Origin of the sequence: Micromonospora sp. A200, assembly GCF_029893845.1 — a bacterium.
Classification (GTDB): Bacteria; Actinomycetota; Actinomycetes; order Mycobacteriales; family Micromonosporaceae; genus Micromonospora; species Micromonospora purpureochromogenes.
The window spans coordinates 1-112,333 of record NZ_JARXXY010000008.1; the positions used below are offsets into that span (position 1 = coordinate 1).

A 112,333-nucleotide genomic window follows, 5' to 3' on the forward strand; every position below is an offset into this window, starting at 1 on the left:
CATTTGCACTGGTCACAGTGGCGGCGCCGGCATCAAGCCCAAGCCCGACGATCCCACTACACACGCCGCCTCAACCTCGAACTTCACCCATGATCTCGAACGGCGGCTGTCGTACTAGCGAGGAGCTGTTTCGTTTCCACCTCGCGCAGATACGCGAGCTCGGCGGCTATCTGTTGGGTCGCAGGCTCTACGAGACCATGCTGGTGTGGGAGACGGATCCGTCGCTGCGCGACAACGAGTTCAGGGCCGCGTTCGCCGACGTCTGGTGCGCTCTCCCGAAGGTCGTCTTCAGCCGCACGCTCGACAGCGTTCAGGGCAACGCCCGGCTCGCCAAGGCGTCGGTGGCCGAGGAGGTCGCTACGGCGCTCGACGTGACCGACCGGGACGTCTCGATCGGCGGCGCCAGCCTGGCTGCGGCAGCGATCGAGCTCGGCCTCGTCGACGAGCTGCGTATGTTCCGCTATCCGGTCGTCGTCGGTGGCGGCACGCCCTTTCTGCCGCCGGTCACCGAAGACGTTCCGCTACACCTGCTCGAGACCAGGACGTTCGGCTCGCGCGTGATCTACGAGCGCTACGGCCGCGCCCGCGATGAGTCGGACTGACACCGCTGTCCGAGTCATCAGCGCCTCGCCGGACCGGGTATGAGGACAACCGGCAGAACGGGATGCACGTCCCGCGCCACACCTACGCCTCGGTGCTGCTCGACGCGGGCGCGAGCATCAGGGCGCTCTCGCTGTACCTCGGCCACGCCGACCCCGGCTTCACGCTGCGGTTCTACACCCCACCTGTTGCCGCACAGCGAGGACCCGACCCGCCGTGCGATTGACGCAGCCTTCGGCCGCGGCCTGGACGCCTGTGCCGGGCCTGGCCATGGCCTAGGCGGGTGAGCGGAGGGTGTTTGCGGAGCTCAGAGCACCTGACGGCGTCACTTGGCGTTGCATTGATCATTGGCGTAGAAGTGGTCGCTCAAAAATCGGGCACGATACCGCTTGACCTGGTGTTACTCCTGCCGGCGGCGGTCGGCGTTTGTCCCTGTTGGTCTACCTCAGGCGGCCTGGATACGGCCTGATCCTGGTGACGGTGCGGCGGCGCGGCCGAGCTTAGCGCGGAGCCTTGGCACGACAACCGGCCCGCCTCGTAGAGCGGCGGGTGGGCCGACGCAATGGCGGAACGCCCGACCCGTCAAGGGTTGGGCGTTCCCCCCGTCGCGAGGCGACTGGTCACTTCTCGTCGTTGGACCGGTCCTCGTCGCGCTTGTCATCGTGGCGCTCGTCCCGGTCCCGGTCCTCGTCGCCCTTATCGTCGTGGCGCTCGTCCCGGTCCCGGTCCTCGTCGCCCTTATCGTCGTGGCGCTCGTCCCGGTCCCGGTCCTCGTCGCCCTTGTCGTCGTGGCGCTCGTCCCGGTCCCGGTCCTCGTGGTCCCGGTCCCAGTTCTTCTTGAGCTCGTTCCAAGCCCGGTCCTCGTCGCCGCTCCACCACGAGTTCCACCGGTCGTCGTCCTCGTCGCGGCCCCGGTTCTCGTCGTCCCGGTCCCGCTTGTCGTCGCTCTTGATCTGGCCGCGGATTTCGCCGTTCGGATACTTCTTGGTGTGCACGTTCACGTACGTGACGCCGGCCTCGATCGCGTCGACGAGTTCGTCGAACTCGCCCGGCTCGATGCCCTGGTCGGCAGGGCCGACCACGTCATCGGGCTTGATGGTCCCCTCGATGGTGGCTGGGGCCTGGGGGCAGGACTGGACGTCGTGCGACGGGCCACCCTTCGCGTCCTTCAGGTTGGAGCAGAGGAAGGCGGCGATGCCGCCGCTCTGGTGCCTCCCTCCGAAGTGGATGTGCGCCTGCTGGACGTCCTGCAGGTCCTCGTAGCTCAGCTCGAACTCGATCTCCTTGTCCCGTTCGTCGATCGTGGCTTTGAACCGGCCGGAGCCGGGCGTCGAGATGGGCTTTGGGTCTTCCTCGAAGCCGCTGAGCTTGGCCCGGACGTTCACCTCCTTGTGGTCCCGCGAGTCGGTCCAGTCCCGCGAGTCGCGGGAGTCGTGCGACTCCCGCTTGTCACCCGAGTCGTTCCGGCCGTCGCCCATGGCGGCGGTGCCGATGGCGGTTGCCGCCACCGCTGCGCTGGCCGCCATCGCGACCGCCCAGAGTCGGGTACGTCCCATCACTGCTGCTCCCTTCTACGTGGAGTCCTGAGCCACGGGATCACCGGCGGACGAACCACTCATGACCGGACTCAGGCAGGCAAAGGTGCCGTGCGCCGGAGGTCGTTGTCGTCGAGACCGTCCAGCACTCGGTTCGATTGGCACCCTTTGCGAAATTGTTCCACGTTCGCGGCAAACATGAGTCGGCTTACCTGATTCGACCGTCCGGGACTTTCGAGAGCCATGGATCAGACTGGGCCCTGTGCGACCCACCCGGGAGGTTCGACGGGGCCGATCACGCTCGATGCGGCGGCCGTCGGTCACGCGCCCGGCGGTACCCTCCGGCGTGCTCATCCGCCCGGTGGCCGCGATGACGCACGGCGCCCCCGTCCCGCGCGACGGGCGTCCCCGACAACCGACACAACGGCATGCAGGTGCTGCCGACCAGCGAGGACCGCACCCGCCGCGCGATCGACCACGCGTTCGCCGACGATCCGCCTACGCCGGACGGCCTGGAGACGGCATGATCATGCGAAACAGGGCTCTTCCGGGTGCTCCGCCGCAGGTCAGAGCACCAGCGGTGATCACTTGGCGTTGAAGAGATCCCGGCAGTCCCGGGACCTGCGGTGATGGCCCCGACAGGGCCCGTGAGCAGGGAAATCAGCCCTTAGTGGCTCTCACTGACTCGCAGCACCTCACGGCGGCGTGTGCCCAAGATGTGCCCACCGTCCGCCCCCCAAACGAATGCGCCCCCGGAACGGTGATCGAAGCACCGACCGGGGACGACTTGATCGCCCCAGGAGGCGACCCAATGGAACAGCGTACCGACCCTGCCCACGTACAGCACCCGCGCTGGTGCCTGAAGGGCGAGATCTGCACCGGAGACGGAATCCACCACTCGAAGCCCCTGACCGTGGTCACCGGCGACGCGTACGACCTGCTGCGGCTGTGGCTGGAGCAGGCATGGACGATCGACCAGCCGTCGATCGTCCTCGAGGTCACCACCTCCGGCGAGGTGCACTACGGCTACCTGCCGATCGGGCAGGGGAGGGTGCTGCGCCACCAGCTCACCCGGCTGCTCGACATGGCGAAGGACCGTGCGCAACCTCGGCAGGTGCCGAAGTTGACCGGCCCGAGCGAGCGCGCCGCTGAGCCGGGCGAGGTGTGCACGTGCGGCCGTCCCGCGGTGAAGGTGTTCACCGGCGGCCCGTTCGGCGACACCGGCTACTGCGGGCTGCCCGACGGCGGCCAGGCCGGGCCGTGCCCGTTCTGCGGCGGCCCTCGCCACCAGTCCGAGCGGTGCCCGCAGTACCGGCTGCGTCCGGCCGGGGGCGACCGGTGAGCCGGCCGGACCGCTGGTGGCGGCCGTCGACGAACCGCCGCCCACCCCTGCGGGCACGGCAGCCCCGGACGTACACGCTGGACGAGGTCGGGGACACGTTCGAGACCGGATTCCGCTGCGGCCAGCTCGACGAGCAAGCGAAGCGGCAGCGGGACGACCTGCTCGACGTCGCCGACGCGGCCGGCGTGACGCCGCTGGCCGACGTGACGCCGCTGGCCGACGTCGACGTCGGCGACCTGGTCGACGAGCTGGCGGCGTGGCTGCGCGACAGGGAAGGCGACGGGTGACGGTGCGCCGCGGGGACCGGCTGGTGTGGGAGCACCCGCTCTGGCCGGTCCCGCTTCACCTCACGGTGGTGCGGGTGGCCCGTGACGGCACCTGGTGCGACCTCGACGTGCGGATGTGCGATGCGCAGTGGCCGAAGCGCGTTCAGCTTCCGCTGCCCAGCCGATGCCGCCCCGACAACTCGACTGGCGAGTGACGGGTCCACAGTATGGAGGGGGTACTCACCTGGTGAGTGCCCCCTTCGGGCGTGGTCCGGCCGGGCCGGTCGGTGCGGGTGGTCCGCCCGGGCGAGGTCCAGCCGGGCTGCGTCGCGCCATCAGTAGTTACCTCCCAGTCCGAAGATCTTGTAGTTGCCGCCGCCGTTGCGGATGGCCTGGGTGAGCCAGCCGAGGAACATCCGTTCCATGGCGGAGTTCCCGATGCCTTCGAAGCGGAAGACGATCGGGGGCAGTGCGCCGCCGCTGGCGTGTCCGCCGCCGTGGGCCGGGAATGGGGCCGCGCCGCGAGGGGATGACCCGCCGCCGCGGATCGCCGCGCGCATCCGCTCCATCGCCCCATGCCCGCCGGCCGCGTCGACCTCTTCATCCGTCCACACGTGCTCACCGGGGGCGAGCATCCGCGGCTCGGAGTCGACACCCTTCGGGCCCCTGCCGATGACCGGACCACCCTCGGACATGCCGGTGGAGTAGCCCTGCCCGGTGTGCGCGCCACCGCCGTACGAGGTGGTCAGGGTGGCCTTGATGTCGATGCGCCGGTCGATCTCGTCGATACGCGCCTTGAGCCGCTTCGCCGCGGCTTCCGCCGCGCCCGTGTTGGCGGTGTACTTCGTGTCCCACTTCTTCGGGATCTTCATGATCTCGTCGGCGAGCTTCCGCGCCGCGCCGGCGTTCCCGAGGATCGTCGTGAGGTTCCGGATGAGCTGGGCGCGGCTCTGCTCGAACGTGGCCTTGGCGGCCGTCTCCGCGGCGGCCTGCCCCTTCGTCGCCAAGGTGTTGTCGTAGACGGCCTGCGCTCGCTCCCGCGCCGTGGTGATCAGGTTGCGGATCTGCTGGTCGTTGGCCCGCCCGGCGGCCGTGTCCGTGTCGAGGGTCTTGCCGTGCTCCTTGATCGACGCGGTCACCGCGTCCACGGCGGCCTGGTAGTTCGACTCCGCCTCCCGCGCCGTCAGCGCTACGCCGTTGATCCGGTCGAACGCCGCCGACAGCCCGCCGGCCGCCGCGATCCCCTCCTGCATGGTCCCGTTGAGGATCTTCTGCCGTTCGTTCAGCGCTTCCGCCCCGGGGATGGCCCTGACGGCGGCGTCCATGACCCCGCCCAGGCCGCCGGCCAGCCCACGCGAGGCGGCGTCGGCGTTCTTCTCTTCGGCGATCATCGCCGCCAGTGTTGGGATGCCGCCACCCGTCCACAGCGCGGACAGCTTCTCCGACGCGCCGTACAGCATCGCCATACCGCCGAGCAGGTCGGTGGTCGCCTGGATGCCGTGGTCCATGGTGGCGAACAGCAGCGTCAGGGCGTGCGCGCCCTCGTCGGCGTGCTCCGACAGGTCCGACAGGGAATCCCCGGCGGCGTCGCCGAGTCGCTCGAACCCGTCGGCGAAAGAGTGGATGACGGGTCCGCCGCGCTCCAGGGCGTCGATGACGCCAGGTAGGGCGTTCTTACCGGCGTTGAGCAGCCCCTGGGTCAGCGGCTCCAGGTGGTCCGAGGCCGCGCCGAACGCCCGCCGGAAATCCGGCTCCAACTCACGGACGGTGGAGCGCACCTCGCCGATCGCGTCGAGGGTTTCGGGTACGAACGACACCGAGGCGCGGCCCATGACCTGCCCGACCTCGTCGCCGAGCTCCTTGCTGGCGGCCTTCACCCGCGCGTCCCGGCCGGCGAGCTTGATACCGCCGATCACACCGCCGATACCGACGCCGCCGACGACCGCACCAGCCACCGCCGTACCGACGACCACCGCCGCGCCAGCGGCCAGCGGGGCGGCGATCGCCAACCCCGCCGGGTTCATGCCAGCCATCGGGACGCGGGCCATGAGCGGGCCGAGGCGGGCGACGAACGACGCGGCGAACCCGGAGGCGGCTTCCTCACCAGACTTGCCGAAGTCGGGCAGGAAATCCTTCGACTTGGTCAGCTTCCGCAGCTCGGCTTGCTGCTTGCGCATCGCCTTGGAGATGTCGAGCCGGTCGGCGGCGTCGGAGGTGCGGGCGAACGCCACCGCGAGAGTCTTCAGCGACCCCTCGACCTCGGCGATCTGCCGGTCGAGGTCGGCCGCGTCCTTCTCGGTCGCATCGAGGCTGTCGCCGAACCGGTCGAGGCCCTTCTCTGCCCGGCCCGCCATGCGGGACACGGTCTCTTCACCGAGCAACCTGACGAGGATGTCGCGCTTATCGGCCACCGCTGGCCCCTTCTGTGGGTGTGGTGGAGGGTGCGGCGTGGCGCGCAGGTCGCACGCGCCACGCCGCAAGATCGGTTACCGGGAGTCGCTGTCCCGGTCCCTGGAACCCAGGCCCTCGCCCGGCGCCGCCACGTCGAGCACCTGGTGCCCGTGCGGCAGCCCCTTGGCGACCGCCGCCCGCACGGTGTCCGCGTCCGGGCCGGTGATCCGGACGACGGTGCGCCGGCCGACAGGGTTCTCGGTCAGCACCTCCCACGTCTTCGCCACGGTGCTGGTGCGCTGCTTGCCTGCCATGGTCAGACCCCCCGATCAGGCGGTGGTCGGGACGTCGAGCATGCGGAACGCCTGCGGCACCAGCACGTCCGAGCCGGTGCGGAACCACAGGAACGCGCCCCGCTGACCCGTCGGCCGGCCGTTCGCGCCCACCAGGTTGGGGATCAGCTCCAGCGTGGTGCCGATCCGGTCCACGATCACGAAGTTGGAGAAGTCCCCATACAGCGCGACGTAGTTATTCGCGGTGGCGGTGGCGCTGATCGACCCGTCCATGTTGCTCAGCTCGTTCAGCCGACGGTTGAGCAGCTGCCCGTTGGTGATCTCCGGGAACTTCAGCGCCCCGGCCGTGGTCTCGAACTGCCGGAACGTGTTGATGATCGCCAGGTGCATCGCCCACTGCGCGCGGGCCTGGAACCGGGCCGGCAGGGCGTTCTGCAACGCGAACGCGTCCGACGCCACGATCGCCTCCGTGCCGGTGGTGTTGATCTCGCTGGCGGTGCCGGCCAGCGCGGTCACGATGCCCTTCGGCTGACCCGACCCCGAACCCGTGGTGTAGGCGGTGGCCATCAGCTGGTCGGCGGAGTCGAGCATCACCTTGCGCAGCTCCTCGAGGAAGTTGCGCCCGTCCATGCCGATCTCGTACGAGTACGGCACGAACGTGTCCCCGAAGTGCACGGGAATCGGGGTGTCGTCGACGGCCGGCGATCCGTCGGCGGCCTGCGCCGCCTCGGCCTTCCACTCGCTGGTGGCGCCGGCCGTGGTCAGTCCGGTCCACGACTCGGTGGCGGTCTGCACGACCCGGGCGATCCGCCGGAGCGGGTTGACGCTGCCGTCGCTGGTGAGGTTCAGCGCCGGGTCGAGCGTCAGGGGCACCATGTAGCCGCCGCTGGCGTCGGTGAGCGACATCGCCCGGGACATCTCCGCCTGCACCCCGGCAACCGCCTGGTAGGCGGCCTGCTCCTGCTGGGTCCACAGCATGTGACCGCGGACCGGGTCGGCGAGCATCTTCACGAACGCCGACCGGTACGCCTCGTCGCCGGTCGTGGTGACCCACCGGGCGGCGATCGACTGGTCCGCCGGAGCGCCGGACCGCTCCACCAGCTCGGTGGCCCGCTCGGCTGCGTGGTCGACCAGCATGCCGGCCTTCGCCGACCGTTCGATGGTGCGCAGCGCCTGGTCCCGCTCACCGGCGCCGCGGGCGCGGCTGGCGTCGTGGCCGTACGGCTGACCCACCGATCCGCCCTCACGGTTCGCCGGGTTCTCCGCGAGCTGACGGATCATGTCCATCTCCTCATCGCGGAGCTTGGCGATCTCGTCGCTGGCGTTCTGCAGGCCCCGGCTCAGCCGGTCGAAACGCTCCTGCTCGCCGGCGGTGAGCTCCCGGTCCGTCGCCGAACGGTGAATCTCGTTCAGCTCGCTGCGGCACCGGTCGTACTTCTCGGTGACGGCCTCACGGTCGCTACGGACGTCCGCAATCCAACGCTTTGCCATGTGTGTCTCTCCTCAAGAGGGCACGGTCAATGAATGACTGCCTGCTCCTGGGAGGCCCGACGGGCGGCCCTGGTCGGATTCCGCGCCGGTACTGGTCGGCGGGGCGGGAGGCTTACGCGGCCCGCGACACCGGCCCCGGGCGCGGCCCGGTGGCAGTTGAATCATAGATCAGTCGTCCGACAGTTCGCCCGGATCGTCGGGCACCTGCCGCACCATGTCGCGCTCCAACGGCTGCAGGTAGGCGTCGTCGGCGAACACCGCCGGGTCGACCACGGCCAGGGGCTGACCGCCCCAGGTGAACCGGAGCAGCCCGTCGTCCTCCACGACACGGATCCCGTGCTCGCCGGTCTCCCGGACGTACGCGATCCGCTGGTCCCTGTCCTGCGCCGGCAGGGCGGCCATCGACTCGGCGAGGATGTACCGCAGCCGGGCGGCCAATCGCACGTTCACGCCGCATCACCTCCGCGCCACACCCGCGGGTCCGGGCTCCACTGCCGGCCGTGGCGCAGCCGCTCGACGACCTGGGCGTCACGCGCCCACCCCGACGAGTACGGGATGCCTTGCCGCTTCAGCCAGCGGTGCAGCTTCCCGGTGCCGTCCGCGTTCGGGAACGTACGCCGTTCCCGGCGCCCGCTCTCCGGGTCGGTCCACTCCACGACGATCATCTGTCGTCACCTCCGTTACGGCCGTGACGCGTCACGCGTCACACCTCCTTGTCACAACGTCGCAGGCACCGGGGGCGGGGTGCCCACGCAAAAGAGCAGGTCCTGACCCTCATCACTTCAGTCGGGCGTCTCTCCCCCCGGTCCGGGGTGGGGGGCAGGCGTTACGCAACGCGTCACAGCGACGCCCCAGGCTCGCCACGCACATAAACGCCTGATGGAAGGAAGTAGGGTCAGGTATGTCCGTTTCGCGTGACGGACCCGCCCCCCTGCCCTACCCATGGCCATCGCCGGTGTCCACGGTGCGCGCGAGTGCGTCGTTGATCAGTTCGCGTAGTTGCTGGTCATCGCCATCGGTGATGATGCGACCGAACTGCACGACCAGCACGACCAGTTGGCCGAGGATGGCGCCAGGGTCGGCGTTGCGGAGGATGTCGGTGAGGGCGTCGAGGTCGCCGTCGAGCCAGCAGCCGAGGATGGCGCACGCGTCGGTCAGGTCCACGGTCCCGCTGGCGTCCTCGGGTACCTGCGTCATGCTGCGTCTCCGTCGTTGGTCGAAGGGAGCGGCGAAGGGAGCGAAGGGGGCGGGGGCACGGACTCCGCCCCCTTCGCGCTGTTGGCGCTCCCTTCGAGGTTGAGAATCCACATCCACCCGGCGTCGAACGCGCCCTTGCGGCTGGTCACGCCGGCCCTCTTCTTGGCCCGCTTGAGGGCGTCGCGGCTGAACCCGTTCTTGTCGCCGGCCTTGAAGATGTCGACCGCTTCGGCCTCGCCGCCGTTGTCCGCGAGGTGCGACCGCAGCCACGCGGCGCAGTCGGTTCGTTCTTCTCGGTCGTCGCTGGCGGAGTCGTTGAGGATGTCGGTGACGGTGCGGTCGGACTCCCCCAGCCACACCAGCCGGCCGACGTGCGCCGGACCGAGCCGGGTCGCCACGGTGCTGTCCTCGATGGCGTACTGAAGCGACGGGAGGTCGAGCTTCCCGAGGCTGTTCTTCGTCTGCGTCATCACCCGACTCCCGTCCTCCCGGTCGACGGCGAAGCCGAACACCGACCGGGGGACGTTCTTGAAGGCGCCCGAACCGGTGATGAGTGAGGACGGGTCGTTGCCGCTGCCCTTGTTGAAGTGGGCGATGCCGAGCACGACGCAGCGGGCACGGTCGGCGAGCCGGGCGAGCGGGTCGAGGGCGGTCCGGACGTCCCGCTCCCGGTGGGTGTCGATCTTCGCGCCGATCGTCGACATGAGCGGGTCGAGCACCAGCAGGGCGGCTCGCAGCCGACGGAGCTCCGCCTCCAACCGGACGTTGTCCAGCGGCAGGGACAGCGTCGTGTCGAGCGCGTCATCCTGGTAGACCTCGCACCGGTACACCATCGACAGGTCGGCGCCGGCCGCCATCAGCCGCGGCACGAGGGTGTGCTTCCACGAGTCCTCTACCGCCGCGTAGATCACCGGTCGGGGTTGGCCGTGAAGCTGTCCGGGCAGGATCCCGCGGGTGATCTGCGCGGCCAGCCAGATACCGAAGCTGCTCTTCCCGGTGCCTTCCCGGCCGGCAGCGACGGACAGCGACCCGGACGGGATCCGGCCCTCGCCGTTGTCCTCCCATGCCCACACGACCGGCTCGGGTTCGATGGCCGACGCCGGGGTCAGCACCAGGCGGCGAGCAGGTGCGGCAATTGCCGCAGGTGTTCGATCCTGAACACCTGCCGGCGGTGCGCAGGTGCAGTAGTCCGGTAGCAGTTCCTGGCACACCGGGCAGAACTGGATGTCGGTCACGCGGCGCACCCGATCGGGGTAGGCGCTGCAGCCTCACGCTCCAGCACGCCGAGGTCGAGCCCGGTCAGGTGGTAGTCGAGGTCAGCCGAACCGGTCGACCGCGTGATGCCGAGCAGGTCATCGAGCTCCGCGGCGATCCGCCGGCGGACGACCACCGGGTCATCGCCGCGGCGGTAGAGCCAGGACAGCACGGCGGGTGCCGGGATGTCGGTCGGGTCGCTAAGATTGGCGGTGACGTCCTCGCCGGCCGTCTTGGCGCCCGTCCCGGATCCAGCCCCGGGGCGGGCGTTGTTCATCTGCGGCATCTCAGGCAGCCGCCGCCCGCTGCTGGTCGAGCCACTTCTCGACGTCGGACCAGCGGTACCGGACGTCACGGCCGACCTTCGAGAACCGCGGGCCTATCCCCCGGTACCGCCACTGCTCCAGCGTCCGGACCGGCTTCTGCATGTACTGCGCGACCTCTTCCGGTGTGGCGAGCGGTTGCCTATCACCCATTTTTGTGCTCCCAACGCGCATGTCTGTGAGTTGGGAGCAGGTTAGCGTGTGGTCTTGTGCTGCGCAACCAACACTCGGTACTGTGCTCTCATGACACAGCCACTGAGTCCGCATCGGGCTATCGCCGCCCGGGTGAGGGATCTCCGTAAGGGCCGCGGCTGGTCCGCGCAGCGGCTCGCGGAGGAGATGACCCGGGTCGGGATCTCGTGGGACCGGTCGATCGTGGCGAACCTGGAGAGCGGCCGACGCCGGGCGGTGAGCGTCGAGGAGTGGCTAGCGCTGTCCTTTGTGCTGGACGTCGCGCCGGTTCACCTGCTCGTGCCTCCGACTGACGACCAGCGGCCGGCCACAGGCGGGTTCGTCGAGGTGCAGCCGGTGGGAACGGTCACGACGACTCCCGGATTCATGCGGGCGTGGGTGCGCGGCCAGACCCCGATCAGCACAGTGGACGCCCGGCGCTACTTCTCCGAGGTGCCGGAATCGGAGTGGCAGGTGCCGGCCGGGCAGTGGACGCCGGAGAACATCGAGCGGCAGAGCGATGCGGTGCGCGGGGCGAAGGAGCGCCGCGATGGCGACCGTTGAGAAGGATCCGAGCCGGCGGAAGACGCCGTACGTCGTCCGCTGGCGCGACGAGGCAGGCAAGCAGCGCAAGCGCGGGTTTGCCAGGAAACTTGACGCTGACAGGTTCCGCGCGGAGGTCGAGCACAAGCTCAACACCGGCAGCTACGTCGACCCTGCCGCCGGGCGGACGACCTTCGAGGCATACGCGGAGCGGTGGCGAGCGATGCAGCCGCACCGGGCCAACACCGCGGCGCGTACCGAATCGCAGCTCCGGCGCCACTGCTACCCGGTACTCGGCTCCCGGCCGCTGGCGCAGATCCGGGCCAGCGAGCTACAGGCGTTCGTGACGGGCCTGGCGGTCTCTCCGTCCTCGGTCCGGCCGATCTGGGCCACCGTGCGGGCGATCCTGTCGGCCGCCGTGCGCGACCGGCTGATCCCATACGATCCGGCCGACCGGATCAAGCTGCCCGAGCTGCCGCGCAAGCAAGTCACCCCGCTCACCGTCGACCAGGTCGACGCGCTGGCCGGAAACATGCTTCCGATGTACCGGGCACTGGTCGTGGTCGGCGCGGCGACTGGGCTGCGGCAGGGTGAGCTGTTCGGCCTACAGGTCGCCGACGTCGACTTCCTCCGGAAGACGCTCACCGTCGACCGGCAGGTCCAGCCCGGCCCGGGGGGAACAGTTGTTCCGGTCCCGCTGAAGAACCGGTCGAGCTACCGGACGCTGCCGGTCGGCCGGGTCGTCGTTGACGCGCTCGCTGCGCACCTGGCCGAGCACAAGGCGACCGGGACGGCGTACGTCTTCCGCGACGAGGCGGGCGAGCCGCTGCACCGGAACCGCTTCAACCGGGACGTCTGGGCGCCGGCACGGACCGCCGCCGGCCTGCCCGAGGTGACCTGCCACGACCTGCGCCACTTCTTCGCGTCGGCGTTGATCCGGGCGGGCCTGTCGGTGAAGGTCGTCAGCGACCGGCTCGGCCACGCGAACGCAGCGCAGACGCTCGGCGTGTACGCCCACCTCTGGCCGGACGACGACGACCGGTCGCGCGAGGCGATCGACGACGTCTTCCGGCGCGATGTGCCCACCATGCGCCCAAGCAAGGAGGCGTGATCTATGAAACCGCAGGTCAGAGCACGTCCACCGCCCGCCCCACCTATTTGGCGTTGAAGTAGTTCGCCTCCGGGTGGTGCACCACGATCGCGTCCGTCGCCTGCTCCGGCACGAGCTGGAACTCCTCGGACAGCTGCACCCCGATCCGATCCGCGCCCAGCAGCCCGACGATCTTCGCCCGGTCCTCCAGGTCCGGGCAGGCCGGGTAGCCGAACGCGTACCGACAGCCCCGGTAGTCGTTGCGCAGCAGGCCGGCCAGGTCCGCCGGATCGTTCTCGGCGACCGTACCGCCGCCGGGCAGGACCAGCTCGGAGCGGATCCGCCGGTGCCAGTACTCGGCGAGCGCCTCGGTGAGCTGCACGGACAGGCCGTGCACCTCCAGGTAGTCGCGGTACTCGTTGCCGGCGAACATCTTCGCGGTGTACTCGCTGATCGGCTGCCCGACGGTGACCAGCTGCAACGCCACCACGTCCAGCTGGTCGCCCTTGGGTCGGAAGAAGTCGGCCAGGCAGAGCCGACGCTCCTGCCGCTGCCGGGGGAAGGAGAACCGGGCCCGCTCGACGCTGCCGTTCTCGTCGAGCACCACCAGGTCGTTGCCCTCGGCGTACGCGGGGAAGTAGCCGTACACCACCGCCGCCTCGAGGACCTTGTCGGCGATCAGCCGATCCAGCCAGTAGCGCAGCCGGGGCCGGCCCTCGGTCTCCACCAGCTCCTCGTACGACGGGCCCTTGCCGCCCCGGGCGCCGCGCAGCCCCCACTGCCCGAGGAAGGTGGCCCGCTCGTCGAGCAGCGCCGCGTAGTCGGCCAGCGGCACCCCCTTGACCACCCGGGTGCCGAAGAACGGCGGGGTGGGCACCTCCACGTCGGAGGCCACGTCGGAGCGGACCGAGGCGTCGTGCAGCTCGGGCAGCGCCTCGGTGACCATCGTGCGCTGCCGCTCCCGGCGGGCCCGCCGGGCGGCCAGGGCGGCCTCCCGCTCCGGGTCGACGACCGGCGCGCCGCCGCGCTTGGCGGTCATCACCCGGTCCATCAGGGACAGCCCCTCGAAGGCGTCGCGGGCGTAGTGCACCTGGCCGGGGAACATCGACCGCAGGTCGTCCTCGACGTACGCGCGGGTGAGCGCGGCCCCGCCGAGCAGCACCGGCCAGCGTTCGGCCACCCCTCGGGAGGCCATCTCGGCCAGGTTCTCCTTCATGATGACGGTGCTCTTGACCAGCAGGCCGGACATCCCGATCGCGTCGGCCCGGTGCTCCTCGGCGGCGTCCAGGATCGCGGTGATCGGCTGCTTGATGCCGATGTTGACGACCTCGTAGCCGTTGTTGGACAGGATGATGTCGACCAGGTTCTTGCCGATGTCGTGGACGTCGCCCCGGACGGTGGCGAGCACGATGCGGCCCTTGCCGCCGTCCTCGGCCGTCTCCATGTGCGGCTCCAGGTAGGCCACCGCGGTCTTCATCACCTCGGCGGACTGCAACACGAACGGCAGCTGCATCTGCCCGGAGCCGAACAGCTCGCCGACGACCTTCATGCCGTCGAGCAGCAGGTCGTTGATGATCGACAGCGGCGATCGGCCGCCGGCCATCGCCGCGTCCAGGTCGGTTTCCAGGCCGTTGCGCTCGCCGTCGACGATCCGCCGCTTGAGCCGCTCGTCCAGCGGCAGCGCGGCCAGCTCCTCGGCCCGCCCGGCCCGCGCCGAGGCCGCGTCCACGCCCTCGAATGCCTCGATGAACCGCTGCACCGGGTCGTACCCCTCGCGGCGCCGGTCGTAGATCAGGTCCAGCGCCACCTCGCGCTGCTCGTCCGGGATCCGACTGATCGGCAGGATCTTGCTGGCGTGCACGATGGCGCTGGTCAGGCCGGCCTGCTGGCACTCGTTGAGGAACACCGAATTGAGGACCTGGCGGGCCGCCGGGTTGAGGCCGAACGAGACGTTGGAGACGCCGAGGGTGAAGTTGACGCCGGGGTAGCGGCGGGCGATCTCCCGGATCGCCTCGATCGTCTCGATGCCGTCGCGCCGGGTCTCCTCCTGCCCGGTGGCGATCGGGAAGGTCAGCGCGTCGATGAGGATGTCGGAGCGGTCCATCCCCCACCGTCCGGTGAGGTCCTCGATCAGGCGGCCCGCGATTCGGACCTTCCACTCGGCGGTCCGCGCCTGCCCCTCCTCGTCGATCAGCAGCGCCACCACGGCGGCGCCGTGCTCCTTGACGACCGGCATCACCCGGGCGTAGCGGGACTCCGGCCCGTCACCGTCCTCGAAGTTCACCGAGTTGACCACGCACCGGCCGCCGAGCATCTCCAGCCCCGCCTCGATCACCGCCGGCTCGGTGGAGTCCAGCATGATCGGCAGGGTGGAGGCGGTGGCGAAGCGCCCGGCCAGCTCGCGCATGTCCTGCGTGCCGTCCCGGCCGACGTAGTCGACGCAGAGGTCGAGCAGGTGCGAGCCGTCCCGGGCCTGGCTCCGGGCGATCTCCACGCACGCCTGCCAGTCGGCGGCGAGCATCGCCTCGCGGAACGCCTTGGAACCGTTGGCGTTGGTCCGCTCCCCCACCATCAGCACCGAGGCGTCCTGCGCGAACGGCACCGGGTGGTAGATCGAGGAGACGCCGGCCTCGTGCCGCGGCTCGCGCGGCGTCGGGGTCGTGCCGTGCAGCCGCTCGGCCAGCACCCGGATGTGCTCCGGCGTGGTGCCGCAGCAACCGCCGACCAGCGCCACGCCGTACTCGGCGACGAACCGCTCCAGCGCGTCGGCCAGCTCCACCGGGGTCAGCGGGAAGTACGCCCCGTCCGCCGTCAGCACCGGCAGGCCGGCGTTCGGCATCACCGACAGCGGGATCCGGGAGTGCTGGGACAGGTAGCGCAGGTGCTCGCCCATCTCGGCCGGGCCGGTCGAGCAGTTCAGTCCGATCAGGTCCACGCCCAGCGGCTCGATGGCCGCCAGCGCCGCCCCGATCTCGCTGCCCACCAACATGGTGCCGGTGGTCTCCACCGCCACGTGGCAGATGATCGGCACCTTCCGGCCCAGCTCGGCCATCGCCCGGTGGCAGCCGACCACCGCCGCCTTGACCTGGAGCAGGTCCTGGCAGGTCTCCACGATCAGCGCGTCCGAGCCACCCTCGATCAGGCCGGCGGCGTTCTCCTGGTACGCGTCGCGCAGCGTCGCGTACGCGGTGTGCCCGAGGGTGGGCAGCTTGGTGCCCGGCCCGATCGAGCCGAGCACGAACCGGGGCCGCTCCGGGGTGCCGTACGCGTCGGCGGCCTCCCGGGCCAGGCGCGCGCCGGCCGCGGAGAGCTCCCGGATCCGCTCCGGGATGTCGTACTCGGCGAGGTTGGCGAGGTTGGCGCCGAAGGTGTTGGTCTCCACGCAGTCGGCCCCGGCGGCCAGGTACGCCTCGTGCACGCCGCGCACCACGTCAGGACGGGTGACGTTGAGGATCTCGTTGCACCCCTCCAGCCCCTCGAAGTCGTCGAGGGTCAGGTCGGCAGCCTGCAACATCGTCCCCATCGCCCCGTCGGCGACGAGGATCCGGTCGGCCAGCACATCCAGCAACGAAGTCCGCACGGGTTCAGGTTAATCCGACGATGCGCCGGTTGGTCCACAGCCGTAGCCGGTCCCACATTCTGCCAGCGGGACCGCGCATCCCTTTCGTACCCTTTCGGCGGCCCGCCGGCGTGGCGGACCGGCGCGGCCGACCGGCCGCACCTGGCGCCGCCACGTAGGCTGGCGGACGTGAAGGACATCAGGGACGCCACCGTGCACGGCGGGCGGAGGACCGGGTCGGCGCCCGGCGCCGTCGGCGACGAGCAGGGTGAGGTGACGGCGTGACCGAGTTCGACGGGCTGCCGGTGCTGCGGTCCCCGGTGGCGATCGCCGCCTTCGAGGGCTGGAACGACGCCGCGGACGCCTCCACCGCCGCCGTGGAGCACCTGGAGCAGGTCTGGCAGGCCCGCCCGGTCACCGAGCTGGACCCGGAGGACTTCTACGACTTCCAGGTGAGCCGCCCGACCATCACGATGGCCGAGGGTGAGACCCGGCGGGTCGAGTGGCCCACCACGAAGTTCATGGTGGCCAGCCCGGAGGGCACCGAGCGGGACGTGGTCCTGATCCGGGGCATCGAGCCCAGCATGCGTTGGCGCACCTTCTGCGAGCAGGTGCTGGAGATCTGCCACAGCCTGGAGGTCGAGCGGGTGGTGCTGCTCGGCGCGCTGCTGGCCGACGTGCCGTACACCCGTCCCCTGCCGATCAGCGGCAGCGCCTCCGACGCCGAGGCCGCCCAGCGCTACCAGCTCACCCCCACCCGCTACGACGGGCCGACCGGCATCGTCGGGGTGTTGCAGGACGCCTGCACCCGGGCCGAGGTCGACGCGGTGTCGTTCTGGGTGCACGTGCCGCACTACGCCAACAACCCGCCCTGTCCGAAGGCCACCCTGGCCCTGCTGCACCGGGTCGAGGACGTGCTCGACCTGCCGGTGCCGATGGCCGACCTGGCCGAGGAGGCCGCCGAGTGGGAGCAGCGGGTGCGCGGCGCCGCCGAGCAGGACGCCGAACTCGGTGAGTACGTCCGCGAGCTGGAGGAGCGGGTCGGCGACGCCGGCATCACCCCACTGACCGGGGACGAGATCGCCCAGGAGTTCGAGAAGTACCTGCGCCGCCGGGGCGGTTCCGCCGGCCCCACGGCCGGTTCCTGGTAACGCCCTTCCCCACCGAGTCACCGGCCCCGGACGTTCGCGTCCGGGGCCGTTCTGCGCGTGTCCGGGGTGGCGCGGGTCACGCCGCGTAGGGCATCCTAGGAACCTAGTGGTATGAGGAGGCGGGTGTGCAGATCAACCCGGGGGCCGCCGAGTTCCCGCACCGGCAGATCGCCGCGCAGCTCAAGACCCAGGTGCGCCGCGGCGACTGGGCACCGGGCGAGCGGCTGCCGTCCATCCCGGCCATCGCCGAGATGTTCGGCGTGGCGAAGCAGACCGTCCAGCGCGCCGTCGACCAGTTGCGGGTCGAGGGCATCCTGATCACCAAGCCCGGCTCGGGTACGTACGTGCGGGGCACCCGACGCCGGCTCAACCGGCTCTCCCGGGGCCGCTACGGCGGCTTCCGCGGCTACCACACCGACCTGGCCGCCCGGTACCGGCAGCAGCTGGTCTCCGTCGGCCGCTCCCCCGCCCCGCCGGAGGTCGCCGACGCCTTCGGGGTGGCCGACGGCGCCGAGCTGCTCTGCCGCCGACACCTGGTACGCACCGAGGACTCGCCGGTGGAGGTGGGCGCCTCCTGGTTCCTCCCGGCCGACACCGCGGGCACCTCGCTGGAGCGGGCCGAGGCGTTCGGCCGCCCGCTCTACCAGGAGGCCGAGGAGGCCACCGGCCGCCGGTACGTCTCGGCCACCGACACGATCAGCGCCCGCCAGCCCAGCCGGGAAGAGGCGGAGACCCTGCAGATCCGGCCGGACACCCCGGTGCTGCACCTGCTGCACGTCGCCTTCGACGAGAAGCGCAAGCCGATCGAGGTGGCCCAGGCCACCTGGCCGGGCCCGATGACCACCCTCACCGAGGAGTACAAGATCCCCGCCCCCGCCCCGGACCAGGACCCGGACCCCGGCCTGGTACTCGGCTGACCCCTTCCGCACCCCGGTGCGGGACCCCAGCCGCGGCGAGCGCGGCCAGCAGCCTGAGCCGACTGCCACCGCCCGACCCTCATGATCGAGTCGCATCCACCGACACGACACGCCGTCGACGGTGTCGGTAAATGCGACTGGATCATGGTGCTGCGACCCGGGGCGGCAACCGCCGGGGCGGTTGCCGCCGGCCGAGGCTCAGAGGCGGATGCCGAGAAGGGCGTCCACGGTGTCGGCGAAGAGGGCCGGCCCCTGCGGGTCGTCGCCGGTACCGGCCAGGGCGCGGTCGGCCCAGTCGTCGGCCAGCGCCAGGGCGCCGGGGCTGTCGAGGTCGTCGGCGAGCCGGGCGCGTACCCCGGCCAGGAAGTCCGCCCCGGACGGCCCGGCGGGCGCGGCGGCGGCCCGCCGCCAACGGTCCAGGCGCGCCTGCGCGGTGTGGAGCAGGTCGTCGGACCAGGCGCGGTCGGCGCGGTAGTGCCCGGACATCAGGCCCAGCCGCACCGCCATCGGGTCGACCTTGTCGGCGCGCAGCCGGGAGACGAAGACCAGGTTGCCCTTCGACTTCGACATCTTCTCGCCGTCCAGGCCGATCATGCCGGCGTGCACGTAGTGGGCGGCGAAGGGCGCCTCGCCGGTGAGCCGCTCGGCGTGCGCGGCGGAGCACTCGTGGTGCGGGAAGAGCAGGTCGTTACCGCCGCCCTGCACGTCGATCCGGTCACCGAGCAGGTTCAGCGCGATCACCGCGCACTCGATGTGCCAGCCGGGGCGGCCGGCGCCCAGCTCACCACCGGGCCAGGACGGCTCGCCCTCGCGGGCGCCGCGCCACAGCAGCGGGTCGAGCGGGTCGCGCTTGCCGGCCCGGTCGGGGTCGCCGCCGCGCTCCGGGAAGATCTCCAGCATCTGCTCGCGAGTCAGGTTCGACTCGTAGCCGAACTCCGGGGCGGCGCTGACGTCGAAGTAGATGTCGCCGGTGCCGTCGTCGAGCCGGTACGCGGCACCGTCCTTGAGCAGGACGAGGACCTTCTCGGCGATGTCCGGGATCGACTCCACCGCGCCGACGTAGTGCGCCGGCGGGATGATCCGCAGCGCCTCCATGTCCTCCCGGAACAGCGCGGTCTCCCGCATCGCCAGGACCTTCCAGTCCTCGCCGTCGCGCGCCGCGCGCTCCAGCAGCGGGTCGTCGATGTCGGTGACGTTCTGCACGTACCGCACGGTCAGGCCCGCGTCGCGCCACATCCGCTGCACCAGGTCGAACGTGATCATGGTGGCGGCGTGGCCGAGGTGGGTGGCGTCGTACGGGGTGATGCCGCAGACGTACATGGTGGCCGCGCCGTCGGGGCGGCTGGGGTGGAGGCCGCGCCGCGCCGAGTCGTACAAGCCCAGTGGCCCGCCGCCGCCCGGCAGCCGTGGCACCTCGTGTCCCGCCCAAGACTCCATGACCATCAGCCTAACGAGCCGTCAGGCGGCGGGCAGGCACCCCACGGGTGATCAACGTGACAGCGACTCACATGGGGGGCCAGGGCATCGCCGGCCAGTCCTGCGAGGGCTGCGGGTAGCACCCGGTCTCGCGCAGCCGGTCGATCCGCGCCGCCAGCTCGGCGATCTCCCCGAGCGTCAGGTGGTCGGACAGCTCCTCGCCCAGCTCACCGGCGACCTGACCGGCCAGGACGTCGAGCATCTCCACCGCGTCCGGCGGGAGTTGCCGGCCGGCCCAGCCCCAGAGCACCGTGCGCAGCTTCTCCTCCACGTGGAAGCAGACGCCGTGGTCGACGCCGTAGAGGCGGTCGTCCGGGCCCACCAGCACGTGGCCGCCCTTGCGGTCGGCGTTGTTCAGCACCGCGTCGAGCACCGCCAGCCGGGCCAGCCGCGGGTCGTCGGCGTGCGCCAGGGCGTACGCGGCGCCGTCGTCGTCGCGGGCCGCGGCGACCGGGAACCAGCGCGGCGGCACCGCCTCGGCGGGTACGAAGCCGACCAGCGGCTCGGCGTCGTCCGGCTCGTCGATCCAGAGCTGGCAGGAACCGGGGCCGAACGGGCCGTCGCGGAGCACGGTCGGCGGCACCAGGTCCCAGCCGGTGGCCCGGGAGACCAGGTAGGCGGCGACCTCCCGGCCGGCCAGGGTGCCGTCGGGGAAGTCCCAGAGCGGCCGCTCGCCGCGCACCGGCTTGTAGACGCAGCGGGCCGTCCGCCCGCCGAGGGTCAGGATTCCGCGCAGGGTGGTGTTGGAGGCGTCGACCAGCCGCCCCTCCAGGGCGAGCTCACCGTCGCGCAGCAGCCGGAGCGCCGCGCTGCCGTCCTGGCGGGGCTGCAACTCCGACGACGTCACCGGTGGTAACCGTTGTGCCGCGGGCAGAGGTGCCCGGCGGGGTCGAGCGGCTGGCCACAGAGCGGGCAGGGCGGGCGGCCGGCGTTGACCACCCGGCGGGCCCGCTCGATGAACTCGCGGGTCGCCTCGGGGGTGAGCCGCACCCGGAGCCGGTCGAGGTCCTCGTCCGGTTCCTCGACGTCGTCCTCGTCGTCGTCCTCCTCGTCGCCCAGCTCGACCTCGACCTCCGCCTCGCCGGCGGCGATCGCCTCGATCACCACGGTCGCGCTGTCGACGTCGAAGGCCAGGCCGAGGGTGCCGACCCGGAACTCCTCGTCGACCGGGGTGTCCAGCGGGTCGTTGTCGCCGACGAGGGTGGGCGCGGCCTCGGGCAGGTCGACGCCGAACCGGCGCTGGGCCTCGGCGAGCAGCTCCTCCAGCTTCTCGGCGAGCAGGGACACCTGCACCTTCTCCAGCGCGACGCTGACCAGCCGGCCACCACCGCGCGCCTGGAGGAAGAACGTCCGCTCCCCCGGCGGCCCGACGGTCCCGGCGACGAACCGCTCCGGCGGCTCGAAGGCGTGCACCTGGTGGGTCATACCCACGACCCTATCCGGCACACGGAGGCGTCGCGCACCGCACCGAGGGTGGTTCAGCCGAGGGCGAAACGCCCGCAGCCGCTTGCGCCGCGCCGGGCGTGGCGGGCCGCCTCACCCGGCCGCCCCCGCGCCGCCGCCGACCGCGGCGTCCGAGTCGGTCGGCCGGGTGGCCCGCCGGCGCCGCTTGCGCGGCGGCGGCACCAGCCCGGCGAGGTCACCGCCGGTGTCGTTGAGCCGGACCAGGAAGGGCCGCAGCGGCGTGTAGCGGATCGCGGTGACCGACGCCGGGTCCGCGACGATGCGCTGGAAGAGATCCAGGTGTACGCCGAGCGCGTCCGCCACGATGGCCTTGATCACATCGCCGTGGCTGCACGCCAGCCAGACCGCCTCCGGCCCGTGCTCGGCGGTGACCGCAGCGTCCCAGGTGCGCACCGCGGCGACCGCCCGCGCCGCCATGGCCGCCATCGACTCGCCCTCGGGGAAGACCACCGCGCTCGGGTGCTGCTGCACCACCGGCCAGAGCGGCTCCCTGGCCAGCTTCTTCAGCGGCTGCCCCTCCCAGGCGCCGTAGCCGCACTCGATCAGGCCCTCCTCGACCACCGGCTGCACCTGCGGCAACGCCAGCTCCAGGGTCTGCCGGCAGCGGATCAGCGGGCTGGTCACCACGGTGGCCAGGGGCAGGGCGCGCAGCCGCTCGCCGACCGCGGTGGCCTGGGCCCGGCCGGTGTCGTCCAGCTCGACCGGCTGGCGGCCGGCCAGCCCGCCGTCGGCGTTCGCCGTCGTCCGGCCGTGTCGCAGAAGCAGAAGGGTCGCCACGACACCACCCTAGGCGTAGGCCGGAGACGCGACGGCCCCCGGCACCGAGGTGTCGGGGGCCGTCGCCGGCGGTCGTCGCCGGTACGCCTTAGGTGGCCTTGATCGTGCCGGTGAGCAGCAGCGCGAGCACCAACGTGCCGAGCGCCACCCGGTAGAGCACGAAGACGTACAGGGTGTGGTGGGCCACGTAGCGCAGCAGCCAGGCGATCGCGGCGTAGCCGATGGCGAAGGCGATCGCGGTGGCCACCACCATCTGCGCCACGCTCGGCACCGAGGTGCCCGGCGCGGCCGGTTCGAACACGTCACCGACGCTGAAGATCCCGGACATCACCACCGCCGGGATGGCCAGCAGGAACGAGTACCGCGCCGCCGCCTCCCGGGTGAGGTTGAGCAGCAGGCCGGCGGTGAGCGTGCCGCCGGAGCGGGACACCCCGGGGATCAGCGCCATCGCCTGGGCGAAGCCCATCACCACGCCGTCGCGCATCCGGAAGTTCTCCAGGGTGCGGGTCTGCCGTCCCCAGTACTCGGCGAAGGCGAGCACGAAGGCGAACACGATCAGGGTGGTGGCGACCACCCACAGGTTGCGGCCGGCGGTGCGGATCTGGTCCTTGAACACAAAGCCGAACAGCCCGATCGGGATCGAGCCGACGATCACGTACCAGCCCATCCGGTAGTCGAGGCTGGCGCGTACCGAGCGGTCCCGCAGGCCGAGCAGCCAGGTGCGGGTGATCCGCCAGATGTCCTTGGCGAAGTAGATCAGCACCGCCGCCTCGGTGCCCAGCTGGGTCACCGCGGTGAAGGAGGCGCCGGCGTCCCGGTCGAAGAAGATCGCGGAAGTGATCCGCAGGTGTCCCGACGAGCTGACCGGCAGGAACTCGGTGAGTCCCTGGACGATGCCCAGGACGATGGCTTCGACCCAGGTCACTCGCCGACCCCGGACAGCTCCAGCGCCTCGGCGACGGTACGCAGGGTCTGCACGCCGCTGTCCCGGTCGGCGACGAAGAGGGTCACCGAGAGGGTGGTCACGCCCGCCGCGGCGTACTCGCGCATCCGCTCGGCGATGCGCTCCTTGGGGCCGAGCAGCGAGGTGCGGTCGATGAACTCCATCGGCACCGCGGCGGCCGCGTCGCGCTGGCGCTTGGCCAGGTAGAGGTCCTGCACCTCGCGGGCGGCGTCGCCGTAGCCCATCCGGGTGGCGAGCTGGTTGTAGAAGTTCTGCTGGCGGCTGCCCATCCCGCCGACGTAGAGCGCGGCGTACCAGCGGACCAGCTCGGCGCAGGTGGCGATGTCGTCGCCGACCACCACCGGCACGGAGGGGACCACGTCGAAGCCGGCCAGTTCCTTGCCGGCCCTGGCCCGGCCGGCGCGCACCGAGGCGAGCTGCTCCTCGGCGAACTCCGGGGCGTAGAAGACGGCCAGCCAGCCGTCGGCGACCTCGCCGGCCAGCTCCAGGTTCTTCGGGCCGACGGCGGCCAGGTAGATCGGGATGTGCTCGCGGGGCGGGTGGAAGCCCAGCCGCAGCGCCTTGCCGGGGCCGTCGGGCAGCGGCAGCGTGTAGTGCTCGCCGTCGTAGGCCACCTCCTTGCGGGCCACCGCGAGCTTCACGATGTCGACGTACTCGCGGGTGCGGGCCAGCGGCTTGGCGAACCGCACGCCGTGCCAGCCCTCGGAGACCTGCGGCCCCGAGACGCCCAGGCCGAGCCGGAACCGGCCGCCGGAGAGCGCGTCGATGGTGGCCGCGGTCATCGCGGTCATGGCCGGGGTCCGGGCGGGGATCTGCATCACCGCGCTGCCCACGTCGATCCGTTGGGTCTGGCCGGCCATCCAGGCCAGCATGCTGGGCGAGTCGGAGCCGTAGGCCTCCGCCGCCCACACCACCGAGTAACCGAGCCGGTCCGCCTCCTGGGCAAGTGCCAGGTGGTCGGCGGGCGTGCTCCACGCCGTCTGGTATCCAAGGCTGAGCCCGAGTCGCACTGGATCCTCCCCCATCCGCACCACAGGTCGCACCAGGGTACGCAATGGCGGCGGTGGACCCGATCACCGGCTCACCCGGGCCCGCCGGGGTGCCCGGCGACCAGCGCGGGGCCCGGCCACGGTCGGATCGGCGACGTGGCGGGCAGAGATGACGGGAGCGAGGATATCCGTGACGCCAGGTTCGAAATAAGGTTCACCCATGCAACAGCGACCGCTCGGCCGAAGCGGGCTGGCGGTTTCCCGGCTCGCGCTCGGCACCATGACGTGGGGCCGGGACACCGACGCCGACGACGCGGCCGCCCAGCTGAAGAGTTACCTCGACGCGGGCGGCAACCTCGTCGACACCGCGGATGTCTTCGGCGACGGTGACGCCGAGTCGGTGCTCGGCTCGCTGCTGGGCGCCCTGGTCCCCCGCGACGAGCTGCTCATCGCCACCAAGGCGGGGCTGCGGCCGGGCAGCGGCCGGCGCCGGGACGGCTCGCGCGGGCACCTGCTGCGCACCCTGGACGCCTCGCTGCGCCGCCTGGGCACCGACCACGTCGACCTGTGGCAGGTCCACGGGTACGACCCGGACACCCCGCTGGAGGAGACCCTGGCGGCGCTGGACCACGCGGTGGCCAGCGGCCGGGTCCGCTACGTCGGCGTGTCGAACTTCTCCGGCTGGCAGACCGCCCGCGCCGCCGCGTGGCAGGCGGCCTGGCCGGGGCGCGCCCCGGTGATCGCCGCGCAGGTGGAGTACTCGCTGCTGGAGCGGGGCGTCGAACGGGAGGTGCTGCCGGCCTGCGGCGCGCTCGGGCTGGGCGTGCTGCCCTGGTCCCCGCTGGGCCGTGGGGTGCTCACCGGCAAGTACCGGCACGGCCGGCCGGCCGACTCGCGGGCCGCCTCGCCGCACTTCGAACGGTTCGTCGCCACCTACCTGGAGCCGCGCTGCTCCAGCATCGTGGAGGCGGTGGCCACCGCCGCCGGCGGGCTGGGCGTGTCGCCGATGGAGGTGGCGCTGGCCTGGATCCGGGACCGGCCGGGCGTCACCGCACCGATCCTGGGCGCCCGTACGGTGGGGCAGCTCCTCGGCGCGCTGCAGGTGGAGCGGATGACCCTGCCGGCGGAGATCACCACGGCGCTGGACGACGTCTCGGCGGTGCCGGTGGGCTACCCGGAACGCGACGGCTGAGGCCGTTGTCCGGGCCGGCGGGCAGGCCGGCCGGTGCGCGCCGGGCGGATCAGTCGAGGGTGGGCCGGTCGCCGGGGATCTCCCGGACGGCGGCCAGGAAGCGGGCCTGGTCGTCGCGGGTGGCCGGGTTGACGATCCGGATCCACGAGCCGTCGTCGAAGTGCAGCGTCGCCGGGAACTGCATCAGCCGCGCCGACCCGTGGTCGCAGTCGATCCGGGTGATCCGCCGCCGCTCCACGCTCCACAGCAGCCGCGGCTCGCGCCGGTCCGGCCGGCCCTCGTCCGGGCGGCGCCCCATCCGCAGCAGGTGCAGGTGGGTGTCGGTGACCGCGAACGGGGTGCCGGTGTAGCGCTCCAGGAACAGCAGCAGGCTGCCGGCGAGGGTGGCCAGGTCGCCGCTGAAAGCGTACCGGCGGCGGTAGGCGATCTCGGCGAGCTGGTCGGCGAGCGGGCGGTGCTGGCTGAGCCGGAACAGCGCCCGGAACGCCTCCTGCTCAGCGGTGAGCGGCAGCACCGGCCGGGGTTGCGGGACCGCCGGGGTGGGCTCGACGGCCACCTCCCGACCGGCCGCCTCGGGCAGCCCCGCCGCGAGCGCGGCCGCCTTCCCGGGCAGCAGCAGCACCCCGGCCACGATCCGGACCGGGGTCAGCACCGCCTCCACCCAGGCCACCGGGTTGACGATGTTCAGCAGCCCGAACAGCGCCCGAGGATCGAGCGCCTCGGCGACCTCGGTGCCGACGTGGTCGACGAACTGGCTGCCGGCGCGGTGCGTCTCGTGCGCCCGCACCGGGGCCAGGCCGACGTAGCGCAACTCCTGCCCGGTCACCAGGGGGGCGACCAGGGCCCGCTCCGGCTCGTCGGAGGTGCGGAACTCGTCCCGCAGCGCGCGGGCCCGGTCGCGGGCCACCCGCGCGCCGTCGCGCACCGCGTCGCCGAGCCGCCCGAGCCGTCCCCACGCACCCGTCACGCCGTACCTCCTTGGTCGCCGGTCAACGGCCCGCCGGCTGCTGCTCGGCGGGCGGCTGCCCGAAGACATTCTGGTCGATCCAGTCGGCGCCGCCCTGCACCACGTCGCCGATCTCGTCCTTGACCAGGTCGGAGCCGGGCACCGACAGGCCACTGACCAGGGCGGTGCCACCCCACACCGCCCCGTGCACGACCGAGTTCGGCACGTTCCAGGGCAGGTTGGTCGCCCAGTCCCGGGCGATCATCCGACCGCCGTCGGCCAGGCCGTGCGCCCGCAGGGCGCCGGCCCGATCGAGCAGCCCCATGTCGAACGGCGACCCGGACTTGCCGAGCTTGAAGGTGCCCTGCGCCGGGTCGGTGATCTTGTGGAACCACTTGTCGGCCTTGCCGGCGGCGCGCCGCTTGTCGATCGCCTTCTGCCCCGTCCGCAGGGCCTTCTGCTTGTCCACCAGCTTGTCCAGGTGGTTGCGCAGCTTGCGCAGGTAGAGCATGACCCGCTGGAGCAGCCGGATGACCTTCTGCAGGTGGGTGGCGAGCGGACGGATGATCTTCAGCGACCGGGTGAGCACGATCATGCCGCGGGTCACGGTGACCGCCAGGCCGGCCGCCCAGGACGCCCCGGCGGTGAACGGCGCCATGAGCAGGGCGGTCACCAGGGTGATCAGCATCCAGTTGACGAACTCGACGCAGAGGTCGACCAGTACCTCGTGCACGACCTGCAGGGCCTCGGCGACCCCGCGCAGGTACTCGGCGGTGGCGGTGAACTGCCCGGCCACGTCCAGCAGCTGCTGCTCGACCTCGGCGAGGCGCTTGCCGTACGCCTCCCCCGCCGGCGACCGCCAGCCGGGCTGCTCGGCCTCGCGCACGCCGCGGTGGCTCAGCGCCAGCTCACGCACCTGGGCGGCGAGGGCGTCCCAGTCACCGGCCCGGGCGCGCAGCGCCTCCGGCTCGCCGTCGACCATGTCGACCAGCTGGATGAGCGGCCAGGCCAGGGTGCGGCAGACGCTGTCGACCACGTCCTCCACCCCGGACAGCGCGTTGTCGATGCCGTTCCAGAGCTGGACGGCGCTACCGGCGGGTCCGCTCACCGGCCCATCCCCTCGCGCATCGCCCGGAAGCCGGAGTCGATGTCCTGCTCGTTGCGCTCGTACGACTCGGCGGTGGATCCCAGCGCCGCCCCGACGCGGGTGAACGCGTCCTGACCGGCCCGGAACAGCGTCGTGCCGTCGGCGACCTGCTCGGCGTACTTGGCGCGCAGCATGTCGCTGGCGAACGGCAGGTGACCGAAGGCGCCGTCGGGCAGGTCACCCGCGGCCACCACCCTGCTCTCCAGCGCGCCCAGCGCGTTGGCCACTCCGGTGGCGGCCGCCTCCAGCCGTTTCACGGCCGTCACGTCCACTTCGATGTCAGCTGCCATCGCCGTTCCTCCCCCGCATCCGACGCGGGTCGAAGATACGATTCCCCGGCCTCCGGCCGCCACCCCGGCCCGAGGAGGAACCAAGGGGGAGGAAGCCCGCATGACTGATCCGCTGTCCGGTCTGGACGCGCTCGCCGGCCGGCTCGCCGACATCGAACGCCGCTTCGCCGGGCTGCACGCCGGCCTCGACGACGTCGACGGCACCGCCACCGACGACACTAGTCTGGTGTCGGCCACCGTGGACGCCACCGGAGGTCTCACCGACCTGACCTTCGAGCCGGCGGCGCTGCGCTCCGGCAGCGCCGACCTGGCGAGGATGGTGCTGGAGGCGTACCGGCGGGCCCGGGCGGCGGCGACCGCCCAGCTCGACGAGCGCACCGAGGGTCTCGACGCGACGCTCGGGGCGGGCCTGACCGAGCTGTTCGGCAAGCCGGGCGACTTCGCGGCGTTGGGCCGCCTGGAGGAGGCCGTCGCCCGACTCGGCGCCCTGGACGCCCGGCTGCCGAGGCCGCCGGCGTGACCGCGACCGGCTGGCCGGAGATCGTGGCCCGGCTGCACCGCACGCTCGTCGCCTGCGACCGGGACACCGACCTGGAACTCAGTGCCGGGTCGCGCCGGCTCCGGCTGTCCGTGCGCCTCGACACCGTCGAGGGCCACTGCCCCGGGTACGAGGGGCAGCGGCTGGCCGAGCTGGGCTGGCGGCCCGCCGACGACGGCGACTGGTGGTACGCCACCCCGCGTACCGCCGAGGGCCTGCACTGGTGGAGCGGCTTCGCCGCCCGGACCGCCGCCGTCGCGCTGACCGCCGACCCGGCCGCGCTCTCCTGTCGGGTGCTCCCGCTCGACAGCGGGGCGGAACCGCCGACGGCAACCCGCGTCGAGGCGACCGACAAAGCCGGGTCTGGTGTCGGCGCGCCCGCACCGGCCGGCGGCGGCGTCGCCGTGCCAGCGGGCGTCGGCGTCGCGGTGCCGGTCGAGGCCGGCGCCGGCGTTCCCGCGCCGCTGGAGGGCGGCGCCGGAGCCGACGCGACGGCCGCCGAGGTCGCCTCCCCCGGGGATACGGTCGCGGACGGCGGCGGGTCGCGCCCGGCCGAGCCGGAGCCGGCCGAACTGCTCGCCCGGGCAGCGGCCGCGCACGACCTGCCCCGCTACCTGGGGGTCCTCGCGGCCGGCCCGGTCTGCGTACCGCTGGCCGGCGAACCGTCGCCCGACCGGGACTTTCCGTGGACGGTCGTCCTCGGGGCGGACCGCGCGCCGCTGCTGCCGGTCTTCACCTCGGCGGACGCGCTGACCGCCTTCGCCGGGGCCGGGGTGCCGTTCGTCGCGCTGTCCGCCGCCGACCTGCTGGCGGACTGGCCGGACCCGGGCTGGGGCCTCGCCGTCGACCCGGGCGACGCCCACGGCCTGACGCTGACCGCCCCGGCGCTGGCCGCGCTGCTCGCCGCGAACGACCCGACCGATCCGCCGGGGCCCATCGCTCCGGCCACCGTCGAGGAATCGGGCACCACCGGCCGCTGACCGGCGTCCCCGCCGCACCTCGGACCCGCCGGATCGGCGCGGTCGCCGCACTCCGGCACGGCCGTCCCGGGCGGGGGCCGACCGGTCTGCGGGTAGCGCGGCGGCCGGACCGGAAGCGCTACCCACGGGCGGGCCAGGCCCCGAGGCTGCCGCGACCGGGCAGGGCCGGCCGCGACGACTACCAGGACAGGTACGCCTTGATGCTGGCCGGGACGCGGCCCGCCGCGTCGTCCACCGCGGCCCGCGCCTCCCCGGTCACCGGCACCACGGTGGTGTGCTTGGGCGGCAGGAGGATCAGGCCGCCGATCGGCACCACCCGCTCGGCCTGCTGCCGCTGGCCGGTCGCCGGATCGGCGGGCGGGTCGGTCCAGATGATGTACACCAGCCGGACGGTCATCTGCTCGCTGTCGTCGTTGCGTACCGACACGGCGGTGAACCGGCTGTTGCGGTCGAGCACGCGGCCGTCGTCGGCCACCGGGGTCACCACCGGCTGGACGTTCACGGCCGGGACGTCCACCGGCTCCGCGGTGCGCACCGAGACGGTCACGTCCTCGGCCGCCCGGGCTCCGGCACCGGTGAAGGTCAGCACGTCGCTGCTGGTGCCCGGCGGGACGACCAGCCGCCCCCGGTCGCTGCCGTAGACCGAGGCGACCCGCACGCTGGGCAGCGTGCGCCCGGCGGCGTCCAGCGCGGTGAACTCCAGCGTCGGCGCGAGCACCCGGTTGCCCTCGTTGAAGATCGTGAGCACCTGGTTCATGTACCCGTCCCCGGTGGTGGGGGCGAACTCGAACCGCAGCGCGGCGGCGGGGCGGGGCCGGACGACGAAGCCGCAGCCGGCGAGGAGCAATGTAGCCACCAGCCCGGCGACGACTTGCGCGAGCAGCGGAGCGGCGCGGCCAGGGCGGGGTCGGGTCACGATCATGGTGAGCGGCACCGGCGCATGGTACGCGGGGCGCGGCGGGGCGGAGACCCCATCGGTACCGGCCGGCGCCGGCCGGCCGCACCCGTTCGCCGGCACGGCACCGCTGCGACGCTGGACCACGAGGCCGCCAACGGGCGGCGGCGATCCACCAGGGCGAGCTCGTCGGGCCCACCGTCAGGGCCGCCGCGCTTTCCTGCGACCAGATGCCCGGCTCGAGCCGGATGGTCGCCACGAAACGCACCACAGGGCGCGGCGGCGCGGGCGGGCACCCCGAGGGACGCCGCACGCATACCCGGGGAAACCGGGCGAGCGGTGCCGTCCGGGGCGGTGGCGGTGCCGGGGCGGCCGGCCAGCGGCGCGGGTCACGCGGGAGGGGGTGGCGAACGGCCTGCGGGCTGGGCAGCATAGGTCCATGGACTACGAATACGCGCCGCTGCGGCTGCCGCCGAACGTCGACCGGTTGACCGCCGCGGCGCAGCTGGCGATCCAGGCGGAGTTCTCCGGTTGGGAGTTGGCCCGGGTGCGGCTGTTCCGGGACGGCACGCGGCAGGTCGTGCTGCGCCGTCGGCGGGTCAACCAGCCGCAGCCGGGTCTGTCCTACTGACGGCGGGCACGCCGCCCGGCGTACCGGGGTCGGCTGCCCACGTGCCCCGGGGCCGGACCGCACGGTCGGGCCCCGGGGGCGTCGCGGCCCAAGGCCTAGTGGCCGTGCCCGGCGTGGTCGTGCTCGTCCTCGTCGAGGAACGGGTGCTCGTCGAGCCGCCCGACGAGACGGTCGTCGGCGGCCGGCTGGAACGGGCCCACCGGGTCGTCGTCGTCGAAGGACTCCAGGTCGACCGGGGTGCCCACCTCGCTGACCATCACCACGCCGTCGAGCGGTTCCAGCTCCGGCACGTCCAGCGCGCTCAGCGAGCCGTCCCCGCTCTGCAGCAGCTCCAGCACCGCCTCGCCGACCCCCTCGACGGGCGCCGGCTCGTCCTCCTCCGGCGTGCCCTCGCGGCGGGCCGCCTCGGCGACCCGGATCAGCGCGGACACGCTCGGCACCCGGTAGTCGCGGCGCTGCCGCACCGAGATCACCGCCGGGTGCGGGTCGCTGGCCTCGACACCCTCGGCGCCGCCGAACCGCTCGTCGGCCTCGTCGGGGTCGATCGACTCGACGTCCCACGGCGTGACCTCGCCGAACGCGTCGAGCAGCTGCTCGTCGTAGGCGTACGAGGCGTTGTTCAACGCCACGTACGCCTGCCAGACGCCGTCGTCGTCGATCCGGCCCTGGGCGGCGCGCACGGCCGTCAGGTGGGCCCGGGCGGCGTCGATCACGCGCTCCAGAGCAGCGTCCAGCTCACCGTGCTGGTCGGTCATGAGGGAGTCCCTTCGCGATGGGGAGGATGCGGTCCGGCGACGGACCCGGTCAGCAGGTGCGCAGGAACCGGTCGAGGACCCGCACGCCGAACTGTAGTCCGTCGACCGGTACCCGCTCGTCGATGCCGTGGAACAGGGCGGAGAAGTTGAGATCGGCCGGCAGTCGCAGCGGCGCGAACCCGAAGCAGCGGATGCCGAGCTGGGAGAACGCCTTGGCGTCGGTGCCGCCGGAGAGCATGTACGGCACCGGGCGGGCGCCCGGGTCCTCCGCGCGCAGCGCCGCCGACATCGCCTCGACCAGGTCACCGTCGAAGGTGGTCTCCAGGGCCGGCTGGCGCTGGATGTACTCGATGTCGATGTCCGGTCCGACCAGCTCGCGCAGCTGGCGCTCCAGCATCTCCGACTGCCCGGGCAGGCTGCGGCAGTCGATGGTGGCGGTGGCCCGACCGGGGATGACGTTGTCCTTGTAGCCGGCGGCCAGCCGGGTCGGGTTGGCGGTACTGCGGATGGTCGCCCCGATGATGTTGGCGATCGGGCCGAGCTTGGCGATCGCCGCCTCCGGGTCGTCCGGGTCCAGCTCGACGCCGAGCACGTCGGAGACCTCCTCGAGGAAGGCCCGCACGGTCGCGGTGACGGTGACCGGGAAGCGGTGCCGCCCGACCCGGGCGACCGCCTCGGCGAGCGCGGTGACCGCGTTGTCGTCGTGGATGAACGAGCCGTGCCCGGGCCGGCCCTTGGCGTGCAGCCGCAGCCAGTCCAGCCCCTTCTCCGCCGTCTCGATCAGATAGAGCCGGGACGCGTCGTCGATGGCGTAGGAGAAGCCGCCGACCTCGCCGATCGCCTCGGTGCAGCCGTCGAAGAGCTCCCGGTGCCGCTGCACCAGGAAGTGCGCGCCGTAGTCGCTGCCCGCCTCCTCGTCGGCGGTGTAGGCCAGCACGATGTCGCGCGGCGGGCGCACGCCGGTGCGCTGCCAGTGCCGCACCACGGCCAGCACCATCGCGTCGAAGTCCTTCATGTCGATCGCGCCCCGGCCCCACAGGTAGCCGTCGCGGATCTCCCCGGAGAACGGGTGCACCGACCACTCGTCGGCGTCCGCGGGGACCACGTCCAGGTGGCCGTGCACCAGCAGGGCGTCCCGGCCCGGGTCGGTGCCGGGGATCCGGGCGACCAGGTTGGCCCGGCCGGGCGCCGACTCGTGGATCTGCGACTCGACGCCGACCTCGGCCAGCTTCTCCGCGACGTACTCGGCGGCCAGCCGCTCCCCCGCGCTCGTGGCGTTGTCACCGGTGTTGGTGGTGTCGATGCGCAGCAGGTCGCGGCAGAGTTCCACGACCTCGTCGGTGGGGTCGGGTCGGGCGGAGGCGGGGTCGCTCGTCATCGCCTCTTTCTACCAGTCGGGCGAGCTGTCGCGGCGGCCCGGCCGGCGCTCGCGCCCGTCGGGGTCCGCGCGGCGCTCCCGCGCCGTCCCCGTTTCACGATCTTGCGGTACGGGTACCGCGTCGGCGACCCCGCACCGCCCGTCGCGCCGGCCGTCCCCAGGCTCCGGCCGCCCGTCGAGGAGGGCACCATGACCGTCCCGCTGCCGCCCCTGCCGCCCACCGCCGACGACGCCTACCGGCCCGGCGGGCGCAGCATGGCCGACATCGCCGACACCGAGCACCGGCAACTGCTCGGCCTGGCCGACCAGGTGACCGACCAGCGGCTGAGCCCCGAACGGCGCCGCGAGGTGGCCGAGGTGCTGACCGCGGCGATCTCGCGACACCTCTCCGCCGAGGAGCAGTACCTGCTGCCCGCCGCGCGGGCGGCGCTGCCCGGGAGCGCCGAGCGGGTCGACCGGGAACTGGCGGCCGACGCGGCGCTGCTGGCCGCGCTCAAGTCGCTCGACGGGCCGGACGACCCGGCGCTGGCGGACGTCGCCGCGCGGGTCCGCCGGCACGTCGAGGCGGTGTCGGCGCTGATCACCCCGCTGCGCGAGGTGGCCACCGACGCGGAGCTGATCCGGCTGGGCAACCGGTGGGAGATCGCCGAGGAGGCGGCCCCCACCCGCCCGCACCCCGGTACGCCGGCCACCCCGCCGTGGAACCGGGTGGTCGAGCCGGCGTTGGGCGTGGTGGACAAGGTGCGCGACGCGGTCACCGGCCGGCGGACGTACCTCGCCGACCTGAAGCGCGACACGCGCGACTGATCCATCGTCCGACGCCGATCAGCCCAGGCCCTTCCGCCGGCCCGTGCCGTGGTCCTACCGTCACGTTATGAATCTGGAGCTGCGACACCTGCGGGTCGTCTGCGCGATCGCCGAGACGGGGAGCGTGACCAAGGCCGCGTCCACCCTGGGCCTGGCCCAGCCGGCCCTGACCGCGCAGCTCCAGCGCATCGAGCGCACCCTCGGCGGCCCGCTGTTCGAACGCGACCGGCGCGGCGCCCGGCCCACCGCGCTGGGCGAGCTGGTGCTGGCCCGGGCCCGGGTGCTGCTGCCGGCGATGAAGGGGCTGCAGGACGAGGCGGCCCGGCTGGCCGGGGCGGACGACAGCCTGGGCCGGTACCGCTTCGGCGGGGTGAACAGCCCGATCCTCGGCCGGCTGGTGCATCGGCTGGTCGCCGAGCAGCCGCAGGCGCAGATCACCACGTACGCCTCCTGGTCGGCCGCGGAGCTGGCCGGACTGGTGGCCGGCGGGCGGCTCGACTTCGCGCTCACCGGGGTCTGCGGCGACGCGACGCCGTCCCCGGAGTTCGGGCTCTGCTGGCGGGAGGTGGCGGTCGACCCGGTGCTGGTGCTGCTGCCGACCAGCCACCCGATGGCCGGCCGGGAGGAGATCGGCCTGGCCGAGCTGCGCCGCGAACAGTGGGTCGCCGCGCCGGGCGAGGGCTGCTTCGGCGACTGCTTCGCCGCCGCCTGCGCCCGGGCCGGCTTCACCCCCCGCAAGGTGTACGAGACCGACGTGCGCGGCTGCGTGGACCTGGTCGACGCCGGCGAGGCGGTGGCGCTGTGCCAGGCGACCTTCCGCCCGGTCGACGGTCTGGTCACCCGCCGGCTGGCCGGCGTGCCGCTGCGCTGGCGGCTGCTGCTCGGCTGGCACCCCGAGTCCCCCGCCGCCCGGGTCGCCGAGGCGGTGCTGGAGACGGCGGTGGCGGCGTACACCGACTCGCTGGCGCCGCACCCCGACTACCTGGCCTGGCTGCTGCGCCACCCGGAGTTCGGGGCCCGACCGGTCGGCGGGGTGCGAATCGCCTGACGGCGGGTACCTGGACCTCATGACCGATCGCTACCCCGACGTCGACATGCGGGAACTGCTGCGTCAGGCGGCCGCCGCGCACTCCGCCGCTGTCCGGGACCTCGAGGCGTTCCTGCGTCGGCTGCCGGCAGTGCCCGATCCGGCCGACATCACCGAGTACGCCAACCTGGTCACCCAGGAGGAGCAGACCCGGGCCGAGCGGCAGGCCGCCGCCACCGCCGCCGGCCTGGAGCTGCCCAGCCTCGGCACCGAGCCGTAGCACGAGCCGCCACCGACGGGCGGCGGCACCCGGGAGATCGTCCCGGGTGCCGCCGCTCGTGCACGTCAGCGTTCGACCAGGACGTCGTGGCCCAGGTCGAGCAGCGAGTGCCGCCACTCGTTGTCGGCGTTGCCGCCGCGCGGCTTCTCCGCGGTCAGCGCCCGGATCCGGTCGATCGCCTCCCGCATCACCTCGATGTCCTCCGGGGTCAGGTCCACCTTGCGCTTGCTGAGCACCCGCAGGATCTGCCGGCCCGGCTCGGGCAGGTCCATGCTCGGGTTCGGGCCGAACGACTCCTCCCCCGAGCCCCGGGTCAACAGCCACTGCCGCAACTGTTCGGAGGGGACGTTCACCTCGGCGTGGAAGTCGTCCCAGATCACCTCGACCTCGGGGTCGAGTCGCTGCTCGCGTACCATCACGCCTCCTCTTCCGGTGGCCCGGACGGCGCCGGGCTCCCGTCGTCGGTCTGCTGCTTCAGGCCCTCCGGCGGCACCTGCACCCGGGCCGGGTTCGCCGTCGGCGGCGCGAGGATCGGTTCGGTGCGGTCGGTCTCCTCGTCGCTCTCCTCGGGTTCGGTCATCTCCGTCCTCCGGGTCATCGCGGGTGGGACGTCGAGGTTGGGCTGTAGTCCCGCTCTCCCGCGGCCACGTCGAAGGTGAGCTGACCGTCGCGCGCGTCGACGGTGATCTTCTGCCCCGGCGACATCTGGTGCTCCAGCAGCATCCGGGACAGCCGGTTGTCGACCTCCCGCTGGATCACCCGGCGCAGCGGCCGGGCGCCGAACTCCGGCTGGTAGCCGTGCTCGGCGAGCCAGTCGACGCCGGCGGTGGTGAACTCGATCTGGACGTCCTGGGCGTGCAGCCGGCGGCGGGTCTCCTCCAGCAGCAGCTCGGTGATCTGCCGCAGCTGCTGGGCCTCCAGCCGGCGGAAGATGATCGTCTCGTCGATCCGGTTGAGGAACTCCGGGCGGAAGTTCTCCTGAAGGCGGCGCATCAGCCGCTCGCGCAGCTCGTCGCTCTCCTGGGTGCCGGCCTCGAAGCCCACCGCGCGGGTGGTGCCGGTGATCAACTCCGAGCCCAGGTTGCTCGTCATGATCAGGACGGTGTTCTTGAAGTTCACCGTCCGGCCCTGGCTGTCGGTGAGCCGGCCGTCGTCGAGCACCTGGAGCAGGATGTTGAAGACGTCCGGGTGCGCCTTCTCGATCTCGTCGAGCAGCACCACCGCGTACGGGCGGCGGCGCACCGCCTCGGTGAGCTGGCCGGCCTCCTCGTACCCGACGTAGCCGGGGGGCGCCCCGACCAGCCGGGCGACGGTGTGCCGCTCCTGGAACTCGCTCATGTCGACCCGCACCATCCGGTCGGCCTCGCCGAAGAGCGCCTCCGCCAGGGCCCGGGCCAGCTCGGTCTTGCCGACGCCGGTGGGGCCGAGGAAGAGGAAGCTGCCCATCGGCCGGTTCGGGTCGGCCAACCCGGTACGCGAGCGGCGCACCGCCTCGGCCACCGCGGTGACCGCCTCGTCCTGGCCGACGACCTTCTCGTGCAGCTGTCCCTCCAGCCGCAGCAGCCGGTCCCGCTCCTCCTCGGTGAGCTGGCTGACCGGGATGCCGGTGGCGCGGGAGACCACCTCGGCGATCTCCTGCGGGCCGACCGAGGGGACCCGGCTGGTGCCCTCGTCGCCCCGGGCGCGGCGGATCTGCTCCTCGACCTCGGCGAGCCGGTCGCGCAGCGCGGAGGCCCGCTCGTACTGCTCGTCGGCGACCGCCTGTTCCTTGTCCCGGCGCACCTCGTCGAGCTGCTGCTCCAGCTCGCGCACGTCGGCGTCGGGGGTGCGGGTGCGCAGCCGTACCCGCGCGCCGGCCTGGTCGATCAGGTCGATCGCCTTGTCGGGCAGGAAGCGGTCGGTGACGTACCGGTCGGCGAGTTCGGCGGCCGCGACCAGCGCCTCGTCGGTGAAGCGGACCTGGTGGTGTGCCTCGTACCGGTCGCGCAGGCCGCGCAGGATGCTGACGGTGTCCTCGACGCTGGGCTCGGGCACCAGGACCGGCTGGAAGCGGCGGGCCAGCGCGGCGTCCTTCTCGATGCTCTTGCGGTACTCGTCCAGCGTGGTCGCGCCGATCACCCGCAGCTCGCCGCGGGCCAGTGCCGGCTTGAGCATGTTGGACGCGTCCATGCCGCCCTCGCTGCCGGCGCCGCCCGCGCCGACCAGGGTGTGGATCTCGTCCAGGAAGATGATCAGCTCGTCCCGGTGCGCCCGGATCTCTTCGATGACCTTCTTCAGCCGTTCCTCGAAGTCACCGCGGTAGCGGGTGCCGGCGACCAGGCCGGCGAGGTCGAGCTGCACCACCCGCTTGCCGAGCAGGGTCTGCGGCACGTCACCGTCGCAGATCCGCTCGGCCAGCCCCTCCACGATCGCGGTCTTGCCGACGCCGGCCTCGCCGATCAGCACCGGGTTGTTCTTGGTCCGCCGGGACAGGATCTCCACGGCCTGCTCGATCTCGTCGGCCCGCCCGATCACCGGGTCGATCTGGTCCATCCGGGCCAGCTCGGTGAGGTCCTGCCCGTACTGGTCGAGGGTCGGGGTGCCCCGGTCGGGCTTCGGCCCGCCCATCGGTCCGCGTTCCGCGCTGGCCGCCTGCAACGACTCGGGCTGGATCCGGCCGGCGGCGAGCATCCGGCCGGCGGGCGACTCCGGGTTGAGCGGCAGCGCCATCAGGATGTGCTCGGGGCCGATGTAGTTCGCCCCCATCGCCCGGGACAACTGGTGGGCGTCGAGCAGCGCCCGCTTGGCGGCGGGGGTGAGCGACAGGTTCGTCGGCACCTCGCCCCCGGGCGCGCCGTCGCCCCGCCCGCCGAGGGCGTTGACCAGGGCGTCCGGGTCGGCGCCGGCCCGGCGTACCAGGTCGCGCAGCGGCTCGCGTTGCAGCGCCGCCCAGAGCAGGTGGTCGGTGTCCAGGTCGTTGCTGTGTTTCTGGGCGGCCCGCCGGGCCGCGTCGGCCAGCATCTCCCGGGCGTCGGCGGTCATCAGCCGGGTGATGTCGACCCGGTGGGCCGGTCGGCGTCCGCCCTCACCCCGGCCGAAGTACCGGGCCAGGAACTCGTCCCAGGGGTCGGAGCCGTAGTCACCGGGTCCCATCATCTCTGTCCTCCGCAGTCGGGGCGCGGCACGGTCGCCGAGGGCGACACCGCGGGCGCGGCACGGTCGCCGGTGGCTACCCGGCGGCTGGCGCGACAAACGCCAGGGGGTGGCAGGCTGGGGGCATGGACTCCCGCCCGCTGCTGATCGTCGACGGTGCCAACGTGGTCGGTTCCCGCCCGGACGGCTGGTGGCGGGACCGGGCCGGGGCGGCGGCCCGGTTGCGCGACGCCCTGGCGCCGCTGGCCGACCGGGGGCTGCCGCCGGAGCTGCCGCCGCCGGTGGAGGTGGTGCTGGTGGTGGAGGGCGCGGCGCGAGAGGTGCCCGGGGTGGTCGGGGTGCACACGGTGCCGGCGCCCGGTTCCGGTGACGACGCCATCGTGGCGCTGGTGCGCGACGCGCCGGACCGGCGCCGGTTGGTGGTCACCTCCGACCGGGAGCTGCGCGACCGGGTGGCGGCCCTCGGCGCGGAGCTGCACGGCCCGCGCTGGCTGCGCGAGCACACCCACCCCACCACCTGATCCGCCGCCCCGCCCCCGTGAGCAGGGAGTTCGCGCGGCGGTCGGACGGTCCCGTCGGCGGGACCGGGGGATCCCCTGGTGGGACCGGACGGTCCGGCGGCGGGCGCTTTCCCGCAGCTCACGGGGGTAACCGGACACCAGGGCGGGAACGGCGACAAGGGCGGATGTTCTCTACCCACGGGTATGCGTTGTAATGGACGTCTCCCCGCCCCCAGGAGGTCACCGTGGCGAGCGTCGCCGAGCTGAAGGCAGCCATCGAGGTCGCCCTCCAACAGATCGGTGACGGGCAGACAGCCGTGCAGGCGGCCGGTGAGAAGCTCTCCGAGGCGCAGCAGACCCTGGCCGGGGCGCTGGAGGGCAGCGGGCACGAGACGGTGGAGAGCGCGCAGGCCTCGCTGACCCAGGCCGGCCAGGAGCTGGAGGAGTGCCTCGCCGCGACCCTCGTCGCGGTCGAGCAGGCGCAGCTCTACGTCTCGACGCTCTGAGCGGGCGGCCGTGTCCATCATCGAGGACGTCGGGGCGCAGGTGCGCGCCGCCGCCGAGGAGCTGCCGCTGGCGCCGCTGGCCCAGGCGCTGGAGAAGTTCGGCCAGGCCACCGAGCGGCTGCGCTGGGTCCGGCAGGAGTCGGCCAACCCGATGGGGGTGCCGGAGCTCTCCGCGGCCACCGAGCACGCCGAAGCCGCCGGGCACGCGCTGCGGGTGGCCCAGGAGCAGCTCTCGGCGTACCTGGCCGCGATCGGGCTGGCCCCCGACGGCGCGCCGCCGGCGCCGCCGGCCCGCCGCGAGCCGAGGCACGACGCGCCCCGCGGGGACGCCGCGCCGCCGACCGGTCCGGCACCGCGACCACCGGCCGACCCGACGGTCAAGCGCTGGTGGTCGGTGCGGGTGGCGGAGCTGACCGGCGGCCGGGAGGGCCCGCCGGACGAGCCGGACGAGCGGATCGCCGACTCCCGGGAGCTGCTGCGCCGGGTGGTCACCGGGGTCCGCTCCGGCGACCGGGACCGGCTGCACCGGGAACTGCGCACGGCACACGCCGACGTCGGCCTCGGGCTGGCCGCGGTGGCCCCGCCGCTGCTGCGCGACCTGGCCGGGGAACTACTCGGGCACCCGCCCCGCGCCGACGACCTGGGCCGGCTGCGGCGCGAGCTGGACGGCCGGGTCCGCGACCTGCTCCCCGGGCTGCCGCCGCCGGTGCTGGACACCCTGCTCACCCGGGTCTGCCGGATGCCCCCGCCCCGCGCCGGCGAGCAGTCGCACGCCGCCGACCCGGCGGTCACCGCCGGGGTGGTGACCGGCGTGCTGCTGGCCCGGCTCGGTCGGGACCTGCCCCGCGACGAGCCCGACGCCCGCCGCGCGCCGGCCGCCGCCGCGCCGGTCGCCGGGCGCCGGGCCGACGGTGGGCACCGTGGCTGACCTGCGCAGCCAACTGGCCACGCGGGTACGGGGGATGCTCTCCGAGGCCCTCGGCGCGACGCGTACCCGGTTGGCCGGCGCCGAGACGGAGCTGACCGCCGCCCGCGAACGGCTGGTCCGGGTGCGGCGGGCCGCCGCGGCGGTGCCGCAGCGGGTCGGCGCGGAACGCGACCGCCGGCTGGCCGAGATCGACGACCGGCACGCGGCGCGGATCGCCGAGCTGGCCCGCCGGGCCGCCGCCGCCGCGCTGCGGGAGGCGCCGGGCGCGGCGTCCGCGTCGTGGACGGCCTGGCGGGCGGCCCCGGCCGGGCGCGGCGAGCCGGTCGGTCCGGTACGCGTCGGCACGCTGCGCATCGCCGGCGCGGAACCGGTCCCGGCGCTGGTCCCGCTGCTGGACGCCGGCCACGTGCACCTGTCCGGCGGCGACCGGGACGGCGCGGACGCGGTGGTCGGCGCGCTGCTGCTGCGCGGGGTCGGTCGGGCCGACCCGGGCGCGGTGCGCCTGTACGGCTACGACCCGGAGCACCTGGGCGGCGGGCTGGCCGGCTTCGCCCCGCTGGGCACCGCCGGGCTGCTCACCTTCGTCGGTCCGGGCGGGCTCGGCCGGCTGCTCGACGACCTGGTGGAGCAGATCCGCCGGATCAACGAGACGGTGCTGGCCGGCGAGTACGCCTCGCTGCGCGAGCTGGCCGCGGCGACCGGCCGCCGGCCGGAGCCGTGGCGGGTGGCGGTGCTGCTCGGCGGGGACGAGCTGTCCCGCCACGAACGCGGCCAGCTGGACCGGGTGGTCCGCACCGGCGCGGCCTGCGGGGTGCACCTGGTGGTCCGGGGCATCCCGCTGCCGGAGGACCCCACGGTCACCCGGATCGTCGCCGAGCCGGGCGACGCCCGCGTCGGCGCCCCGCCCGGCCTGCCGGTACGCCTCGACCCGCCGCCGCCCGCCACGCTGGTCACCGAGACCTGCCGGGAGATCGCCGCCCGGGTCAACGCCGGCCCGCCGCCGACGCCCTTCACCGACCTGCTGCCCCCGCCCGAGCAGATGTGGAAGGAGGACTCGGCGCACGGGCTGACCGCGCCGATCGGCGAGGGCCCGCACGGGCGACCGGTGCTGCTGACCCTGGGCGACTACCCGCCGCACGCGCTGATCGGCGGCCCCTCCGGCACCGGCAAGACCAACCTGATCTTCGCCTGGATCGGCGCGCTGGCCGCCCGCTACTCCCCCGCCGAGCTGGAGTTCTATCTGCTCGACTTCAAGGAGGGGGTGTCCTTCGCCCGGTTCGCCCAGGGCCGGCGCGACCCGAGCTGGCTGCCGCACATGCGGCTGGTCGGGATCAACGTCAACACCGACCGGGAGTTCGGCCTGGCCCTGCTGCGGTTCCTCGCCGAGGAGCTGCGCCGGCGGGCCGACGCCGCCAAGAAGCACGAGGTCACCAAGCTGGCCGAGCTGCGGGCGGTGGACCCGACCGGGCACTGGCCGCGGATCGTGGCGGTGGTCGACGAGTTCCAGGCGCTGCTGGCCGGCCGGGACGTGGTGGCCCGGGAGGCCGCCGACCTGCTGGAGGACCTGGCCCGGCGGGGCCGGTCGCAGGGCATCCACCTGGTACTCGCCTCGCAGGACGTGCGGGGCATCGAGGCGCTGTGGGGGCGGCCCGCGCTGGTCGCGCAGTTCACCCTGCGGATCGCGCTGCCCAAGGCGCTGCGCATCCTGGCCGAACGCAACGACGCGGCCCAGGCGCTGCCCCGGCACCACGCGGTGGTCAACGCCGAGTCCGGGATGACCGAGGGCAACCAGGTGGCCCGGATCCCGTCGGCCAGCGACTGGGAAACCTGGAGCGAACTACAGCACCGGCTGTGGCGGATGCGGCCGCAGGACGCCGCGCCGGCGCGGCTCTTCGACGGCGACGCCGTACCCCGGCTGGTCGACGCGCCCGACTACCGCGCGCTGACCCCGCAGGGCGACACCCCGCCGCCCCGGGGTCCGGTCGCCCTGCTCGGCGAGATCATCGACGTGCAGGCCCGCTCGGCGGCGCTGCGGCTGCCCCGCGCCCCGGGGCGCAACCTGGCGGTGCTGGGTACCCGGGTAGACGAGGCGTGCGCGGTGCTCGACGCCGCCGCCCGGTCGCTGGCCCGCCAGCACCGGCCGGGTACCGCCCGGTTCTCCATCGCCTGCCTCGACCCGGACGCCGACCCGGCCGCCCGCGCCCTCTACGAGGACCTGGCCGACGACGCGGCCTGGTACGACGAGGAGACGGTGCCGGAGCTGATGGCCGAGACGGCCGAGGCGCTGGGCCGGCCGGGCACTCCGAGCACCCCGCACTACCTGCTGCTGTTCGCCGTGGACGCGGCGGCGGGGCGGCTGGCCGCGCCGGCCGGCGGGCGCAGCGGGCTGGAGCAGCTGCGCCGGATCCTGCACGACGGGCCGGAACGGCGTACCCACGTGCTGGCCTGGTGGCGCGGGATCGCCCGGATGCGGGTGGACCTCGGCGGGCCGGCCGCCCGCACCGACCAGATCGGGGCCTGGGTCGCCCTCGACGTGCAGGGCGCGGAGCTGGGTTCCTCGCTCTACCCGGGCACCGGCGGCCCGGACTGGTACCCCCGTCCGTGGCGCGGGCTCTTCTTCGACCGGGCGATGCACCGCACCGGACAGGTGATCATCCCTTATGGTCCATCCCGATGAACGAACCGGTCGCCAGTGACACGTACGCCGCCCACGTCCGCCGACTGGCCGAGCTGACCGGCCGGGTCCGGGCCCAGCGGGCCGAGGCGCAGGCCTGGCACGACCAGCAGTGCGCCGCCGCCGAACGGGCGGTGGCCGAGGCGACCGCGCAGCTGCGCCGGGCCGAGGCGGAGGTGACCGAGGCCCGGTCCATGGTGGAGCGGGTCGACGCCGAGGTCGGGCACCTCTGGGCGGAGCTGCGGGGCCGGCTGGGACTGGGCGGGCGGCGGCTCGGTCCGGCGCCGGGGCCGGCCCGGGACGCGGCCGGTGACCCGGTGTCGTCGCTGCGCGGAGTGCGGGAGCTGCTGGACCGGGCCGGGCAGCCGGGTGAGCTGCCCGCGTCGGTGAACCCGCTGCTGGCCCTCTGCGGGGTGGCGGGAGCGCTCGTGGCGTACGGCCTCGGGGCGGGCGCCCGCGCGCTCGGCCACCGCTACGGCGGTGACCTGGCGGTGGGGATGCCGGTGCTGGCCCTGGTCGTGACGCTGCTCGGACCGCTGGCCGGTCTGGCGCCGGCGAAGCGGCTGGCCGACCGGCGGCACGCCCTGCTGGGGCCGCGGCCGATGGCGATCGTCCTGGTCGCCGGGGTGGCGACCACGGTCGCCCTGCTGGTGTCGACCCGCTGAACCCGCGCGGTCCGGCCGGCTCCGCGGGACCGGGCGGCGGGCCGCCCGGTCGACTCGGTGGACCGGCCGAGGCGCAGCGGCTGTCAGGCGGGGACCGCGACGGCCTCGCGCAGCAGCCGGCGGGCCAGCACCAGCCGGTCGGCGTCGTCGTCCAGGCCGGGCAGGTCCCCCACCCGGGTGACCGTGCCGGTGAGCAGGGTGCGCACCGCCGGCTCGCAGGTGCCGGGCAGGGTGATGGTCCGGTCGGGCAGCCGCAGCGCCACCCGGTGGTCGTCGGTGGCGGTGAGCTGCCAGCGCAACCCGGCCCGCGGGGCGATCCGACTGTCGGCGACAAGCGCGGCGAGCGCGGCGGCCTGGGCGAGGGGCCGGATCGGGGCCGGCCGGGCGGCGGGCCAGGCGCGCTGCCGCAGCCGGGCGGCGACCGCCGCCGGGTCGACGCGCAGCAGCCAGTCCCGCAGCGCCTCCACGGTCTCGGTCAGCTCGGGCTCGACGGCGTCGGGGTCGGCAACGTCGGTGCCGAAGGGCAACCCGGCCCGCAGCCGGGGGTCCTCGGCGGCCAGGGTGAGCAGTTCCTCCACCATGGCGTACCGGGTCAGCGCACGGATGCCGACGGTCAGGTGCAGCGAGCTGGACTCCTGCGCCTGCGCGCTGTGCAGCCAGCCACGCGGCAGGTAGAGCGCGTCGCCGGGGGCGAGCACCACGTCCAGCGCGGCGGGCCCGTCGGCGGTGGCGGCGACCTCGTCGGCCCGCCCGCCCCAGGGCTGCTGCTCCAGCGGGTCGGGGAGCACCGGCGGGTGGATGCGCCAGTGCTTGCGACCGTCGACCTGGAGCACGAAGACGTCGTGGGTGTCGTAGTGGGTGGCGAAGCCCTGGCTGCCGGCCGGGGTCAGGTAGGCGTTGACCTGCAACGGCTGGGACAGCGCGGCGCCGAGGTCGCGGGCGAAGTCGACCAGGGCGGGCCAGGTGCGGTGCAGTCCCTGGAGCACCAGCGTGGCGCCGGAGGCGTACAGCTCCAGCACCTTCTCGTCGAGGATCTGGTCGGTGATCTCGGCGCCGGCACCGCCGCCGCCGGTGTAGCGCGCCGCCGGCACCAGCTGGCCGTCCTTGGCCACCCGCAGGAACGGGGTACGCAGACCCCGGCGGCTGAGCAACTCGTCGGCGTCGGCGGGGCTGAGCAGGTCGGTGAAGCCGTCGGGGTTGGGCAGCTCGTCGGCGCGGGAGAGCAGCGGGGCCCGTCCCCAGTGGGCGGCGGCGAACTTCGCCGGCTCCACGCTGACGCAGCGCGCCAGGGCCTCGGCGGCGGACGGAACCGCCGGGCGGCCGTGACCGCCCGGCGGGTCGACGATCGTCATGACGTCCTCAGCGCGCGCCGCCGTCGGCGCCGCCGTCCTGCTGGCCCGGGGTCGCGCCGCCGTCGGCCGGACCCTCGGCACCACCGTCGGCACCGCCGTCCTGCTTGCCGGGGGTGGCGCCACCGTCGGCCGGACCCTCGGCACCCCGGTCGGCGCCCTGGTCGGCGCCGCGCTCCGCACCACGGTCCGCGCCGCCGTCGGCGCCGCCGTCCTGCTGACCCGGAGTCGCGCCACCGTCGGCCGGGCCCTCGAGGCCGCCGCCGCTGGTGGTCTGCATGTCGTCGTCGTTGAGTGCCATGGGTGCTCCCTCGGGTGTGCCGCCCCGCCACGGGCGGGGTCCGTCGTGCAGCGGGTGGTACCCCACGCGCGATCTTCTCTAACCACACCGTAGACGGCGGGACCCGGCGAGCGGGACAGTTCGCCCGGCCCCGCCGGGGCTCACCGGCGCGCCGCGAACCGGGCGCGGCGACGACGGCGGTGCCAGGATGGAGGGACGGCCCGTCCGGCAGGGAGGTCACCATGGGGCAGCCGCAGCCCGCACCGCTGACGCCGCTGGCCGAGGACTGGCAGCGCGCCCTGGCCGTGGTGGCCCACCCCGACGACCTGGAGTTCGGCGCCGCCGCCGCCGTCGCCCGGTGGACCGGGCAGGGCAAGGAGGTCGGCTACTGCCTGGTCACCAGCGGCGAGGCCGGCATCGACGGGACGACCCCGCAGCGGGCCCGGGTGGTCCGCGAGGAGGAACAGCGCGCCTCGGCCGCCGTGGTCGGGGTGACCACGGTGGAGTTCCTCGGCCAGCCGGACGGGCTGCTGGAGTACGGCGTGCCGCTGCGCCGGGCGATCGCCGAGGTGATCCGGCGGCACCGCCCGGACGTGGTGATCACCAACAACTTCCGCGACACCTGGGACGGGGCGTACGCGCTCAACCAGGCCGACCACATCGCGACCGGGCGGGCCGTGCTCGACGCGGCCCGCGACGCCGGCAACCGGTGGATCTTCCCGGAGCAGCTGACCGGCGGCGTGGCGCCGTGGAACCGGGTCCGGGAGGTGTGGGCCGCCGCCTCGCCGCTGTCCCGGCACGGGGTGGACGTCACCGCCACCTTCGACGCCGGGCTGGCCTCGCTGCGCGCGCACGACGCCTACCTGCGGGGCCTCGGGGACGGCGGGTTCGACCCGGCGGAGTTCCTGGAGAGCATCAGCCGCCCGGTCGGCACCCGGCTCGGAGTCCGCTACGGCGCCGCGTTCGAGGTCTTCCCGCTGGGCCTGCACTAGGCGGAAGCGATGATCCTGGTCGGCACCTCGGGATGGCAGTACCGCGACTGGCGGGAGCGCTTCTACCCGCCGAAGCTGCCCCAGCGGCTCTGGCTGGAGCACTTCACCACCCGGTTCGCCACCGTCGAGGTCAACAACGCCTTCTACCGGCTGCCCGAGCGGGACACCTTCGCCGCCTGGCGGGCGCGTACCCCGGAGGACTTCTGCGTGGCGGTCAAGATGAGCCGCTACCTGACCCACATCAAACGGCTGCGCGACCCGGCCGAGCCGGTCGCCCGGTTCCTGGGCCGGGCCACCGCGCTCGGCGACCGGCTCGGACCGGTGCTGGTGCAGCTCCCGCCGAACCTGCCCGCCGATCCGGAGGCGCTGGACGCCACCCTGCGCCTCTTCCCGACCGAGGTGCGGGTGGCCGTGGAACCCCGGCACCCCTCCTGGTGGACGGCGCCGGTGCGGCAGGTGCTGGAACGCCGGCGGGCCGCGCTGGTCTGGGCGGACCGGCGGGGCCGGCCGGTGACCCCGCTGTGGCGCACCACGGACTTCGGCTACCTGCGGCTGCACGAGGGCCGCGCCCAGCCGTGGCCGCGCTACGGCCGGGCCGCGCTCGCCTCCTGGGTACGCCGCCTCGCCGAGGTCTTCGACGACGCCGAGCCGGCGTACGTCTACTTCAACAACGACCCCGGCGGCGCGGCCGTGGTCGACGCCGTGGCCTTCGCCGGGCTGGCCCGCCGAGCGGGGCGGGCGGTCAGCCGTACGGCGTGAGGCGACCCGCCCCACCGCACTGGCAGGACGGGCCGCGGGTCATCCCGTCACGGCATCATCTGTTGCATGTCGCGCGGCATGTTGTCCTTCACGTCATCCCACTGGCCCGGGGTCACGTGCCGGCTCAGGGCGTCCAGCACCACCTGCACCACGCGCTCCGTGCCGCCCTCGACGTCGTACGGAAAGTGCCGCCGGACCTCGAAAAGGAAGTCGTCCCGATTCAGCTTGACCGGCACGTCCATCGGCTTCCAGCCGTCGAAGTAGATCCCGCGCACCAGCACCGGCAACTGCGCGGAGAACTCTACGCTCTCCTGCACCGGCATCCGGTCGCGCAGCAGGTGCAGCACCGTGCGCAGCGCGCAGTAGGACTGGTTGCGTTGCGACTTCGGCCAACCGTACGCCTGTTCGATGTCCTTGAGGATGATGTTCGTCTTCTCCAAAGAGGACTCGAACGCCGCTTGCAGCTGCTCAGCCATCTGTCCACCCCCGTGCGTCGCTTTCCCACCGTCGGTCGTCGTCGCGTCGCGGCGGGCCGCTCGGCCCCCGCCACAGCCGGGTCGGTCTGATCCGACCGGGCCGCTCGCCGCGCCGGGTGGTGCCGTCGGTCGTCCCGACCACGTGCAGCACACCGCCGCGTCGCCTGTCCGTCACGACCCGAACCGCCATGGGCCACCTCCGTCGCTGTCGCCCTCGCGGTCCCCTCGGTCGACGGACCGCAGACACCATCCATGCTGCGCGGCGATCGGGTGAGCCGGCGTCACCCCGACCGGGTGAACTCCGGCGACCGGCTCAGCGGCCCGCGGCGAGCAGGCCGGCCAGGGTCGCCGCGTTGGTCTGGGCAAAATCGCGGTAACAATTGTTCATCAGTACGTGGGTCTGCCCGGCCGAGTCGGCCAGTTCGCGCAGTTTCGGCGCCCAGTCCCGCAACTCCCGGTCGGAGTAGTGGTAGCCGAACTTCTCGTGGATGTCCTTGCTGGTCCACTTGTCGCTGTGCCCGTGGAACCGCACCACCGCGAGGTCCGCGGTGGCCTCCAGCACCGGCGGTACCGAGGAGCGGTGGCCCTGCGGCATGTCCACGCAGACGTACGGCAGCCGGTGCTTGCGCAGGAAGGCCACGGTCTCGTCGGCGTTGGCGCCGTCGAACCAGGAGGCGTGCCGGAACTCGAAGACCGGCCGCAGCGGGCGGCAGCGCCGCTCCACCTCCAGCAGGTACTCCTTGTTCTCCCGCTTGATGGTGAACCAGGGCGGGAACTGGAACAGCACCGCGCCGAGCTTGCCGGCCGCCACCAGCGGGTCCAGCGCGGACAGGAACCGCGTCCAGACCTCCTCGTACGCCTGCGCGGGCAGGTCGTCCGGGTAGAGGTTCTTCTTCTCCGTCTCCGGGCGCAGGTCCTTGTAGAGCGCGGACACCTTCGTCGGGTGCCCGGTCAGCAGGCTGAACGCCTTGACGTTGAAGGTGAACCCCGCCGGGGTGCGCTCGGCCCACAGCTGGGCGGTCCGCTCGGCCGGCGGCGAGTAGTAGGTGGCGTCCACCTCGACCAGCGGAAAGCGCCGGGCGTAGTACGCCAGGCGCTTCTCCGGGGTGTCCGCGGTCTGCGGATACCACCCCGACTCCAACAGTGTCCGGTCGGTCCAGGACGCGGTGCCCACCTTGATGTCACCCATGGAAGGAGTCCACCGCGCCCGGACCTGACCGGCAACCGCGACGCCCGCCGCTCAGGCGGCCCGTCGCTCCCGCGTCTGCTTGCAGGCCACACAGGAGGTGGCCGACGGGAAGATCTCCAGGCGCTCGACCGGGATCGGCGCCGAGCAGCCCTCGCAGAAGCCGTAGGTGCCCTCGTCCAGTCGGGTCAGCGCGTGCTCGAACTGGGCGCGACGATCGAGGATCGTGCGCAGCAACGACTGCGCGGTGTCCCGTTCGGCGGTCTTGGTGCCGCTGTCGGCCTGGTCGTCGCCGGCGGTGTCGCCGACCTCCACCAGCCGCAGCACCTGGCTCTGCGTGACGGCCTGCTCGTACTCCGCGGACAGCTCGTCGTAGCGGGCCTGCAGGGAGAGTCGGATCTGGTCGATCTCCGCCTGGGATCGGCCCGTACCGACGGTGTCGTGGACGAGCATCGCTGCCTGCCTTTCGTGGGGCTCCGGCCCGGCCGGGCCGGTCGCCCGGATACGGTCCGCACGGGAGACCACCCGTGCTCTGTGAGCCGGGCGAATACCCACCTCCGCAGTGGATCAAACCGACGAGTTTTTCCGGTCTTAGTCGACCGGTTCGTCCGACTCGACGAGGGCCGGGTGCCGCGGGTCGTCGGCCCGGACCACCACGTCGGCGAAGGAGGCCGGGTCGACCTCGTCGGCGTACCGGGCGAAGGCGGGCAAAGTCCAGCGCAGCTCCGGGTCGGTGCGCCGGGCCAGGGCGGCCGGCGAGAGCGCCAGGTGCACCGCGACGTCGAAGGGCAGCCCGCCGCCGAGCAGCAGCGCCCCGCTGACCAGCAGCACCGCGCCGGGCGGCAGCGGGACGTACGCGGCCCGGCTGGCCCGGTCGGTCGCCGGGTCCCAGAGGGAGGGCAGCACCCGCCCGGAGCCGCCCGGACCGGCGGGGTCGAGCACCTCGCGGCGCAGCCCGGCCTCGTCGGTCCAGCTCTCGTAGTACGCGTCCGGGTTGGTCCGGCCCTGCTCGAAGCGGATCGAGGCGGGCCGCAGGAAGTCCTCGGCGCGCACGTGCAGCACCGGGCGGCCGAGCGCGCGCAGCGGGTCGACCAGCGCCTCGGCGAGGCGCTGCGGCGCGGCGGCCGGCGGACCGTCGACGGCGACCCGCAGTCGGCCGGACCGGTCGGCCGGAGCGTCGGGACCCGCACCGGTCACGGCCGGGAGGCCCGGCTCGGTGGCGGCGGCGAGGAGCCGCTCGGTCAGCTCGACGACGAGCCGCTCGGGCGAGATGGGTCGGACGCGCATCCGACCATGGTGCCCCGGCCGGTCGGCCGGCGCGGTCGATGGTCACCCGGCCGGGTCGGCCGGTGCGGTCGATGGCGCCCGGTCGGTCGGCCGGTGCGATCGATGGCGCCCGGTCGGTCAGCCGGTGCGGTCGATGGTGACCCGGGCGTCGTCGGCCAGCCGGTAGCCGACCCCGTAGACGGTGGTCACCAGGGGGACGTCCACGCCGACCTTGCCGCGCAGCCGGCGCACGTGCACGTCGACGGTGCGAACCCCGGCGTGCTCGTAGCCCCAGACCGCGTTGAGCAGCTGCAACCGGGTGAAGACCCGGCGTGGGTGGGCCACCAGATGCAGCAGCAGGTCGAACTCCAGCCGGGTCAGCGGCAGTGGCTCGCCGTCGCGCAGCACGGACCGGGAGGAGGCCAGGATGTGCAGCGCCGGGATGGTCGGCGCGAGCGACCGGCCCGGGGACCGGCCGCCGGGCAGCGGCTCGGGCCGCCGCTCGGCGGGGACGCCGTTGGTGGTGATGGTGCCCTCGCCGCGTTCCAACATCTCGCGGGCGGCCTCCAGCAGCCGCCGGGCCGGCGGGGTCAACGACTCCTCACACGCCAACGGGATGGACAGGGTCACGGTGAGCACGGGTGCGGCCGTGTTCGCCGGGCGGCGCTGGCCGCCGGGGGGACGACCGGGAACCGCAGGTTGGGACGTATGCCATCCGGCGCGCGACGAGGCGGGGCTGACCGACATGGTCCTCCTTGGCTGGTCCGGGTAAACCCACGGCCCGGGACGCCGCTTCATCGATGCTTCCCGGCCCCTGAGCGAGGGTCAAGGGGCGGCCGCGTTGCATGAATGTGACAATTGGCGAACACATCGCAGCCGAACCCTCGCTCTGCGTACGAGCCAGATGATTACAGCAGAGTCGCCGGGGCGGTCGGATACGGGGGGTACCCGCTCCGCTTCACATTGGCCGGTCCGGTCCGACGCACCACGGCGGACGGTCCCCCGGGCGCGTCGCGCCGGCGCCCGGTCAGCGGAACCGGTCGACCCGGACCCGGGCCTCGTCGGCCAGCCGGTAGCCGACGCCGTACACGGTGGTCACCAGCGGGGTGTCCGCGCCGAGCTTGGCCCGCAGCCGGCGCACGTGCACGTCCACGGTCCGGGCCACGGCGTGCTCGTAGCCCCAGACGCTGCCGAGCAGCTGGAGCCGGGTGAAGACCCGGTGCGGGTGCTCGGCGAGGAAGAGCAGCAGGTCGAACTCGATCCGGGTGAGCGGGATCTCCCGGTCGCCCTGCCGGACCACCCGGGAGCCGGCCAGGATCCGCAGCGTGTCGGGGTGCTCGTCGGCGGGGGCCGGCGCGGGCACGGCCGTGACCGCCCGCACCGGCACCGGTTCGGCCAGCCGGACCACGCCCTCCCCCGCCTCGGCCAGCTCGCCGAGCAGGTCGACCAGGCGGGCCAGCCGGGGCGTCAGCGGCGTGGCGGCCAGGTCGAGGGTGATGGTAAGCGTCGGGGCGGGCCGGGGCCGGGGCGGACCGGGCCGGTCGGAGCGGCCCGGCGGATGCGGGCGCGAGGTGATGGCGACGACGGACATCGGTGCCTCCTGAGATGACGGGTCGTCCGCCACGCCCGGTGGAGCGTGGCGGTCAGCGCGGCGCCCGGCCGGCGGTCACCGGGGGCGCGGTGGCCGGGGAGCCGGCCGGCGGGGTGGGGCCGAGCGCGGGCAGGCCGGCGATGCGCCAGGCGACGAAGCCGCCGACCACGTCGGTGGCCCGGTGCAGGCCGAGGTCCTGCAACGCGGCAGCGGCCAGCGAGGACGTGTAGCCCTCCTGACAGATCACGACGACCGGCAGGTGGTAGCCGACCGCCTGGGGCAGCCGGGCCGGGCAGCGCGGGTCGAGCCGCCACTCCAGCACGTTGCGCTCGATGGCCAGCGCGCCAGGCACGGTGCCGTGCGCGGCCCGCTGGGCGGCCGGCCGGATGTCGACCAGCAGGGCCCCGGCACGGTACGCCAGGTGCGCCGCCTCGGGGTCGAGCCGGCGCAGCCGGGCGCGGGCGGCGGCGAGGATCTCGTCGATGCCCCGGGATCCCGGTGGTGGCAGCGGCGGGCTGTCGGTACTCGGGTGGTGGTGCTGCTGCGACATCCTCGCGGTCCTTCCAGGAACGAGCCGGCGGGTGGGTGTGGGGCGGTGGGGGTCACCAGGCGACGCCGGCCTCGGCCACGTCGGCGACCCGCAGCCGGCCGGCGTCGAGCCGGTAGCGGGTCATCCGGCGCAGCGCGGGCCGGTAGACGTGGACGCTGACCGCGGGCTGGTGGGCGCGGTTGGTCACCACGTGCACGTGCCGCGGGCCGAACCGTCGCCCGGTGCCGGCGGCCAGGCGGTGCGGGCGCAGCCGTGCACCCGACACCGTCTCCTCGGTGAGTTCACCGGCGACGACCAGGAACGCGCCCGAGGAGCCGCCGTGATCGTGCAGGTCGGTGCCCTGGCCGGGGAGCCAGCTCAGCGCCCAGACCTCGTGCGTGTCGGTGCCGGCGAGCCGGGCGTACCAGCGCTCGACCGGGTCGAAGCGCAGCGGCACCGGCCAGCGGGCCGGGTCGGCGTACGAGGCGGCGACGGCGAGCAGGTCGGTGTGCGGGTCGGTCATGGCGGTCTCCCGGGGGTGATGCGTCCGGCCACCACTATAGGAGTCAAAGCCTATAGGTTTAGTAGGTAATACCGGATGCTGGGACGGCGACCGGAATGCCGGGGATCAGCGCGAGACCGGCGGGTCCAACCGGTAGCCCGGCACCGAGGGCCAGCGCACGGTCAGCACCACCGACGCCTGCTCGGCGTACCAGCAGTGATCCACCCCGCGGCCCCACATCACGTAGTCGCCCGGCGTGCCCAGCACCACCGTCCGGTCCGGGAACTCCACCCGGAACCGGCCGCTGACCAGGACCAGCAGCGCGATCCGCCGCTCCTGAACGGCCCACCGCGAGCGGGCCTCCCCCGGCGGGTGCACGCCCCACTTCACCTCGACCTCGGCACTGTGCCGGGGGTCGCCGGCGGGCATGAAGTGCCCGAGCAGCCAACCGGCATTGCTGGCACCGTCCACACCCGCGTTGCCGACGTACACGTCGTCCATGACCCTCCCGTCGTGGGCTGGCAAGCTACCAGTCCGCCGAACGCGGCGGCCGACTAGCCTGGACCGGTGACCGACGACAAGGGCGACACCCCGCTCAACTCCCGCTGAGGCGACACCATGGACGATCCCGTACCGGAGCGGATGCGCACGGCGGCCGGCGCGCTGCTGGCCACGCTCGACGAGCCGGCCCGTGCCGCCGCCGGGCACGCCTTCGACGACGAGGGCCGGCGGTGGTTGGAGTACCGGCCCCGGCCCCGCCCCGGGGTGTGCCTGGCCGACCTGGACCGCGCCGCACGCAAGGCGGCGCACCGGCTGCTGGCCACCGCGCTGAGCCCACCGGCGTACGCCCAGGCGATGACCGTGGTGGCGCTGGAGGAGGTGCTGGACCGGGCCGAGGAGTGGCGACGCGGCCGGCACAGCGGCGACTACTGGGTGGCGCTCTACGGCGACCCGACCCGCGACGACCGCTGGGCGTGGCGGTTCGAGGGGCACCACCTGTCGGTGAGCATGACGGTGGTCGACGACGAGGTCTCCCCCGCCCCGCTCTTCCTCGGCGCCAACCCGGCCACCGTCCGGCACGCCGGGCGGCCCGTCTCCCGCCCGCTCGGCATCGAGGAGGACCTCGGCCGGGAGCTGCTGGAGGCGATCGGGCCGGCCGGGCGGTCCGCCGCGATCATCGCCGACGAGGTCCCGGCGGACATCGTGAGCGCCACCCGACCGTCGGTCGACGGGCCGCTCACCCCGCTGGGCGTGCCCGGCGACCGGCTCGGCGTCACCGGCCGCGCTCTGCTCGACCAGCTGGTGGCGCTCTACCTGGACCGGCTCCCCGCCGAACTGGCGGTCCGCGAGGCGGACCGACTCGCCGGCGGCGAGCTGCACTTCGCCTGGGCCGGGTCGACCCGACCGGGTGGGCGGCACTACTACCGGGTGCAGGGCGACGACCTGTTGATCGAGTACGACAACACCACCGAGGACGGCAACCACGCGCACACCGTGCTGCGCCGCCCGGCCGGCGACTTCGGCGCCGACGTGCTCGCCGCCCACCACGCCCGCGCCCACTGACGCCGCTCAGGCCGGCCGGACCGCCTCGATCAGGAACCGGCGGGCGTGGGCGACGAAGGCCCCCTCCGCGCGGATCCGCCGGTCCAGCGCGGCGAGCTGCGGCCGGTGCCGGTCCACGTCGAAGCCCGGCGCCGTCCAGACGACCTTGCGCAGGAACCAGACCACCGCGCCGACGTCGTGGAAGACCGCCCGCAGGGTGGCCTCTTCGAGGCGGACCACGGACAGGCCCGCGGCCCGGGCGGCGGACACGGCCCGCTCCGGCTGCCGGCTGGTCGGGCGCGGCAGCGGGCCGAGGATCGCCTCGCTCAACTCCCGCATCGTGCCCGGGCCGATCTGCTGGGACAGGTACGCCCCGCCGGGGCGCAGCACCCGGGCGACCTCGGTCCAATCGGTGGCCACCGGGTGCCGGCTGGTGACCAGGTCGAAGGAGGCGTCCCGGAACGGCAGCCCGGACGCGGGGCCGACCTGGACGACGGTGGCGCCGACCCGGCGCAGCGTACGCCGGGCGACCACGACGTTGGGCGGCCAGGCCTCGGTGGCGACCAGCAGCGGCGGCGGGGCCGGCGCCTCGGCCAGCACCTCTCCCCCGCCGGTGTCGACGTCCAGGGCGGCGGAGACCGCCGCCAGCCGGGCCGCCACCAGCCGGGTGTAGCCCCACAGCGGGCGTTCCTCGGTGGCCCGGCCGTCGAGCCAGGAGAAGTCCCAGCCGTGCACCGGCGCGGCCGCCGCCTCGGCGACCAGTTCGGCGAAGGGGCGCTCTGCCATCCGGCCACCCTGCCGGGCTCGACGGGTGACCGACAACCGGATTTCCGCCGGCCGCGTCGACCCCGGATCGGGGAGAGGGCGGCCCGGGGACACCGCCACGTCGCCGACGTGGGCCGGTGGGCGGTCCGGCACGAGCGGCGGGGTCAGGCGCGGGGGCGGATGATCTCCACGGTGGCGCCGGCGGCCGGCACGCCCTCCAGGGCCTCGAAGCCGCTCGGCTCCCGGCGGCCGGCGTCGAACTGGCGCATCAGGCGGGCGCCCAGCCGGACCCCGACCGCGCCCACGGCCAGGGCGACCAGCTCGGTGATCACCAGGACCGCGGTGGCGCCGCGCTGCGGCGCGTCGGCCCGGATCAGGCAGGCCAGCAGGAACAGCGCGGCCATGCCGGCGTTGACCAGGTTGAAGGTGACCATGGTGCGGCGGGTCCGGCCGGCCCGGACGTCCCACAGGTCGACCATGCCGGCCACCCCGGCCAGGGCGGCGGCGACCAGGGCGGCGACCGCCGTCCAGTAGCCCACCTCGCCGAGGAAGGCCGGCCCGCCGGCCACGTCGGCGAGGTCGAAGAGGACCGCGCTGACGAAGAGCCCGAACGGGAACGTCACCAGCATCGGTTGGATCGGATGCCCCTGCACCCGCAGCCGGCTCTCCATCGGTTCCTCCCCAGATTTCGTCAGCTCACGAAACCAGGGTGCTACCCGGGCACCAGTCCGGCGAAACGGCGCGCTCAACCTTCCCGGGGACGCGACACCGTGGCGACCAGCCGCTCGGCGACCTCGCGCAGCGGGATGTCCAGCGAGGACGCGGCGTTGCGCAGCACGTCGAGGGCCTCCGGCGCGGGGCACCCGCGCTGGGTCATGATCACCCCGACCGCCTGGCCGACGACGCCCTCCTCCAGCAGCGATTCGTCCAGCTCACCGGCCCGCTCGGCCTGCTTGACCCGGTCACGCACGGCAGCCAGCAGCAGGCCGGCGTGCTCGGCGAGCAGCATCGCGGTGAGCTGGTGCCGGGTGGTGAAGGTGCCGGCGGAGTCGGTGTAGAGGTTGATCACCCCGATCGCCTGCTCGTCGACGTCGACCGGCGCGGAGATCACCCCACGCACCCCGAGGCCCCGCGCCCGGGCCGTCCAGCCCGGCCAGCGCTCCTCGACGGCGAGGTCCTGGGCGACGATCATCTCCCGGCGCCCGATGGCGCTCATCGCCGGCGACTCCGGGCCGTGCCGCAGGTCGTCCAGCTCCGCCAGGCCGGGGTCGGAGGCCGCCACCCCGGCGGGCTCCCCGGCGCGCAGCGCCGTGAAGCCGCACCAGGTCACGTCCGGTACGGCGTCCCGGGCGATCCGCACCAGCCGGGCCAGCGCCTCGTCGAAGTCGTCGGCCGCGATCAGGCCGGCGGTCAGCTCGCGCAGCAGGCCGGCGGTCTCCAGCACGCCGAGGCTGTCGATCGTCGGCTCCCGCATGTCCAGGTTCACCGGCGCACGGCCCCCGCGCGCCGACCGATCCCGTCGACCGGCCCCATTGCCTGTCCCATCGTGTGATCTCCCCTGACTCATGAGCCCCGGGCTTCTACCCTCGCAAACCAGGATCGAAACCGCGTAAAGGGGTCCCTTCCGGCGCGGATCCGCGCCGGAAGAGACCCCGGTGACGTCAGCGCGCGGCGGAGAGCCGCCGGCCGACCGAGGCGATCAGCCGGTCCAGCTCCGAGCCGAACGGGTTGTCGTGGACCAGGTACGTCCAGGTGGCGGTCGGCCGCACCAGCTTGGCGGCGTCCGGCTCCCAGTCGGCGTCGAACTCGGTCTCGGTGAAGGTGGCGATGGTGCGGGTCTCGATCTCGGGGACGAGGTCGTTGAACGCCGGCACCGCCGCCCGGTGGAACTCGTCCAGCGGGTCGAGGCGGCCCAGCGCCCGCAGGTGCACGCCCTCGCGGACCTCGGAGAGTTCGGCCAGGTGCTCGGCCCAGAGCCGGTCGAGGTGATAGAGGGCGATCGACCGGGCCACCCGGGCGAGCAGGTCCTCGTCCATCTCGCCGGCCTTGTCCGGCACCCGGTCGAGCAGCATCAGCGCGGCCACGTCGCTGGTGAGCAGCCGCTCGCGGCGCTCCGCGAGCGCCTTGCGCTGCTGCTCGATCACCACGCTGTACCGCCAGGTGTTGCGGTGGATCTCGTGGTTGACGCCCTCGGCCACCCGCTGGGCGTGCTCCACGGCGTAGTCCACCTGCTCGTCGGTGACCAGGCCGTCGGCGTTCATCCGCGGCGAGGCCGGCACGATGTCGCCGGCGTGCCGGACCACCAGGTCGTCCTCGAGGCTGACGAAGAAGACCGAGCCACCCGGGTCGCCCTGCCGGCCGGCCCGGCCGCGCAGCTGGTCGTCGACCCGGCGGCTGTCGTGCCGGCCGCTGCCGATCACGTACAGGCCGCCCAGCTCGGCCACCCGGTCCCGGTCGGTCTGGTCGCTGCCGCCGAGGCGGATGTCCACGCCCCGGCCGGCCATCTGGGTGGAGACGGTGACCGCGCCGTACGCGCCCGCCTCGGCGATGATCGCCGCCTCCTCGTCGTCGTTCTTCGCGTTCAGCACGACGCAGGGCACCCCGGCGGCGTGCAGGCCGGCGGCCAGCCCCTCGGACTCCTTGACGTCCAGGGTGCCGACCAGCACCGGCCGGCCGGCCTGGTGGCAGCGCGTGATCTCGTCGATCAGCGCCTCCTCCTTCTCCGCCCGGGTGGCGTAGATCCGATCCGGCTCGTCCTCCCGGACGCAGGGGGTGTTCGGCGGGATCACCGCCACCTCGAGGCCGAAGAACTCGCGCAGCTGATCGCCGACGAGCACGGCGGTCGCGGTCATCCCGCAGACCGTCGGGTAGAGCGCGATGTACGCCTGCACGGCGACGGTGCCCAGCACCTCGCCCTCGGCCGTGGCGTCCAGGCCCTCCTTGGCCTCGACCGCCGCCTGCAGGCCGTCCGGCCAGCGGCGGCGCTGGGCCACCCGGCCGCGCATCTCGTCGATCAGCTCGACCGAACCGTCCCGGACGATGTAGTCGACGTCGCGGTGCAGCAGGGCGTGCGCGTGCAGCGCCACGTTGACCGCCGAGAGCTGCCCCACGTGCTCGGTGTCGTACAGGTCGATGCCGCCGAGCTTCGCCTCGACGGTGGCCAGGCCGACAGCGGTGAACGCCACGCTGCGGCCGTCCTCGGCGACGGTGTAGTGCCTGCCCTTGCGCAGGCCACGCACCAGCGCCGCGGCGGCGTGCGCCGGGTCCTGCTCGCCGGCGACCGCGCCGGCGAGCACCATCGGCACCCGGGCCTCGTCGATCAGGATCGAGTCGGCCTCGTCCACGATCGCGGTCTTCAGCGGCGGCTGGACCCGGTCGGCGAGGTCGGTGACGAGCTGGTCGCGGAGGAAGTCGAAGCCGGCCTCGCTGACCGCGACGTAGGTCACGTCGCAGGCGTACGCGGCGCGCCGCTCCTCGGGGGTGGAGGCCTCGTTGACCCAGCCCACGGTCAGCCCGAGCAGCCGGTAGACCGGCGCCATCCACTCGGCGTCGCGGCGGGCCAGGTAGTCGTTGACGGTGAGCACGTGCACCGGCCCGTTGCCCAGCCGGACGTGCCCGTACGCGGCGATGGTGGCGGTAAGCGTCTTGCCCTCACCGGTGGCCATCTCGGCGACCTTGCCCGACAGCAGCGCCATCGCCCCGAGCAGCTGCACGTCGTACGGCCGCTGGTCCAGCCCGCGGCGGGCGGCCTCCCGGCCGATCGCGCAGATCTCCGCGTACTCCGTGGCGGCGCCGGCGGCCTCGGCCAGCTCGGCGTCGTCGAGGGCCGACAGCTCGTCCTCGCGCGCGGCGATCTGCGGCAGCAACTTCTCCAGCGGGGCCAGGTCGACCGTCGTCCCCGGGCGCTGGAGGAACCGCCGGAACCTGGTCTTCAGCCGTTGCGACACACCCATGAGCGGCAACGGTACGCGAACCGGCCGGGCTGTCGCTGCCCGGCTCGTCCGGGGCGTCCCGGATGTCCCCGTCCCGGCACGTCCGCGCAGGTCAGGGGCGGCACGTCCGCGCAGGTCAGGGGCGGCAGGTCGGGTCAGCTCACCAGCAGCTGGTGGGCGGCCAGCTCCCGGTAGAGCGGACTGGTGACGGTCAATTCGTCGTGGGTGCCGACCGCGACCACCCGGCCGCCGTCGAGCACCACGATCTGGTCGGCGTCGACGACGGTGGCGAGCCGGTGCGCGACGATCAGCAGGGTGCGCCGCACGGCCACCGCGTCGATCGCCCGGCGCAGCGCCGCCTCGTTGCGCGCGTCGAGGTTGCTGGTCGGCTCGTCCAGCAGCAGCACCGGCGGGCCGGCGAGCAGCGCCCGGGCGATCGCCAGGCGCTGCCGCTCGCCGCCGGAGAGCAGCACCCCGCCCTCCCCCACCTGCACGTCCAACCCGGCGTCGGTGCGCTCGACGAGGTGGCCGAGGTTGACCTCGTCCAGGACGGCCAGCAGCGCGGCGTCGGTCGCGTCCGGGGCGCCGATCAGCAGGTTCTGCCGCAGCGTGCCGGCCAGCACCGGGGCCTCCTGCTCGACGTAGCCGAGCCGGGCCCGCAGGGCGTCGCGGGGCAGCCGGCGCACGTCGACGCCGTCGAGCCGCAGCGACCCGGAGTCGACCTCGTAGAAGCGCTCCACGAGCGCGAGCAGGGTCGACTTGCCGGCTCCGGAGGGGCCGACCAGGGCGGTGCGGCTGCCGGCCGGCACCGTGAAGCTCACCTCGTGCAGCACCGGGGCGCCGTCCGGGTAGCCGAACCCCACCCGGTCGAACTCGATCGCCGCCGGGCGGCCGGCGGGCGGGGCCGCCGCCAGGTCCGCGCCGTCCCCGGCGTCCTCCGCGGGTACGGCCAGCACCTCCTCGATCCGCTGCAACGCGCCCAGCCCGGTCTGCAGCTGGGTGTAGGCGTGCACCACCTGACCCAGCGGCAGGACCAGGAAGAACAGGAACATCACGAAGGCCACCAGGTCGCCCACGGTGATCGCCCCGGCCGCCACCCGGGCCCCGCCCACGCCGAGGACCAGCAGGAACGCGCCCTGGATGGTGACCGTGCTGACCGGGCCGACCACCGCCTGCACCCGGGCCACCCGCAGCCCCGCCGCGTACGCCTGGGCGGCGCTGGAGCCGACGGCCTCGGCCTCGCGGTGCTCGGCCCTGGCGGCGCGGATGGTCCGGGCGGCGGAGATGGCCCGCTCGACGGCGGAGGTCATCTCCCCGACGCGCTCCTGGGCGGCGCGGGACAGCCCGCGCACCCGGCGGGCCACGGTGAGCGCGAAACCGACGCCGGCGGCCACCCCCAGCAGGGTCACCCCGAACAGCACCGGATCGAGCAGGGCCATCGCGCCGGCCGCGCCGAGGACCATCACCGCGCCGGTGACCGTCTCGAACAGCCCGGAGGTGACCACGGCCCGCAGCAGGGTGGTGTCCGAGCCCACCCGGGAGAGCAGGTCGCCGGTGCGGCGCCGGTCGTACTCGACGATGGGCAGCCGCAGCAGGTGCCCGGCGAGCCGGCGCCGGGTGCCCAGCACGACGCCCTCGGCGGTGCGTTGCAGCAGGAAGTCGCGCAGGCCACCGAGGGCGGCGCCGACCACCACCAGGGCCACCAGCGCCGCGACGAGGCCGGTGACCGGCCGGGCCGCCGCCATCTGGTCGAGCACCTGGCGGGTGAGCAGCGGCTGCGCCAGCGCGGCGCCCGCGCCGGCCAACGACAACGCGCCCACCGCGGCGAGGGTGCCGCGGTGGGCGCGCAGGTACGGCAGCAGGGCGGCCAGGCCGGCGGGCCGGCGGGCGGCGGCGGTGGTCATGGGCCGACCGTAGTCGCCGGCGCCCAGCCGGGTGCCGGGTGTCCGGGTGCCGGGTGCCGAGTGCTGGCTGCCGGGTGCCGGGTGCCGGGTGCTGGCTGCCCGGGTCAGCCGGTCAGCACCACCTGGAGTTCCTGCCGGCGACGCTCGGCCAGGTCGGTCAGCAGGGCGGGCGCCTCCTCCATCGGCACCACCGCCGAGACGAGGTGCTTGCGGATCACGTCGCCGTACTGCCGCAGCAGCTCGATGGTCTCGGCGGAGAGCCGTTCCCGGTCCCAGGTCGGCGTCAGGCCGCGCGGCACCCGACCGATCTGGGCGCAGCGCAGCGAGAGCCCGTTGTGGTGGAACTCCTCGCCGAGCCGGACGGCGTCCGCGCCGTCCTGGTAGAAGGCCAGGTCGATCACGGTGCCCTGCGGACGCAGCAGGCGCAGCGCCAGGTGCAGCGCCCAGGCCTGGCCGCGGCACTGGAACACCACGTCGGCGCCCCGGTCGCCGGCGGCGTGGTTCCACCGGGTCTTGAGCACCACGGCCGGGTCGTCGGCCTCCGGGTCGAGCGTCTCCAGGCCGAGCGCCTCGGCCACCTGGCGGCGCTGCGGCGTCGGGTCCAGCACCACCACGGAGGCGGCGCCGTGCCGCTTGGCGAACAGGGCGGTGAGCAGGGCGACGACGCCGCTGCCGACCACCGCGACCCGCCGGCCGCGCACCCCGTCGCCGAGCGAGCGCACGTCGGTGCCGCACAGGTCGGCGGCGGCGTGCAGCAGGCCGTTGGCGCAGATCGGACCCATGTGCGCGACGTAGATGCCGAGCAGCGGGTCGAGGTCTTCGGGGAGCGGGACGAACCGCTCGGCGACCGGGTCGGCCACGTAGCCGGTGCGGTGGCCGTAGGTCATGGCGCCCACCGTGCCGACGGTGACGGCCGGGGTGCGGCTCTCCACCACCCGGCCGACCTGCATGTAGCCGAGCCGGGTGACCGGGTACGGGGTGCTCGCCGCACCGGGCTGGAACAGTCCGAGGTCCGGGTTCCAGGTGACGTTGAGGTACGGGTTGGTGCCCTTGACGAAGCTCAGTTCGGTGCCGGCGGAGACGCCACTGTAGAGGGTCTCCACCCGGAAGGTGCCCTCGCGCAGCTCGCCGGCGTCCTGTTCCGCCAGTTCGACGGCGCCGGGGTCGCTGACCACCACGACCTTGTCACGCATCGACACTCACCCCCGCGCTGGCCAGCGGCACGGACGCCGGGCCGGTCGGCAGGGTCACGGCCCGCCCGGTACGGGCCGACTCGGCGACCGCGAGGGCCAGCCGCTGGGTCCGCATCGCCTCGACGTACGGCACCCGCACGTCGTCGCCGACGCCGGTCACCGCGTCGATGAAGGCCCGGTCGACGGCCATCCGGGCACCGTCCGGATCGGATTCGATCCGGCGCTCCCCGTCGGCGTCGCAGATCACCAGGCCGTCCTCGGCCAGCGACAGCGCCAAGCCGTCGGCGAGGATCTCCAGCCCCGCCCGGTGCTTCCAGCCCAGCACGCAGGCCGCGGCGAGGGTGCCCACCGCCCCGTTGGCGAAGCGCAGCGTGGCCGCGGTCACCGAGTCGATGTCGGCGCCCTCGACCGGCGGCGGGTTCCCGTCGCCGTACGCGGTCACCTCGACCGCCTCGCCGACCAGCGCCCGCACCAGGTCCAGCACGTGCGCGGCCTGCTCGACGACCGGGCCGCCGGAGCGGTCCCGCACCGCCCACCAGGCCACCGGGGGGACCTTGTCCAGCCAGGAACCGTTGACCATCCGCACCGGCCGGTCGGCCAGCAGCTCGCGGGCCCGCTCCACCACGTGCAGGTAGCGCCAGTGGTGGCCGACGGCGGTGAGCAGCCGCTTCTCCTGCACCAGCGCGGCGATCCGTTCGGCGGTCTCCAGGTCGACCGCGACGGGCTTCTCCACGAACATCGGGACGCCGGCGGCGATGACCGCCTCCTCCACCGGCCCGTGCGCGAACGGCGGCACGCAGACGTACACCGCGTCCGGTCCGGCGGCGAGCAGTTCGTCCACGTCGACGAAGCTCCGGCCGCCGTACGCCCCGGCCAGCTCCGCCGCCGCGTCCCGGGACACGTCGTGCACCCCGAGCAGCTCCACGTCCTCGAAACCGCTCAACACGCGGGCGTGGCGTTGTGCCACCCCACCGGCCCCTACCAGTCCCACCCGGCACCTTCGCATACCACCGACCCTCTCGACGCTGTTCTCCGACTCGCGGGAACAGCACTCCCCCCACCGCCCGAACGCGAAACCCCGTGCGTTCGGCAACGAACCGTTCATCTGCCGGGAACCGGCTGGTGCACGGCCTGTGATCAAGCTGTTAGGCATGATCCGGTTAGCGCGCGGGCGGAGATGGGAAAACCAACTCCGCGTTTTCCGCCACGATCTGGGGGTGTGCCAGTGCGGGATACAGATTCGATCGTCTCACCAGTGGTGGAGGCATGGGCGACTTACCGGACGACTTCGGCCAACGACTGGCCGACGCGGCGGCTGATGCGGGCCAAGGGTGACACCCGGGTCAGTGTGGTGCTGCCGGCCCGCAACGAGGAGGTCACCGTCGGCGCGATCGTGTCGACGATCCGCGAACACCTGATGGACCGGGTCGCCCTGGTCGACGAGCTGATCGTGGTGGACTCCCGGTCCACCGACCGGACCGCGCAGGTGGCCCGGGCCGCGGGCGCGGAGGTGGTCAGCCAGGACGCGATGACCCGGGGGCTGCCCCGACTGACCGGCAAGGGCGACGCGCTCTGGGCCGGCCTGGCCGCCGCCGAGGGCGACGTGGTCGCCTTCATCGACGCCGACCTGCGCGAGTTCCGTCCGCACTTCGTGACCGGCCTGATCGGACCGCTGCTGACCGATCCGTCGGTGGACTTCGTGAAGGGCTTCTACCACCGGCCGCTGGTCGGCGCGAGCAGCGTGGAGGCCGACGGTGGCGGGCGGGTGACGGAGCTGATGGCCCGCCCCCTGCTCAACCTCTTCTGGCCGGAGCTGGCCGGTTTCGTGCAGCCCCTCGCCGGCGAGTACGCCGGACGCCGGGAGGTGCTGGAGCAGGTGCCGTTCGTCTCCGGCTACGGGGTCGAGACGGCGATGCTGATCGACCTGCTGGAGCTGGTCGGCCTCGACGCCCTCGCCCAGGTCGACCTCGGCGAGCGCAAGCACCGGCACCAGGACACCGCGGCGCTGGGCCGGATGTCCGCGCAGATCATGCACACCGCCTGGTCGCGGTTGCAGCGCCGCGGCTGGGCCAGCCCCGGCACCATCCCGGCCACCATGCTCACCCAGTTCCGCCGGGGCGGCTCGGACGCGCTGCCCAACCTGGACCGGGAGATCGTGGTCAGCGACGTCTCCGTGGACGAGCGCCCGCCGCTGGCCCAGCTGCGGCACCGGGTGCCGCGCCGGCGGGTGGCGGCGTGAGCGGCGGGTTGCCGCGACGGGTACCCGACGGCCGGCACGAGCCGGCCGGGGGCGGAGAGCGGACGGCCGAGCGGGTCGCCGCCGAGGGAAGGACAACAGCGCGATGAGCCTCACCGTCCTGATGAACGCCGGCCCCTGGTTGTCGGTGCCGCCCCCCGGCTACGGCGGGATCGAGAACATCATCGCCACCCTGGTGCCGGAGCTGCGGCGCCTGGGCGTACGGGTGGTGCTGGCCTCGGTGGAGAGCAGCACCCTGCCGGTCGACGAGAAATTCTCGGTCTTTCCCGACGGGCAGTTCCACGCCCTGCAACGCCCCTACAACCAGGTGTGCGGCGTCTCCCAGGCCCACCTCAACGGGGTGATCCGGCAGCTGCACCACCGCGACGACATCGACCTGGTGCACGACCACGTGGAGGCGGTCGGGCTGGCCACCCTGGCCGCGATGGGGCCGGACGGCCCGCCCGTGCTGCACACCCTGCACTGGGACCTGGCCAAGCACCCCGAGCTCTACGGCAACCTGGACGCCGGTGACCGGGTCCGGGTCAACGGCGTCTCCGCCTCCCAGCTGGCCCGCGCTCCCCGGGCGCTGCGGGAGCACTCGGTGGGGCACGTGCACCTGTCCACCCCGCTGGCCGTCGGCGCGGACCGCGCGCCGCGCCCGGAGAAGGGCGACTACGCGATCATCCTGGGGCGGATCAACCCGGGAAAGGGGCAGGACGTGGGCGCCCGGCTGGCCCAGCGGGTCGGAGTGCCGCTGGTGCTCGCCGGCCCGGTCGGGCCGTACCACCGGCCGGAGGATCTGGCCGCCGCCGGCGACGAGGCCCGGCAGAACCCCGACGTGCGCTTCTTCTACGACGAGGTGGCCCCGCACGTCGACGGCGAGCTGGTCCGCTGGGTCGGCACGGTGGCCGGTGAGGAACGCGACGACCTGCTGGCCGGAGCGAAGGCCTCGCTGTTCCCGCTGCGCTGGGAGGAACCGGGCGGCACCGCCGTGGTGGAGTCCCTCGCGCTCGGCACCCCGGTCGTGGCGACCGCCCGCGGTTGCCTGCCCGAGCTGATCGAGCACGGCCGCACCGGCCTGCTCACCACCGACGAGGACGAGCTCGGCGACCTGCTGCTGGCGGCCAGCCTGCTCGACGCGGACGAGTGCCGGCGGGAGGCCGCGGCCCGGTTCACCCCGGCGGTGATGGCACAGCGCTACGTCGAGCTGTACGAGCGCGTCCGGCACGGCGCCCCGGCCCGGCAGTTGCAGGTCGCCTGAGGCGTACCCCTGCTCTCACGGGCCCGGACCGGTCTGGTCCGGGCCCGTTTGTCGGGCCGGGAGGCGGGAACGCCGCGACGCGACGGAGGGAGCGCACGATGGCCGGTCCGATGGCCCACTCCCGGGCCCGGCGCAACCCGGCGGACGGCCGCGCGCCGGTCCGCCGGGCCGCCGCCACGGTCGGTACGGTGTTCCTCCTGATCGGGGCCCTGGGGTTCGTGCCCGGAATCACCAGCGACTACGCCGACCTGCGGCTGGCCGGGCACCAGTCCGGCGCCCAGCTGTTCGGGTTGTTCCAGGTGTCGGTGCTGCACAACCTGCTGCACCTGGCCTTCGGCGTGGCCGGGCTGGCGCTATCGCGCACCGTCGGGCTGGCGCGCGCCTACCTGGTCGGCGGCGGGGCGGTCCACCTGGTGCTGTGGCTCTACGGGCTGGCCGTCGACCGTGCCAGCGCGGCGAACGTCATCCCGGTCAACCCCGCCGACGACGTCCTGAACCTCGCGCTCGGCGCCGGAATGGTCACGCTCGGCGTGCTCACCCGACGTGACGGGGACCGCCGCTGACCCGGCCACCGTATCCGGTCGGTCCGGTTTCACCCGGAGAAGCCCCGGGTACCTGGCTGGATCTGGGCATGCGAGCGGAATCGAGGGGCCGATGGCGAGCCGGATCACCTGCGAGGTGCGCGACGAGTCACCCGTGACCGTCGTCCACCTGCACGGCGCGCTCGACCTCGGCACGATGCGGTCGGTGCACACCGTGCTGGACCGCTGCCTCTCCGCCCAGCCCGACGCGCTGGTGGTCGACCTGGAGGACGTCACCGTCGCCGACCGGCTCGCGCTGTCCGTCTTCGCCGCCACGGCCCGCGAGGCCGCCGGGTGGCCGGCCGTGCCGGTGCTGCTCTGCGCTCCCCCGTCGGACGCGGCCGCCTGGCTCGCCGAGTCCACCGCCTGCCGGGTGGTGCCGGTACACCGGGACTGCGCCGAGGCGACCCGGCTGGCCGGCGAGGTCGCCGCACCCCGGCTGCGGGCCCGGCTGGAGCCGGTGGCGACCGCCTGCCGGCGGGCCCGGGAGCTGGTCGGCGAGGCCTGCGGCCGGTGGAACGCGCCGGAGCTGGTCGGCCCGGCCTCGCTGGTGCTCAGCGAGCTGGTCGGCAACGTGGTGCGGCACGCGCACACGACGATGCAGGTCACGCTGACGCTGCGCCGGCCGTACCTGCACGTGGCGGTGACCGACGGCAGCCGCAGCGCGGCACGGCCGAACAACCCGGGGCTGCGTGCCGAGGGTGGACGCGGGCTGATGCTGGTCCGGGAATTGGCGCAGCGGTGGGGCAGCGCCCCGCTCGCCGACGGAAAGGTCGTCTGGGCGGTCGTGCCGGCGAATTGACCGAAATTCCCTCTCTCGCCTGGTTACATGGGCAGAGGGGCGGGTAGTCGCGCCCGTCCTTTCTGTCGTGACGACGGGGTGAGAAGCCACATGGCCAGACGGGTGACAACGGAGCCGGCGCGAGACCGGGGGCCGGCGATCCTCGCGCCGGCCCGGTTCGGCGGCTACCCCGGCCCGCTCCGACCGGCTCTGCCGGGCAACCACCTGATCAAGCTGCTCGGCACCACCGACCACAAGCAGATCGGCCTGATGTACCTGGTCACCGCGTTCTTGTTCTTCGTGGTCGCCGGAATCGAGGCGATGCTGATCCGAGGCGAACTGGCCCGGCCAGGGCTGCAACTCCTCTCCCCCGAGCAGTACAACCAGCTCTTCACCACGCACGGGCTGGCGATGCTGCTGCTCTTCGCCACACCCGCGGCTCTGGGGATGGCCAACTACATCGTCCCGATCCAGATCGGCGCCCCGGACGTCGCGTTTCCCCGGCTGAACGCGTTCGGCTACTGGCTGTTCCTGTTCGGCGGCCTGATGCTGTACGGCAGCTTCGCCACGCCAAGCGGGTCGGCCGACTTCGGGTGGACCGCCTACCCGCCGTTGAGCACGCTGGAGCACTCCCCCGGCGTCGGGCCAAACATGGTGGTGATCGGGCTGGTCATCGGCGGTCTAGGCACCATCCTCACCGCCGTCAATCTGGTCACCACCATCCTCACGCTGCGCGCGCCCGGGATGACCATGTTCCGGATGCCGATCTTCACCTGGAACATTCTGCTCACCAGCGTCTTGGTGCTGTTGGTCTTCCCGCTGCTGGCGGCGGCGCTGCTCGCGCTGGCCTCCGACCGGATCCTGAACTCGCACGTCTTCGACTCGACCACCGGCGGGCCGATGCTGTGGCAGCATCTGTTCTGGTTCTTCGGCCATCCCGAGGTCTACATCATCGCGCTGCCGTTCTTCGGCATCATCACCGAGGTCATTCCGGTCTTCGCCCGCAAGCCGATCTTCGGCTACACCGGTCTGGTGCTCGCCACCATCGCCATCACGGTGCTGTCGATGACCGTCTGGGCCCACCACATGTTCGGCACCGGCCAGGTGCTGCTGCCCTTTTTCAGCATCGTCAGCTATCTGATCGCGGTGCCCACCGGGGTGAAGTTCTTCAACTGGATCGGCACCATGTGGAAGGGGCAGATCACCTTCGAGACGCCGATGCTCTTCGCCATCGGCTTCCTGGTCACCTTCCTGCTCGGCGGCCTCACCGGGGTGCTGCTGGCCAGTCCGCCGGTGGACTTCCACACGCACGACACCTATTTCGTGGTGGCGCACTTCCACTACGTCCTCTTCGGCACGGTGGTTTTCGCGTTCTTCGGCGGAATCTACTTCTGGTTCCCGAAGATGACCGGTCGGCTGCTCGACGAGCGACTCGGCAAGGCCCACTTCTGGACCATGTTCCTGGGCTTCCACATAACGTTCCTGATCCAGCACTGGCTGGGCAACGAGGGCATGCCCCGCCGGTACTCCGACTACCTGGCGCAGGACGGCTTCACCACGCTGAACACGATCTCCAGCATCGGTTCGTTCATCCTCGGCGCCTCCACGTTGTTCTTCATCTACAACGTCTGGAAGTCCTGGCGGTACGGGGCGATGGTGAACGTGGACGACCCGTGGGGCTTCGGCAACTCGCTGGAGTGGGCGACGACCTGCCCGCCCCCGCTGCGCAACTTCGACCGGATGCCCCGGATCCGCTCCGAGCGCCCGGCGTTCGACGCCAAGTACGGCCCGCACGTCGCCGACCTGGGCCGGGACCTGCCGCAGCGCACCACCCTCCCGCCCCAGGAGTTCCGCGAGGAGTTGCGACACGAGCGGCACGTCCCGGAGTCGCCGGCGGCCGAGGGCGCGCACGGCGCCCGGGAGGCGGTGGAGTACCAGCCCGCCCCGCAGTCCGGGGCCCGGCCGGTCGAGGTACCGGAGCCGGAGGTGGTGCGCCGGCCCAGCTTCGAGCAGACCGACGAGCCGGAGGGCAACCCGCTCGACGCCCAGGCGCGCCCGGAGTCGGACGAGCGCTGGCGGCATCCGCACACCAAGGGCGACCCCGAGGAGCAGTGACCGGCGGCTCGCCGCACCGACGGGCACGTGGCCGCCACCACCGCGACTCGGTGGTGGCGGCCGCACCGTGTCGGCTCCCGTTGCTCCCTCGCGCCGCGGCGGGTGACAACGGTGGATCTTGGACAGTTGCCGTTCGCTGCTGACGAAAACTGTCCAAGATCTACGGATGGGGCGGGTGCGCGCCGACCTGACAGCGGCGGCGGGCGGCTCAGCGACGCGGCCGAACGGCCGCTGGCCGCCGTCCGTCATCAACGAGCCGGGGCGCGCGGCCGGCGAGCACTGGTCGCGGGAAGCGGGCAGCCGCCCCGACCCCGGCACGGGCGCTCCGTGCCGGGGTCGGGGCGGCAATGATCAGGCGTCGGCGGTGGCGGGCAGGCCGGCGGCGGTGAGCGACCGGCGTACCGCGGGCTGGACCCGGGTCAGCCGCAGCGGGACGCCGGTGCGCGCCGCCGCGTCGCGGCCGGCCATCAGGGCGGCGATCCCGCCGGCGTCGACCCCGCCGGCGCCGTCCAGGTCGACCACCACCTCGCGGGGCTGGCCGGTGACCGCCTCCAGCATCACCCGGCGCAGCTGGTCGGCGCCGTCCCGGTCGATCTCGCCACCGACCTCGACCACCACCCGGTCGCCGGTGCGCTTCAGCGCGATCCGGTTCCGGCCGGTCTCGCACTCGGCGGCGCCGTTCTGCCAGGGCGGCGGCGCGTCAGCGAGCATCGCCTGGCGCAGCCAGGTCAGCGCCCGGGACAGCAGCCGGGAGACGTGCATCTGGGAGATGCCGAACCGGGCGGCGATCTCCGCCTGGGTCTGGTTGCCGTAGAACCGCATGGCCAGGATGCGCCGTTCCCGCCAGGGCAGCCGGTGCAGCAGCCCGCTGACCGTCACCCGGTCGTCGACGGACTCCAGCGCGTTGTCGGACTCGCCGACCAGGTCGCCGAACTCGGCCGAGCTCTCCCCGCCCACCGGCGCGTTCAGCGAGGCCGGGCTGTAGCCGGCGGCCGACTCCAGCGCGGCGAGGATCTCCTCCTCCGGGGTCTCCAGCCGCGCGGCCAGTTCCGCCACGCTCGGCGCCCGGGACAGCTCGCTGGTCAGCGCCGCGGTGGCCTGCCCGACCTCCAGGATCAGGTCGCGCAGCCGGCGGGGCACGTGCACCCCCCAGGTGCGGTCCCGGAAGTGCCGTTTGATCTCGCCGACGATGGTGATCGCCGCATACGCGGTGAACGAACCCCGCTCGGGGTCGTACCGGTCGACGGCGTTGACCAGGCCGAGGCGGGCCACCTGCTCCAGGTCCTCCAGCGGCTCGCCGCGCCCCCGGTAGCGACGGGCCAGCCGGCCGGCGAAGGGCAGGGCGAACCGGACGAGGTCGTCCCGGGCCTCCTGCCGACGCTCGGGTGGCAGGCCCGCGATCCGCGCCGCGTACGCCAGCGCGGCCGCGTCCAGGTCCTCCAGGCCGCGTTCCGTCGGCGGTGGTGTGGTTGTGGTGGTCTGTCCGAACATCCGCGCCTCCCTCAGGAAGGTCCCCCGCCCGGATGGGAGCCGGTCGTGCGCGTGGTCGGGCCACGCACCGGGCCGGAAGTTGGGTCACGTGCCGCGCCGGTGTCACCGGACGCGCGAGAGCGACGACAGCACGCTACGCGGCGTGCTCGGTCCGTCGCAGCGAGCGGTGTTCCCGCTCCGTAGGTACTCAATCACGCGACCCCGGGTTCGCGAGGATGTTTCGGCAGCTCGGTCCGGCGGGTCGGCGGGAAACCGCCGGGCGTCCGATTTCCCCCCGGATTCAGGAGACGGCGAGGCCCATCGGAGCACCGTCCTCGCGCAGCGCGGCGACCGCCTCGGCCACCCCGAGCGGCGGCGGCACCGGCAGGTCGTACGGTTGGTTGCGGAGCACCTCGGTGGCCCGGCGGGTGGGCACCGAGCCGATCGGGTAGCCCCGGGCGGCGGTGCGGTCGAGCGCCCGGCGGCGGCGGCCGAACGCGGCCACGGCGAGCCACTGGGGCAGCCCGGCGAGGGCGGGCGAGCGCATCCCCGGCGACTCCGGCAGCACGTCCACCGAGCTGAACGGCTCGCTGCCGGCGAGCCACAACTCCACCCCGTCGACGCTGCGCCGGGTGGCGTTCTCGCACCAGTACGGCACCAGCCCCGCCCGCACCACCTGCCACGGGTCGAGCAGCCGGCCGCACTCGACCACCAGCCGGTCGCCGGTCTTGCCGGCCCGCCGCAGCCAGCGCCGGTACAGGTCGGCGACGGCCGCGCTCAGCGCCGTTGGCTGCGGGACGTGCACCTCGTTCAGCCCGTGGCCGTGCCGCCGCCCCCAGTGCCGCGCCCCGTCGACGAAGCCGGGCTCCACCCCGTGCTCGGCGTGCTCGCCGGCGGCGGAGACCTCCGGCGGCTCCCAGTGCCCGCCGTCGCCGCCGGCCGACCGGAGCACCTGGCGCAGCGCGTGCGAGTCGGGGTGGAAGTCCACCGGCTCCAGGCCGCTGCCCGGGCAGCCGAGCTGGAAGCTGTGCCCCTGCCCCTCGTCGCTGACCGGCCAGGTGCGCGCGTCGCGGACCACCAGCAGCGACGCGGCGGGCTCCAGGCGGTCGGCCAGGAAGCGGGCGTACGCCCGGGGCAGGGCCTGCCAGCGGGCCACCAGCGACACCGTGGACCCGGCCAGCGCACCCCGGCTGGCCGGGCAGTGCACCTGCCGCAGGTGCAGCTCGGGGTTGCCGGCCAGCACCCGGGCGGCGAGCGCCGCGCCGTGGTCCAGGGCCGCCCGCGGCCGGTCCACCGCGCCGCGGGTCCAGTGCGCGGTCATCTCGAAGGCGGCGGGCAGCCACGGTACGCCCAGGGCGACCGCCAGGTGCACCGCCGAGGCGTGCGGGGAGCCGAGCACCACCCCGGGGTACCGGCGGTGGGGGTACTGGTCGACGATCCACCGGGCCACCCGCTCGGCGTCGACCTCGGCCGTCTGGTCCGGGGTGAGCGCGATCCGGCCGGCGGCCCGCGCGGCGGCGGCCCGGCGGACCGCTTCCGGCGCCGCCGTGAACCGGGACAGCGGCGTCGACTGACCGAGGTCGCCGCAGTCGACGCCCCGCAGGGCCCGGGCGGTGGCCGCCACCAGTACCCGGGCCGTGCTGCCCGCGGCGACGACCCGGTCGCCGGCCATGCCGGCGCCGTCTGCCGTCAGCCCCTTCTGCACCTTGGGCACCGGCCCCACCTTGCCTCGTTCGCTCACCACGCGACCCGGCTTCCCGTCCGGATGGGGTCTAAACGGGCATTGGGGGCAATGCTCAGGTGGACGGCGGTACGCCGGTCCCGGGCGCTCGGGTGAGTCGACGCCCACCGCCGTCCGGCCGCCCCGGCGGGTTTCGGCCGGGCCGGCAGGGGCACATCCGGTCCCATGAGCGCCGAGCACCCCACCGCCGACGCGGCGGTCACCATCACCCCCTACGAGGACGGACCGCTGCTGGTCCGGGGCGACTTCGCGCTGGTCACCCCGGACGGGCGCAGCATCGACGCCCGGCGGGACACGGTGGCGCTGTGCCGGTGCGGCAAGTCGGCGCTGAAGCCGTTCTGCGACGGCACCCACAAGGCGATCAACTTCCGCGCCGGCACCGACCGGCAAGGCTGACCCACCGCCCGCAGGGGCAGACCCGCTGAGCGGCGCAGCCGGCGCGGCCTGGTGGCGGGTCGGCTCAGGCGGCCACGGCCACCCGGGAGGGCTCAGGCGGCCCGGCCACCCGGCAGGGCCCGGCGCCGGCCCGCAGCGACGAGCCGCCGGCCGCCCAACTGTCCAGCAGGTGGCCGGCGAAGAGCCGGTCCACCGCCAGGGCGGCCGCCGCGCCGAACAGCACGTCGGCGGCGAGGCCGGGCTCGGTGCGGACCAGCCCGCCGCAGAGGTCGTGCGCGGCGATCTGCTCGTGCACCGCGTCGGCCTCGACGTGCTCGTCGTAGAAGCGGGTGGCCGTCGCGTCCAGCCCGAGGCGGCGCAGGCCGTTGCCGTACCGGCGGTTGGGCAGCGAGGACGTCATCTCGAAGGCGGCGAGGTGGCCGAGCAGCGCGCCGCGCAGCCGCCGGTGCAGGCCGAACAGCGAGATCACATTGTTGGTGGCGAGGGTGACGGCGGGCACCCGGTCCAGGTACGCCACGTACCCGGTGTCCAGGTCGAGCCGGTCCAGGGTGCGGCGGAACAGCTCGGCGTGCATCCGGTCCAGCCGGCCGTTGCCGTACTCGTCCATCTGGATCTCCACCAGCGCGGCCTTGGCCGGACCGCCCAGCCGGGGCAGGGCCCAGCTGTGCGGGTCGGCCTCCCGCAGGTGGTAGATCGACCGGTGGGTGACGAACTCACGGAACTGGGCCAGCGTCGCCCGGCGCTGCAGCGCGGCGGCCAGCGACGGGCCGTCGTCGGCGGCCACCAGATCGGCCAACGCGCGCGGCACCCCACCGGGCAGCACCGCCGGCAGCGGGCCGACCAGCCGGCGCAGGGCCGCCTCGAAGGGCCGCTCGGCGGCCGACCGGAGCGCCAGCAGCGACGGCTGCCACTCCCAGTCCTCGTCCACCCCCTGCCAGCTTCGGTAGTGCAGCTCGTAGCAGAGGAAGAGGGTGAGCTGGAGGTCCTCGTCGACCACCGGGTCCGCCGGGTCGAACTCCGCGGCCAGCCCGGCCGGCAGCTCGTGCGGCGGCCGGACCAGCGCCTCGATCACGGCGGTGGAGACCGGGCCCCGGGGCTGCGGCAGCGGCGCGGGGCCGTAGCGGCGGTCGACGGATTCGGACATGGAACCTCCCGGGAACGGCTGGGGGTCTCCTGATGCCCTGCCCCGGTGGCGCTAAACGAGGTCCTCCGCCTCCACCGTCATCCGGGTGGCTAGCATCCGTTCGCGGACCCGGCGGGCGGCGTCACCGTCCTCGAAGACCCCCCGCAGGTCGGCCAGCGCCGGTTCCGGCGGGCGCAACGGCACCTCCGGGTCCACCACCGCCTCCAGCACGCACGGCCGGTCCGCGGCGAGCGCCTCCTCCCAGGCCGCCCCGACCAGGTCCGGCCGGTCGACCCGGACCCCGTGCAACCCGAGCAGCCGGGCCCAGCCCGCGTACGGCACGTCCGGGCGGCGGTGGGTGGCGTCGGTGACCTGCCGGCCGCCGCCCATACCGGACTGGTCGCGGTTGTTGAGCACCAGCACCACCAGCCGCGGATCCGCCCACTCGTGCCAGCGGTGCGCCACGGTGATCAGCTCGGCGAGGCCGTTGAGCTGCATGGCGCCGTCGCCGAGCAACGCGAGCACCGGCTCGTCGGGGTGGGCGAGCTTGGCGGCGAGGGCGTACGGCAGCGCGCAACCCATCGAGCCGAGTGTGCCGCAGAGCTGCGCGTTCACCCCGGGCGGCAGCTCCAGGTGGCGGGCGTACCAGTAGATGACCGAACCGACGTCGACGGCGACCGCGCCGCGCCGGGGCAGCCGGTGGGAGAGCTCGTGCAGCACCAGCTGCGGGTTGACCGGCTGGGCGGGCGCCTCGGCACGGGCGATCGATTCCTGCCGCCAGCGGTCCACCGAGCCCTCGACCGTGGCGCGCCACTGCCGGTTCGGCTGGTCGTGCACCCGGGTGAGCAGCGCGCGCAGCGTCTCGGCGGCGTCGCCGACCAGCGGCACGTCCACCGGGTAACGGGTGCCGATCCGCCGCCCGTCGATGTCGATCTGAACGGTCCGGGTCTGCCCGGCCATCGGGAAGTAGTCGGTCCACGGGTCGTTCGTGCCGACCAGCAGCAGCGTGTCGGCGCCGCCCATCAGCTGCGCGGCCGCCGTGGTGCCGGCCTCGCCGAGCACCCCGGTGTGGAACGGCAGCCGCTCGTCGAGCACCGGCTTGCCGAGCAGCGAGGTGGCCACTCCGGCGCCGAGCCGGTCGGCCAGCGCCACGACCTCGTCCTCGGCGCCCCGGGCGCCCTGACCGACCAGGATCGCCACCCGCTGCCCGATGGTGAGCAGCGACGCCGCGGCGTCCAGGTCCGCGTCGTGCGGCAGGACCCGGGCCAGCGGCTCCCCCGGCGTCGCGGTCAGCACCCCGGCCGCCTGCGGCTGGAGATCGGGTACGGCGGTCTCCTGCAACTCCCGGGGCAGCACCACACAGGTGGGGCTGCGGGTGGCCGCGGCGGTCCGGAACGCCTGGTCCAGCAGGACCACCACCTGCCCGGGGGTGCGGCCGTACCGGACGAACTGGTTGCACACGTCGCCGAAGAGCCGGCTCAGCCCGATCTCCTCGTGCGCGCCGCCCAGCGGGCCGGTGACGTCCTCCCCGACGATCGCCACCACCGGCTTGCTGTCCAGCTTGGCGTCGTACAGGCCGTTGAGCAGGTGCACCGCGCTGGGGCCCTGGGTGGCCAGGCAGACGCCGATCCCACCGGTGAACTTGGCGTGCCCGGTGGCCATGAACGAGGCGGTCTCCTCGTGGCGGGCCGGCACGAACTCCGGGTCACCCCCGGCGGCGTCCAGCGCCTCGACCAGCGGGGCGATGGCCTCGCCCGGGTAGCCGAAGGCGCGGGGCACCCGCCAGGCCCGCAGCCGGTCCACCACCAGGTCCGCGACCGTCCGGTCAGCCATTGCCGCGCCCGGGAGTGCCGGCGTCGACGTAGCGCAGCACGGCGCCGATGCCGTCGGTCAGGTCTGGTGCCTCGTCCCGGCCGAGGACGGCCAGCTCGGCGTCGGTGCCGACCAGGGCGCGGACCAGGGCCGCGTCGGCGCGGACCTGCTGCGGGTCGCGCACCGCGGCGAGCTGCCCCGGCTCGGTGGCGATGTCGGTCGGCTCCGGACCGATCCAGAGCTGACCGGTCGCCGACGGGTCGTCGACGATGAGCATGGTGTCGACCTGGTTGCGCTGCAGGGCGGCCACCACAGCCTCCAGTCCGGCGCCGACGTCCTCCTGCATGCCGAAGCGGTCCAGGGCGGCGTTGACGTGCTGCTCGGCGACCTCGGCGATGGCCTGCACGGTGATGTCGTCCATCAGCTGCGGGTCGGCACCGCCGGCGCGCGCGCCCGCGTCGGTACGCACCATCACGTCCTGCCAACGGTTCGGCAGCTGCGCGGCGATCACGCCGGTGGCCCGGACGTCCCCGGCCACCACCACCACCTCGGCGCCGACCTGCTCGGCCAGTTGAACGGTGGCCGCGACAGCGTCACCGGCGTTGTGGTGCCACGCCTCCATGGCGGCGCGCTGGTAGCGCGACTGCGACCAGCCGCCCGGCTGGACCCGGCGCAACTGGAAGCTCTCCCGGCCGGCGACCTGCGCCCGGCGGGGCACCCCACCGGCGCTGATCGCAATCGCCTCGGCGCCGGACCGGTCGGCCAGCACCCGGACCCAGGCGATCTGCTCGCCCCGCTGGGCCACCAGCGGCATGGTGTGCGGCAGGGCGGACCAGACGGCCAGGTTCTTGAACGGTGGCGCGCTGAGGTACTCGGTGAGCACCACCCGGCCACCGGTGGCGAAGATCGCCACGCCGTAGTCCCCGGGCATCGGGTCGTGTCCGCGCACCACCTGCCCGATCGCCTCGACGGTCACCGCGTCGGCGCCCTGCTCCAGCAGGCGCCCCTTGAGGTCCCGCCAGCGAAGGTCCACCTGGGGGTGGGCGTCGTGGGTGTCCCTGGAGGCGTCCAGGTAGACCGAGCACCACGGCCCGGGACGGTCGTAGAGCGGGCGCAGGAAGGACAGGTGCATGCTCAAGACCCCTTTCCAGCTCGGTCGCACGCTTACCCGCGCCACCGGGGATGTCACCTCGCCGGCACGTCCGCGTGACCGGGGTTCATTCACGTCGTTCGACCGGCGCGACCGCTACCATCAGTGCACGTATCCGGACTCTCGGTGGTGGCCATGGACAGCGATCTCCGGCTCCGCGTCGTGCATCCGACGCAGCGGATCCTCACCGGGCGGCTCGTCCGGTTGCTGGAGGGATATCCCCGCGAGGTGCGGGTCGGCCAGCCGGTGCTGGTGGCGGTGCTGACCGCGGCGAGCGTGGTGGGGCTGCTGATGCTGCTGGTGCGCAGCCTGCTCTCCACCGGTGGCGGGGGCGGCGCCCGGCGCGGCTGGAAGGACCTGAAGAAGGGCCCCGAGTTCCTGGTCACCCCGCTGCGGGTGCGCGACGCCGCCGGCCTGCTCTACGAGGTGGAGCTGCACGGCCACCTGCCGCAGAGCGCACTGCACCCGGCCGACCACGTGCAGCTGACCCTGCGCCGGCAGCCCGACCCGGACCTGCCACCCCGGGTGGAGCGGATCGTCAACGTCACCACCGGGCAGCTGCTCACCCCGCGCACCGCGACCGTCTGGTCGCACCTGGGGCCGCCGCTGCTGCTCCAGGCGCTGCTCGGCGCGCTGCTGCTCGCCGGCGTGGCGGCCTGCTCGGTGGTCACCGGCTGAGGCGTTTCCCGGCCCGCCGCCCCGGGCACCGGGGACGCCATGTTTCCCGGATTCGCCCTGGAACACATCGACGTCGGCCCCGTCCGGCTGCGGGTACGGCACGGCGGGTCCGGCCCGCCGGTGGTGCTGCTGCACGGGCACCGCGTACCCACGCCACCTGGCACCGGGTGGCGCCGCTGCTCGCCGACCGGTTCACCGTGATCTGCCCGGACCTGCGCGGCTACGGTGGCTCGTCGAAGCCGCCGGCCGGCCCGGACCACGCCGGGTACGCGAAGCGGGCGATGGCGGCCGACGTCGTCGGCCTGCTCGACGCCCTCGGGCACGACCGGGCGGCGGTCGTCGGCCACGACCGGGGCTGCTACGTGGCGATGCGCACGGCGCTGGACCACCCGGACCGGGTGAGCCGGCTCGGCGTCCTGGACGGGGTGCCGATCGGCGAGGCGCTGGCCCGGTGCGACGCCCGCTTCGCCGCCCGCTGGTGGCACTGGTTCTTCCTGGCGCAGTCGGACAAGCCGGCCGAGCGGGTGATCAACGCCGATCCGGACGCCTGGTACGGCGGCTCCCCGGCCGAGATGGGTGCGGAGGCGTACGCCGACTACCACCGGGCCATCCACGACCCGGCGACCGTGCACGCGATGTGCGAGGACTACCGGGCCGGCCTCGGCCCGGACCGGGCGACCGACGAGGCCGACCGGGCCGCCGGGCGGCGCATCGGCTGCCCGGTGCTGTTCTGTTTCTCCAGCCGCGACGACATGGCGGAGCTGTACGGCGACCCGGCCGCGATCTGGCGTGAGTGGGCCCCGGACCTGCGGGTGGCGTCCGTCGACTCCGGGCACCACATGGCGGAGGAGGCGCCGGGGCAGCTCGCCGCCGTGCTGGGCGCGTTCCTGGCGACCGAGGCGGTTAGCCGACCGGGGTGAGCGGGCGGGCCGGCTCGGGGGCGGTGCGGAGCATGCCCCGCCGCCGGGCCCAGCGCTCGAAGAACAGCGTGGCGAACGGCGGCACGGCGCTGACCAGCGCGACGGCGGTGACCGGCAGCCTCCACCGGTGGGTCCGGGCCATCACCAGCACCAGCAGTCCGTAGGCAATGAAGAGTGCGCCGTGGATCGGTCCGAAGATCTTGACGCCGATCTCGTTGGCCGGTGGGCCGTACTTGACGGCCATGCCGACCAGCAGGGCCAGCCAGGAGCACGCCTCGGCGATCGCCGCCGCCACGAACAGCCGGGTCGTCTTCTCACGCATCGCGCCATGCTAGTGCGGTGTCCACTAACGTTCACCGGGTACCCGGTTGTTGTTGTGGATCCTCGCCTTGAGGGGCGAGCGACTCCCTACCGGATGGTGGGGCGGGCCTCCGCAGGCCAACTGATCCTCGCGCCGTCCGGGGTGGGCGGCGGGGGTCACGCCGGGATCGGCCGGCACCGGGTAGGTGTCGTCCGGCTCGACGGTGCGTAACCACCTGCGGCAGCACAATCGCTGCCGCGGTGGTGGATCCGCCGCCCGGAACGCGGGTGGCGATGGTGGCTGCCGCGACCAGGTCGCGGTGGCCGGAAAACGCGCAGTGCGGGCAGGACAAGGCCCTGCTCCGAGGTTTCGGCACTCGCCTGCGGCAGGTGGGGCAGGTGGACGAGGTGCCGCGTTCGTCGACCAGCCGAACGGTGATACCGGCCAGGGTGGCCTTGTCCGTGAGGACCTGGATGAGCCGTCCGATCTGCCACTGCCGCAGCCGCAGGTTGTGCCGGCGGCCGGCGGAAACGTCGAGGACCCCACGGGGGTCACCGACGTGGAGCACACCGACCTGCTGCTGCACCGCCCACGAGACGACCGTGCGGGCTGCCTCGTGCTGAGCTTGGCGTATCCTGCGCCGGTGCCGGCCCTGCACCAGGCGGGCCCGGCGCCGGTACTGCCTCCACCGCCGCGACCCCTTCTGGCCCGGCTTCGGCGCCCGACTGGCAGCGGCACGATGCCGGGCTTTAGTGTCGGCCAGGTGCATGCGGTGCTCGGCGCGGACCGCCCGCCCGGACACCAGCAATGCCTGGCCGCCGGGACCCGCGACGGCGTAGGGATGGATGATGCCCAGGTCCACCCCGGCGACCCTGGCCGGGTCCGGTTGTTCCCCGGGCGGGTAGACCATCACCGGCACCTCAGCGGTGACGTCGAGGAACAGCCGGCCACCCTCGCACACCAGGGTGATCGAGCGGACCTGCTCGAGCGGGTACGGCACCTCCCGCGCCAGACGCACCCACAACGGCGCCGTCCCCCTTGCGGTGGGGATCCGCACCCGGCGGCCGTCGATGGCGAACGTGCCGTGATACCAGCGCACCGGCACCAACCCCCGCCGCCGACGCGGGAACCGCGTTGACAGGTCACCATCCTTGCGCCGTTTTGCGGCACTGAACCAGGCATCCGAAAAGCGGCGCAACACCGACCGCGCCCCAATGGAATCGAGTTCGGCGAAGGTGCCCGGCCCGGATGCCGCCAACTCGCGGCACAGCTGGTGAAAGCCAGCCAGCGGCGCGTCGCCGTGTCGGCGCCGCCACGAGTTGACCTCCAAAACACACGCCCACACATCACCCGCCGAGCGCAGCAGCCCGAAACACCGCCGCCGCTGCCCCGACGTGACCCGCAACGCCACGCGGGCCGTGCGATGCACGACCCGCGACGCGGCGAGATCCCGACGACGAGGCACGAACCGAAGCCAACACCACCCCTACGACATTCCCCAATCCCGAACAGCCCGGGCAACGTTTGTTGACACAGCACCAGCCAGCCGGGTCGCTCGACCGGGGAACGGCAGCGCAGGGACGGGGATCACGGAGGCCGCGAATGGGTAGGTAAGAGTCCTTCGGGTCTTTCCCGCCCGCGCCGGACGTGCGAGGTTTGGGGGAACCAACGGTGACAGGGTGGTGACCAATGGGCGAAGACGTCGGCGTGCGGACCTTCAGCCGAGAGGACCGGGCCCGCTACCGCGAGAAGGTACGCCGCTGTCTGGACGTCTTCGCCGAGATGCTGCGCGAGTCGCGGTTCGACGTGGAGCGGCCGATGACCGGGCTGGAGATCGAGCTGAACCTGGTCGACGAGGAGTCGATGCCGGCGATGCGCAACGCCGACGTGCTCGCCGCCGTCGCCGACCCGAGCTTCCAAACCGAGCTGGGGCAGTTCAACGTCGAGATCAACGTGGCGCCCCGCCGGCTCGCCGGCACCGGCACCGCCGAGTTCGAGGAGCACGTCCGGGCCAGCCTGAACGCGGCGGAGCAGAAGGCCCGCACGGTCGGCGCGCACATGGTGATGATCGGCATCCTGCCCACCCTGCGCCCGGAGCACCTCACCGCCGCGACGCTGTCGCACAACCCGCGCTACGAGCTGCTCAACGAGCAGATCTTCGCCGCCCGGGGCGAGGACCTGCGGATCTCGATCAACGGGGTGGAGCGGTTGGTCACCACCGCGGACACCATCACCCCGGAGGCGGCCTGCACCAGCACCCAGTTCCACCTCCAGGTCAGCCCGGCGCAGTTCGCCGACCACTGGAACGCCGCCCAGGCGATCGCCGGCATCCAGGTGGCGCTCGGCGCGAACTCGCCGCTGTTCTTCGGCCGGGAGCTGTGGCGGGAGACCCGCATCCCGCTGTTCCAGCAGGCCACCGACACCCGCGCGGAGGAGATCAAGGCCCAGGGGGTACGCCCCCGGGTCTGGTTCGGCGAACGCTGGATCACCAGCGTGTTCGACCTGTTCGAGGAGAACGTCCGCTACTTCCCGGCGCTGCTGCCGGTCTGCGACCGGGAGGACCCGGCCGAGGCGCTGGCCGCCGGCGGGGTGCCGAAGCTGGCCGAGTTGCGGCTGCACAACGGCACCGTCTACCGGTGGAACCGGCCGGTCTACGACGTGCTCAAGGGCCGCCCGCACCTGCGGGTGGAGAACCGGGTGCTGCCGGCCGGGCCGACGGTGCTGGACACCGTCGCCAACGGCGCGTTCTACTTCGGGCTGGTCCGGGCCCTGGCGGAGTCCGACCGTCCGCTGTGGTCGCAGATGTCGTTCAGCGCTGCGGAGGAGAACTTCACCAACTGCGCCCGGCACGGGATCGACGCGCAGGTCTACTGGCCCGGCCTGGGCTACCTGCCGGTGACCGAGCTGGTGCTGCGGCGGCTGCTGCCGCTGGCGTACCACGGGCTGGACCGGTGGGGGGTGGACCCGGCCGAGCGCGACCGGCTGCTCAGCATCATCGAGCAGCGCTGCCTGACCGGGCGCAACGGGGCGACGTGGCAGGTGGAGACCCTGCACCGGCTGGAGTCCGCCGACCACCTGGACCGGCCGGCGGCGCTGCGCGAGGTGGTCCGCCACTACGTGGACCTGATGCACAGCAACCGCCCGGTGCACGAGTGGCCACTGCCCTGAGCGGCGGACAGGCCCCGGGCCCGTCAGACCTTGAGCACCACCTTGGTGCAGTCGTCCTGCTTCTTCTGGAAGATCTTGTAGCCCTTGGCCGCGTCCTTGAGCGGCATCCGGTGGCTGATGACGAAGCTCGGGTCGATCTCGCCCTTCACGATCCGCGCCAGCAGCGGCCGGGTGTAGCGCTGCACGTGGCACTGCCCGGTCCGCATGATCAGCGAGCGGTTCATGAACGCGCCCATCGGGAACTTGTCCACGAACCCGCCGTACGCCCCGATGACCGAGACCACTCCCCCGCTGCGGCAGGCCAGGATCGCCTCGCGCAGCGCGAAGGGCCGCTCGGTCTCCAGCCGGCCGGCCTGCTTCACCCGGTCGTAGGCGTACATCGCGGCGTTGCCGTGGTGCCCCTCCAGCCCGACCGCGTCGATGCAGGCGTCCGGGCCCCGGCCGGCGGTGAGCCGGTTCAGCTCGTCCAGCACGTCGAGCTGCTCGTAGTTGATCGTCTCCGCGCCGGCCCGCTCGGCGGCGAGCCGCAGCCGGTACGGGTACCGGTCGATGACGATGACCCGCTCCGCGCCGAGCAGCCGGGCGCTGGCGGCGGCGAGGAGGCCGACGGGCCCGGCGCCCCAGACCGCGATCACGTCGCCGGGGGTGATGTCGCACATCTCCGCCCCCATGTAGGCGGTGGGGAAGGCGTCGGCGAGCATCAGCGCCTGGTCGTCGGGCACCTCGTCGGGGATCTTGATCGGGCCGACGTCGGCGAACGGCACCCGGGCGTACTCGGCCTGACCGCCGGCGTACCCGCCGAGCAGGTGGCTGTAGCCGTAGATGCCGCCCGGCGAGTGGCCCATGATTTTCTCGGCGATGCCGGCGTTGGGGTTGGAGTTCTCGCAGACCGAGTAGCGGCCCTGCTGGCAGGAGGCGCAGTTGCCGCAGGCGACAGGGAACGGCACCACCACCCGGTCGCCGACGGCGAGGTTGTCGACCTCCGGGCCGACCTCGACCACCTCGCCCATGAACTCGTGGCCGAGGATGTCGCCCTTACGCTGGGCCGGGATGTAGCCGTGGTAGAGGTGCAGGTCGGAACCGCAGATCGCCGTCGAGCTGATCTTCACGATGGCGTCCCGGGCGTTCATGATGCGCGGGTCGGGCACGTCGACGACCTTGACGCTGTCCTTGCCCGTCCAGGTGGTGGCTCTCATCGTCTTTCCTTCGCGGTGGCGGTCAGCGGGCGGGCAGCGGCTGGGCGGGACGTTGTTTGAGCTGCTGGTGCAGGGTGATCCCCTGCGGGCTGGCGTCGGAGCGGACCACCTCGCCGGTCTCCAGCACCTGCTTGAACCGGCGCAGGTCGTCGCGAATCTGCTGCTCCGGCTCCTCGCCGAAGAGCTTCGCCACCGCACGGCCGAGCCGCCCGGCGGGCGGGGCGTACCCCAGTTCCACCCGGACCTCGGTGCCCCGGTTGCCGGGGGCCGGCACGAAGCGGACCCGGCCGGCGTTGGGCACCTGGGCGCCGGGCAGCGACCGCCAGGCGATCAGCTCGTTTGAACGGTCCTCGACGATCTCGGCGTCCCAGCCGACCAGCCGGCCGGCGGGGCCGCGTGCGGTCCAGTGCGAGCGGCGCAGGTCGTCGGCGCGGACGGACTCCAGGTGAGCCATGAAGCGGGGCAGGTTCTCCAGGTCCCGCCAGAACCGGTACGCCTCCGACGCCGGCCGGTTGACGGTGACGCCGACCTCCATCAGGATCAGCCGTTCCCTGGCCCGGCGGGCCCGACCGGCGCGGACGGCGGCCAGCAGGTCGACGACGGCGATGCCGGCGACGACGGCGGTGGCCAGGGCGACCCGCCGACGCCGCTCGCCGCACCGGTCGGCCAGCGCCCGGCCGAGCAGGGTCAGGTCGGCCGCGTCCCCGGCCACCCGGGTCCAGGCCCAGCCGCCGGGGCGGCGTCCGGTGAGCAGCCCGGCGGCGTGCCCCAGTTCCCGGGCGGCCACCGCCGGGATGACAACAGCCGCCTGCGGGGAGTCGTCCACCCCGGTCAGCCGGGCCACCGCGCGCGGGGCGAGCAGGCCGCCCGCGCCGAGGGCGAGACTGACCACGCCCAGCAGCCGGGGCAGCCCGGCGCCCCGGCCCTTGCCTTCCAACTCGTCCAGCACCGTCGGTTCGGTCCTGTCCACGTCCGCACCACCGTCCTCGGCCGTGACCGCCCACGGGAACGGCCCGGCGGCCGGAAGCCGCCACGCCTGACGCTATGCCCACCAATCGCCCCACGAACCCGAATCAGCCCGAAACCCGGACGGACCTCCGGGTCGCCCGGCGGTCGGCCGTGCTCCCGACACCGTCGGATGTGGCACGATCTGGTAGGTGACCGGCAGATCCCCCGAGGCGCAGCGCCTGAGCGACCTCGCGCGGCTGCGCCGGGTCCGCGACCGGATCGACCGGGAGTACGCGCAGCCGCTGGACGTCGAGGCGCTCGCCCGGGGCGCGAACATGTCGGCCGGTCACCTCAGCCGCCAGTTCCGGCAGGCCTACGGCGAGTCCCCGTACTCCTATCTGATGACGCGGCGCATCGAGCGCGCCATGGCGCTGCTGCGCCGTGGCGACCTGAGCGTCACCGAGGTCTGCTTCGCGGTCGGCTGCTCGTCGCTGGGCACCTTCAGCACCCGCTTCACCGAGCTGGTCGGCGTGCCGCCGAGCACCTATCGGGCGGAGCAGGCTCGCGCGACGGCGGAGATGCCGCCGTGCATCTCGAAACAGGTGACCAGACCGATCAGGAATCGAGAAGCACGGGCCACGTAGCCGCAACTAGCGTGACCGCCATGACCACCAGCATTCACTGCGCCTTCCTCCCGCACACCGACGCGGACGCCGCCCTGGCCTTCCGCGATCTGCCGGGCAACCTCATCCGGATCAACGGGTTGTCCTGAGCCGTCCGGCTGTCGGCGCGAGGCGAACGAGATGCCCGACCGCGAGCTGATCCGCGACGACCGCCGACTGGTGTGACGCTCGGCCGGACGCGCCGGGTGGCCGAGGCCACCGGGGCGCCCGGGCCGGAGCAGCCTGGATACCGTGGTTCCCGCGCCGAGCGCGACGCCGACGGAGCCCGCGCAGCGGCCCCGCCACACAGATGGAGACACGATGAGCATGGCCACGAGGACGGACCCGCGGTCGCCCGCGCCGCACGTTGCCGACAGCCACGACCTGATCCGCGTGCAGGGCGCGCGCGAGAACAACCTCAAGGACGTCAGCATCGAAATCCCGAAGCGCCGGCTGACGGTGTTCACCGGCGTCTCCGGCTCGGGCAAGAGCTCGCTGGTGTTCGGCACGATCGCCGCGGAGTCGCAGCGGATGATCAACGAGACCTACAGCGCCTTCCTGCAGGGCTTCATGCCGACGCTGGCGCGGCCCGAGGTCGACGTCCTCGACGGGCTGACGACCGCGATCATCGTCGACCAGGAGCGGATGGGCGCCAACGTCCGTTCCACGGTCGGCACCGCCACCGACGCCAATGCGATGCTGCGGATCGTCTTCAGCCGGCTCGGCCAGCCGCACATCGGATCGCCCCAGGCGTTCTCCTTCAACGTCGCCTCGATCAGCGGTGCGGGGGCGGTCACCGCCGAGCGCGGCGGCAAGACCGTGAAAGAGCGGCGCAGCTTCGCCATCACCGGCGGCATGTGCCCGCGCTGCGAGGGCATGGGCTCGGTCACCGACTTCGACCTGTCCGCGCTGTACGACGACAGCCTGTCGCTCAACGAGGGCGCGCTCACCATCCCCGGCTACAGCATGGACGGCTGGTTCGGCCGCATCTTCCGCGGCTGCGGCTTCTTCGACCCCGACAAGCCGATCCGCAAGTACACCAAGCGGGAACTGCACGACCTGCTCTACAAGGAGCCAACCAAGATCAAGATCGAAGGGATCAACCTGACGTACGAGGGGCTGATCCCGAAGATCCAGAAGTCGTTCCTGTCCAAGGACGTCGACGCGCTGCAGCCGCACATCCGCGCCTTCGTGGAGCGGGCGGTGACGTTCACGACCTGCCCCGAGTGCGACGGCACCCGGCTGAGCAAAGAGGCCCGGTCGTCGAAGATCAAGGGGAAGAACATCGCCGACGTCTGCGCGATGCAGATCAGCGACCTGGCCGACTGGGTCCGGGGGCTCGACGAGCCGTCGGTGGCCCCGCTGCTCAGCGGGCTGCAACACCTCCTCGACTCGTTCGTGGAGATCGGGCTGGGCTACCTCTCGCTCGACCGGCCCTCGGGCACGCTGTCGGGCGGCGAGGCGCAGCGCACCAAGATGATCCGCCACCTCGGCTCCTCACTCACCGACGTCACCTACGTCTTCGACGAGCCCACCGTCGGGCTGCACCCGCACGACATCCAGAAGATGAACGACCTGCTGCTGCGGCTGCGGGACAAGGGCAACACGGTGCTGGTCGTGGAGCACAAGCCGGAGACCATCGCGATCGCCGACCACGTCGTCGACCTCGGCCCCGGCGCCGGTACGGCGGGCGGCACCGTCTGCTTCGAGGGCACCGTCGAGGGGTTGCGGGTCAGCGACACCATCACCGGCCGCCATTTCGACGACCGGGCCGCCCTCAAGGAGACGGTGCGCACGCCCACCGGCACCCTGGAGATCCGCGGCGCCGCGACCCACAACCTCCAGAACGTCGACGTCGACATCCCGCTCGGGGTGCTCACCGTGGTGACCGGCGTGGCCGGCTCCGGCAAGAGCTCCCTGATCCACGGCTCGGTGTCCGGGCGGGACGGTGTGGTGGCGGTCGACCAGACCGCGATCCGCGGGTCCCGGCGGAGCAACCCGGCGACGTACACCGGACTGCTCGAGCCGATCCGCAAGGCGTTCGCGAAGGCCAACGGCGTGAAGCCGGCCCTGTTCAGCCCCAACTCCGAGGGCGCCTGCCCCACCTGCAACGGCGCCGGCGTCATCTACACCGACCTGGCGATGATGGCCGGGGTCGCCACCGTGTGCGAGCAGTGCGAGGGGAAGCGGTTCCAGGCGTCGGTGCTGGAGTACCACCTCGGCGGCCGCGACATCAGCGAGGTGCTCGCGATGTCGGTGACCGAGGCCGAGGAGTTCTTCGGCGCCGGCGAGGCGCGGATCCCCGCGGCCCACGCGATCCTGCAGCGGCTCGCCGACGTCGGGCTGGGCTACCTCAGCCTCGGCCAGCCGCTCACCACGCTCTCCGGCGGCGAGCGGCAGCGGCTCAAGCTGGCCACCCGCATGGCCGAGAAGGGCGGCGTCTACGTCCTGGACGAGCCGACCAGCGGCCTGCACCTCGCCGACGTCGAGCACCTGCTCGGCCTGCTCGACCGGCTCGTCGACGCCGGCAAGTCGGTCATCGTCATCGAGCACCACCAGGCCGTCATGGCGCACGCCGACTGGATCATCGACCTCGGCCCCGGCGCCGGCCACGACGGCGGCCGGATCGTCTTCGAGGGCACCCCCGCCGACCTCGTCGCCGCCCGCTCCACCCTCACCGGCGAGCACCTCGCCGCCTACGTCGGCGCCTGACCGCACCCCTACCCTGCCGGACGCAATCGGTTGACGGCGGCGGGGCCGAGGTGATCTCGGCCCCGCCGCCGGCCGGCAGGACGTGGCGCGGCGGCTCGGTCCCAGACAGGCCCGCTCTGGGACTCCAGCGCCGTGCCACCACGGCGCGGATCGCATGCCAGCGCGTCGCCAATGGGCTCGTGGGATTCTGTGCCGTGGACTCGTTGACCTTGCACACGGCGACACGTCGGTGGTTGATGGAGCGGTACGACGAGCTGACGCGCGAGTACCCAGCGCTGCCCCACCAGGCCTGCGCCAAGAACGGCTTCCACTACCAGCCCGAAGCGCGGGGGATCTTTCCCCGCTACCACGTGGTCGAGGCGATCCTGGTGGAGGTCGAGCGGCTGGATCCGGATCTGCTGCCGGAGCTGGCCGGTCTGGTCGATGCCCTGGTCGAGGCGGCCGACGGGGCCCACTCGCCGCTCACCCAGCCGGCCGGTAACGAGGTGGAGGCTGAGGCGATGGCCGCTGAACGTCGCCTCTTCCGGTCGACCGTGCACGGCTGGCTGGCGGGCGGTGACCTTCGAGTGGAACCACTGGCCTACCGGCGGGTGTTGACGCCGGTCGAGGCGGCCGCACAGCAGGAGCAACTGCGGCGGCGGTGGGGGCTGGTGGACAGGTGCTGGTATCCGCTACTGGCCGATCCGATCCCGCCGGACGTCCTGGTACTGGCCGAGGCGGCGATGTGGGACGAGCAGGGCATCGCTCACGTACGCCACGCTTTGCGCGAGATGGGCGGACGTCGGGTGATCGAACTACGCGAGGACGGCACCGACTACCTCGTCGACGTGGACGCAGTCACGCCCCGCTACGCCGGCGTCGAAGGCGTTTGGAGCGACGACACACTGAGGTGGATCGCATACGCCTCGCACGAGGGAACCGTCACGTTCGGCGGCCACCTTGCCGTCGCTCTGCACACGACGTGGGCCGACCTCGACCAATGGCGCTGGTCACCGGACTGACACGCGACGCATCGCGGCAGGCGAGTGCTGGGTGACCTCGGGGCAGCCCAGCCACCGGCCGCCTCCGACCGATCTGGCCGTCGTCGGTGGGCTGCGCAGCGTCCTGGCCTGGCGTGACGAGGACGAACACCGTGTCAGTGGTCGTGTCAGGGGCGTGTCAGGCACGTGACAGGTCGGCCGCCGATGGTAGGCGCATGACAAGTTCAGCGATTGAGGTTTCCGGGCTACGAAAGGCATTCGGGGACAAGACCGTGCTCGACGGCATCGATCTGGATGTTCGTGCGGGCACAATCTTCTCCCTGCTCGGTCCGAACGGAGCGGGCAAGACGACGACGGTGAACGTCCTGACCACGTTGATGAAGGCCGACGGTGGGACGGCACGGGTTGCCGGGCATGACATCGCGACCGAGACCAAGGCGGTGCGCGCGGTGGTCGGGGTCACCGGTCAGTTCGCGGCGGTGGATGAGCTGCTGACGGGCCAGGAGAACCTGCGGTTGATGGCGGATCTGAAGCGGATGGGTTCCGGCGAGGGCCGGCGGGTTGTCACGGAGTTGCTGGAGCGGTTCGATCTGGTGGAGTCGGCGCAGAAGCCGGTGTCGACCTATTCCGGGGGTATGCGCCGGAAGCTGGATCTGGCGATGACGCTGGTCGGCAAGCCACGGATCATTTTCCTGGACGAGCCGACGACGGGGCTGGACCCGCGCAGCCGCCGCACGATGTGGGAGATCGTCCGCGAGCTGGTGGCCGATGGCGTCACCATCTTCCTCACCACGCAGTACCTCGAGGAAGCGGATCAGCTCGCCGACCGGATCGCGGTACTCCACCAGGGCCGCCTGGTTGCCCAGGGCACTCCCGACGACCTCAAGCGCCAGGTCCCCGGCAGTCATGTCCGGCTTCGGTTCACCGACGTCGCCGAACTCGACGCGGCCGCGCGGGTCCTCACCGACGCCACGCGGGACGACGAGGCACTGGCCCTGCGGGTTCCCGGCGACGGTGGCACGAGATCGCTGCGGGCCCTGCTGGACCGGCTCGACGAGTACTCGATCAGTGCCGAGGAGCTCTCCGTCCACACCCCGGACCTCGATGACGTCTTCCTCGCCCTGACGGGCCGCACCCACACCACGGAGGTGGTCGCGAAATGAGCACCAAGTCCCACTCGATGGTCATGTTGCGTCGCAACTTCAAGCACATCGCCCGGAATCCGACCTCGGTGTTCAACGCGGTCCTGATGCCGATCGTGATCATGTTGATGTTCGTGTACATGTTCGGAGACGCCTTCAACGTCGGTGTCGACTACATCGACTACGCGACGCCGGGACTGATCCTGTTGGCCGTCTGTTACGGGCTGGGGGCCACCGCCACGTCGGTGAACTCCGACATGACGAAGGGCATCATCAACCGGTTCAAGGTCATGGACGTCTCCCGTGGTGCGGTGTTGACCGGTCACGTCGTCGCCAGTCTGCTGACCAACCTGCTCGCCATCGGGGCCCTCATCGGGGTGGCCTTCCTGCTGGGATTCAGCCCGTCGGCGAGTTCCCTCGACTGGCTCGGCGTGGTCGGCATCGTCGTGCTGCTCGGTTTCGCGGCCGGCTGGCTCACGGTCGCCCTGGGACTGGCGGCGAAATCTCCGGAGACGGCGGGCCTGGCCTCCGTGCCGCTGGTCATGCTGCCGTTCTTCAGCAGCGCGATCGTACCGGCGGAGAAGATGGGGCCGGGCCTCCGGCAGTTCGCGGAGTACCAGCCCTTCACGCCGATCATCGAAACCATGCGCGGGTTGCTCAACGGCGCACCGTCCTCCAGCGACGCGATCACCGCCGTCGCCTGGTGCGTCGGCATCGCTCTCGTCGGCTACCTGTGGGCGCGTTCCACCTTCACGAAGCGCGCCTGACCTTCCGGGCGGTGGCCGTCCGAGAACCGTGATCGGGCTGACCCCGAAGCCGCCAGCGACGAACTGACCCGGCGCGCGCTCGCCGCCGACGAGCGCGCGCCGTGGGCGTACGGACCGATGCTGCACCGCTTGGGGCGGCGGAGCCGCCCGCCAGCAAATCACGTATGACCAAGAGGAGAGGCGTCATGCCTACATTCGCCACGCCAGGACCCATCGTCGCCACCGTTGTTGTCGCCGGTGCTCGGGTGCGGGTCACCGCGAGCGACCGGACCGACACCGTGGTGCTGGTCGAGCCCATCAACAAGGCGAGCCAATCGGACGTCAGGGTGGCCGACAAGACCAAGGTCGACTTCGCCGGCGGTCAGCTGTCGGTCAAGACGACCGCCTCCGGGGACAAGAACGGTTCGGTCGCCATCACGATCGACCTGCCCGCCGGCTCCAGCCTGGTTTCGTACCTGGCGCACTCGGATGTGCACGCCGACGGCTCATTGGGAGAGTGCGAGCTGCACATGGCATCGGGTCGGGTCCAGCTCGATCGGATCACCGCGCTGCAGGCGAACATCGCGGCCGGTGAGGTCACGATCGGCCGCATCGCCGAGCGAGCCACCATCGACGGCGGCACGTTCGCACTGCGGATCAGCGAGGTCCGGGACACCGTCAAGCTCTCGAGCTCCGGCGGGCAGATCTGGATCGGCCACGCGTCGGCCGACCTCGACCTCAGCAGTGGCAGCGGCGGTTTCGACATCGACCGCGCCGACGGCAGCGTCACCGCCAGGACCGGCAACGGCGCCATTCGGATCGGCCGGTTGACCCGCGGTCGGGTGGAGCTGGCGAACCACTCGGGAAACATCGAGGTCGGCATCAGCGAGGGCACCGCTGCCCGGGTGGACGTCAACAGCAAGCGAGGGTCGGTGCGCAACTCCGTACCGCCTCTGGAAAACCCTGACACGTCCGACAACCAGGTCACGGTCCACGCCCGCACCCGGCACGGCGACATCACCGTCCAACGCGTAGCAAGCTGACGGGCACTTGTCACGTTCAGGAGGCGAGCGTGACCGTGACCAACTGAGACCAGCTCGTCTGCGTGCCTTCCCGAGCCGCCTCGGCGAACCGTGGGTCGCCGAGGCGGCTCCGCGCGGCCTGCTCGATCCGGGCCACATCCGGGTGGGAACGATCCGGCAGTCCACGCACGCCGGTGCTCGCCGCGAGCAGTCGCGCGGCCTGCTCGTACTCTTCGCCGCGTAGTGCCAGGTCCGCGATCCCGACGAGGATCTGCGCGATCAGGGGTGCGTGCCCCGCCTCGGAGGCCGCCTGGCAGGCCGCCGCGTGGTGCGTACGGGCCTCGCTGAGATCGTCGGCAAGGTGGCCGAGCAGGTCGTGTTTCACCGCGCGGATGTTCGCCTGCTCCGCGTCGGTGCCCAGCATGGTTGTCGCGACGCCGAGTTGCTCGTATGCCTCCTCGGCGTTGCCGCGCCAGCGGGCGAGTTCCGCCTTCGCAAGGGCCAGTTCGGCCAGCGCATCCGGCCAGGTGACCCGTTCCGCGCACCGTTGCGCCTCGGCCAGGGCAGCCGCGCTGGAGTCCTTGTCGCCCAGCAGCCAGTACAGCTGGGCCTGTCGCGACCGCATGCGGATGACGTCCTCGATGGCACCGACCTCGGTGACGACCGCGATCGCCTGTTCGTAGTGCGCGCAGGCACGGGCGAACTCGCCGCGCACGGCGATTCGGTCCGCCAGCTCGGCCAGGGCGATCGAGATCCCGAACCGTTCGCCGATCGCGCGGAACTCGGCGAGCGCCATCTCGAGATACGTATCCGCATCCCGTCCGCCCTGGCCGAGCATGATCCGCATCTTGCCGAGCTGGAACCGGGCCAGTGCGCGTACCCAGGGGTCCTCGTCGTCCAGCAATGGTTCCCACGCGGACAGGAACGCGTCCGGCGCCTGCAACATGCGTTCCAGCGGGACGACCAGTCCCAGCAGCGGATTACGGGACTGACTGCGCTGGCGGAACAGGTATGCCTTGTGGATCCACTCCTCCGCATGGTGTTCGTCGCCCCGCCCGGCGCTCACAAACAGCACCACGAGCGCATACACGGTGGCCCGGATCTCATCGGCCACCTCGCCGGGCGTGTCGGTGGCCCCGGTGATCAGCTCGATGCCTTCGGCCTTGTGCCCGCTGAGCCACCAGTACCAGCCGGCGCCAGCCGCGAGCCGCATCGCCGCGTTCGCCTCGCCGGCCGCGAGCGCACCACGCATCGCCGAACTGATGTTGTCGTGCTCGACACCGAGCGTGGCGAGCCATTCCAACTGCTCGGCGCGGCGGAGATGCGGCTCCGCGGTCTCGGTGAGTTCGGTGAAGTAGGCGAGATGCCCATGGCGCGCCAGGTCCGCTTCCCCCGCCTCCGCGAGCCGGTGCCCGGCGTACTCCTTGATCGTGCCGAGCATCCGGTAGCGCGGTGCGCTGCCGCGATCGGCGACCAGCAGCGACTTCTCGGTCAGCGACGTGAGCAGCTCGAGCACCTGCTCCTGCTCGACCGCATCGCCGGCGCAGACCCGCTCGGCCGCTTCCAGGCTCGCCCCGCCGGCGAACACCGAGAGCCTGCGCAGGACCGTCCGTTCGGCGTCGGTGAGCAACTCCCAGCTCCAGTCGACCACCGCGCGCAGCGTCCGGTGCCGCGGCAACGCGGTACGGCTACCGCTGGTCAGCAGGCGGAACCGGTCGTCGAGCCGGTGAGCGAGCTGGTCGATGGACATGGTGCGCAACCGGGCCGCGGCCAGTTCGATCGCCAGCGGCATCCCGTCCAGCGCCCGGCAGACGCGTGCCATCGTCGACACCGTGTGGGCGTCGACCGCGAGATCCTGGCGCACCGCGCCCGCCCGGTCCCGCAGCAACCGGACGGCCGGCGCGGACTCGATCTCGCCGGGGCCGGCGTCCCCCGCCGGCAGGGCCAGGGGCTCGACCAGCCACAGCGCCTCACCGGTGATGCCGAGCGGTTCCCTGCTCGTCGCCAGGATCCGCAGCCGCCGGCACTCCCCGAGCACTCGATGGGCGAACGTCGCCGCCGACTCGATCACGTGCTCACAGTTGTCCAGGATCAGCAGCGCCTCGCGCTCGCGGATCGCGGCGATGAGCCGGTCCGTCGGCTCCGCGTTCGGTGCCTCGCCGAGCAGCGCATCCCGCAGGCCGAGCCCGGCGAGCGTCGCCTGCGCCACGTCACCGTCGGCGCCGAGGGGTGCGAGCTCCACCAGCCAGGCCCCGTCCGGCAGGTCGCCGAGCAGCGTGCGCGCGGTCTCCGTGGCCAGCCTGGTCTTCCCCGAGCCGCCCGGCCCGATCAGGGTGGTGAGCCGATGGTCGGCGACGAGTTCGCGGACCGCGGCGACGTCAGCGTCCTTGCCGACGAAGCTGGTCAGCTCGGCACGCAGGTTGGTCTTCCGGTTCTCCTCCCGCCGTCCCAACTCGCCCCGCAGCAGCGCGACGTGCAATGCGGACAGCTCCGGTGCGGGGTCGACGCCCAGCTCGTCGGCCAGGGCTTCTCTGGTGCGCTGGTACACGAGCAGCGCCTCGCTGCCCCGACCGGCCGCCACGAGGGCACGCATCAGCGCGGCGACAAGCCGTTCGCGCACCGGATGCGCGGCCACCAGGTCGGTCAGTTCGGTGACCAGCTCCGCACCGTGGCCGAGGGCGACCTCCGCATCGAACCGATCCTCCAAGGCCCTCAGGCGCAGCCCCTCGAGCCGGGTGACCGCCGCGTCGAACGCCCCACTGCCCTGGAGACCGACGTCCTGCAGGGCCGCACCGCGCCACAGGGCGAGGGCCTCGCGCAGCAGCCGTACCCGCCGTGGACGGTCGTCATCGCGGACCTGGCCCGCGGTGACGAGGCGTTCGAACCGAACGGCGTCGACGGCGTCGGGTTCCACCGTCAACCGGTAGCCGTCCGGCTGCCCCTCGACCGATCCTTCCGGCAGCGCCTTACGCAGCCGGGAGACCAGGCGGTGCAGGGCGTTCGTCGCGTCGGCGGGCGGGTGTTCACCCCAGATCCAGTCGACGAGCGTCGCCTTCGGGACCACGCGACCAGGTTCGAGCGCGAGAGCGATCAACAGCCCGCGCAGCCGCGCGCCCGGCACGTCGGCGAGGGCCCCGTCGTCCGTGCGAACCTCGAACGATCCGAGCATCCCGATCTGCACGCAGCAGATCTTGCCATGGGCCGCCGACCTCAGAGCGCCACGATCGCCGCCGTCTCCGCCGGCAGCTCGATCCCGTCCCGCATCACCGTGACCCCGGTCCCGGTGGCCAGCAGCACATTGCGCACCACCCCCGGCAGGTTGATCCGCTGCGCCTTCCCGGCGAGGTTCGCCACCACCAGGTGCTCGCCCCGGCGCATCAGCAGGAAGCGGTCGCCGTGGCGTACCTCGACCCGGTCCAGCCGGGGGTCCGACAGGTCGAGGCGGCTCTTGCGCAGCGCGATCAGCCGGCGGTGGAACTCGTACATCTCCCGGTGCTCGGGCTTGTCCAGCTCGGCCCAGTCCAGCCGGGAGCGCAGGAAGGTCTGCGGGTCCTGCGGGTCGGGCACGTCCCCCGGCGGCCAGCCGTGCGCGGCGAACTCGCGCCGGCGGCCGGTGGCCACGGCGGTGGCCAGCTCCGGCTCGGGGTGGCTGGTGAAGAACTGCCAGGGGGTGCTGGCCGCCCACTCCTCCCCCATGAACAGCATCGGGGTGAACGGCGCGGTCATCAGCAACACCGCGCCGACCCGCAGCAGCGCCGGGGAGAGGCTGGCGGAGATCCGGTCGCCGGTGGCCCGGTTGCCGATCTGGTCGTGGTTCTGCAGGTACGCCACGAAGCGGTGCCCCGGGGTCCGCTGCCGGTCCACCGGCCGCCCGTGGCTGCGGTTGCGAAAGCTGGACCAGGTGCCGGCGTGGAAGAACGCGCCGCTCAGCACGTCGGTCAGGCACTCCAGCGAGCCGAAGTCGCCGTAGTAGCCCTGCCGCTCCCCGGTGAGCAGGGTGTGCAGGGCGTGGTGGGCGTCGTCGTTCCACTGGGCGTGCAGGCCGAAGCCGCCGGCCTCGCGCGGGGTGATCAGCTTCGGGTCGTTGAGGTCGGACTCGGCGATCAGCGACAGCGGCCGGCCCAGGTGGGTCGAGAGCGCCTCCACCTCGGTGGCCACCTGCTCGAGGAAGTGAGTGGCCCGGGAGTCGGGCATGGCGTGCACGGCGTCCAGCCGCAGCCCGTCGACGTGGTAGTCACGCAGCCACATCAGCACGCTGTCGACAATGTAGCGGCGCACCCCGTCGGAGTGCGGGCCGTCCAGGTTGACGGTGCGGCCCCAGGTGTTGCTCTGCTCGGTGAGGTACGGCGCGAACATCGGCGCGTAGGCCCCGGAGGGCCCGAAATGGTTGTAGACGACGTCGAGGATCACCCCCAGACCCTTGGCGTGGGCGGCGTCGACCAGCCGTTTCAGCCCGTCCGGGCCGCCGTAGGGCTGGTGCGGGGCGTACCAGCAGACCCCGTCGTAGCCCCAGTTGTACTCGCCGTTGAAGGCGTTCACCGGCAGCAGCTCGACCATGTCGACGCCGAGGTCGACCAGGTGGTCCAGGCGGCCGATCGCCGCGTCGAAGGTGCCCTCGGGGGTGAAGGTGCCGACGTGCAGCTCGTACAGGACGCTGCCCGGCAGTTGCCGGCCGGTCCAGTCCTGGTCGGACCAGCGGAAGGCGCTGTGGTCGTAGAGCCGGCTGGGCCCGTGCACACCGGCGGGCTGCCAGGCCGACCGGGGGTCGGGCAGGGCCCGCTCGTCGTCGTCGAGCAGGAACGCGTAGTCGGTGCCCGGCCCGGCGCCGGGGACCTCGACGCGCCACCAGCCGTCGGGGCCGGAGCGCATGTCGTGGTCGGCCACGCCGGGCAGGCGCAGCCGGACCCGGGCGGCCTCGGGCGCCCACACCGTGAACTCGGTCATGCGGCAGCCTCCACGGAGTCGGTGGGAGCCAGCAGGGCGACGGGATAGGTGCTCAGCAGATCATCCAGGAGCAGCTCAAACCCACTGTAGACCCGACCGGTGAACACGTCCGTAACACTGTTGCCGGAAATCGAGAGGGTGGTCTGCCGCCAACCGCCCGAGCGGGCCAGCCCCAGCGGGAGGCGGGTGGCCACCGCGACCGCGCCGCCCCGGTCGAAGGCGACCGCGTGCGCACCCGCCGGCCCGGCTGCGGCGACCGGCCGGTAGCTGGTGAACAGCTCCGGGTGGTCGCGGCGCAGCCGCAGGGTCCGGGAGACCACCAGCAGCTTCGCCGCGCCGTCGGCGGCGACCGCGGGCCGCCGGCCGCCCTCGAGCCGGGCCAGCAGGTCCCGGCGTACGGCGAAGTCGACCGGGCGCCGGTTGTCCGGGTCGACCAGGCTGTTCTCCCACAGCTCCGTGCCCTGGTAGGTGTCCGGCACCCCGGGCATGGCGAGCTGCACCAGCTTCTGCCCGAGCGAGTTGGACCAGCCGGCCGGGGTGATCTCGTCGGCGAAGGCGGTGATCTCGGCGTGCAGCGCCGGGTCGTCGTACATCCGGTCGACCAGGGCGTGCAGGTCGCGCTCGAAGGCCAGGTCCGGGTCGGCCCAGCTGGTGGAGACCGACGCCTCCCGGGCGGCCTTCTCCACGTACGCGTGCAGCCGCTCGCGCTCGACGGGCCAGGCGCCGACGGCGCTCTGCCAGAGCAGGTGGGCGAAGGCCGGGTCGGCCAGCGGCGCGCGGGACATCCATTCCTGCACCCGCTCGGCCCACCGTCCGGGCAGTTCCGACAGGACGGCGAGCCGGGCCCGGACGTCCTCGCCGCGCTTGGTGTCGTGGGTGGAGAGCGTGGTCATGCCGGCCGGCCAGCGGACCTGCCGGGCGGCGGCGGCGCGGTGGAACTCCGCCGGCGGCACGCCGAAGTGCGCCGGTGAGCCGCCGACCTCGTTGAGCGCGACGAAGCGGCTCCACCGGTAGTAGGCGGTGTCCTCCACCCCCTTGGCCATCACCGCGCCGGACAGCTGCGGGAATCGTTTCGCCAGCTCGTGCTCCGGGTCGCGCAGGTGGGCGGTGACCGCGTCCAGGGTGGCGGTCAGGTCGGGGCGACGGCGTCCCGCCTCCGCGCGGGCCACGGCCAGGTGCCGGGCGCCCACGGGCGGGTAGCCGCGGTAGACCGGGAAGCAGGCGGCCAGCTCGGCGAGGGCTTCCCGGGTGGCCCGCGGGTCCAGTTCCGGGGCGAGGGCGGCCAGCCGGGTCAGCTCGGCGGCGAGCAGCCGGGTGGCGGCGGCCAGCTTGGTGTCGTGGGTCAGGTCCTGCCAGGAGGTGTGCCGGCCGTTCAGCCGGGCGTCCAGGGCGGTGAAGTCGCCCTCGGCGCGCGGGTCGACGAAGAGCCCGCAGACCGCCGGGAGGGCGTCGTAGCCGGTGGTCCCGTCGACGGGCCAGTCGGGCAGCTCCTCGCCGTACTCCAGGATCTTCTCGACCACCAGCCACGCGTCGGGGGCGGCGGCGCGCAGCCGGGCCAGGTAGCCGGCGGGGTCGCGCAGGCCGTCGGGGTGGTCGACCCGGATGCCGTCCAGCTCCCCGGCCGCCGCCCACCGCAGCACCTCCGCGTGGGTGGCGTCGAAGACCGCCGGGTCCTCCACCCGCAGCCCGGCCAGGTCCGAGACGGCGAAGAACCGACGGTACGTCAGCTCGCTGTCCCCACGCCGCCAGGAGACCAGCTCGTAGTGCTGCCGGTCGTGCACCTCGCGCGGCCCGCCCGCGCCGGTGCCGTCGGCGATCGGGAAGCGGTGCTCGTGGTAGCGCAGTTCCCTGTCGACGACCTTGAGATCGTCGAGGGCGTCGGGGGTGTCGGCGAGCACCGGCAGCAGCAGCCGGCCCCGGTCCCAGTCGATGTCGAACCAGTCCGCGTACGCCGAGGACCGGCCCCGGCGCAGCACGTCCCACCAGGCCGGATTGGCCGCCGGCTGGGCCACCCCGGCGTGGTTGGGCACGATGTCGACGACCAGGCCGAGCCCGGCCGCGCGCAGCGCCCGGACCAGCCGCCGCCGGCCGGCCTCGCCACCGAGTTCCGGGTTGACCGCCCGGTGGTCGACCACGTCGTAGCCGTGCGCGGAGCCGGGGGTGGCGGTCAGCAGGGGTGCGCTGTAGAGGTGGGTGACGCCGAGGTCGGCGAGGTAGCCGGCCAGGCCGGCGGTGGCGTCGAGGTCGAAGCCGGGCCGCACCTGGACGCGGTAGGTCGAACCCACCCGCGTCGTCGGTGCCGCCGTCGGGTCGGGTCGAGGGGTGTCGGGCATGGTCAGACCGTCCTCTCCAGGACCACCAGGGAGCGGTCCGGCACGCAGATCGCGCCGCCCGCCTCGACCATCGTGGTCTTGTCCGGTTCCGGTTCCGCGGTGCTGATCACCAACTCCCACCGCTGCCCGAACTCCTCCCCCGGCAACGTGAAGTCCAGCGGGGCGTCGTGGGCGTTGAAGCAGAGCAGGAAGGAGGTGTCCTGGTGGCGCTGGCCGTACTGGCCGCGCTCGCGGATGCCGTCGCCGTTGACGAAGAGCGCCACCGAGCGGCCGAAGTCGTTGCCCCAGTCCTCGCCGGTCATCTCCCGGCCGTCCGGGGTGTACCAGGCCAGGTCGGGCAGGCCCGAGCCGGCGGCGCGCCCGCCGACCGCCAGGCCGGTGAAGAACCGCCGGCGGCGGAACACCTGGTGCCGGGCCCGGAAGTCGGTGAGCCGCTGCACGAAGGCCAGCAGCTCGTCGTCGGCGTGCTCCCAGTCGATCCAGGCGAGTTCGCTGTCCTGGCAGTAGGCGTTGTTGTTGCCGCGCTGGGTGCGGCCCAGCTCGTCGCCGTGGCCGATCATCGGCACGCCCTGGGAGAGGACCAGGGTGGCGAGGAAGTTGCGCCGCTGCCGGGCGCGCAGGGCCAGCACCGCCGGGTCGTCGGTCTCCCCCTCGACGCCGCAGTTCCAGGACCGGTTGTGGCTCTCGCCGTCGCGGTTCTCCTCGCCGTTGGCCTCGTTGTGCTTGTCGTTGTAGGAGACCAGGTCGTTGAGGGTGAACCCGTCGTGGCAGGTGACGAAGTTGATGCTGTGGAAGGGGCGCCGCCCGTCGTCCTGGTAGAGGTCGGCGGAGCCGGAGATGCGGGAGGCGAACTCGGCGAGGGTGGCCGGCTCACCGCGCCAGAAGTCCCGCACGGTGTCCCGGTACTTGCCGTTCCACTCGGTCCACTGCGGCGGGAAGTTGCCGACCTGGTAGCCGCCGGGGCCGACGTCCCACGGCTCGGCGATCAGCTTGACCTGGCTGACCACCGGGTCCTGCTGGACCACCTCGAAGAAGGTGGAGAGGCGGTCGACCTCGTAGAACTCGCGGGCCAGGGTGGCGGCGAGGTCGAAGCGGAAGCCGTCGACGTGCATCTCGGTCACCCAGTAGCGCAGCGAATCCATGATCAGCTGGAGCGAGTGCGGGCTGCGCACGTTGAGGCTGTTGCCGGTGCCGGTGTAGTCCACGAAGTACCGGCGGTCCTCCTCCGAGAGCCGGTAGTAGCTGGCGTTGTCGACGCCCTTGAAGCTCAGCGTCGGGCCGAGGTGGTTGCCCTCGGCGGTGTGGTTGTAGACCACGTCGAGGATGACCTCGATGCCGGCGGCGTGCAGCGCCTTGACCATGCCGCGGAACTCCTGGACCTGCTGGCCGAGCCGGCCGAGCGCGGAGTATCCGTGGTGCGGGGCGAAGAAGCCGATGGTGTTGTAGCCCCAGTAGTTGCGCAGCCCCAGGTCGACCAGGCGGTGGTCGTGCACGAACTCGTGCACCGGCATCAGCTCGACGGCGGTGATGCCGAGCCGCTTGAAGTAGTCGATCATGACGGGCGACGCGATCGCCGCGTACGTGCCGCGCAGCTCGTCCGGGATGCCGGGGTGGCGCATGGTCAGCCCGCGCACGTGCGCCTCGTAGATCACCGAGTGGTGGTACGGGGTGCGCGGCGGCCGGTCGTTGCCCCAGTCGAAGTACGGGTTCACCACCACCGACTTGGGCATGAACGGCGCCGAGTCGGTGGTCGACATCCGGTCCGGGTCGCCCAGTTCGTAGTCGTAGACCGCCGGGTCCCAGGAGATCTCCCCGTCGACCGCCTTGGCGTACGGGTCGAGCAGCAGCTTGTGCGGGTTGCAGCGCGCCCCGTCGGCCGGGTCGTACGGGCCGTGCACCCGGTAGCCGTACCGCTGGCCCGGCTCCACCCCGGGGAGGTACGCGTGCCAGACGTACGCGTCCACCTCGCGCAGCTCCACCCGCCGCTCCGCGCCGGTGTCCCACTCGTCGAAGAGGCAGAGCTCGATCTTCTCGGCGACCTCGGAGAAGATCGCGAAGTTGGTGCCCATCCCGTCGTAGGTCGCCCCGAGGGGGTAACGCTCGCCCGGCCAGACCTGCATGTCGCTCCTTCGGCCCATGATCATGAGCGCACCGGGCGGGCGGGCCACCGGGTGCGCCACGCCGCTAATGCCCCCCGCCACCACCGGCCAATCCACCCGTTCGGCGGGCACCCGATATCCACCCACCTAATGCCGGGACAGACCTTTGGGTGTCCTCCGTCACGATAGGCCCTTTCGAGATGCGCGGGACCACGTCATGCCCTTTGCTTGATGCGGACGCGCCCGCACTGGCGCCTTCGCTCGGCCCTCGGCCACCCCACCACCTTCTTTCCGCCGCCACCGTTGCCGGCGCGACCCTTCGTGCATGGACGGAGATTGATGTGACCACCCCGCGGGTCGGCGAGCAGCCCGTGACCGCACCGGACCGGACCTGCCGGCCCTCCCCCACCTACCGCCCGCAGATCCCGCCGCAGGGCACCGGCGCCGGGGTGGCCCCGCGCACCCGCCGTATCCTGATGCTCTCCTGGGAGTACCCGCCGGTGCTGGTCGGTGGCCTGGGCCGGCACGTGCACGCGTTGTCGGTGGCCCTGGCCGCCGCCGGGCACGAGGTCACCGTCGTCACCCGGCACGCCGAGGGCGCGCCGCTGGAGGAGTACGCCGACGGCGTGCGGATCGTCCGCGCCGCCGAGGACCCGGTGACCTTCCCGCTGGCCACCGGCTCCCTGCTGGCTTGGACCATGGCCTTCAACCACACTCTGACCCGGGCCGCGCTGCGCGCCACCGAGTCCGGCTCGTACGACGTGATCCACGCCCACGACTGGCTGGTCGCGCACACCGCGATGACCCTGCGCGAGCACCTGGACGTCCCGCTGGTCAGCACCATCCACGCCACCGAGGCCGGCCGGCACCAGGGCTGGTTGCCGGAGGAGATGAACCGCACCATCCACGGCGTCGAGCACTGGCTGGCCAGCGAGTCCGGCCGCGTGATCGTCTGCTCGGGGTACATGCGCGACGAGGTGGGCGCGCTGTTCGGGGTGCCCGCCGGCCGGGTGGACGTGGTGCCCAACGGCGTCGAGCCGCACCGCTGGCGGGTGTCGGTGGCCGCGGTCGCCGCAGCCCGGGCCCGGTTCGCCGGGGACGGCCCGCTGGTCACCTTCGCCGGCCGGCTGGTCTACGAGAAGGGCGTGCAGCACCTGCTCGCCGGGCTGCCCCGGCTGCGCGAGCGGCACCCCGGGCTGCGCGCGGTGATCGTCGGCGACGGCCCGTACAAGGCCGCGCTGGAGGCCGAGGTGCACCGGCTCGGGCTGGGCGGTGCGGTGAGCATGCCGGGCTTCCTCGGCGGCACCGACCTGCCGGCCGTGATGGCCGCCTCGGACTGCTTCGCGGTGCCGAGCATCTACGAGCCGTTCGGCATGGTGGCCCTGGAGGGCGCCGCGGCCGGCGCGCCCCTCGCGGTCGCCCGTACCGGCGGGCTCGCCGAGATCGTGGAGCCCGGCGTCACCGGGATGACCTTCGCCCCGCAGGACCCGGACGGGCTCACCGAGGCCGTCGACGCCCTGCTCTCCGACCGCGAGCGGGCCCAACTGCTCGCCCGCCGGGCCCGCGCCATGGTCCACGAGCAGTACGGCTGGTCGGCCATCGCGCACCGGACCGCGACCGCGTACGCCACCGCGATCGCCGGCGACGCGGCGTTCACCACCGAGCGCGCCCAGCTGCGGATGACGCTGGGTCGGGTGTCCGCGCCGACCCCGGAGGGGAACCTGCTGGTCGCCGCCGGCCTGCGCTGAGCCGTACCCGGACCGGGCCGTCGACCCCGCGCGGGGCCGGCGGCCCTCGTCGTGCCCCGGCCGCCCCCGACGACGGCGAAGGCCGCCGACCCGCAGGGGGTCGGCGGCCTTCGTGGTACGGGTTGCTCAGCGCTCGGCGATCGCGGTGTAGTCCCGCTCCGGGGAGCCGGTGTAGATCTGCCGCGGCCGGCCGATCTTGGTCTCCGGGTCGTTGATCATCTCGCGCCACTGGGCGATCCAGCCGGGCAGCCGGCCCAGCGCGAAGAGCACCGTGAACATCTTGGTCGGGAAGCCCATGGCCTTGTAGATCAGGCCGGTGTAGAAGTCCACGTTCGGGTAGAGCTTGCGGGTGACGAAGAAGTCGTCGGCGAGGGCGATCTCCTCCAGCTGCATCGCGATGTCCAGCATCGGGTCCGGCTTGGCCATCCGGCCGAGCACGTCCTGGGCGGCCTTCTTCACGATGGCGGCGCGCGGGTCGTAGTTCTTGTAGACCCGGTGGCCGAAGCCCATCAGCTTCACGCCGTCCTGCTTGTCCTTGACCTTGCGGACGAAGGAGCGGACGTCACCGCCGTCGGCGTTGATCTTCTCCAGCATCTCCAGCACGGCCTGGTTGGCGCCGCCGTGCAGCGGGCCGAACAGGGCGTTGACGCCGGCCGAGACCGAGGCGAAGAGGTTGGCGTTGCTGGAGCCGACCAGCCGCACCGTGGAGGTCGAGCAGTTCTGCTCGTGGTCGGCGTGCAGCACGAAGAGCATGTCCAGCACGCGGGCCACCACCGGGTCGACCTCGTACGGCTCCGCCGGCACGCCGAAGGTCATTCGCAGGAAGTTCTCCACGTAGCCCAGCGAGTTGTCCGGGTACAGCAGCGGCTGGCCGATGGACTTCTTGTAGGCGTACGAGGCGATGGTGGGGACCTTCGCCATCAGCCGGATCGTGGACATCTCCACGTGCTCGGAGTCGAACGGGTCCAGGCTGTCCTGGTAGAAGGTCGAGATCGCGCTGACGGCCGAGGAGAGCACGGCCATCGGGTGCGCGTCGCGCGGGAAGCCGTCGAAGAACCGACGCATCTCCTCGTGCAGCAGCGAGTGCCGCCGGATCCGGTCGCTGAACTCGGTGAGCTGCTGCTGGGTGGGCAGCTCGCCGTAGATCAGCAGGTAGGAGACCTCCAGGAAGGAGGACTTCTCGGCCAGCTGCTCGATCGGGTACCCGCGGTAGCGCAGGATGCCGGCGTCGCCGTCGATGTAGGTGATCGCGGACGAACAGGACGCGGTGTTGACGAAACCAGGATCGTAGGTGGTCATCCCGGTTTCCTTCAGCAGCTTGCCCACCCCGATGCCCGCGGGGCCTTCGACCGCGGCCTGCACCGGCATCGAAAGCTGCCCACCGGGGTGATCGAGCTTGACTTCCGTCATTGGTTCCTCGCTTCGCCGGCGAATCTTCGTTGAATTGCCTTCGCTTTTACCGTAATCACGGTCCCCGAGGTACCGCCCGCCGTGGTTCGGTGGTGAGGTATGCGTCACCCGATTCCCGGCCCGACGGCTGGGAAACCCTGGTGAGCGCGGGCGACCCCGACGATGACGGACGCCGGGGGACGAAGGTTCTATGACAGGGTGAGCCGGCGCAGGTCGCCGTCGGCCCCGACCCGGTAGAGGTCGAGCCGGTTGGTCCCGGCGCGGTAGAGGTGGTCGTCGGGGAGCAGGGCGGCGAAGCGGCGGCCCCCCTTGTCCCGGGGCACCACCGGCACGACCGCGCCGACGCGGCCGTTGACCGCCACCGCGAGCAGCGTGCCGTCGGGCACCTCCCGGGGCACGGTCCCCCAGACCAGCGCCGGCAACTCGCCGGCGGCCGGGTCGACGTGGTCGAACGCCGCCCGGTTCGCCACGGTGGCGGTCCCGCCGGTCGGCCGGTCGCCGACCAGGGTGCCGAGCAGCGGGTGCGGCGCCGGGTCCGGCGGCCGGGTGGGCACCCCGCCGCGCAGGGTCAGCGGCTGGCCCGGCCGGTCGTAGAAGTGCTTCTCGGCGCTCTGGCGCGGGGCCTGGCGGGCGGAGCGCCCGTCGACCCGCCAGGGGATCCGGACGTGCGCCTCGTCGGCGATGGTGGGCAGCAGGTCGACGTGCTCCCAGTTACGGTCGTCGACCCGGCCGGCCCGCTGCCCGGGGGTGCGGACGAACATCGGCACCCAGGCCACCTCGCCGGCCGCGTGGTCGATCGCGTCCAGCCCCCGACCCTGCCAGTCCCGGGTGAAGCTCACCCCGTGGTCGGCGGTGACCAGGATCAGCGCCTTGTCCCAGAGGCCGGAGGCGCGCAGCGTGCGCAGGGTCTCGCCGACCAGCCGGTCGGTGTAGCGCAGCTGGGCCAGGTGCCGGGCCCGGGCCAGCTCGACCCAGCCGGTGCCGTCGTTGGGCAGGTCCTCGGGGGCGGCGTAGCGCGCCCCGGAGGGCAGGAACGTCCAGGGCGCGTGGGGCATCAGCAGGTGCAGGAAGTGCAGCGTGGGCCGGGACGACGGGCGCAGGCCGGCCAGGAAGCTGGTGAACCGGGCCGGCTGGTTGTCGTCCAGGCTGTCGAAGCGGAACCTCGGGTCGGCCGGGACCGGCTCGGCGGCGTCCACGCCGGCCTCGGCGCGGGTCCGCTCCCGGTACGACTCCTCCGGGTCGATCCGGCTGTCGACCGGCGCGGCGACCTGCCGCAGCAGCTTGCCGCTCTCCCGGACCAGCACGCCGAGCCCCTGCTCCGGGTCGGTCGGCCGGTCGCAGCGGCTGGGCGGGCAGAGCCGGGTGATGCTCTCCTGGGCGCGGACGTCGTACAGGCCGCCGAGGGCGGTGAACAGGTTGTCCGGGTACTGCGAGTAGTGCGGGGCGAGCGGCTGCGCCGGGTAGCGGCCGGTCAGCATCGCCGGCAGCGCGTACGGCGTCCAGCCGCTGACCCCGGTGGCGTTGCGGTACCAGGTCGACCCGGCGGCCAGCTCGGCGAAGTGCGGGTAGGCTGCGGCGTCGATCTTGCCGTCCGGGCCGAGCAGGGAGACCAGCGGCAGCTCGTCGAGGACGATCATGACCACCGGCGGGTGCTCCCCCGGCCCGGCCACCCCCGCCGCGCCGCCGTGCGCCCGGGGCAGCACGACCGCCGAGGCGGGCGAGGCGAAGAGGAAGAGCGCGACGAAGACCGGGGGCCCGATCGCGGCGACCCGCAGGATGCGCCCCACCCCGCCCCACCGGGCGTACGCCGCCGCCCCGGCGCCGCCGAGCAGCACCGCGGCGAGCAGCAGCGGTACGCCCCGCAGCGGCGTGCCGTGCCGGCCCACCTGCACCGCGAGCGCGGCCAGCAGCAGCCCGACGATCGTGAGGTGCGCGCCCCGCCGGACCCGCCCGCCGGCCAGCCCGGTGGCCAGCCCGAGCAGGGCGACGGCGAGCGTGGGCAGCACCGCGATCAGTGCCACCAGCAGCAGCACGTCGCGCGGGGCGGCGCGGTGGAACAGGAAGAAGTCGGGGCTGCGCCCGAGCACGTCGAGCAGGGGCTGGGTGAGCACCAGGCCGAGCAGGGCCGCCACCTCCAGCAGCCGGCCCAGCTCGGCACGCCACCGGCCAACGGTGGCCGGGGTGGACGCGGGTGGCGGCCCGGGGTCGCGCCGGTCGGCCGGCGGCGCGAGGACCGGGTCAGCCACCCACCACCGCCTGGTAGAGCGTGCGGGTGCCGCAGGGCAGTTCCCGCTGCCGCTCGACCCGACAGCGCGCCGCCAGCAGCCGCTCGAACTCGTCACGCCGGTAGTCGGGGAAGATCCCGTCCGGCTTGTTGGCCAGCAGCCGGCGGGCCATCGGGTCCTCGGGGTGGACGAACTCGACCACCAGCCGGCCGCCGGGCCGGGCGTACGCGACGAGCTGGTCGAGCACCTCGGGCAGCGGCACGTTGCGGCCGATGGCCAGGTGGTGCGCGACGGCCAGGGCGAGCACCACGTCGGCCCGGGCCCGGTCGCCGAAGCTGGCCCGCTCCACACCCCGCCAGCCGCCCCCGGGCGAGGGGTCGGCCAGGTCCAGCACCAGCGGCAGGATCCGGTGTTCGCCCTCGGCGCGCAGGGCCCGGTAGAGGGTGTCCACCACGGCCGGGTCCTGCTCGACGGCGACCACCTGCGCGGCGTGCCGGGCGGCGATCCGGGCGTACCGGCCGTCGTTGGCGCCGAGGTCGAGCACCAGCCCGGCCGGGGCGGCGGCCACCGCCGCCTCGACGAAGCGCTCCTTCTCCTCCCGGTCCTGCACGGTGTAGCCACAGGTGCGCTGGTAGTCGACCCAGTGGCTGCCCTCGTCGCGCCGGTCCAGGCGGCGGATCAGCCGGTCGATGCCGCGTACGGTGGCCAGGGCCAGGTCGCGGGAGTAGCCGGCGGCCTTCAGTTGGGCCCGGACGTCGGTGGTGCTGGCGCGGGCGTTGCGGCCCTGCATGGCGCCGTGCAGGTGCACGTGGGTCGGCACGCCGGGCAGCAGCCGGCGGGCGCCCCGGAACAGCCGGCGCATCTGGTCCGGCTCGATGCCGTCGACGCGGGCCCGCAACCAGGGCTGGAAGTCCAGGCCGAGGTGGGCCTGGAGCAGCAGCGGGTAGAGCAGGGTCTGGCAGAACTGCCGGTAGCCGGCCCACGGCTCGGCCTCGGCGAGCGGCGCGAAGGAGCCCACGTCGATGAAGACCGGGCTGGCGCCGCGCCACTGCAGGTTGTAGGCCGACCCGTCCTTGGTGGTGAAGCCGGCGGACAGCGCCCGGCGCAGGATCTCCAGGTGCAGCAGCGCCGCGTCGCGCAGCATCGCGAACGACCACTCGTACGGGTGGGAGACGAACGGGATCCGCTCGTGCCGCAGCACCGCCGTCCAGCCCGGTAACCGGGTCGCGTCGACCGGCTCGGTGCCGCAGATCTTGCCCTCGGCGAGCAGCTCGGCGAAGAAGGCGCTGCCGGAGAGCGCCCGCCAGTCGCGGGCGCCGTCGGGGCCGAGCCCGCGCAGCACCTCGTCGCCGGCGTGGAAGACCCGGTTGGCCGGGTCGCGGAAGGAGCCGGGCTCGACCCGGATCCCGGTGTCGGGGACCGCCATCGGGGGTGGACCCTGCTCAGCCGCGGTCGGTGGGCTGCCGGCGGAACCGGTCGACCAGCCGGCGCCAGTAGAGCTTGGCGGCGACGGCCGCCCCCGCGACCCCGCCGACCACCGCCTGCACGATCAGGCTGCCGGATCCCGCGTCCAGGTAGGCCAGGTGAATCACCGACCGCTCCCTTCCCTCGCCCTCGTGTGGGCCGGCGCTGCGGGCACGCCGGGATGCGGCTTTTCCACCCATAAGGCCGGACTTGTTCCTTGGTCACGGTACGCCGCCGGGGGCGGTCGTGCGGCCCACACCGACCACTGCGACCCGTCCGTTCCGTTCAAGACCCCGACCCCGCTGCGGGCCTAGCGTGTCGCCATGGCACTTCACCTGGATCTGGTCGGCATGGCCGTCGCCGACATGGCCCGTAGTCTCGACTTCTACCGGCGGCTGGGACTGGCCATCCCGCCCGAGGCCGACGCGGAGGACCACGTGGAGGTCACCCTCCCCGGGGGCCTGCGGCTGGCCTGGGACGCCGTGACGATGGTCCGCACCTTCCACCCGGGATGGACGCCGCCGACCGGCAGCCCCCGGGTCAACCTCGCCTTCCGCTGCGCCGACCCGGCCGAGGTGGACCGCTACTGGGCGGAGCTGACCGGCGCCGGCTTCCACGGCGAGCTGCCGCCCTGGGACGCCTTCTGGGGCCAGCGGTACGCCGTGCTGCACGACCCGGACGGCAACGGCGTCGACCTGTACGCCCCGCTGCCCGGCTGACCGTCCCCGCTGGGGGACCGGTCCCGCGGCCGGGTCAGCCCTGCACGACCGTACAGACCACCGCCGGGCGGGTCAGCTCCGCAGCAGGGTCGTCGGGGGGACGCCGGCCAGCTCGCGCACGTCGCGGGTGAGGTGCGCCTGGTCGGCGTACCCGCTGCGCGCGGCCACCTCGGCCAGCCCGACGCCGGCGCGGGCCAGCGCGAGGGCGCGGCGCATCCGCAGGATGCGGGCGAGGGTCTTCGGGCCGTACCCGAAGAGGGCCTGGCTGCGCCGGTGCAGAACGCGCGGGCCGAGGCCGACCTCGGCGGCGGCCCCGGTGACGGTGGCGCCGGCGGCGAGCAGGGCGGCGACCCGCGCGCCGAGCGGGTCGGGACCGCCAGCGGCGGCCAGCCGGGCGGCGGCGACCGCCTCCAGCGCGGCCCCGGTCGGCCGGTCCCCCAGCCGCTCGGCGACCTCGGCCGCCGCGCGGCCCCAGAGCGCGTCGAGCGGCACCCGACGGTCCCGCAGCTCGTCGGCGGGGACGCCGAAGACCGCGGGGCCGGCGCCCGGCGGCAGCCGCAGCCCCAGCCACCGCTCCCCCGGCGTTGCGACGCTCAGGTACGCGGTGCGGTCCGGCCCGGCCACCAGCAGGCCGGACCGGCTGGACCAGAGCAGGTCGAGGCAACCGTCCGGCAGCACCCGGGTGCCCGTGCCCTCGCTGACGGCTGCCCACAGCACGGCGCCCCGCAGAGTCGCCCGACGTTCCCGGTACATCGCACCCAGCCTGCCACGCCGGGGCTAACCTGCGCGTGTGCGATGGACGGTGCTGGACGCGGCGCTGGACTCCTCCGGCCGGAGCCGGGGTGAGGAGCGCGGCCCCGGCGCGCTGCGGGCCGCCGGCCTGCTGGCCGCGCTGGGCGCCGACGACGGCGGAGCGGTCGACGCCCGGATCGACGACGCCACGCGGGACCCGGCGACCGGGCTGATCGGGGCGGAGCAGGTCCGCCGCGCCGGTCGGGCGATCGCCGCGCAGGTGGCGGCGGTCCGCGCCGCCGGGCGGCACCCGCTGGTCCTGGGCGGGGACTGCACCCTCCTGCTCGGCGTCTTTCTCGCCCTGCCGCCCGGCAGCGGGCTGTGGTTCCTGGACGGTCACCCGGACTTCTACGACGGGTTCGGCTCGCCGACCGGGGAGGGCGCGGACATGGAGCTGTCCATCCTCACCGGCCACGGGCCGGACCTCTTCGACCGGGCAGCGCCGCTGGTGGCGCCGGAGCTGGTCCGGCTGGTCGGCCACCGCCCGCCGGGCGACGAGGAGGCCCGCCGGGAGGCCGACCGGGTGGACCCGCGGATCCCCCAGCTGCCGGCGGCGGATCTGCGGCGCCGAGGAGCCGGGGCGGTCGGCCGCGAGCTGGCCGCGGAGGGCGGCGGGCCGGCCTGGCTGCACCTGGACGTCGACGTGCTCGACCCGCGGGTGTTGCCGGCCGTGACGTACCCCGAGCCCGACGGCCTGGACTGGGCCGACCTGCTCGCGCTGACCACGCCGCTGGTGCGCTCCGGACGCCTGCTGGGGATGAGCGTCGCCGACCTCGATGCCGACGGGGACCCCGACGGGCGGTACGCGCGCCGCCTCGTCGAGGTCCTCGCCGCCGCCCTCAATCCCTGACCCCGGGCGCGGGCCGGCGGTGGTGCATGGCCAGGCGCAGCAGCAGGACTATCCATGCCGGCAAGCCTGGGGAGGCCGGTTGGCCCGGCCCCGTGACCGGGCTATGCGTCGGCTGTGGAAGCCGGCAGCAGCACCCGGAAGACGGTGTGACCCGGCCGGCTCTCCACCTCGACGGACCCGTGGTGCGCCTCCACCACCGCCGCCACGATGGCCAGGCCGAGGCCGGTGCTGCCGTGCTCCCGCGACCGGGAGCTGTCGCCGCGGGCGAACCGTTCGAAGACCTCGCCCTGCAGCTCGGGGGGGATGCCGGGCCCGTCGTCGGCGACGCTGAGCTGCACGCCGCCGGGGGTACGGGCCAGCCGGGTGGTCACCGTGGTGCCGGGCGGGGTGTGCACCCGGGCGTTGGCCAGCAGGTTCGCCACCACCTGGTGCAGCCGGACGGCGTCGCCCGGCACGTCGAGCACCTCGTCGGGCAGGTCGAGCTGCCAGCGGTGCTCCGGCCCGGCGACGTGCGCGTCGCTGACCGCGTCGACGATCAGCGCGGTCAGGTCGACCGGCTCCGCCGCCAGCGGCCGGCCGGAGTCCAGCCGGGCCAGCAGCAGCAGGTCGTCGACGAGGCTGGTCATCCGGGTGCTGGCCGACTCCACCCGGCGCAGCGCGTGCGCCACGTCCGGCGGCACCCGGTCCCGCCCGCGCCGGGCCACCTCGGCGTAGCCGCGGATCGCGGCCAGCGGCGTACGCAGCTCGTGGCTGGCGTCGGCGACGAACTGGCGTACCCGGGTCTCGCTGGCCTGCCGCGCCGCGAGCGCGGCGGCGACGTGCCCCAGCATCCGGTTCAGCGCCGCTCCCACCTGCCCGACCTCGGTACGCGGGTCGGTGTCGCTCTCGGGCACCCGCACCGACAGGGCCACCTCGCCCCGGTCCAGTGGCAGCTCGGTGACCCGGGCGGCGGTGGCGGCGACCCGGTTCAGCGGGCGCAGCGTGGCCCGCACGATCAGCGCGCCCAGGGCGCCGGCGACCAGCAGGCCGGCGGCGGCGACGCCCGCCTGGGCGGCGATCATCCACCAGACGGTCTCCTGCACCCCCGCCAGCGGGACGGCGAAGACCAGCACGTCGCCGTCGGGCGCCTGCCGGGCCACCGCCCGGTAGTCGCCCCGCCCGCCCAGGTCGACGCTGCGCGGCCGCCCGTCGGTCGGGATCCGGGTCAGCGCCGACACGTCGGCGGCCGGGAGGGCCTCCGTCGGCCCGGAGCTGCTGCGGATCCGCGCGGACGTGACACCGCCGTCGACGACCTTGACCGCGATCGAGTCGGGTGGAAAGCCGGGCGGCGGCTCGGGCGCCCGCTGGTCGTTCGCCCGCTGCCGCTCGGCGAACTGCCGGTACCAGGGCGGGAGCCCCTGCTGCCGGCGGTCGTCGGCGGTGAGCTGGTTGTCGACCTGGCCGACCAGGAAGTGCCGCAGCGCCACCGTGGTCAGACCGCCGATGGCGATGCTGACCAGGGCGAGCAGCGCCACCACCGCGGCGACCAGCCGGGTCCGCAGGGACCGCCCGGCCAGCCAGGAGCGCAGCCGGCCGCCGGGGTCACTCCGCGGGCTTGAGGACATACCCCGCGCCGCGCAGCGTGTGGATCATCGGCGCCCGGCCGGCGTCGATCTTCTTCCGCAGGTACGAGATGTAGAGCTCCACGACGTTGGCCTGCCCGCCGAAGTCGTAGCTCCAGACCCGATCCAGGATCTGCGCCTTGCTCAGCACCCGCCGCGGGTTGCGCATCAGGTAGCGCAGCAGCTCGAACTCGGTGGCGGTCAGGGTGATCAGCTCGCCGCCCCGGCGCACCTCGTGGCTGTCCTCGTCGAGGCTGAGGTCGCCGACGGTGAGCACGGCGTCCTCGCGGGCGGCCACGGCGAAGCCGGAGCGGCGCAGCAGCGCGCGCAGCCGGGCGATGACCTCCTCCAGGCTGAACGGCTTGGTGACGTAGTCGTCGCCGCCGACGGTCAGCCCGGCGATCCGCTCCTCGACGGCGTCGCGGGCGGTCAGGAAGAGCACCGGCACGGTCGGGGTCTGCTCGCGCAGCCGGCGCAGCACCTGGAAGCCGTCCAGGTCGGGCAGCATCACGTCGAGGACCACGGCGTCCGGCTGGAACTGCCGGGCCGTGCTCAGCGCGGCCATCCCGTTGCCGGCGCTGCGCACCTGCCAGCCCTCGTAGCGCAGCGCCATCGACAGCAGGTCGGTCAGGGTCGGCTCGTCGTCGACCACCAGGACCCGGACCGGCTCGCCGTCGGGCCGACGGAGTTCGATCCGCTGCTGCGCTGCCTGCCCGTCCATCACCATGCCCCCATCGTGGGCACCGTGCCTGGCGCTGTCCTGTGCGCATCCTGTGCGTGGGCTGTGCGCGCCGACACGGGTCGGCTCGACCGTACCGGGCCGGGCAACGTCGCGCCGGGCGAAGCGGCGGTGACGTGGCCGCGCCGGACGCGACCCGGGCGGCGATGCTCGCGATCGCCGGGCTGGTGCGGGGATCCGCCGGGCCGGACTGGTTGGCGGGTCAGGGCGTCGCGGTGTGGCCCACGCCCCGCACACCGGCCCCGTTGGTCGGCGACCGCCCGGCGCGCCGGTGACCGGTCACTCGCTCGCCCCCACCGGATAGGTGCGCACGAACCGCATCGTCCAGACCCCGCTGCCGTCGGGCCGGTCCCGCGCGTAGAGGTGGTCCGGACCGCCGCCACCCGGCGGCGGCTCGGCGTCGGGGTGCCGCATGATCCACCGCTCCGGCGGCTCGCCGCCCGGATCGGCGGGCACCTCCCGGACCACGTCGTGGGCCGGCCCGCCGACGAAGCGCACGGTCACCTCGCCCATCCGCGTCCCCTCCGTCCCGTCGGCGCACCGGGTCGGTGCCGAGCAAGCGTCGCGGCCGGTACGCCGGACGCCGGACCCCCTGGCTGGCAAGCTACCGCACCGGCGGTGGCCACGAGCCCGCTCCGGGCCGACCCGCCCACGGGTTTGCCCTGCTGGGAGCGCGGGTACCGGCTCCCGAAGGAGCGCAGTCACACCGGGCAGGCGGCACGAAACAGGCAGGAGCTGGTCGATGAGGACGCTGGCCGGGCGGTACCAGCTCGCACAGCGCATCGGCCTGGGCGGGATGTCCGAGGTGTGGCGCGCGCACGACCTGGTGCTGGACCGGCCGGTCGCGGTGAAGCTGATGTCCCCCGAGCAGCAGGGCGAAGAGACCTCCGTCGAGCGGATCCGCGCCGAGGCGCGCAACGCCGCCCGGCTGGTGC

107 protein-coding genes and 1 pseudogene (1 of these 108 cut by a window edge) are annotated in these 112,333 nt (G+C 73.4%); 43 read left to right on the plus strand and 65 right to left on the minus strand.

The genetic code is table 11. The features are described 5' to 3' along the window. The first annotated feature begins 89 nt into the window (after window positions 1–89). Window positions 90–602 (plus strand): dihydrofolate reductase family protein, encoded by a 513-nt coding sequence (locus M2302_RS09600; RefSeq protein ID WP_280837560.1) that lies wholly within the window; start codon window positions 90–92, stop codon window positions 600–602. Window positions 603–664: 62 nt separating this feature from the next. Next, the gene (locus M2302_RS09605) at window positions 665–826 is read left to right on the plus strand and encodes a hypothetical protein (protein WP_280837561.1); all 162 of its coding nucleotides are present in this window, start codon (window positions 665–667) and stop codon (window positions 824–826) included. Window positions 827–1,220: 394 nt separating this feature from the next. On the opposite strand, the gene M2302_RS09610 is transcribed toward M2302_RS09605, so the two are convergent. Continuing rightward, window positions 1,221–2,156 (minus strand): CHRD domain-containing protein, encoded by a 936-nt coding sequence (locus tag M2302_RS09610; RefSeq protein WP_280837562.1) that lies wholly within the window; start codon window positions 2,154–2,156, stop codon window positions 1,221–1,223. Window positions 2,157–2,946: 790 nt separating this feature from the next. On the opposite strand from M2302_RS09610, the gene M2302_RS09615 reads away from it, so the two are divergent. The 3 genes from M2302_RS09615 to M2302_RS09625 are packed head-to-tail and all read left to right on the plus strand — an operon-like array spanning window position 2,947 to window position 3,958. Then, on the plus strand, window positions 2,947–3,477 hold the full coding sequence (locus M2302_RS09615; RefSeq protein WP_280837563.1) for a hypothetical protein: 531 nt from the start codon (window positions 2,947–2,949) through the stop codon (window positions 3,475–3,477). Then, window positions 3,474–3,764: a hypothetical protein gene (locus M2302_RS09620; RefSeq protein ID WP_280837564.1), complete on the plus strand. Its 291-nt coding sequence runs from the start codon at window positions 3,474–3,476 to the stop codon at window positions 3,762–3,764. Before M2302_RS09615 ends, M2302_RS09620 begins: the two co-directional genes overlap by 4 nt. Then, a complete protein-coding gene (locus M2302_RS09625; protein ID WP_280837565.1) occupies window positions 3,761–3,958 on the plus strand; it encodes a hypothetical protein in 198 nt (65 codons plus the stop codon). The genes M2302_RS09620 and M2302_RS09625 overlap by 4 nt, the downstream gene beginning before the upstream one ends. A gap of 120 nt (window positions 3,959–4,078) precedes the next feature. Here the strand turns inward: M2302_RS09625 and M2302_RS09630 are convergent, their stop codons facing one another. The 9 genes from M2302_RS09630 to M2302_RS09670 all read right to left on the minus strand — a co-directional run bounded on the left by M2302_RS09630 (window position 4,079) and on the right by M2302_RS09670 (window position 10,845). Then, a complete protein-coding gene (locus tag M2302_RS09630; RefSeq protein WP_280837566.1) occupies window positions 4,079–6,097 on the minus strand; it encodes a hypothetical protein in 2,019 nt (672 codons plus the stop codon). Window positions 6,098–6,229: 132 nt separating this feature from the next. Then, complete coding sequence (locus M2302_RS09635; RefSeq protein WP_280837567.1) at window positions 6,230–6,448, minus strand: hypothetical protein; 219 nt, start codon at window positions 6,446–6,448, stop codon at window positions 6,230–6,232. Window positions 6,449–6,463: 15 nt separating this feature from the next. Continuing rightward, window positions 6,464–7,918 carry a phage major capsid protein gene (locus M2302_RS09640; RefSeq protein ID WP_280837568.1) on the minus strand — a complete coding sequence of 485 codons (1,455 nt, stop codon included), beginning with the start codon at window positions 7,916–7,918 and terminating at the stop codon, window positions 6,464–6,466. Between the two features lie 168 nt (window positions 7,919–8,086). Beyond that, on the minus strand, window positions 8,087–8,368 hold the full coding sequence (locus M2302_RS09645; protein WP_280837569.1) for a hypothetical protein: 282 nt from the start codon (window positions 8,366–8,368) through the stop codon (window positions 8,087–8,089). Then, the gene (locus M2302_RS09650; protein ID WP_280837570.1) at window positions 8,365–8,583 is read right to left on the minus strand and encodes a hypothetical protein; all 219 of its coding nucleotides are present in this window, start codon (window positions 8,581–8,583) and stop codon (window positions 8,365–8,367) included. The genes M2302_RS09645 and M2302_RS09650 overlap by 4 nt, the downstream gene beginning before the upstream one ends. Window positions 8,584–8,854: 271 nt before the next feature. Beyond that, on the minus strand, window positions 8,855–9,115 hold the full coding sequence (locus tag M2302_RS09655) for a hypothetical protein (RefSeq protein WP_280837571.1): 261 nt from the start codon (window positions 9,113–9,115) through the stop codon (window positions 8,855–8,857). Continuing rightward, a complete protein-coding gene (locus M2302_RS09660) occupies window positions 9,112–10,350 on the minus strand; it encodes an AAA family ATPase (RefSeq protein ID WP_280837572.1) in 1,239 nt (412 codons plus the stop codon). Before M2302_RS09660 ends, M2302_RS09655 begins: the two co-directional genes overlap by 4 nt. Continuing rightward, the gene (locus M2302_RS09665; protein WP_280837573.1) at window positions 10,347–10,646 is read right to left on the minus strand and encodes a hypothetical protein; all 300 of its coding nucleotides are present in this window, start codon (window positions 10,644–10,646) and stop codon (window positions 10,347–10,349) included. The genes M2302_RS09660 and M2302_RS09665 overlap by 4 nt, the downstream gene beginning before the upstream one ends. Window positions 10,647–10,656: 10 nt before the next feature. Further along, complete coding sequence (locus M2302_RS09670) at window positions 10,657–10,845, minus strand: helix-turn-helix domain-containing protein (RefSeq protein WP_280837574.1); 189 nt, start codon at window positions 10,843–10,845, stop codon at window positions 10,657–10,659. A gap of 132 nt (window positions 10,846–10,977) precedes the next feature. Here M2302_RS09670 and M2302_RS09675 point away from each other — a divergent pair, with 132 nt between their 5' ends. Continuing rightward, entirely contained in the window at window positions 10,978–11,427 is a 450-nt protein-coding gene (locus M2302_RS09675; protein ID WP_280837575.1) for a helix-turn-helix transcriptional regulator, read from the plus strand. Continuing rightward, window positions 11,414–12,517, plus strand: coding sequence for a site-specific integrase (locus M2302_RS09680; RefSeq protein ID WP_280837576.1), 1,104 nt, complete (start codon window positions 11,414–11,416; stop codon window positions 12,515–12,517). Before M2302_RS09675 ends, M2302_RS09680 begins: the two co-directional genes overlap by 14 nt. Window positions 12,518–12,560: 43 nt before the next feature. Here the strand turns inward: M2302_RS09680 and metH are convergent, their stop codons facing one another. Then, complete coding sequence (gene metH, locus M2302_RS09685; protein ID WP_280837577.1) at window positions 12,561–16,076, minus strand: methionine synthase; 3,516 nt, start codon at window positions 16,074–16,076, stop codon at window positions 12,561–12,563. A 260-nt stretch (window positions 16,077–16,336) separates the two neighbouring features. On the opposite strand from metH, the gene M2302_RS09690 reads away from it, so the two are divergent. Together M2302_RS09690 and M2302_RS09695 are read left to right on the plus strand one after the other, a co-directional pair. Continuing rightward, window positions 16,337–17,206 carry a PAC2 family protein gene (locus M2302_RS09690; protein WP_154937452.1) on the plus strand — a complete coding sequence of 290 codons (870 nt, stop codon included), beginning with the start codon at window positions 16,337–16,339 and terminating at the stop codon, window positions 17,204–17,206. Between the two features lie 125 nt (window positions 17,207–17,331). Further along, window positions 17,332–18,123 carry a GntR family transcriptional regulator gene (locus M2302_RS09695; RefSeq protein ID WP_280837578.1) on the plus strand — a complete coding sequence of 264 codons (792 nt, stop codon included), beginning with the start codon at window positions 17,332–17,334 and terminating at the stop codon, window positions 18,121–18,123. A 198-nt stretch (window positions 18,124–18,321) separates the two neighbouring features. Here the strand turns inward: M2302_RS09695 and mshC are convergent, their stop codons facing one another. The 6 genes from mshC to M2302_RS09725 all read right to left on the minus strand — a co-directional run bounded on the left by mshC (window position 18,322) and on the right by M2302_RS09725 (window position 23,814). After that, entirely contained in the window at window positions 18,322–19,560 is a 1,239-nt protein-coding gene (gene mshC / locus M2302_RS09700) for a cysteine--1-D-myo-inosityl 2-amino-2-deoxy-alpha-D-glucopyranoside ligase (RefSeq protein WP_280837579.1), read from the minus strand. A gap of 67 nt (window positions 19,561–19,627) precedes the next feature. Beyond that, window positions 19,628–20,446, minus strand: coding sequence for an SCO1664 family protein (locus M2302_RS09705; RefSeq protein WP_280837580.1), 819 nt, complete (start codon window positions 20,444–20,446; stop codon window positions 19,628–19,630). Continuing rightward, complete coding sequence (locus M2302_RS09710) at window positions 20,443–21,024, minus strand: DUF3090 domain-containing protein (protein ID WP_088962352.1); 582 nt, start codon at window positions 21,022–21,024, stop codon at window positions 20,443–20,445. Before M2302_RS09710 ends, M2302_RS09705 begins: the two co-directional genes overlap by 4 nt. A 111-nt stretch (window positions 21,025–21,135) precedes the next feature. Continuing rightward, window positions 21,136–21,840: an MSMEG_4193 family putative phosphomutase gene (locus M2302_RS09715; RefSeq protein WP_280837581.1), complete on the minus strand. Its 705-nt coding sequence runs from the start codon at window positions 21,838–21,840 to the stop codon at window positions 21,136–21,138. A gap of 88 nt (window positions 21,841–21,928) precedes the next feature. Continuing rightward, window positions 21,929–22,765: an undecaprenyl-diphosphate phosphatase gene (locus M2302_RS09720; RefSeq protein WP_280837582.1), complete on the minus strand. Its 837-nt coding sequence runs from the start codon at window positions 22,763–22,765 to the stop codon at window positions 21,929–21,931. Continuing rightward, window positions 22,762–23,814: an LLM class F420-dependent oxidoreductase gene (locus M2302_RS09725; protein WP_280837583.1), complete on the minus strand. Its 1,053-nt coding sequence runs from the start codon at window positions 23,812–23,814 to the stop codon at window positions 22,762–22,764. The genes M2302_RS09720 and M2302_RS09725 overlap by 4 nt, the downstream gene beginning before the upstream one ends. Before the next feature lie 199 nt (window positions 23,815–24,013). On the opposite strand from M2302_RS09725, the gene M2302_RS09730 reads away from it, so the two are divergent. After that, entirely contained in the window at window positions 24,014–24,985 is a 972-nt protein-coding gene (locus tag M2302_RS09730) for an aldo/keto reductase (RefSeq protein ID WP_154937474.1), read from the plus strand. A 49-nt stretch (window positions 24,986–25,034) separates the two neighbouring features. On the opposite strand, the gene M2302_RS09735 is transcribed toward M2302_RS09730, so the two are convergent. From M2302_RS09735 to M2302_RS09745, 3 genes are read right to left on the minus strand one after another with little or no spacing between them, the layout of a single operon-like run. Continuing rightward, window positions 25,035–25,952 carry a hypothetical protein gene (locus M2302_RS09735; protein ID WP_280837584.1) on the minus strand — a complete coding sequence of 306 codons (918 nt, stop codon included), beginning with the start codon at window positions 25,950–25,952 and terminating at the stop codon, window positions 25,035–25,037. A gap of 22 nt (window positions 25,953–25,974) precedes the next feature. Continuing rightward, a complete protein-coding gene (locus M2302_RS09740; protein WP_280837585.1) occupies window positions 25,975–27,039 on the minus strand; it encodes a hypothetical protein in 1,065 nt (354 codons plus the stop codon). Beyond that, window positions 27,036–27,368: a hypothetical protein gene (locus M2302_RS09745; protein ID WP_154937482.1), complete on the minus strand. Its 333-nt coding sequence runs from the start codon at window positions 27,366–27,368 to the stop codon at window positions 27,036–27,038. Before M2302_RS09745 ends, M2302_RS09740 begins: the two co-directional genes overlap by 4 nt. A gap of 100 nt (window positions 27,369–27,468) precedes the next feature. Between M2302_RS09745 and M2302_RS09750 the strand changes: the two genes are divergently transcribed. After that, complete coding sequence (locus M2302_RS09750; RefSeq protein ID WP_280837586.1) at window positions 27,469–27,888, plus strand: YbaB/EbfC family nucleoid-associated protein; 420 nt, start codon at window positions 27,469–27,471, stop codon at window positions 27,886–27,888. Continuing rightward, complete coding sequence (locus tag M2302_RS09755; RefSeq protein ID WP_280837587.1) at window positions 27,885–28,886, plus strand: SseB family protein; 1,002 nt, start codon at window positions 27,885–27,887, stop codon at window positions 28,884–28,886. The genes M2302_RS09750 and M2302_RS09755 overlap by 4 nt, the downstream gene beginning before the upstream one ends. 178 nt (window positions 28,887–29,064) lie before the next feature. Here the strand turns inward: M2302_RS09755 and M2302_RS09760 are convergent, their stop codons facing one another. Further along, window positions 29,065–29,820: a hypothetical protein gene (locus M2302_RS09760; protein ID WP_280837588.1), complete on the minus strand. Its 756-nt coding sequence runs from the start codon at window positions 29,818–29,820 to the stop codon at window positions 29,065–29,067. A 400-nt stretch (window positions 29,821–30,220) separates the two neighbouring features. Here M2302_RS09760 and M2302_RS09765 point away from each other — a divergent pair, with 400 nt between their 5' ends. Further along, the gene (locus M2302_RS09765; RefSeq protein ID WP_053655860.1) at window positions 30,221–30,412 is read left to right on the plus strand and encodes a DUF5703 family protein; all 192 of its coding nucleotides are present in this window, start codon (window positions 30,221–30,223) and stop codon (window positions 30,410–30,412) included. A 95-nt stretch (window positions 30,413–30,507) separates the two neighbouring features. Here M2302_RS09765 and M2302_RS09770 read toward each other — a convergent pair whose 3' ends face one another. Next, window positions 30,508–31,167, minus strand: coding sequence for a hypothetical protein (locus M2302_RS09770; RefSeq protein WP_210779807.1), 660 nt, complete (start codon window positions 31,165–31,167; stop codon window positions 30,508–30,510). Window positions 31,168–31,216: 49 nt separating this feature from the next. Beyond that, window positions 31,217–32,545, minus strand: a complete 1,329-nt coding sequence (locus M2302_RS09775) for a M20/M25/M40 family metallo-hydrolase (RefSeq protein ID WP_280837589.1) — start codon at window positions 32,543–32,545, stop codon at window positions 31,217–31,219. A gap of 189 nt (window positions 32,546–32,734) precedes the next feature. Here M2302_RS09775 and M2302_RS09780 point away from each other — a divergent pair, with 189 nt between their 5' ends. From M2302_RS09780 to M2302_RS09790, 3 genes are all read left to right on the plus strand, one after another. After that, window positions 32,735–33,352, plus strand: a complete 618-nt coding sequence (locus tag M2302_RS09780) for a hemerythrin domain-containing protein (RefSeq protein ID WP_280837590.1) — start codon at window positions 32,735–32,737, stop codon at window positions 33,350–33,352. A 67-nt stretch (window positions 33,353–33,419) separates the two neighbouring features. Continuing rightward, entirely contained in the window at window positions 33,420–34,400 is a 981-nt protein-coding gene (locus M2302_RS09785) for a LysR family transcriptional regulator (RefSeq protein ID WP_280837591.1), read from the plus strand. Between the two features lie 19 nt (window positions 34,401–34,419). Continuing rightward, window positions 34,420–34,659 carry a hypothetical protein gene (locus tag M2302_RS09790; protein WP_280837592.1) on the plus strand — a complete coding sequence of 80 codons (240 nt, stop codon included), beginning with the start codon at window positions 34,420–34,422 and terminating at the stop codon, window positions 34,657–34,659. 65 nt (window positions 34,660–34,724) lie between these two features. Here M2302_RS09790 and M2302_RS09795 read toward each other — a convergent pair whose 3' ends face one another. The 3 genes from M2302_RS09795 to M2302_RS09805 are packed head-to-tail and all read right to left on the minus strand — an operon-like array spanning window position 34,725 to window position 37,794. After that, complete coding sequence (locus M2302_RS09795; RefSeq protein WP_280837593.1) at window positions 34,725–35,075, minus strand: DUF3140 domain-containing protein; 351 nt, start codon at window positions 35,073–35,075, stop codon at window positions 34,725–34,727. After that, the gene (locus tag M2302_RS09800) at window positions 35,075–35,239 is read right to left on the minus strand and encodes a hypothetical protein (RefSeq protein WP_179804587.1); all 165 of its coding nucleotides are present in this window, start codon (window positions 35,237–35,239) and stop codon (window positions 35,075–35,077) included. Before M2302_RS09800 ends, M2302_RS09795 begins: the two co-directional genes overlap by 1 nt. Window positions 35,240–35,253: 14 nt before the next feature. Next, window positions 35,254–37,794 (minus strand): ATP-dependent Clp protease ATP-binding subunit, encoded by a 2,541-nt coding sequence (locus M2302_RS09805; RefSeq protein ID WP_280837594.1) that lies wholly within the window; start codon window positions 37,792–37,794, stop codon window positions 35,254–35,256. A 122-nt stretch (window positions 37,795–37,916) separates the two neighbouring features. Between M2302_RS09805 and M2302_RS09810 the strand changes: the two genes are divergently transcribed. The 5 genes from M2302_RS09810 to M2302_RS09830 all read left to right on the plus strand — a co-directional run bounded on the left by M2302_RS09810 (window position 37,917) and on the right by M2302_RS09830 (window position 43,064). After that, entirely contained in the window at window positions 37,917–38,312 is a 396-nt protein-coding gene (locus tag M2302_RS09810; protein ID WP_280837595.1) for a hypothetical protein, read from the plus strand. Window positions 38,313–38,536: 224 nt separating this feature from the next. Further along, complete coding sequence (locus M2302_RS09815; RefSeq protein WP_088962374.1) at window positions 38,537–38,797, plus strand: hypothetical protein; 261 nt, start codon at window positions 38,537–38,539, stop codon at window positions 38,795–38,797. A 10-nt stretch (window positions 38,798–38,807) separates the two neighbouring features. After that, a complete protein-coding gene (locus M2302_RS09820; protein WP_280837596.1) occupies window positions 38,808–39,725 on the plus strand; it encodes a hypothetical protein in 918 nt (305 codons plus the stop codon). Next, on the plus strand, window positions 39,718–42,402 hold the full coding sequence (locus M2302_RS09825; protein WP_280837597.1) for an FtsK/SpoIIIE domain-containing protein: 2,685 nt from the start codon (window positions 39,718–39,720) through the stop codon (window positions 42,400–42,402). Before M2302_RS09820 ends, M2302_RS09825 begins: the two co-directional genes overlap by 8 nt. Beyond that, complete coding sequence (locus tag M2302_RS09830) at window positions 42,399–43,064, plus strand: hypothetical protein (RefSeq protein ID WP_280837598.1); 666 nt, start codon at window positions 42,399–42,401, stop codon at window positions 43,062–43,064. The genes M2302_RS09825 and M2302_RS09830 overlap by 4 nt, the downstream gene beginning before the upstream one ends. An 83-nt stretch (window positions 43,065–43,147) precedes the next feature. Here the strand turns inward: M2302_RS09830 and M2302_RS09835 are convergent, their stop codons facing one another. Both M2302_RS09835 and M2302_RS09840 read right to left on the minus strand, forming a co-directional pair. After that, window positions 43,148–44,416, minus strand: coding sequence for a cupin domain-containing protein (locus M2302_RS09835; RefSeq protein WP_280837599.1), 1,269 nt, complete (start codon window positions 44,414–44,416; stop codon window positions 43,148–43,150). Between the two features lie 7 nt (window positions 44,417–44,423). After that, window positions 44,424–44,714 (minus strand): hypothetical protein, encoded by a 291-nt coding sequence (locus M2302_RS09840; protein WP_280837600.1) that lies wholly within the window; start codon window positions 44,712–44,714, stop codon window positions 44,424–44,426. Between the two features lie 221 nt (window positions 44,715–44,935). On the opposite strand from M2302_RS09840, the gene M2302_RS09845 reads away from it, so the two are divergent. Both M2302_RS09845 and M2302_RS09850 read left to right on the plus strand, forming a co-directional pair. Then, window positions 44,936–45,685, plus strand: coding sequence for a PIG-L family deacetylase (locus tag M2302_RS09845; protein ID WP_280837601.1), 750 nt, complete (start codon window positions 44,936–44,938; stop codon window positions 45,683–45,685). Between the two features lie 9 nt (window positions 45,686–45,694). After that, the gene (locus M2302_RS09850) at window positions 45,695–46,444 is read left to right on the plus strand and encodes a DUF72 domain-containing protein (protein WP_280837602.1); all 750 of its coding nucleotides are present in this window, start codon (window positions 45,695–45,697) and stop codon (window positions 46,442–46,444) included. 47 nt (window positions 46,445–46,491) lie between these two features. Here the strand turns inward: M2302_RS09850 and M2302_RS09855 are convergent, their stop codons facing one another. The 9 genes from M2302_RS09855 to M2302_RS09895 all read right to left on the minus strand — a co-directional run bounded on the left by M2302_RS09855 (window position 46,492) and on the right by M2302_RS09895 (window position 52,495). After that, complete coding sequence (locus tag M2302_RS09855) at window positions 46,492–46,920, minus strand: DUF2267 domain-containing protein (RefSeq protein ID WP_280837603.1); 429 nt, start codon at window positions 46,918–46,920, stop codon at window positions 46,492–46,494. Between the two features lie 313 nt (window positions 46,921–47,233). Then, window positions 47,234–48,109: a DUF72 domain-containing protein gene (locus tag M2302_RS09860; protein ID WP_280837604.1), complete on the minus strand. Its 876-nt coding sequence runs from the start codon at window positions 48,107–48,109 to the stop codon at window positions 47,234–47,236. A 51-nt stretch (window positions 48,110–48,160) separates the two neighbouring features. Continuing rightward, window positions 48,161–48,559, minus strand: coding sequence for a TraR/DksA C4-type zinc finger protein (locus M2302_RS09865; RefSeq protein WP_280837605.1), 399 nt, complete (start codon window positions 48,557–48,559; stop codon window positions 48,161–48,163). A 138-nt stretch (window positions 48,560–48,697) separates the two neighbouring features. Then, window positions 48,698–49,393, minus strand: coding sequence for a uridine kinase (locus M2302_RS09870; protein WP_280837606.1), 696 nt, complete (start codon window positions 49,391–49,393; stop codon window positions 48,698–48,700). 117 nt (window positions 49,394–49,510) lie between these two features. Next, window positions 49,511–50,119, minus strand: coding sequence for a winged helix-turn-helix domain-containing protein (locus M2302_RS09875; RefSeq protein WP_280837607.1), 609 nt, complete (start codon window positions 50,117–50,119; stop codon window positions 49,511–49,513). Between the two features lie 280 nt (window positions 50,120–50,399). Continuing rightward, window positions 50,400–50,963, minus strand: a complete 564-nt coding sequence (locus tag M2302_RS09880; RefSeq protein WP_280837608.1) for a winged helix-turn-helix domain-containing protein — start codon at window positions 50,961–50,963, stop codon at window positions 50,400–50,402. A 52-nt stretch (window positions 50,964–51,015) separates the two neighbouring features. Beyond that, window positions 51,016–51,513: a rhodanese-like domain-containing protein gene (locus tag M2302_RS09885; RefSeq protein ID WP_280837609.1), complete on the minus strand. Its 498-nt coding sequence runs from the start codon at window positions 51,511–51,513 to the stop codon at window positions 51,016–51,018. A gap of 52 nt (window positions 51,514–51,565) precedes the next feature. Beyond that, window positions 51,566–52,015 carry a cysteine dioxygenase family protein gene (locus tag M2302_RS09890; protein WP_154937556.1) on the minus strand — a complete coding sequence of 150 codons (450 nt, stop codon included), beginning with the start codon at window positions 52,013–52,015 and terminating at the stop codon, window positions 51,566–51,568. A gap of 105 nt (window positions 52,016–52,120) precedes the next feature. Continuing rightward, window positions 52,121–52,495, minus strand: coding sequence for a signal peptidase I (locus M2302_RS09895; RefSeq protein WP_280837610.1), 375 nt, complete (start codon window positions 52,493–52,495; stop codon window positions 52,121–52,123). 117 nt (window positions 52,496–52,612) lie between these two features. On the opposite strand from M2302_RS09895, the gene M2302_RS09900 reads away from it, so the two are divergent. After that, window positions 52,613–53,557, plus strand: a complete 945-nt coding sequence (locus M2302_RS09900; RefSeq protein WP_280837611.1) for a DUF3500 domain-containing protein — start codon at window positions 52,613–52,615, stop codon at window positions 53,555–53,557. Window positions 53,558–53,563: 6 nt separating this feature from the next. Here M2302_RS09900 and M2302_RS09905 read toward each other — a convergent pair whose 3' ends face one another. The 7 genes from M2302_RS09905 to M2302_RS09935 all read right to left on the minus strand — a co-directional run bounded on the left by M2302_RS09905 (window position 53,564) and on the right by M2302_RS09935 (window position 62,336). Next, window positions 53,564–54,322, minus strand: coding sequence for a class I SAM-dependent methyltransferase (locus M2302_RS09905; RefSeq protein ID WP_280837612.1), 759 nt, complete (start codon window positions 54,320–54,322; stop codon window positions 53,564–53,566). A gap of 143 nt (window positions 54,323–54,465) precedes the next feature. Beyond that, entirely contained in the window at window positions 54,466–54,972 is a 507-nt protein-coding gene (locus M2302_RS09910; protein WP_210778332.1) for a DUF2231 domain-containing protein, read from the minus strand. Window positions 54,973–55,046: 74 nt separating this feature from the next. After that, the gene (locus tag M2302_RS09915; protein WP_280837613.1) at window positions 55,047–55,787 is read right to left on the minus strand and encodes a GAF and ANTAR domain-containing protein; all 741 of its coding nucleotides are present in this window, start codon (window positions 55,785–55,787) and stop codon (window positions 55,047–55,049) included. 175 nt (window positions 55,788–55,962) lie between these two features. Then, the gene (secA2, locus tag M2302_RS09920; RefSeq protein WP_280837614.1) at window positions 55,963–58,254 is read right to left on the minus strand and encodes an accessory Sec system translocase SecA2; all 2,292 of its coding nucleotides are present in this window, start codon (window positions 58,252–58,254) and stop codon (window positions 55,963–55,965) included. Window positions 58,255–58,388: 134 nt separating this feature from the next. Beyond that, window positions 58,389–60,137: an ABC transporter ATP-binding protein gene (locus tag M2302_RS09925; protein ID WP_280837615.1), complete on the minus strand. Its 1,749-nt coding sequence runs from the start codon at window positions 60,135–60,137 to the stop codon at window positions 58,389–58,391. Between the two features lie 104 nt (window positions 60,138–60,241). Beyond that, complete coding sequence (locus M2302_RS09930; protein WP_280837616.1) at window positions 60,242–61,330, minus strand: zinc-binding dehydrogenase; 1,089 nt, start codon at window positions 61,328–61,330, stop codon at window positions 60,242–60,244. Next, window positions 61,323–62,336, minus strand: coding sequence for a Gfo/Idh/MocA family oxidoreductase (locus M2302_RS09935; RefSeq protein WP_280837617.1), 1,014 nt, complete (start codon window positions 62,334–62,336; stop codon window positions 61,323–61,325). The genes M2302_RS09930 and M2302_RS09935 overlap by 8 nt, the downstream gene beginning before the upstream one ends. A gap of 219 nt (window positions 62,337–62,555) precedes the next feature. Between M2302_RS09935 and M2302_RS09940 the strand changes: the two genes are divergently transcribed. The 5 genes from M2302_RS09940 (at window position 62,556) to ctaD (ending at window position 68,307) form a co-directional block, all read left to right on the plus strand. Continuing rightward, window positions 62,556–63,569: a glucosyl-3-phosphoglycerate synthase gene (locus M2302_RS09940; protein ID WP_280837618.1), complete on the plus strand. Its 1,014-nt coding sequence runs from the start codon at window positions 62,556–62,558 to the stop codon at window positions 63,567–63,569. Between the two features lie 103 nt (window positions 63,570–63,672). Beyond that, window positions 63,673–64,830 (plus strand): glycosyltransferase, encoded by a 1,158-nt coding sequence (locus tag M2302_RS09945; RefSeq protein WP_280837619.1) that lies wholly within the window; start codon window positions 63,673–63,675, stop codon window positions 64,828–64,830. Between the two features lie 110 nt (window positions 64,831–64,940). Beyond that, window positions 64,941–65,393, plus strand: a complete 453-nt coding sequence (locus M2302_RS09950; protein WP_280837741.1) for a DUF4383 domain-containing protein — start codon at window positions 64,941–64,943, stop codon at window positions 65,391–65,393. A gap of 91 nt (window positions 65,394–65,484) precedes the next feature. Beyond that, a complete protein-coding gene (locus M2302_RS09955) occupies window positions 65,485–66,213 on the plus strand; it encodes an ATP-binding protein (protein WP_280837620.1) in 729 nt (242 codons plus the stop codon). Window positions 66,214–66,303: 90 nt separating this feature from the next. Next, window positions 66,304–68,307: a cytochrome c oxidase subunit I gene (ctaD, locus tag M2302_RS09960; protein ID WP_280837621.1), complete on the plus strand. Its 2,004-nt coding sequence runs from the start codon at window positions 66,304–66,306 to the stop codon at window positions 68,305–68,307. Window positions 68,308–68,658: 351 nt separating this feature from the next. On the opposite strand, the gene M2302_RS09965 is transcribed toward ctaD, so the two are convergent. Together M2302_RS09965 and M2302_RS09970 are read right to left on the minus strand one after the other, a co-directional pair. Next, a complete protein-coding gene (locus tag M2302_RS09965) occupies window positions 68,659–69,798 on the minus strand; it encodes a SigB/SigF/SigG family RNA polymerase sigma factor (protein ID WP_154937603.1) in 1,140 nt (379 codons plus the stop codon). A gap of 280 nt (window positions 69,799–70,078) precedes the next feature. Beyond that, on the minus strand, window positions 70,079–71,482 hold the full coding sequence (locus M2302_RS09970) for a hypothetical protein (protein ID WP_280837742.1): 1,404 nt from the start codon (window positions 71,480–71,482) through the stop codon (window positions 70,079–70,081). A gap of 201 nt (window positions 71,483–71,683) precedes the next feature. Here M2302_RS09970 and M2302_RS09975 point away from each other — a divergent pair, with 201 nt between their 5' ends. After that, entirely contained in the window at window positions 71,684–71,914 is a 231-nt protein-coding gene (locus M2302_RS09975; protein ID WP_280837622.1) for a CDGSH iron-sulfur domain-containing protein, read from the plus strand. A gap of 64 nt (window positions 71,915–71,978) precedes the next feature. Here the strand turns inward: M2302_RS09975 and M2302_RS09980 are convergent, their stop codons facing one another. The 3 genes from M2302_RS09980 to M2302_RS09990 are packed head-to-tail and all read right to left on the minus strand — an operon-like array spanning window position 71,979 to window position 75,981. Then, window positions 71,979–73,058 (minus strand): iron-containing redox enzyme family protein, encoded by a 1,080-nt coding sequence (locus M2302_RS09980; RefSeq protein ID WP_280837623.1) that lies wholly within the window; start codon window positions 73,056–73,058, stop codon window positions 71,979–71,981. A 51-nt stretch (window positions 73,059–73,109) separates the two neighbouring features. Then, complete coding sequence (locus M2302_RS09985) at window positions 73,110–74,870, minus strand: thiamine pyrophosphate-binding protein (protein WP_280837624.1); 1,761 nt, start codon at window positions 74,868–74,870, stop codon at window positions 73,110–73,112. Beyond that, window positions 74,863–75,981, minus strand: a complete 1,119-nt coding sequence (locus M2302_RS09990; protein WP_280837625.1) for a Vms1/Ankzf1 family peptidyl-tRNA hydrolase — start codon at window positions 75,979–75,981, stop codon at window positions 74,863–74,865. The genes M2302_RS09985 and M2302_RS09990 overlap by 8 nt, the downstream gene beginning before the upstream one ends. A gap of 144 nt (window positions 75,982–76,125) precedes the next feature. Between M2302_RS09990 and M2302_RS09995 the strand changes: the two genes are divergently transcribed. Continuing rightward, on the plus strand, window positions 76,126–76,677 hold the full coding sequence (locus M2302_RS09995; protein ID WP_280837743.1) for a hypothetical protein: 552 nt from the start codon (window positions 76,126–76,128) through the stop codon (window positions 76,675–76,677). 39 nt (window positions 76,678–76,716) lie between these two features. Beyond that, window positions 76,717–77,597 (plus strand): annotated as a pseudogene (locus tag M2302_RS10000) (alpha/beta hydrolase). On the opposite strand, the gene M2302_RS10005 reads toward M2302_RS10000, so the two are convergent. Both M2302_RS10005 and M2302_RS10010 read right to left on the minus strand, forming a co-directional pair. Next, window positions 77,581–77,919 carry a DUF3817 domain-containing protein gene (locus M2302_RS10005; RefSeq protein ID WP_280837627.1) on the minus strand — a complete coding sequence of 113 codons (339 nt, stop codon included), beginning with the start codon at window positions 77,917–77,919 and terminating at the stop codon, window positions 77,581–77,583. The pseudogene M2302_RS10000 and the gene M2302_RS10005 overlap by 17 nt on opposite strands. A 31-nt stretch (window positions 77,920–77,950) precedes the next feature. Next, window positions 77,951–79,309 (minus strand): transposase, encoded by a 1,359-nt coding sequence (locus tag M2302_RS10010; RefSeq protein WP_280837628.1) that lies wholly within the window; start codon window positions 79,307–79,309, stop codon window positions 77,951–77,953. Between the two features lie 278 nt (window positions 79,310–79,587). On the opposite strand from M2302_RS10010, the gene M2302_RS10015 reads away from it, so the two are divergent. Next, a complete protein-coding gene (locus M2302_RS10015; RefSeq protein ID WP_280837629.1) occupies window positions 79,588–81,066 on the plus strand; it encodes a glutamate-cysteine ligase family protein in 1,479 nt (492 codons plus the stop codon). A 23-nt stretch (window positions 81,067–81,089) separates the two neighbouring features. On the opposite strand, the gene M2302_RS10020 is transcribed toward M2302_RS10015, so the two are convergent. Together M2302_RS10020 and M2302_RS10025 are read right to left on the minus strand one after the other, a co-directional pair. Further along, window positions 81,090–82,262 carry a zinc-dependent alcohol dehydrogenase gene (locus tag M2302_RS10020; RefSeq protein ID WP_280837630.1) on the minus strand — a complete coding sequence of 391 codons (1,173 nt, stop codon included), beginning with the start codon at window positions 82,260–82,262 and terminating at the stop codon, window positions 81,090–81,092. Between the two features lie 22 nt (window positions 82,263–82,284). Next, a complete protein-coding gene (locus M2302_RS10025) occupies window positions 82,285–83,232 on the minus strand; it encodes an SRPBCC family protein (RefSeq protein ID WP_280837631.1) in 948 nt (315 codons plus the stop codon). A gap of 187 nt (window positions 83,233–83,419) precedes the next feature. Here M2302_RS10025 and M2302_RS10030 point away from each other — a divergent pair, with 187 nt between their 5' ends. The 6 genes from M2302_RS10030 to M2302_RS10055 all read left to right on the plus strand — a co-directional run bounded on the left by M2302_RS10030 (window position 83,420) and on the right by M2302_RS10055 (window position 90,495). Further along, window positions 83,420–83,854 (plus strand): helix-turn-helix transcriptional regulator, encoded by a 435-nt coding sequence (locus M2302_RS10030; RefSeq protein ID WP_280837632.1) that lies wholly within the window; start codon window positions 83,420–83,422, stop codon window positions 83,852–83,854. A gap of 345 nt (window positions 83,855–84,199) precedes the next feature. Continuing rightward, complete coding sequence (locus M2302_RS10035; RefSeq protein ID WP_280837744.1) at window positions 84,200–86,584, plus strand: excinuclease ABC subunit UvrA; 2,385 nt, start codon at window positions 84,200–84,202, stop codon at window positions 86,582–86,584. Between the two features lie 50 nt (window positions 86,585–86,634). Beyond that, on the plus strand, window positions 86,635–87,585 hold the full coding sequence (locus M2302_RS10040) for a hypothetical protein (RefSeq protein ID WP_280837633.1): 951 nt from the start codon (window positions 86,635–86,637) through the stop codon (window positions 87,583–87,585). A 194-nt stretch (window positions 87,586–87,779) separates the two neighbouring features. After that, window positions 87,780–88,727, plus strand: a complete 948-nt coding sequence (locus M2302_RS10045; RefSeq protein ID WP_280837634.1) for an ATP-binding cassette domain-containing protein — start codon at window positions 87,780–87,782, stop codon at window positions 88,725–88,727. Then, complete coding sequence (locus M2302_RS10050) at window positions 88,724–89,473, plus strand: ABC transporter permease (RefSeq protein WP_280837635.1); 750 nt, start codon at window positions 88,724–88,726, stop codon at window positions 89,471–89,473. The genes M2302_RS10045 and M2302_RS10050 overlap by 4 nt, the downstream gene beginning before the upstream one ends. Window positions 89,474–89,574: 101 nt before the next feature. Further along, entirely contained in the window at window positions 89,575–90,495 is a 921-nt protein-coding gene (locus tag M2302_RS10055) for a DUF4097 family beta strand repeat-containing protein (RefSeq protein ID WP_280837636.1), read from the plus strand. Window positions 90,496–90,511: 16 nt separating this feature from the next. Here the strand turns inward: M2302_RS10055 and M2302_RS10060 are convergent, their stop codons facing one another. From M2302_RS10060 to glgX, 4 genes are read right to left on the minus strand one after another with little or no spacing between them, the layout of a single operon-like run. Further along, window positions 90,512–93,655 (minus strand): BTAD domain-containing putative transcriptional regulator, encoded by a 3,144-nt coding sequence (locus M2302_RS10060; RefSeq protein WP_280837637.1) that lies wholly within the window; start codon window positions 93,653–93,655, stop codon window positions 90,512–90,514. 29 nt (window positions 93,656–93,684) lie between these two features. After that, window positions 93,685–95,418 carry a malto-oligosyltrehalose trehalohydrolase gene (gene treZ / locus M2302_RS10065; RefSeq protein WP_280837638.1) on the minus strand — a complete coding sequence of 578 codons (1,734 nt, stop codon included), beginning with the start codon at window positions 95,416–95,418 and terminating at the stop codon, window positions 93,685–93,687. Beyond that, window positions 95,415–97,751 (minus strand): malto-oligosyltrehalose synthase, encoded by a 2,337-nt coding sequence (gene treY, locus M2302_RS10070; RefSeq protein WP_280837639.1) that lies wholly within the window; start codon window positions 97,749–97,751, stop codon window positions 95,415–95,417. Before treY ends, treZ begins: the two co-directional genes overlap by 4 nt. 2 nt (window positions 97,752–97,753) lie before the next feature. After that, window positions 97,754–99,871, minus strand: coding sequence for a glycogen debranching protein GlgX (gene glgX, locus M2302_RS10075; protein WP_280837640.1), 2,118 nt, complete (start codon window positions 99,869–99,871; stop codon window positions 97,754–97,756). A 320-nt stretch (window positions 99,872–100,191) separates the two neighbouring features. Between glgX and M2302_RS10080 the strand changes: the two genes are divergently transcribed. Next, a complete protein-coding gene (locus M2302_RS10080) occupies window positions 100,192–101,598 on the plus strand; it encodes a glycosyltransferase family 4 protein (RefSeq protein ID WP_280837641.1) in 1,407 nt (468 codons plus the stop codon). Window positions 101,599–101,724: 126 nt separating this feature from the next. Here M2302_RS10080 and M2302_RS10085 read toward each other — a convergent pair whose 3' ends face one another. The 4 genes from M2302_RS10085 to M2302_RS10100 form a co-directional block, all read right to left on the minus strand. Next, window positions 101,725–103,008 carry a citrate synthase gene (locus M2302_RS10085; RefSeq protein WP_280837642.1) on the minus strand — a complete coding sequence of 428 codons (1,284 nt, stop codon included), beginning with the start codon at window positions 103,006–103,008 and terminating at the stop codon, window positions 101,725–101,727. Window positions 103,009–103,196: 188 nt separating this feature from the next. Next, window positions 103,197–105,254, minus strand: coding sequence for a sulfatase-like hydrolase/transferase (locus M2302_RS10090; RefSeq protein ID WP_280837643.1), 2,058 nt, complete (start codon window positions 105,252–105,254; stop codon window positions 103,197–103,199). Then, window positions 105,247–106,659: a class I SAM-dependent methyltransferase gene (locus M2302_RS10095; RefSeq protein ID WP_280837644.1), complete on the minus strand. Its 1,413-nt coding sequence runs from the start codon at window positions 106,657–106,659 to the stop codon at window positions 105,247–105,249. The genes M2302_RS10090 and M2302_RS10095 overlap by 8 nt, the downstream gene beginning before the upstream one ends. 16 nt (window positions 106,660–106,675) lie before the next feature. Beyond that, the gene (locus M2302_RS10100) at window positions 106,676–106,825 is read right to left on the minus strand and encodes a hypothetical protein (protein ID WP_170285311.1); all 150 of its coding nucleotides are present in this window, start codon (window positions 106,823–106,825) and stop codon (window positions 106,676–106,678) included. Window positions 106,826–107,020: 195 nt separating this feature from the next. Between M2302_RS10100 and M2302_RS10105 the strand changes: the two genes are divergently transcribed. Then, entirely contained in the window at window positions 107,021–107,416 is a 396-nt protein-coding gene (locus tag M2302_RS10105) for a VOC family protein (RefSeq protein WP_280837645.1), read from the plus strand. A 72-nt stretch (window positions 107,417–107,488) separates the two neighbouring features. Here the strand turns inward: M2302_RS10105 and M2302_RS10110 are convergent, their stop codons facing one another. Then, a complete protein-coding gene (locus M2302_RS10110; RefSeq protein WP_280837646.1) occupies window positions 107,489–108,169 on the minus strand; it encodes a helix-turn-helix domain-containing protein in 681 nt (226 codons plus the stop codon). Window positions 108,170–108,206: 37 nt separating this feature from the next. On the opposite strand from M2302_RS10110, the gene M2302_RS10115 reads away from it, so the two are divergent. Continuing rightward, on the plus strand, window positions 108,207–109,058 hold the full coding sequence (locus M2302_RS10115) for an arginase family protein (RefSeq protein ID WP_280837647.1): 852 nt from the start codon (window positions 108,207–108,209) through the stop codon (window positions 109,056–109,058). Window positions 109,059–109,159: 101 nt separating this feature from the next. Here the strand turns inward: M2302_RS10115 and M2302_RS10120 are convergent, their stop codons facing one another. The 3 genes from M2302_RS10120 to M2302_RS10130 form a co-directional block, all read right to left on the minus strand. Continuing rightward, on the minus strand, window positions 109,160–110,662 hold the full coding sequence (locus M2302_RS10120) for a HAMP domain-containing sensor histidine kinase (RefSeq protein ID WP_280837648.1): 1,503 nt from the start codon (window positions 110,660–110,662) through the stop codon (window positions 109,160–109,162). Then, a complete protein-coding gene (locus M2302_RS10125; protein WP_280837745.1) occupies window positions 110,640–111,380 on the minus strand; it encodes a response regulator transcription factor in 741 nt (246 codons plus the stop codon). Before M2302_RS10125 ends, M2302_RS10120 begins: the two co-directional genes overlap by 23 nt. 297 nt (window positions 111,381–111,677) lie before the next feature. Further along, a complete protein-coding gene (locus M2302_RS10130; RefSeq protein WP_210777775.1) occupies window positions 111,678–111,911 on the minus strand; it encodes a hypothetical protein in 234 nt (77 codons plus the stop codon). Window positions 111,912–112,140: 229 nt separating this feature from the next. Here M2302_RS10130 and M2302_RS10135 point away from each other — a divergent pair, with 229 nt between their 5' ends. Further along, window positions 112,141–112,333 carry the start of a serine/threonine-protein kinase gene (locus tag M2302_RS10135; protein WP_280837649.1) on the plus strand. 758 nt of this gene lie beyond the right edge of the window, so the window shows 193 of its 951 coding nt (coding positions 1–193); it begins with the start codon at window positions 112,141–112,143; its stop codon lies off the right edge, out of view.

Excerpts from the sequence above, each read along its gene's own strand:
- M2302_RS09600 (WP_280837560.1), top strand. The coding sequence starts at position 90 with ATGATCTCGAACGGCGGCTGTCGTACTAGCGAGGAGCTGTTTCGTTTC.
- M2302_RS09605 (WP_280837561.1), top strand. The coding sequence starts at position 665 with ATGCACGTCCCGCGCCACACCTACGCCTCGGTGCTGCTCGACGCGGGC.
- M2302_RS09610 (WP_280837562.1), bottom strand. The coding sequence starts at position 2,156 with ATGGGACGTACCCGACTCTGGGCGGTCGCGATGGCGGCCAGCGCAGCG.
- M2302_RS09615 (WP_280837563.1), top strand. The coding sequence starts at position 2,947 with ATGGAACAGCGTACCGACCCTGCCCACGTACAGCACCCGCGCTGGTGC.
- M2302_RS09630 (WP_280837566.1), bottom strand. The coding sequence starts at position 6,097 with ATGGCGGGCCGGGCAGAGAAGGGCCTCGACCGGTTCGGCGACAGCCTC.
- M2302_RS09635 (WP_280837567.1), bottom strand. The coding sequence starts at position 6,448 with ATGGCAGGCAAGCAGCGCACCAGCACCGTGGCGAAGACGTGGGAGGTG.
- M2302_RS09640 (WP_280837568.1), bottom strand. The coding sequence starts at position 7,918 with ATGGCAAAGCGTTGGATTGCGGACGTCCGTAGCGACCGTGAGGCCGTC.
- M2302_RS09650 (WP_280837570.1), bottom strand. The coding sequence starts at position 8,583 with ATGATCGTCGTGGAGTGGACCGACCCGGAGAGCGGGCGCCGGGAACGG.
- M2302_RS09655 (WP_280837571.1), bottom strand. The coding sequence starts at position 9,115 with ATGACGCAGGTACCCGAGGACGCCAGCGGGACCGTGGACCTGACCGAC.
- M2302_RS09665 (WP_280837573.1), bottom strand. The coding sequence starts at position 10,646 with ATGAACAACGCCCGCCCCGGGGCTGGATCCGGGACGGGCGCCAAGACG.
- M2302_RS09670 (WP_280837574.1), bottom strand. The coding sequence starts at position 10,845 with ATGGGTGATAGGCAACCGCTCGCCACACCGGAAGAGGTCGCGCAGTAC.
- M2302_RS09680 (WP_280837576.1), top strand. The coding sequence starts at position 11,414 with ATGGCGACCGTTGAGAAGGATCCGAGCCGGCGGAAGACGCCGTACGTC.
- mshC (WP_280837579.1), bottom strand. The coding sequence starts at position 19,560 with ATGGAGTCTTGGGCGGGACACGAGGTGCCACGGCTGCCGGGCGGCGGC.
- M2302_RS09710 (WP_088962352.1), bottom strand. The coding sequence starts at position 21,024 with ATGACCCACCAGGTGCACGCCTTCGAGCCGCCGGAGCGGTTCGTCGCC.
- M2302_RS09730 (WP_154937474.1), top strand. The coding sequence starts at position 24,014 with ATGCAACAGCGACCGCTCGGCCGAAGCGGGCTGGCGGTTTCCCGGCTC.
- M2302_RS09745 (WP_154937482.1), bottom strand. The coding sequence starts at position 27,368 with ATGGCAGCTGACATCGAAGTGGACGTGACGGCCGTGAAACGGCTGGAG.
- M2302_RS09750 (WP_280837586.1), top strand. The coding sequence starts at position 27,469 with ATGACTGATCCGCTGTCCGGTCTGGACGCGCTCGCCGGCCGGCTCGCC.
- M2302_RS09765 (WP_053655860.1), top strand. The coding sequence starts at position 30,221 with ATGGACTACGAATACGCGCCGCTGCGGCTGCCGCCGAACGTCGACCGG.
- M2302_RS09770 (WP_210779807.1), bottom strand. The coding sequence starts at position 31,167 with ATGACCGACCAGCACGGTGAGCTGGACGCTGCTCTGGAGCGCGTGATC.
- M2302_RS09775 (WP_280837589.1), bottom strand. The coding sequence starts at position 32,545 with ATGACGAGCGACCCCGCCTCCGCCCGACCCGACCCCACCGACGAGGTC.
- M2302_RS09780 (WP_280837590.1), top strand. The coding sequence starts at position 32,735 with ATGACCGTCCCGCTGCCGCCCCTGCCGCCCACCGCCGACGACGCCTAC.
- M2302_RS09785 (WP_280837591.1), top strand. The coding sequence starts at position 33,420 with ATGAATCTGGAGCTGCGACACCTGCGGGTCGTCTGCGCGATCGCCGAG.
- M2302_RS09790 (WP_280837592.1), top strand. The coding sequence starts at position 34,420 with ATGACCGATCGCTACCCCGACGTCGACATGCGGGAACTGCTGCGTCAG.
- M2302_RS09795 (WP_280837593.1), bottom strand. The coding sequence starts at position 35,075 with ATGGTACGCGAGCAGCGACTCGACCCCGAGGTCGAGGTGATCTGGGAC.
- M2302_RS09800 (WP_179804587.1), bottom strand. The coding sequence starts at position 35,239 with ATGACCGAACCCGAGGAGAGCGACGAGGAGACCGACCGCACCGAACCG.
- M2302_RS09805 (WP_280837594.1), bottom strand. The coding sequence starts at position 37,794 with ATGATGGGACCCGGTGACTACGGCTCCGACCCCTGGGACGAGTTCCTG.
- M2302_RS09810 (WP_280837595.1), top strand. The coding sequence starts at position 37,917 with ATGGACTCCCGCCCGCTGCTGATCGTCGACGGTGCCAACGTGGTCGGT.
- M2302_RS09830 (WP_280837598.1), top strand. The coding sequence starts at position 42,399 with ATGAACGAACCGGTCGCCAGTGACACGTACGCCGCCCACGTCCGCCGA.
- M2302_RS09835 (WP_280837599.1), bottom strand. The coding sequence starts at position 44,416 with ATGACGATCGTCGACCCGCCGGGCGGTCACGGCCGCCCGGCGGTTCCG.
- M2302_RS09840 (WP_280837600.1), bottom strand. The coding sequence starts at position 44,714 with ATGGCACTCAACGACGACGACATGCAGACCACCAGCGGCGGCGGCCTC.
- M2302_RS09845 (WP_280837601.1), top strand. The coding sequence starts at position 44,936 with ATGGGGCAGCCGCAGCCCGCACCGCTGACGCCGCTGGCCGAGGACTGG.
- M2302_RS09850 (WP_280837602.1), top strand. The coding sequence starts at position 45,695 with ATGATCCTGGTCGGCACCTCGGGATGGCAGTACCGCGACTGGCGGGAG.
- M2302_RS09855 (WP_280837603.1), bottom strand. The coding sequence starts at position 46,920 with ATGGCTGAGCAGCTGCAAGCGGCGTTCGAGTCCTCTTTGGAGAAGACG.
- M2302_RS09860 (WP_280837604.1), bottom strand. The coding sequence starts at position 48,109 with ATGGGTGACATCAAGGTGGGCACCGCGTCCTGGACCGACCGGACACTG.
- M2302_RS09865 (WP_280837605.1), bottom strand. The coding sequence starts at position 48,559 with ATGCTCGTCCACGACACCGTCGGTACGGGCCGATCCCAGGCGGAGATC.
- M2302_RS09870 (WP_280837606.1), bottom strand. The coding sequence starts at position 49,393 with ATGCGCGTCCGACCCATCTCGCCCGAGCGGCTCGTCGTCGAGCTGACC.
- M2302_RS09875 (WP_280837607.1), bottom strand. The coding sequence starts at position 50,119 with ATGTCGGTCAGCCCCGCCTCGTCGCGCGCCGGATGGCATACGTCCCAA.
- M2302_RS09880 (WP_280837608.1), bottom strand. The coding sequence starts at position 50,963 with ATGTCCGTCGTCGCCATCACCTCGCGCCCGCATCCGCCGGGCCGCTCC.
- M2302_RS09885 (WP_280837609.1), bottom strand. The coding sequence starts at position 51,513 with ATGTCGCAGCAGCACCACCACCCGAGTACCGACAGCCCGCCGCTGCCA.
- M2302_RS09890 (WP_154937556.1), bottom strand. The coding sequence starts at position 52,015 with ATGACCGACCCGCACACCGACCTGCTCGCCGTCGCCGCCTCGTACGCC.
- M2302_RS09895 (WP_280837610.1), bottom strand. The coding sequence starts at position 52,495 with ATGGACGACGTGTACGTCGGCAACGCGGGTGTGGACGGTGCCAGCAAT.
- M2302_RS09900 (WP_280837611.1), top strand. The coding sequence starts at position 52,613 with ATGGACGATCCCGTACCGGAGCGGATGCGCACGGCGGCCGGCGCGCTG.
- M2302_RS09905 (WP_280837612.1), bottom strand. The coding sequence starts at position 54,322 with ATGGCAGAGCGCCCCTTCGCCGAACTGGTCGCCGAGGCGGCGGCCGCG.
- M2302_RS09910 (WP_210778332.1), bottom strand. The coding sequence starts at position 54,972 with ATGGAGAGCCGGCTGCGGGTGCAGGGGCATCCGATCCAACCGATGCTG.
- secA2 (WP_280837614.1), bottom strand. The coding sequence starts at position 58,254 with ATGGGTGTGTCGCAACGGCTGAAGACCAGGTTCCGGCGGTTCCTCCAG.
- M2302_RS09925 (WP_280837615.1), bottom strand. The coding sequence starts at position 60,137 with ATGACCACCGCCGCCGCCCGCCGGCCCGCCGGCCTGGCCGCCCTGCTG.
- M2302_RS09930 (WP_280837616.1), bottom strand. The coding sequence starts at position 61,330 with ATGCGTGACAAGGTCGTGGTGGTCAGCGACCCCGGCGCCGTCGAACTG.
- M2302_RS09935 (WP_280837617.1), bottom strand. The coding sequence starts at position 62,336 with ATGCGAAGGTGCCGGGTGGGACTGGTAGGGGCCGGTGGGGTGGCACAA.
- M2302_RS09945 (WP_280837619.1), top strand. The coding sequence starts at position 63,673 with ATGAGCCTCACCGTCCTGATGAACGCCGGCCCCTGGTTGTCGGTGCCG.
- M2302_RS09950 (WP_280837741.1), top strand. The coding sequence starts at position 64,941 with ATGGCCCACTCCCGGGCCCGGCGCAACCCGGCGGACGGCCGCGCGCCG.
- M2302_RS09955 (WP_280837620.1), top strand. The coding sequence starts at position 65,485 with ATGGCGAGCCGGATCACCTGCGAGGTGCGCGACGAGTCACCCGTGACC.
- ctaD (WP_280837621.1), top strand. The coding sequence starts at position 66,304 with ATGGCCAGACGGGTGACAACGGAGCCGGCGCGAGACCGGGGGCCGGCG.
- M2302_RS09965 (WP_154937603.1), bottom strand. The coding sequence starts at position 69,798 with ATGTTCGGACAGACCACCACAACCACACCACCGCCGACGGAACGCGGC.
- M2302_RS09975 (WP_280837622.1), top strand. The coding sequence starts at position 71,684 with ATGAGCGCCGAGCACCCCACCGCCGACGCGGCGGTCACCATCACCCCC.
- M2302_RS09980 (WP_280837623.1), bottom strand. The coding sequence starts at position 73,058 with ATGTCCGAATCCGTCGACCGCCGCTACGGCCCCGCGCCGCTGCCGCAG.
- M2302_RS09985 (WP_280837624.1), bottom strand. The coding sequence starts at position 74,870 with ATGGCTGACCGGACGGTCGCGGACCTGGTGGTGGACCGGCTGCGGGCC.
- M2302_RS09990 (WP_280837625.1), bottom strand. The coding sequence starts at position 75,981 with ATGCACCTGTCCTTCCTGCGCCCGCTCTACGACCGTCCCGGGCCGTGG.
- M2302_RS10005 (WP_280837627.1), bottom strand. The coding sequence starts at position 77,919 with ATGCGTGAGAAGACGACCCGGCTGTTCGTGGCGGCGGCGATCGCCGAG.
- M2302_RS10015 (WP_280837629.1), top strand. The coding sequence starts at position 79,588 with ATGGGCGAAGACGTCGGCGTGCGGACCTTCAGCCGAGAGGACCGGGCC.
- M2302_RS10020 (WP_280837630.1), bottom strand. The coding sequence starts at position 82,262 with ATGAGAGCCACCACCTGGACGGGCAAGGACAGCGTCAAGGTCGTCGAC.
- M2302_RS10035 (WP_280837744.1), top strand. The coding sequence starts at position 84,200 with ATGGCCACGAGGACGGACCCGCGGTCGCCCGCGCCGCACGTTGCCGAC.
- M2302_RS10045 (WP_280837634.1), top strand. The coding sequence starts at position 87,780 with ATGACAAGTTCAGCGATTGAGGTTTCCGGGCTACGAAAGGCATTCGGG.
- M2302_RS10050 (WP_280837635.1), top strand. The coding sequence starts at position 88,724 with ATGAGCACCAAGTCCCACTCGATGGTCATGTTGCGTCGCAACTTCAAG.
- treZ (WP_280837638.1), bottom strand. The coding sequence starts at position 95,418 with ATGACCGAGTTCACGGTGTGGGCGCCCGAGGCCGCCCGGGTCCGGCTG.
- treY (WP_280837639.1), bottom strand. The coding sequence starts at position 97,751 with ATGCCCGACACCCCTCGACCCGACCCGACGGCGGCACCGACGACGCGG.
- glgX (WP_280837640.1), bottom strand. The coding sequence starts at position 99,871 with ATGCAGGTCTGGCCGGGCGAGCGTTACCCCCTCGGGGCGACCTACGAC.
- M2302_RS10085 (WP_280837642.1), bottom strand. The coding sequence starts at position 103,008 with ATGACGGAAGTCAAGCTCGATCACCCCGGTGGGCAGCTTTCGATGCCG.
- M2302_RS10095 (WP_280837644.1), bottom strand. The coding sequence starts at position 106,659 with ATGGCGGTCCCCGACACCGGGATCCGGGTCGAGCCCGGCTCCTTCCGC.
- M2302_RS10105 (WP_280837645.1), top strand. The coding sequence starts at position 107,021 with ATGGCACTTCACCTGGATCTGGTCGGCATGGCCGTCGCCGACATGGCC.
- M2302_RS10110 (WP_280837646.1), bottom strand. The coding sequence starts at position 108,169 with ATGTACCGGGAACGTCGGGCGACTCTGCGGGGCGCCGTGCTGTGGGCA.
- M2302_RS10120 (WP_280837648.1), bottom strand. The coding sequence starts at position 110,662 with ATGTCCTCAAGCCCGCGGAGTGACCCCGGCGGCCGGCTGCGCTCCTGG.
- M2302_RS10125 (WP_280837745.1), bottom strand. The coding sequence starts at position 111,380 with ATGGACGGGCAGGCAGCGCAGCAGCGGATCGAACTCCGTCGGCCCGAC.
- M2302_RS10130 (WP_210777775.1), bottom strand. The coding sequence starts at position 111,911 with ATGGGCGAGGTGACCGTGCGCTTCGTCGGCGGGCCGGCCCACGACGTG.